Origin of the sequence: Bacteroides sp. LFL-34, assembly GCF_027257075.1 — a bacterium.
Lineage (GTDB): Bacteria > Bacteroidota > Bacteroidia > Bacteroidales > Bacteroidaceae > Bacteroides > Bacteroides ovatus.
Map to the genome: position 1 here is coordinate 1 of NZ_JAPQKZ010000011.1, position 115,343 is coordinate 115,343.

Below are 115,343 nucleotides of genomic sequence, written 5' to 3' on the forward strand. Positions count from 1 at the left end.
GTAGGGCAACGCCCTACGAAAAAACGGTAATCTGAATTTGCGCCCTGAAAGGGCATAATTGTATACAGTTCCGCCCTTTCAGGGCTTGTGGCTGGTGTGTTTTTTTCGTAGGGCGTTGCCCTACGCTATGTAATTAAGCCCTTTCAGGGCACCCCAATAAATATATAATTGTAAGGCTTTCAGCCTAACTGCAAAATTCCCATTTAACCGATAAATTCTCATTTAACTGCAAAATTCCCATTTAATTAAGAACCGTGCAGAAATGAATGAAATTTTTTCCTACTATAAAGTTGAAAAACATAAAAACATCTGCCACCTGCAACCAAACGCGTGTAATGCACTAGTTGATAAATAGTTGGAGCGTTGCAGATACCTGCGGCAGATAGGTTGCAGATAAAGTATCTGCAACACGTTATATAATCAAAGAAAAAGCCTTGATTCCTTTATGCAAAGCTATGGGATAATTGGGGTGACTCTATGGAGAAATGGTGGTGTCTCTACGGGGAAACGACAGTATCCTTGCGTAGAAACTGTAGTGTCCCGCCTTAGAAACTCTCGTTTCCTACCGTGGAAACTGTAATTTCTAATGCCGGAAACGACAGTTCCCCGCCTGGAAACGGGAAGTTAATGTATACAATAAACTTTTGCCCTCCTGGAGAATTGGCTTATGTAAGGTTTATACTGTGTTGCAGATACTTTGATCTGCAACCTATCTGCAACAGTATCTGCAACGCTCCAACTATTTATCAATTAGTGCATTACACGCGTTTGGTTGCAGGTGGCAGATGTTTTCATGTTTTTTCAACTTTATAGTAGTTCCCAAAAGTTTCAAATAAAAACAATTATGACACCCTACCATTGGTACGATGTCATAATCTTAGTAGAACCATGCCAAGAAACCGAAGTCATAATGGCATGATGAAATTACACTAACCTAATTTATTTATTTTTCTTCCAAAGTTTGCTCATATCTTCCAGTGTCTTACCTTTCGTTTCAGGCACCCAACGCCAAACGAAGATGGCAGCAGCCACACAGATTATTCCATATAAACTATATGCAAACATCGGGCTGAAGTCGTACAGTGCCGGGAAAGTAGAAGATACAATGTAATTGAATATCCATTGGAAAGCCACAGCGATTGCCACTGCTTTACCACGGATGGTGTTCGGGAATATTTCCGAGATCAACACCCAGCAAATCGGTCCCCAAGACATCATAAAGAATGCTGCATACACAATCACTGAAAGTACCGGGAGAACACCCTTTATTGCCATGCTATCACACATTGCTACCGCAAATGCACCTACAGCCATACCAATAGAACCGATTATCAATAGTGGTTTACGTCCGAAGCGGTCTACAGTGAAGATTGCAACCAATGTAAAGACAATGTTTACAATACCCATAATAACTGTCTGCATCATGCCACCTCCTTCTGCACCTGCATTTTCGAAAATACGAGGAGCATAATAAAGTACCGCATTAATACCGATAGCCTGTTGGAATACAGAAAGCAAAATACCGATTACAATTACTGCCACTCCATAAGTAAAGATTTTCTCTGTCTTTTCATGAGCAGTAGCTTTAATATCATTAAGAATTTCCTGTGCTTTTGTCTTACCATTGATCTTTTCAAGGATCGAATAAGCCTTTTCATCCTGCTGTATCAATACAAGATAACGAGGAGTCTTGGGAACAAAGAACAACAACAAGCCGAAGAATGCTGCAGGGAAAGCTTCCGAACCGAACATGTAACGCCATCCTTCATAAACGGTCCACATATCAGATTCAGCACTAACAGACAGTACACCGGCTGCATCTTTCAAAATAATAGGATTTTGATGGTCGCCCATAATCAGGAAATTCACGAAGTATACTACCAACATACCGAAGATGATAGCAAACTGGTTACACGATACAAGCGTTCCACGAATATTAGAAGGAGCAATTTCAGCAATATACATCGGACAGACTGCAGAAGCCAGTCCAACACCGATACCGCCCAAAACACGATACAAATTAAAAGCAATCAGCAAATCCATGTTCGGCTTTCCATATTCGAAAAACAAGACTTCCGGATAATAGGAACCTAATGCTGAAAGGAAAAAGAGTACGGCAGCAAGCCTTAGAGAATTACGACGTCCCAAACGGGAAGCAAATATACCGGAGATCGCACCACCCAGTACACAGCCAATTAATGCACTGGAAGATGTGATTCCATGCATTACTTTATTGTATTGAAAATCAGAGGCCGAAAGGAAAAAAGCCTCCAAGCCTTTCTCCGCACCGGAAATAACTGCTGTATCGTATCCGAAAAGCAGTCCTCCCAAAATGGCGACAGAGGTTATCGAATATAGGTAGAGTTTACTACCCTCGTTCGTTGTATTAATCATGGTTATAAGTAGATAAAGTAGTGTTGTAGTAGTTGGATTTATATCACCACAGATTTCACAGATTAACACAGATAAAATTCAAAATAAGAGAGAAGAAAATCAATCTGTGATAATCCGTGTAATCTGTGGTGGGGTTAATTAGCAATACATATTCAGAATTGCTTCATAAAGTTCTTGTTTACCGCTAGTCTGTTTCGGTTCACCGTTTGCTTTTGCATAAGCAACTACATCTTCCAAAGTCAACTTGCCATCTTCAAACTCCTTACCTTTACCGCCATCAAATGAAGCGTAACGGTCAGCCAACATTTTCTTATAGGGAGATTCGTTCAGCAGAGCAGCTGCGCTTTCCAATGCACGAGCCATAGCGTCCATACCTGCGATGTGAGCGATGAAGATATCTTCCAGGTCAGTAGAGTTACGACGAGTCTTAGCGTCGAAGTTTGTTCCACCGTTACCCAAACCGCCGTTGCGGATAATTTGCATCATAGCTTGTGTCAGTTCGTAGTTGTCAATCGGGAATTGGTCTGTATCCCAACCATTCTGATAATCACCACGGTTAGCATCGATAGAACCCAACATGCCGTTGTCTACTGCTACTGCCAATTCGTGTTCGAAAGTGTGACCAGCCAAAGTTGCGTGGTTTACTTCAATGTTCACTTTGAAATCTTTATCCAAGCCATGAGCTTTCAGGAATCCGATTACTGTTTCTGTATCTACATCATACTGATGTTTTGTCGGTTCCATCGGTTTCGGCTCAATCAGGAAAGTACCTTTGAAACCACGGGCACGAGCATAATCACGAGCGATGGTCAGCATTTTTGCCAAGTGTTCTTTTTCACGTTTCTGATCTGTATTCAGAAGAGACATATAGCCTTCACGGCCACCCCAGAATACATAGTTCTGACCACCCAGTTCGATCGTTGCATCGATTGCATTCTTAATCTGAACAGCAGCACGAGCTACTACGTCAAAATCAGGGTTAGTAGCAGCACCGTTCATATAACGTGCATGGCCAAATACGTTGGCAGTACCCCACAACAGTTTGATGCCTGTTTCAGCTTGTTTCTGTTTTGCATAAGCTACGATTGCTTTCAAGTTAGCTTCGTATTCTTCGATGCTTGCACCTTCAGAAACCAAGTCTACATCGTGGAAACAGTAGTATTCGATACCCATTTTCTGCATGAATTCGAAACCTGCGTCCATTTTATCTTTTGCAGCTTGTATAGTGTCAGCATTACTATTCCAAGGGAATTGTTTTGTTCCGCCACCGAATTGGTCGCCACCTTCAGCACACAAAGTATGCCACCATGCCATAGCAAATCTCAACCAATCTTTCATCTTCTTACCGTTGATAACCTTTTCAGCATCGTAGTAACGGAATGCCATCGGATTCTTACTATCTTTACCTTCGAACTTAATCTTTTCAATTCCCGGGAAAAATTCTTTTGTTGCCATAATTCTTTTATTTTTAAAATGGTTATTATTTAAATTGTTAATTATTTATCTGAAGACAGAACCGGAGCCGGTATGTTACCGGTCATCGACTTTTCAAGACGGTATTTCCATTTTGCATACGCGTCAGCATATTCCTGGCGTTTTGCCACATTAGGTTCAATCACATCCAGTTTGTCAAGCGTAGCAAATGCTTCATTGTTATCCTTGTAGATACCTGCACCGATGCCCGCACCTTTCGCAGCACCTACGGAACCATCCGTATCGTAAAGCTCGATAGTGGCTCCTGTGACTCCTGCCAAAGTATCGCGGAAGATAGAACTCAAGAACATATTAGCGTGTCCGGCATGGATCATCTTCACAGGAATTCCCATTTGCTCCATGATATCAATGCCATATTTAAAAGAGAATACAATACCTTCTTGAGCGGCACGGATAATATGATGTTTGCCATGTGCATTGAAGTCCAGTCCACGGATACTGCAACCGATTTCTTTATTATTCAACATACGTTCGGCACCGTTACCAAAGGGCAGAATACTGATTCCCGCACTGCCGATAGGAGCTTTGGAAGCCAATACATTCATTTCATTATAAGATATTCCTTCGGGAGCAATGTTGCGTTTCACCCATGAATTGAGAATACCTGTTCCGTTGATGCAAAGCAATACTCCCAAACGTGTCTGATCTATGGTATGATTGACATGCGCAAAGGTATTGACGCGTGACTGCGGATCATAGTTCACTTCACCGTTCACGCCATAAACCACTCCCGATGTTCCTGCCGTAGAAGCAATCTCTCCCGGATTAAACACATTCAAAGAAAGGGCATTGTTAGGCTGGTCGCCTGCACGATAAGTAATCGGTGTTCCTTCTTTCAGTCCAAGCTCTTTGGCAGCTATTGCATTTACACGTCCCTGCTCTGCAAAGGTCGGTTTAATATCTGCAATCAAAGAAGAATCAAACCCGTAATAATCCATTAAGAAATCAGCCACCCGGTTGTTCTTGAAATCCCAGAACATACCTTCCGAAAGCCCGGAAACAGTTGTACAGATTTCTCCACTCAACTTCATGGCAATATAATCACCCGGCAGCATTATCTTGTAAATCTGCTCATAGATGGCAGGTTCGTTTTCTTTAATCCACGCCAACTTGGAAGCGGTAAAATTTCCCGGTGAGTTCAACAAATGAGAAAGACATCTCTCCTCCCCGATTGTCTCAAACGCTTTCTGACCGTATGGCACCGCACGGGAGTCACACCAGATGATAGCAGGACGCAATACATGCTGATTCTTATCAACACAAACCAATCCGTGCATCTGATAAGAGATACCGATGGCTTTAATTTCAGCGGCACTAACTCCGGATTCAGTCATAATAGCCTGCGTGGACAACTTTAAGTTTTCCCACCAACTTTCAGGATCTTGTTCCGCCCATCCGGGATTCACTGCAATAATATTCGCTTCTGTTTTCGGAAAAAATGCCGAGGATACACATTTACCAGTCTCCGCATTTACCAAACTCGCTTTTACAGACGAGCTACCTATGTCATAACCTAATAGAAACATAATTTTATTTACGATTAAACGATTTACTATTTACGAATTACGCTCAATGTCCGACAATTAATGCTTTAACATCCAACGCCTAATACTTAATACTTGATACTTGAACAGGGTCTACCTTCTTACCTTATTATATACCTTCTTATCAAATTTATAATAACGGGCAGCACGGTGAGCCACTCCTTGTTGTTTTTCTTCCAAAGGAACTACATATTCCATCATTGCTATTTTTTTATGGAAGTTACGCACGTCCACGGCTTTGTCGTATACTAATTCAAAAAGAGTCCTTAATTGTGCGGCTGTAAATTTACGCGGAAGCAGTTCGAACAACATGGAAGGATTAAATTCTACGAACTGACGAATATAAGTCATTGCCTCCTTTATAATCAGATTATGGTCGAAAGCCAGTGTTTTCACGTCTTTCAAAGCGACCCAGCAAGCCTGGTGATCGTCCAGATTCTTATCCAACGTACGATCTATCTTCACCATCGACAAATATGCAATGGTAACAATACGCTCCACTTTTGACTGCATAGCTCTTTCCAACCAACGTACATCTTTCGGATTACTCGTTCTGTTTTTAGAACCAAATGCTTTAAACTGCATCAGATTCACATTTTTAAGTCCTGTCAGTTCATACAAAACTCGTTGTGCAGCTTCATCCAGGGCTTCATCCATATAGATAAGACTTCCGGGAAGTTTCATATCATGATATACTTCTCCATTATCCTCACCTGCACGTTTTACAAGCAACACTTTCAGTTGTTCTCCGTCAAAACCAATCACTACACAGTCCACTGATATATGATTGTTTGCTAAAGGTGTATTTTTCTGTAAATTTTGCATATCTATTTCTTTAAGACGATGCAAATATAGAGGCTACAAACCATCAAAACAAAATAAGAACTATGCTATAAAACATTGTTTTTCATATAAATACATATCATACATTCTACAATATGAATAGTTAGTGTTATCTTACGAATTACAATATGTATTTTAGTATTTCCACGGGTGAGTAATTGTATAAAGTACAAAAACTAGATGGACGCTTTATTATCAGTACTTTTCATATCTTTTCCAACAGATACCCGGAAAGGTACTTATTGTATTTTAAACGATATGTCATTTTGTACCTTATCGTTTTTTATCCTATCTTTGTCGGGTAAATATTAAAAAATCTAAAATGGAACGTCATCCAGTCATTTTATCCATTGCCGGCTCCGATTGTTCGGGAGGGGCAGGTATTCAGGCAGACATAAAAACAATCTCGGCTTTAGGAGGCTATGCAGCATCGGCCATCACTGCCATCACCGTACAAAACACACTGGGGGTACGCGCCGTACAGTCTATCTCTCCGGATATGGTTCGTGGGCAAATAGAAGCCGTGATGGACGACCTGCAACCGGTTGCCATCAAAATAGGAATGATAAATGACATTCAGATCGTTCGTGTAATTTCCGACTGTCTACAAAAATATTCGCCTGCATACGTCGTTTACGATCCGGTAATGGTGTCTACCAGCGGAAAGAAACTTATGACAGATGAAGCGATAGAAGAAATCAAAAAAGAACTTTTACCGCTTGTCACATTAATCACCCCTAATATTGATGAAGCAAAAGTACTTACAGGTAAAAGTATTCACAACATTCAGGATATGCAGACCGCTGCCAAAATGCTGACGGATGATTATCAGACTAATATCTTACTAAAAGGCGGACATCTGGAAGGAGACAATATGTGCGACCTTTTGCATACGTCCGAATTTATCTACCATATATATGAGGAGAAAAAAATAGAAAGCCATAATCTGCATGGAACGGGATGCACCCTCTCTTCCGCTATTGCCACCTATCTTGCCAAAGGCTACCCCATGCGAGAATCCATCCAGCATGCGAAAACATATATCACTCAAGCCATTATCGCAGGAAAAGAATTGAATATCGGCCATGGCAACGGCCCTTTATGGCATTTTCCGGACTCCGTTGCACAAATGTGTACATTTTGTGCGGTTGTATCATAAAAATACGTAACTTTGCACCCGCAATTAAAAATCAATTAAATAATAAAAATATGAAAGCATTTGTATTTCCCGGTCAAGGCGCTCAATTTGTAGGAATGGGTAAAGACCTGTATGAAAACTCAGCTTTAGCAAAAGAATTGTTTGAAAAAGCAAATGATATCCTCGGATATCGCATTACAGATATCATGTTCGACGGCACAGACGAAGATCTTCGTCAGACAAAGGTTACTCAACCTGCCGTTTTCCTTCACTCTGTTATTTCTGCTCTTTGCATGGGCGACGACTTCAAACCGGAAATGACTGCCGGCCACTCACTTGGTGAGTTCTCTGCATTGGTTGCTGCCGGTGCATTGAGTTTTGAAGATGGATTGAAACTTGTGTATGCACGTGCAATGGCTATGCAGAAAGCTTGCGAAGCTACTCCTTCCACCATGGCTGCCATTATCGCATTGCCGGATGAAAAAGTAGAAGAAATCTGTGCAGCAGTAAATGCAGAAGGTGAAGTTTGCGTCCCGGCCAACTACAACTGCCCGGGACAAATCGTTATCTCCGGCTCTGTACCGGGTATCGAAAAGGCTTGCGAACTGATGAAAGCTGCCGGAGCCAAACGTGCTCTTCCGCTGAAAGTGGGTGGTGCTTTCCATTCTCCATTGATGGATCCTGCTAAAATAGAACTGGAAGCTGCTATCAAAGCTACCGAAATACATACTCCTAAATGTCCGGTATATCAGAATGTGGATGCACTTCCTCACACTGACCCTGCAGAAATCAAAAAGAACCTGGTTGCTCAATTGACTGCTTCCGTACGTTGGACACAATCAGTAAAGAATATGGTTGCTGACGGTGCTACTGATTTTACAGAATGTGGCCCGGGTGCCGTACTTCAAGGATTGATTAAAAAGATTGACGGTACTGTCAATGCTCACGGTATTGCATAAATATCCGTAAGCAGACTTTATCTTTAAGTGATATAGAGCGTGTTGGTAATAGTTGCCAACACGCTTTTTTTATATGAAAACCATAAATGGAATACAAACGAACATGTTGTAAAACACCCTGATACTTTTCTTTTCCGGCAAACTTTCCGAATCTTTCTTTTGTTTTTATTATAGGAATCATTTACTCAAATTTATGAGCCATGAAAATACATGAATATCAAGCGAAAGAGATTTTCTCCAAGTACGGAATACCTGTCGAGAGGCACACTTTATGCCGTACTGCCGCAGGTGTCCTGGCTGCATACCGGAGGATGGGAACAGACAGAGTGGTTATAAAAGCACAAGTACTAACCGGAGGCCGGGGAAAAGCCGGAGGAGTAAAACTGGTAAACAATACGGAAGATGCTTATCAGGAAGCCAAGAACATTCTCGGAATGAGCATTAAAGGTCTTCCAGTCAATCAAGTTCTGGTCAGCGAAGCGGTTGATATTGCTGCAGAATATTACGTCAGTTATACCATCGACCGGAATACACGTTCTGTCGTTCTGATGATGAGTGCATCCGGTGGTATGGATATTGAAGAGGTAGCCCGTCAGACACCGGAGAAAATCATCCGATATTCAATCAATCCATTCATTGGCCTTCCCGACTATCTGGCAAGGCGTTTTGCTTTCACTCTCTTCCCCCAAATGGAACAGGCAGGAAAAATGGCTGCCATCCTTCAGGAACTTTATAAAATCTTTGTGGAGAATGACGCATCGTTAGTGGAAGTAAATCCGCTGGCACTTACAAAGAAAGGTACATTAATGGCTATTGACGCAAAGATTGTTTTTGATGACAATGCGCTCTATCGTCATCCGGAGATTCATGCTTTGTTTGATCCGACGGAAGAAGAAAAAGTGGAAGCAGATGCCAAAGATAAAGGATTCAGTTATGTTCACATGGACGGCAATATCGGTTGTATGGTAAATGGCGCCGGACTTGCCATGGCTACTATGGACATGATTAAACTTTACGGCGGTCAGCCTGCTAATTTTCTCGACATCGGTGGCAGCTCCAATCCTGTCAAGGTTATTGAAGCTATGAAACTCTTATTGCAGGATGAGAAAGTAAAAGTGGTCCTGATTAATATTTTCGGTGGGATCACTCGTTGCGATGATGTGGCAATGGGACTTCTTCAGGCATTCGAGCAAATAAACAGCAATGTCCCCGTCATCGTCCGGCTTACAGGCACCAATGAACATATCGGACGGGAACTGTTACGGAATTACAGCCGTTTTCAAATAGCCACAACGATGAAAGAGGCTGCTCTTATGGCTCTGAAAGCATAATACGTACCAAATCACTAAAAAATAAAGCAATTATGAGCATACTAATAGATAAATCCACCCGTTTGATTGTGCAGGGAATCACTGGCAGAGACGGGCTTTTCCATGCCAAGAAGATGAAAGAATACGGAACCAATGTGGTCGGAGGTACTTCTCCGGGCAAAGGAGGAACAGATGTGGACGGAATCCCCGTATTCAACACCATGTATGACGCTGTCGAGCAGACAAAGGCTAATACCTCCATCATTTTCGTTCCGGCACGTTTTGCGGCAGATGCTATCATGGAGGCAGCAGACGCAGGCATCCGGATCATAGTCTGCATTGCAGAAGGAATCCCCACACTGGACGTGATTAAGGCGCATCAGTTTGCCGAACAAAAAGGTGCCATGTTGATCGGGCCTAACTGTCCGGGACTTATCTCTCCGGGAAAAAGCATGGTTGGCATCTTACCGGGACAAGTCTTTTTAGAAGGAAATGTAGGTGTTATCAGCCGTAGCGGAACACTTACTTACGAGATTGTGTATCACTTAACAGCTAATGGAATGGGACAATCCACCGCTATCGGCATCGGGGGCGATCCTGTTGTAGGGCTTCACTTCCGCCAACTGCTGGAAATGTTTCAGAATGATCCGGAAACAGAAGCAATCGTCCTGATTGGAGAGATTGGAGGAAATGCGGAAGAACAAGCGGCCGAATATATTCGTAATAATGTAACTAAACCTGTGGTAGCATTTATTGCCGGACAATCAGCTCCTCCGGGAAAGCAGATGGGACATGCAGGAGCTATCATTTCGGGAAGTTCCGGTTCGGCAAAAGAGAAGATTAAATCTTTAGAAGCTGCCGGTATCCGGGTAGCACAAGAACCTTCGGATATACCGAAATTATTGAAAAGATAAACTCCCAAAGAGAAAGAAAAGACAAAAGTAGTCATATCATAACAGATGCAGATTCACTCCCTCAAATAAGTAATTACATACTTATCGTTTAGAGTAAATCTGCATTTATTTTACATACCTTTCTTTATACCTAATTTTATAAGAAGAGCATTCATAGGATATGCACAGAAGAAGCCGAAAAGCATAGCCAACTGCATCATAAACCAGAATATCCATGTGTCTTTGGGTAACGGTTCATTGATGAACAATACAAAATAGACAATCGCCATCCAGCCATACATTCCTACCTGCCAGGACAAAAGAGAAAAGAAATCCGCTTTGAAAGCACGAGCCAAGGCATTACCTACCGATATTTTTTCCATCTCCCGAATAGCATAGAATTGGAAATAAACACCAATCATCAAAGCCAGAATAAAGTCAAGTACCCAATTACCAAAGAGCTGACTTCCTGCCACAGTTACAGGAACATAGTTTGTAAACCACTCTCCTATGATATCTGCCAATGTACATCCTGCACCACAATGAAGCGCCGACAAAGCTACCGATTGCCAATAAGGACGTTGCATTCCTTGCATCGACATTTCTCCCTGCATGGCCATATCCATCTCCATATTATCTTTCATACCGGACATATCCATTCCCTTCATATCAGACATATCTTTCATGCCAGACATATCCATTTTCATCCCATCATCCTCAGCTTTCATCGGACTACTCCGTCCAAACTTATTATACGCCCATAAAGCTAAATAACTTCCCCATAATGCAGATAATATCCAGACTGCATTCATTATCTTCATTGATTGCGGACGATGTGTCAGGTCTATGGCAATATGTACTGCAATTCCGATACCTGAACATACTAAGAAAACGGCTATTAAATTGAGCATGGCTGTATGTTTTTTAAAGATTCAGATTACAAAACATCCTTTATTTGTGAATAGTTCACCCCATTACTTTTAATTTTATCCCGTCGAACTATTCCCCACACGAGTTGTTATCATTTTATAATCAAAACAATAGAATTATGAGCAGACGTAGACAATTAGAGCATGAAGTATCTGTTGCTCAAGAAAGAATAAAGAAAGCTGCAAAAGATACACCGAAGGATATCCTGAAATTATGGGAACAAGAGCTGGTAGACCTGGAATTGGAACTCAATAATATGGTGGATGATGAAGAAGATAACAATGAGGATTAACAGAAGAAAGGCGCGCTAGTTACCTAGTGCGCCTTTCTCTATTACTGTATATGTATTCAGTATTAATTCTTTGGCAATGCTTCTTTTACTACCATTGAACGACCTACATATTCTGCACCGTTCAATTGTTCGATAGCTTTAGCAGCTTCTGCATCATCCGGCATTTCGATAAACGCAAAACCTTTTGATCTTCTAGTTTCACGATCTGTGATTAACTTTACTGAAGCAACTGTTCCATACTCTTCCATTACATGTCTCAAATCTGATTCCTTAACATTATAGCTAAGATTTCCAATGTACAAATTCATAAAATACAAATATAAAAAATTAATAATTCAATAAGAAAGTTTTAGGAAGATCTTAATTAGAGATGGATATGCTCAAATAAATGAGAAGATTCATGTAAAAAAATCAAATCGTAATAAACCTCTTTATTGTTGTTGGTACAAAGGAAAGCATTATTTGGGGATATTGCACTATATTCTCTCCTTTTTCTTTCTGCAAAACATCTTTTTTATGAAAATAGGCCAATACTTAACGTTCTTATTCTTTTTATACCAAGCCATTCCATGTAAACTACCGGATTAGTCTTTCTGCAAATTCTTCGCTACAAATTCCTCAAAAAACGTTTTCTTATAGTTTCCACCTCCTATTCCTATCTCATAAGACTTAATAAAAATATCATTGGTATCAAAAGAGTCAATCCGTGAGGTATTGACAATATAGGACTTGTTTATCCGGAGAAACTGTTTAGCGGGCAGTTGCTCATGAATATTTTTCAGATTCATCTTAGTAATCACCCGCTGATCTTCCAATTGGAGAATGGAATAATCCTTTAGTCCTTCAATAAAAAGAATATCACTGAAGTTTATCTTGATATAGCGTCGTTCCGATTTGATGAAGATATATTCTTCCTGTATCTCCTCCACTCTTTCGGCTGTTTCCGACAATAACAGTTTATGATATGCTATTGCCTTATTGACTGCTTTCAGAAAACGGTTCATTTCAATGGGCTTCACCAGATAATCAATGGCACTTACTTCATAACTATCGAGTGCATATTCCGCATACGCCGTTGTAAAGACAATCAACGTATTCACGGGAATGCTTTGCGCAAATTCTATTCCGGTAATTCCCGGCATCTGAATATCAAGGAAAATCAGATCAACCGTATATTCATTTATATAAGCAGACGCTGCGATAGCATTATTAAAGCTACCCACCAATGTCAGTTGTGGAATCTGCTCCACCAATGACTTCATACCTTTGCGAGCTACCGGCTCGTCATCAACAATAATACAATTCATAAGTTTAGATGTAAGTTGACATTATAAGTTGTTTCTTTATCTTCTATCTGTAGCGTATACCGTGATTCATAAAGTAAATCCAGTCTGCGTTTCACATTGACCAACCCTATTCCCCCTTCCCGCTTAACAGGAACACGGGGCTTAGAATTTTCGCAACGAAACGTCAACTGTTTATTATGCACAGAAAAATACAAGTGAACATAAGATAAATTGTCGCTATCCAAATTATGTTTCACCGCATTCTCTACAAAAGGGATAAACAATAACGGAGGAATACAGATATTCTCCATATTTCCCTCTTGAAAGATTGTATATTCAAAATGATCCCTTCTCACCTTCTCCAATTCAAGAAAGCTGGTGAGAAACTGTATATCTGCAGTAAGAAATACTTCTCTTCTTGTACTGTCATTCAACTGGTAGCGAAGTAGATTGTCCAGTTTCTCCAATATCTGTGAAGCCTCATCCGGAGCATCCTTTACCAAAATATTGGCATTATTCAGCATATTAAAAAGAAAATGCGGATTGATCTGTTTCTTTAATTGTTGCAATTCTGTCTGTTTAGTCGCCTTCTCCAATTCAAGAATCTTTTTATCGGAGACAACCCAACGGCGGAATAGTTCAAAGCTCGTACAGCCACCTGCACTTAATAGCAGTACTAATACTCCATAAGCAATACTATCAAAAGAAACAGCGTGGTTATCCTGTATACAAAACCCACGAATACCGTATCGTTGATATAATGGAGACAGAAATATAAATCCTAATAATACACTCACTAAATTGACTCCGAGAAACGAAATCCAATAACACCATAACTTGCGCTTGGCCTTATACAGGAAACGGGGCACTAACCAATATATATTCAGATAGATAGGAAATGCAAAAACCAATATACTAACCGGATATGCATATAGGAAACCTTCTCTAGTAAAATCTCCATATACATTCTGAAAGCCCAAAAAGAGTATAATAAATAGCAATAGTAAATTACTGATAAGCCTGAAACGGTCATTTACCAGATTCTTCCCCCAATCGTATACATTCCAGGTATCTTTCATAATTCCAACATTAAACCAATGGTACACAGTGCCTCATCATTATAGCCACTTTTTAATTGATAACCTCCCGGATATAACAAGTCCAATCGTTGCCGTAACTTGTCAAAAGCAGGTGCTACTTGCAGACTTTCCTTTTTTCGCAGACAGTATGTACAAATGAATCGAAGCTGATTCTCTTCCATTTGAAAATCGATCCTTATATTTTCTCCCTTTCCATTCTCTCCACATACAGTTGTCCGAATCACATATTCTATCACAGGCATAAACAATAAAGGAGGAACTTGTATATAACGCACTTCATTCAGGATGTTGACTTCAAAATTAAACTCCGGATTACATAGTTTCTCCAACTTCATATAATCAGTCATAAAATCGATATCATCTCCCAACAATACCTGTTGCCGTTCACTTTCATAAAGTTGGTATCTAAGCAACCGACTTAATTTAAAGATAAGCAATGACGCCTTTTCTCCATCTTCTCCCAGCAAGGTTCGTACCTTATTCAATATTCTCGAAAAAAACTCCGGTTGGAGTTGATCTTTCAAATGATTTAGATCAGTCTGTATGCTAATATTCTCCAATTCATTTAATCGTTGTTGATAGGCCACCCAACGATGCAGAAAAATAGTAAAAGAAAAAGCCAGGAAATAGAGTATCAGTGCCAATGCATTTATCAACAGAAAGAAAGGGAGATCACTGTTTAGTCTTTGCATCTGTTCGGGTATAACATAATATTGCCCTAGAAAACAAATAGCACCAACCATGGCGGTCAGCATAAATCCAACAAGGCAACTCAAATATATGATATACTTTTTATATCTACGCTGAAACAGATAACCGGGAATTAACCAGTAAGTATGCAGATTTATGATTCCCCATAGAATGACAGAAAGTAAAAGACTAACTCCCGTAGAAAGATTTAGCCCTAAACTATCGCTTTCGACAAAAGTGCCTCTGAACACTAAAAAGGAGACTACAAGAAATATCCCAATTTGCTTCAGTAACGTATATAATAGTATCTTAACTGACATCAGGCGATAAAGTTACCATTTTTTTAGAACTTATACTTCATTCCCACCGAAACATACATTGCCGGTTTAAAATATGGATCAGTATCTTTAGACATATCTTCGAAGAAAGCCTTTAAAGTGCGGGTAGTGTAATAAGCTATTCTGCTACACGACACACCGGCAGTAGCAGTGATTGAAAAAGAATTCCCCATACTTACTTCCGGTTGTAAACCTACAATAATGAATTGCTGGGAAAACATAGTATCTTTTCCTTCTCTTTCCAACAATGCCAATGACCCGTTCATCTCTGCCACGATCCTTAGATTCAGATATTTATTCATTTTCATTCCTGCCGATACTTCCATGGCATTCAGCATCGAAACTTTAATTTGATAACGTCCTTCAGTGCTCCAATCAAAATAAATAGCAGGAAATACCATCGGATAACCAAATGTGTTGTTCACAGCCAAACCAGCCCCAAGAGATAAATTGGACTTGAACTGCCGGATGAAAATAACTCCTCCCTGTCCCAGAACATTCTTCAGTTTTACATCAGAAGAGGTATAGACGCCTGCACCGACAGTCGTCAACAAAAGCCATTTTTTGCTGATAGGGCGAATATTGGTTACGCTCAACTGCATATTTATAATTTGATCTATGTCTATGTAAGATTGAAGATTCTTATTATTCATTGCCGTATAGCTTCCTCCTGCCGAAATCATCCAAAGAGTTGGCTGATTTCTTTCATTCATTTTCTGTGATACGGGAATATTGACGTTCCCTTCCACAAAGCACATATCCCCTTTCCCGGGATACTGTCCATTTTCATCTTTATATCGGGAAGAAGATATATACCCGGTTTTCACAGTAACCTGTGCCTGTATATTTTCAGGAAGTAATAGAAACAAGGCGAACGCACTTAACAAAATAATCCTCATTCTTTTATCTGTTTTAGGGTTTGAATGAGACAAAAGTAGAGTTTTACCGATCTGCGTAGAGAGTTTGTAGACCAAACCCGGCATTAAGTAGACCAAACCTGTAAATTTGTAGCCTGTTTGGTCTGAATGTATTATATAAAAAAATAAAAGACTACCTTTCAACCGAAGATAGTCTTTTATCCGTATATCATTTTTTAATTATCCACAATGGAAATACTTATGTACGAGATCTAACATCTCCATCGGCTTTCCTTCCAAATCCGCACGCAATGTTTTATCTTCATAACCACGAAGTCTGCGGATGATACCGTCAATCATTGCCGGGCTGAATACATTATATTGTTCAAAGATTGCCCGTTGTTGTTGCAGGCAATCGGCAGAAGCTTCACAGCTATCCGGCAGTTGCGCCAGTGATTTCAGCTTATCTTCGTTTTCTTTCTGATGGATATTCACATTTACATAAGTTTTTTCAGCAATGTCCAGCGCATTTTCAATCTCAAAACCATGACGGCAGGCAACAGCCAAACCAGCCAACAGTTGATACAAATCTGCCGAACCATCCGGAGAGCGCATTTCTACAGTTTGCTTCTGACTGGTGTCAAAATGACTTTCAGCTTCCAACGGATTTGCCAATGTACACATATCTGTTTTTGCAGCCCACCCCAGAGGTACACGCACTAATACAGAGCGGTTACGATCTCCCCAACAAACATTGGTAGGTGCTTCCTGATGAGGAACGAGACGGAAATAAGAAGTAGGGTTGGTATTTCCAAAAGCAGTAATTGACGGAGCAAGCACCATCATTCCGGCAATTGCCTTGCGTGCTGTTTCCGACAAAACACCGTCTTTCAGCATCTGGTTCTTTCCGTCTTTCATGATACGCATGTGGACATGCAAGCCCGAACCTGCTTTACCTGCCGTAATCTTTGGAGCAAAGGTTACATTGTATCCATATCTAAATCCCAGGTTACGAATCACCCATTTGGCAATCATTAATTGATCTGCTGCCTGCGATACGGGAACCGGCAGGAATTCTATTTCATTCTGCTCATAGATATAACCATCCAGCGTAAAATTACCCACTTCGGAGTGTCCATACTTTATTTGCCCGCCTGTCTGTGCGATGTAAGACATACATTGAGTACGGAACTCATTGAATTTAGCATAAGGGCCCGATTCGTGATAACCACGTTGGTCGGTTGCCTGAAACATACCAGTATCCGGCGCTATTACATAATATTCCAATTCGCCCATTGCCTGAAATTCCATTCCGGTAACTTCTGTAAAAGTTTTGCTTGCTTTGTAAAGAGTGTGTTCTGGTGCACTTTCGAGGGGTTCGCCGTCTTTATTGAAGAAAGAGCACAGCATAGACAGCGTCGGAATCTCGGCAAACGGATCAACGAATGCTGTGCAAAAACGGGGAATTACATAAAGGTCACTACTGCCCGCTTCTATAAATGAGAAAAGACTGGAACCGTCTACCCGTTCTCCACATGTGAGAATAGCTTCCAGATAAGCTTGATTGTTGATGACAAAGTTCAGAGTTTTCAGACGCCCGTCTCCCGCCGGATACATAAAATTAACCATGCGGATATCTTTTTGCTGGATAAATGAGATAATGTCAGCTTTTGTAAACTCTGAAGTTGGTTTTTGAAGGAATGCCACCAACTGGTTAGCATTCATTGATAAATCATAATTCATAATCGGTTGTTTTTCGTTGTTGTATGATTAAAACGGTTTGTTGAATGCCAAAGATAAGGAAAAGATGGAAAATCAAGTAAGAAAAGATTTAATTATTTCTTTGTTATGTTGCATTTATATCTATTCTCCTATTTAAAACGCTTCAGGTCTTTCTTCTCAAAAATCCATTCCGGAGTGTATAGTTTCCCAGTATCCGTTTCGGTCAGCTCGTACCAGGGAGAAAGGTTCCGGCTGGTTGGATTGACCAGGATATGAATCTGTTGGGCAGGCATATAGCTTTGCGCCAGAAGGAATACTTTCTTTCCGGTATTCGGATGAATGGCAATATCCATAACAATCACAGCATGACCGGGTGAACCGCCTTTAAAAAAGACATCCCCGGGTTGCAAGGAAGTATAAAGCACAGCTGGGAGTTCACGAGATAAAGAGGCAGTTCCGGCATACATAAAAACCATATCGAGATAGTTACGGAAAGTTTTATAGGAATAATCCACTCCCTTGCCCGAAGCATACCATTGAACCTGATTATCGTTGACTTTTATTCGATTTCCCTCCGCCCATTTCTTGTATTCGGCAGTAAATCCACTTGTGAAGTTGAATTTTATATCTGTATACCGTTTATGTTTCCACAGATATTCCGCCCGCAGGCGTATCACTGCATCGGCACACTGCTGCAAATCACGATTGCCTATCTCCATATCTACGACTGCAAATGCGGCTGCCTGATTGGCTTTTTCTTTTCCATTGTAAAGTAACACTTTACTGCCTTTAGGCAATAATGACAAATTGCGCAAATAAGTTGTAAACGAATTATCGGAGCAGGTCTCTCTAACATATCCTGACGGAGGAGCGATTCTATCTGCAAGCCTCTCCTGTCCCCATGACTGAAAGACTGTGAAAAGTAAGCCTGCACACATTAACAAATACTTCATATCGGTTCTTCTTATTTCATTCCGCACAAATATAAGTAATTATTATTGAAAACGAAGATAAATCACTTGCGCTTATCCTTTTTTATTCTAACTTTGTAGAAGGACGTGCAACAAAACTAAAATTGATAAGCTTATGGATATCCAAACTTTTATTCAAAATTTCAGAGAGGCATTCGGAGAAAATGCTGAATTGCCTCTTGTTTTCTGGTACTCGGACGAGCAAAAAGGAGAAACAGAAAAGATAAACGGTTGCTTCTTCAAAGGTATGAAGACGGCAAGAGATGGTGGTATTATCAGCCTGAATGCCGAAAATATAGGTTGCGGCGGCGGTAAATTCTATACAGGTTTCACCGAAATGCCGGAACATGTGCCGACTTTCGTTTCGCTCAAAGAGAAATACAAACAGACTCCCGAAATGGTCATCGACTTTATACAGCAAATCGGAGTTCCTCGAACAGAAAAAAAGTATCTTCATTTTGCACGTATAGATAAGGTAGAAAGCCTTGAAGAAATAGAAGGTGTTGTATTTCTGGCAAATCCGGATATGCTTTCGGGCTTAACCACTTGGGCTTTTTATGATAATAATGCCGAAGATTGCGTCGTTTCTGCCTTTGGTTCCGGTTGCAGTACTGTAGTGACACAAGCCACGCTAGAAAATCGTAAAGGAGGTAAACGTACTTTCCTCGGTTTCTTCGACCCGTCGGTTCGCCCTCATTTCGAAGCTGATAAATTAAGCTATACCATACCTATGTCCAGATTTAAAGAGATGTATGAGACGATGCGCCAAAGTTGTCTATTCGATACGCATGCATGGGGAAAGATTAAGGAAAGGATGAACGGATAATCTCCCATAACGAAATTGCATATCATTATACAATTATCGGGACAATTATGTGTATACTTATTCCGAACATACAAGGCTTCCGAACTGTCCCATTCTATTTCCAGGCATGGAACTGATCGTTTCACGCTTTGAAACCATCAGTTTCACACCGAGAAACAAAGTGTTTCACACCGAGAAACTTTTTGTTTCAAGGCTTGAAACTAAAAGTTTCAAGCACCTGGACCTTTTCTTTTCCTACGGGATTAAAATAATATACCAATCGGATTAAACCTTTTATCAGGAGAAAAGTCTTATTATTAATATATTATTGATCTATTCAACATTAAAGCATCAACGAAAATGGAAACATCCGTTAAACTCTATTCGCTGAAACACAGCAATGTGAAAACCTACCTGTTCGCCTTACTGTTCGTAGCGGGTAACATTGCACTTCCACAATTATGCCATCTTGTACCTTATGGTGGTCCTACCCTGTTACCTATTTATTTTTTCACGCTGATCGCGGCTTATAAATATGGTTTTCTTGTAGGATTATTGACGGCTATTCTTTCACCGGTCATCAATCATTTATTGTTTGCCATGCCCTCGGAGGCGGTACTTCCCATCCTATTAATCAAATCGTCCTTACTCGCCGGAGCTTCAGCTCTTGCAGCACGTACTATAAAATCGGTTTCATTACTGGCCATTCTTGGTGTCGTACTCACTTATCAGGTCATAGGCGTTGCATTTGAATGGGCCATCGTCGGAAGTTTCTACGAAGCAGTACAGGACTTCCGTATCGGTATTCCGGGAATGTTACTGCAATGGTTCGGCGGATACGCCCTCCTGAAAGCAATTGCCAAACTCTAAACTAATATAGAAAGATGGACAGAAGGGATTTTTTAAAAACAGTAGCTATCACCGGAGCCGCCTTGACTATACAGCGTTCGGAGGCTATGGAGGTGTTAACTCAAACAATCAATAAAGCAAACGGAAGCAATCCTGATCTGGTGGCCGTTATGGGCGGAGAACCCGAAGAGATGTTCCGCCGTGCCATAAGCGAACTGGGGGGTATGAAGCAATTCGTGAAACCGGGACAGAAAGTGGTTGTAAAACCTAATATCGGTTGGGATAAAGTGCCGGAACTGGCAGGAAATACGAATCCGAAACTGATTGAAGAAATCGTCAGACAATGTTTTGCCGCCGGAGCTAAAGAAGTGGTCGTGTTCGACCATACTTGTGACGATTGGCAGAAATGCTACAAAAACAGTGGTATTGAAGCTGCTGCCAAAAAAGCCGGAGCCAAAGTAATGCCTGCACATCTGGAGTCGTATTACAAACCAATTGATCTGCCAAAAGGCAAAAAGATGAAGAAAGCCAAAGTGCACGAAGCGATTCTGGATTGTGATGTATGGATCAATGTTCCTATTCTGAAGAATCACGGAGGTGCCAATCTGACTATCTCCATGAAAAATCACATGGGGATTGTGTGGGATCGCGGATTCTTCCACCAGAACGATTTGCAACAATGCATCGCAGATATCTGTACATTACAGAAGAAAGCTGTACTCAACGTAGTAGACGCCTACCGGATCATGAAAACAAACGGTCCCCGGGGACGCTCTGCATCCGATGTTGTACTGGCAAAAGGATTGTTTATCTCACCGGATATTGTAGCCGTGGATACGGCTGCTGCCAAGTTCTTCAATCAAGTACGTGAGATGCCACTGGATACAGTAGGACATCTCGCCAATGGGGAAGCATTGAAAATAGGAACCATGAACATTGACAAATTGAATGTCAAGCGAATTAAGATGTAAAACAACCATGTTAAGAAGGCTACGTATTGGAATATCAGCACTTTTATTTGTGCTGATTTCTTTCTTTTTTCTCGATTTCGCAGAAATATTACCGAACAGTTTTCATCGGCTGGCACATTTGCAATTTATTCCAGCCATCCTTTCACTAAGTATAGGTATCTTATTATTTCTCATTGTGTTAACGCTTTTATTCGGGCGTGTATATTGTTCTACAATCTGCCCTATGGGTATCTTGCAGGATGTGATTGCACGAATTTCCAAAGCAACGGGAAAAAAGAAAAAAAGATATAGTTACAGTCCTGCAAAAAACAAATTGCGCTGGGGTGTGCTCGGACTGACAGTGGTCGGGTTTCTATGTGGATTTACATTTATTGTTGGTTTGCTCGATCCGTACAGTGCGTATGGACGTGTAGTAGTGCACATATTCAAACCTATCTATATGCTGGGGAATAATCTGCTGGAATCACTCTTTGCCAGATTTGACAATTATACATTTTATCAGGTAAACACCTCCATCTTGAGCATTTCTTCCCTTCTCATCGCTATTATTACTCTTGCAGTCATCTTTGTAATGGCATGGAAACATGGACGGACATGGTGCAATACGATTTGTCCCGTAGGAACAATATTGGGGTTATTGAGCCGATTTTCATTATTCAAAGTCCGTATTGATACTGCCAAATGTAATGGATGCGGGCTTTGTGCCACCAAATGCAAAGCAGCTTGCATCAATAGTAAAGAACACGCTATTGATTATAGTCGTTGTGTAGATTGTTTCAACTGTTTGGGAGTATGCAAACAAAAAGCATTAGTTTACGCCCCTTCTTTAAAAAAACAGTCTGATGTAGAAACTTCTGCACCATCATCACCGGATTTGGATTCATCCAAACGCCGTTTTTTGGTTGCCGGTCTTGTTACTGCCGGAGCAACCCCCAAACTCATCTCCCAAGCCAAGGAATCTGTAGCAAGCTTGGAAGGTAAGAAGGCATACAAAAAGGAAAATCCGATCACTCCTCCGGGGTCTATCAGTCGGGAACACTTCCAACAGCAATGCACATCCTGTCATCTTTGTGTCAGCAAATGCCCTTCTCATATCTTGAAACCGACTTTTATGGAATATGGCTTGGCAGGCATGATGCAACCTACTGTTAGCTTTGAGAAAGGATTTTGTAACTTTGACTGTACTGTCTGTGGAGATGTCTGTCCCAATGGAGCAATTCTTCCCATAAGTGTAGAGCAAAAACATCTTACACAAATGGGATATGTTGTTTTCATCGAGGAAAATTGCATTGTTTATACAGATGGAACCAGTTGCGGAGCCTGCTCCGAACACTGTCCCACACAAGCAGTAGCGATGGTGCCGTATAAGGACGGATTGACGATTCCTCATGTAAATAAAGAAATATGTGTAGGTTGTGGAGGATGTGAATATGTTTGCCCAGCCCGTCCATTCCGTGCCATCTATATCGAAGGAAATCCTGTACAAAAAGAAGCAAAACCATTCAAAGAAAGCGAAGAGCACAAAGTTGAGATAGACGATTTTGGATTCTGACCGGCATGGTGCCGGAGCAGAGTTTCCATCCGTGTTTTATGTTCTATGACGGTTTATTTCAAATGTGAACAAGACAGATGGTATGGATTTAAAAAAAACTATCCATTATATTCCTCCTACTTTCAATAAATTCACTAAATTCGTGGCGAACTAAAGAAAGCAATTCATGGAGGTATTCACAAATAACTGGAATAGCCGGAAATATCAGATTGGCTATGCACTAAGCGGAGGATTTATTAAAGGATTTGCCCATTTGGGAGTCATGCAAGCTCTTTTGGAACATGATATTAAACCGGAAATCATCTCTGGAGTAAGTGCAGGGGCACTTGCAGGTGTCTTTTACGCGGACGGCAACGAGCCGCACAAAGTACTTGATTATTTCTCCGGACATAAATTCCAGGATTTAACCAAACTGGTGATTCCCAAGAAGGGACTATTTGACCTCTGTGAATTTATTGATTTTCTCCGGACTAACTTAAAAGCAAAAAATCTGGAAGAGCTACAACTTCCCCTGATTATCACAGCAACTGACCTCGATCACGGTCGCATGGTTCACTTTCATCGGGGAAGCATAGCGGAACGGGTCGCCGCTTCCTGCTGTATGCCTGTCATGTTTTCTCCGGTCAACATAGACGGCACTAACTATGTGGATGGAGGATTGATGATGAATCTTCCGGTCTCTACCCTGCGCAGGGTTTGCAATAAAGTGGTAGCTGTCAACGTAAGTCCCATCATGGCACAGGATTACAAAATGAATATTGTAAGCATTGCTATGCGCTCATTCCATTTCATGTTCCGCGCCAATACCTTTCCCGAAAGAGAAAAATGCGATTTATTAATCGAACCATACAACCTATACGGGTACAGTAACACCGAACTGGAAAAAGCTGAAGAAATCTTCGGGCAAGGCTATAATACAGCTAACGAAGTACTTAGTCAACTGTTGGAAGAAAAGGGGAAAATATGGAAATAATCTCCTATCCATCAGAAACAAGAATGAATACGAATATTAATAATCTACTCTATATGAATGACGAAAATAAAATAATTATCTACCAAGTATTCACCCGCCTGTTTGGAAATAACAACAACCACTGTGTCTACAATGGAGACATTGCCACCAATGGTTGCGGGAAAATGGCTGATTTCACGCTCAAAGCACTTGGTGAAATCAAGAAATTAGGTGCTACACATATATGGTATACAGGCATCATCGAGCATGCCACTCAAACGGACTATCGCCGTTATAATATCAGTCCGGATCATCCTGCTATTGTGAAAGGAAAAGCTGGTTCTCCGTATGCTATCAAGGATTATTATGATGTAGATCCTGACTTGGCTAACGACGTGCAAGGACGTATGAAAGAATTTGAGAATCTGGTACATCGCACACATCGCACAGGTCTGAAAGTAATTATTGATTTTGTACCTAATCACGTAGCACGCCAATATCACTCGGATGCACAACCGGACGGTACGACCGAATTGGGAGCTAACGATGACTCCAGCCAATCTTTCAGCCCATATAATAATTTCTATTATATTCCGCAAGCGGAACTTCATGCCCAGTTTGATATGAAAGACGGTGCAGCAGAGCCTTACCGGGAATTCCCGGCGAAAGCTACCGGTAACAATCGTTTTGATGCTACTCCCAATATCACCGACTGGTATGAAACAGTGAAATTAAACTATGGAGTGGATTATCAGAATGGCGGTACCTGCCACTTCTCCCCGACTCCGGATACTTGGATAAAGATGCTGGACATTCTTCTTTTCTGGGCATCAAAAGACATTGACGGTTTCCGCTGCGACATGGCCGAAATGGTTCCTGTTGAATTCTGGGAATGGGCTATTCCTCAAGTAAAAGAGGCTTATCCTGAAATACTTTTCATCGCAGAGGTTTACAATCCAGGTGAATACCGTAACTATCTGTTCCGCGGCAAGTTTGATTACCTGTATGATAAGGTAGGGCTGTATGACACGTTACGCAATGTAGCTTGTGGATATGAATCTGCATCCGCTATCACTCATTGCTGGCAAAGTCTGAATGGAATAGAGAAAAAGATGCTCAACTTCCTGGAGAATCACGACGAGCAACGTATCGCTTCTGATTTCTTTGCCGGCAACCCGCGTAAAGGAATTCCCGCACTGATCGTTTCCGCCTGTATGAACACTAATCCTATGATGATCTACTTCGGTCAGGAGTTTGGAGAACTGGGCATGGATAGTGAAGGATTTAGCGGAAGGGACGGACGGACTACTATATTCGATTATTGGAGTGTAGACAGCATACGACGCTGGCGCAACGGAGGTAAATTTGACGGGAAGATGCTTACTGAAGAGCATAAACACCTCTACTCTATCTACCAAAAAGTACTGACGATTTGTAATGAAGAGCAGGCAATCAGCAAGGGAGTATTCTTTGATTTAATGTATGCCAATATAAACGGATGGCGTTTCAATGAGCATAAACAATATACTTTTATGCGAAAATATAAAAATGAGATTCTGTTTTTCATTATTAATTTCGACAGTCAACTGGTAGATGTTGCTATCAATGTGCCTTCACATGCTTTCGACTTTTTACAGATTCCTCAAATGGAATCTTATCAGGCCACTGATTTGATGACGGGCGCTAAAGAAGAAATCAGTCTATTACCTTATAAGCCCACGGATGTTTCGGTAGGAGGCTATAACGGAAAGATTTTAAAGATTACTTTTTAAGTAAAAAGACTAAGATCTGTATACTCTTCATCCCTCGGTCACTTATGAATGACCGGGGGATTATTTTATGCACATCACTCAAACAAATATTCTCAAAGGCTGTTTAGGTAGATAAATAATCCTCTAAACTCAAAGCTTATGAAGAAATTTATGATTTGTGCAATCGCATTGTTTCTGCTATTATCTACATCTGTCTTTGGAGATACCCCTCCCGGCAATGTACAGTCGACTTTCAAGAAAATGTATCCTAAAGCAAATGGCGTCGCCTGGTCACAAGACGACGGATATTATTGTGCCAACTTTGCAATGAACGGATTTACTAAAAATGTATGGTTCAACGTTCGGGGACAATGGGTGATGACGCAGACTGATCTTGTCAGTCTCGACCGGCTGACCCCAACAGTCTATAATGCCTTTGTATCCGGCCCATACGCAAATTGGGTGGTAGATAATGTGACAATGGTGGAGTTTCCCAAATGGCAGGCTATTATAGTAATTAAGGTAGGGCAAGATAATGTCGACATCAAATATCAGTTATTCTATACTCCACAAGGGGTATTGCTCAAAACGCGCAACGTTAGTGATATGTATGATATTCTCGGGCCAAGTACCTTTCTGGAAAACTAGGAACTGAATTATATAATAGGGTAATAAACGAGAAAGCCCCCGCAGATATTCAATAATATTTGCGGGGGCTTCTTGATTTAAAGATAAAATTATTTTTTCTTTCTAAGTACTACAGCGGTACGGGCAGGAATATAGAGTTTCAGCCACTCTTTCTTTTCCTTCTTGTACAGCGGATCGGTAATAGTGAAGTGCACGACAGAGTCGTCTGCCAAACCATTTCCTCCAAATGCTACATCGTCGGTGTTCAGTATCACTTCATAAGCTCCCGGAGTTACCAGGAATCCATAATCAGTGAATGACTGCTTTGGATTAAAGTTAAAGACAAATATAAGGTCTTTCCGTTCGTATGCCAATACCTGATCGCCATCATTATGCCATATTTCCTGAACAGGTGTTGCCTGGAAATCTTTCACACTCTTGAGAACTTTCAGCATTTCTTTATCAAAATCCCCCATATAGTGATAGGTCAGATTTTTGTTGTCCACCAAATCCCATTGGCGGCGGGCATATTTGCACGACCATCCGTTACCTTCACGCGGGAAGTCAATCCATTCGGGATGCCCGAATTCATTTCCCATAAAGTTCAGATAACCTCCGTTGATAGTCGAAGAGGTCAGCAGGCGGATCATTTTATGCAAAGCAATACCACGGTTGACAACATAATTTTCGTCTCCCTTCTGCATGTGCCAGTACATATCGGCATCAATCAGGCGGAAGATAATCGTCTTATCTCCTACTAATGCCTGGTCATGACTTTCTGCATACGAAATGGTCTTTTCATCCTGGCGACGGTTGGTTACTTCCCAGAACATGCTGGAAGGCTTCCAGTCTTCATCGATCTTTTCTTTGATTGTCTTGATCCAGTAGTCCGGAATATTCATGGCCATACGATAATCGAAGCCGTAACCGCCATCTTCTACTTTGGCAGCCAGTCCCGGCATACCGGAAACTTCTTCGGCAATGGTTATCGCTTTTGGATTTACCTGATGAATCACTTCATTAGCCAGCGTCAGGTAACAAATTGCATTATCATCCTGATGACCGTTGAAATAATCTCCGTAGTTACAGAAAGCTTCACCCAGTCCATGGCTGTAATATAACATAGAAGTCACTCCATCAAAACGGAATCCGTCAAATTTATATTCTTCCAGCCAGTACTTGCAGTTTGACAACAGGAAGTGGATCACTTCATTCTTGCCATAATCAAAGCAGAGAGAGTCCCAAGCCGGATGTTCGCGACGAGCGCCCGGATAAAAATACTGATTCGGATCACCGGCAAAGTTTCCTAGTCCTTCTACTTCATTCTTCACTGCATGTGAATGAACGATGTCCATAATCACAGCAATACCCATCTCATGAGCAGCATCAATCAATGCTTTTAGTTCATCGGGGGTACCAAAACGCGAAGAGGCAGCAAAGAAACTGGATACATGATAGCCGAAGCTTCCATAATATGGATGTTCCTGAATAGCCATAATCTGGATACAATTATATCCTTCTTCAGCAATACGAGGAAGTATTTTCTCGCGGAATTCGTTATATGTGCCCACTTTTTCCTCCTGCTGTGCCATTCCGATATGACATTCATAAATCAACAGCGGATTCGTGTCGGGCTTAAATGTTTTCTTCTTGAATTTATAGGGGTTCTCCGGAGCCCAGACTTGTGCACTGAATATTTTGGTCTGTTCATCCTGTACCACACGTGTAGCCCACGCAGGAATACGTTCGCCTTGTCCGCCTTCCCAATATACATTCAGTTTGTAGAGATCGCCATGATGAATGGCATCCGCCGGCAGGTTGATTTCCCAAATACCATTCTTTTGTTTTTTCAGCTTGTAGGCAGCTTTTTCCTCCCAATTATTAAATGTACCCACCATATAAATATGAGTAGCATTAGGAGCCCATTCACGGAAAGTCCACCCCTTATCGGTGCGATGCAATCCAAAATAAAGATACCCCGATGCAAAATCTGAAAGGGTTTGTTTTCCCTTATTCGTCAATTCAGCTTCTTTGTCTAATACATGCTGATGGCGTCCGGTGATAGCACCGGCAAAAGGCTCCAGCCAGGGATCGTTTTTTACGAGATTAAGTGTCTTTTCCATATCAGAATTGAATTAGGATTATGCTTTTACTTTTACGATTACTTTCTTCACACCATCTGGAGTGATACCGGGAGCATGACCGTCTTGCGGGAAAAAGATAGCAAACATTCCCGGTTTTACGGCAACGTATGTTTCTGCTAATCCTTCGAAGAAAGTAATATCTTTTTCCTCGTTGTAAGGTGCATCTGCCGGAACACAGTCTTTAGCAGCAGTATACCCCATTATTTCTGTTCCCGACAATGGGATTTGAATATCAATAAATTCGTTATGAGTTTCCAGTTTGGCTTCCTCTTTTGTTTTAGGTTTGGTTTGTGCAATATTCACCAACAGATCTTTTCCTTTCAGTTCTGTCTTACCAACTTCCATGGCTTGGAGGTCATGAGACTTCAAGAATTCAATAGCCTGTGCAAACAGAGGGTTTAAAGACGCATATTTCTCCAGATTTTCTAAAGTATCTACTACCATATAAGTTAAATTTTAAAGTTTATATTCTAGGCATTATTTATTCAAAATCATCAATCGTATAATTTATAAAATCGGCAAACCGTTTGAATTGCCGGAACACTTTGTCTATCTGTTCCAACATATCCGGTCGGGTAAAGAAGTCATCTGGAACATTATAAGAGCAAACATATTCTTTACATTTCAAATAATCAATGTACTTGAAATCTTTCGGAAAACCTTTCGGAGCTGTTTTCAGAAAATCCTCTCCTATCACCGGGAAGTATTTCTTAAACTCCGGATCTTCTACGATCGCAACAAACTCTTCGATATTATCATAGATAGATTGTCGCACTGCTTTCAGGATATTGGTAGGCAGACACAGGCTTCCTCCGGCAAGCATAGAACCATCCGGCTGCAAGTGTACATAATATCCACAATGATCGGACTTCTTTCCTTTGGCATTGATATAACCTCCGAAATGTATTTTATAAGGTGTTTTATCCGCAGAGAAGCGGGTATCCCGGTAAATACGATAAGTACAGTCTTTGGGCTGAATCCCCCGGATAGTTTCATCAAACAGGGAAATACGGGCGATCACTGTTGCCAAAAAGTTGTCGAACTCGGCACGGGCTGTTTCATATTCTGCCTTATGCTCATTAAACCACTCACGATTATTATTCGCGGAAAGATCTTTTAAAAACTGAAAGATAACGGGTATGTTCATCTTTATCATTTTCTATTATTACTCTACAAACGTACAAATTTTATTTCATATAAACTACAAAAGGGGGTAAAAGGACATAAAAAAAAGCATCGGCCTGGTAAAACCGATGCTCTAACACATTTATCAAAAAAACAGACTCTTCTGTCTCTGACGTACTTTAGCTTTCACAAGTGAAGTACAATCTCTTTAATTAATCTTATATCTAATACTATGAAAAACACATAAATATAACAGTACAAAAGAGACTTTTGTTCAGCAGTTCTCTGTATATTTCAGTTAATTATAGTTTATAGAATTAAATGTTTCTCATTTATAGGCAATATAATGTGTTTCCAGTCAATCATTGCATTGAATAACATGATATGGGAATAGTCTTTCAAACATATTTGCGGAATGTCTTTCTCAACAATGAGCTGCCTGTCCAGAAATTCGCTTCGTTTCGTCCCCCGGAGTAACGGATGAGCTGGTGTGAACCAGGTATCTCCGTCATAGAGAGCAACATTAGCTATAGAGGTATCTGTCAGATAGCCATTTCTCACAATTAAAATATCATCCGCCATTCCTTTTTGAGCGTACAAGGCATTCAGTTCTTCCCGATGCGCACTTTTATAAGTATAATCAATGGTATCGGACACAACCAAATGCAAAGAAGATACCTGTCGCATCTGATAGGGCGCATACGTAACTTCTTCCACTTCTTTTCCATATACAATCCGGCATTTATGAATTCCATTTAAAGTTGGCGGAGATATAAATTCCCGTAAATCCAGCGGAGTGCTGTCTTTCCAAAAAGCTGCACGGGTTTCATTAAAGCGCTCTGTGTGATAATCAAGATTATAAATCTGTCCATCCTCTATCCGGATAGTCTCAATAAATGGGTACATATACTTTTTGTTTCATTTCATTATACTCGCTTTCCACATCACTCTGGCAGGTAATCCCACCTCCACTTTTAAAATACATCTTCTCTCCTTCCTGTTCTACAAAACGTATCATAACGGCACTATCTAAATCAATGCCATCAGAATATCCCATAACTCCTGTATAAAATCCTCTGTCGTAGGTTTCAGCTTCCTGGATAATCTGCATCGTCTTTTTCTTTGGAGCACCGGTAATAGAACCGGCTGGCAGTAATCTGAAAATAATATCTCCCAAATGCTCCTGATAATTTTCAGGCAATATACCCTGAATTTCAGAACTCGTCTGAAAAATAGCTCCCCGATTAGTCTGTAACCTATCCATATACCGATACCGGGAAACTGACACTCGGTTGGCAACCATACTTAAATCATTACGAATCAGATCTACAATGGTAGCATGTTCGGCAGTCTCTTTTGGATCATTCATCAATAATTGAGCAGCAAAGGGAATTGAAGCATCAATGGTTCCCTTCATCGGATATGAGCTAATTTTTCCCTGATGAATTCTAACAAATATTTCAGGAGAGAAAACCGTAAAACGGTCTTTAATCCATAGCTTATAAATCGCTTTTGAATGAAAATAAATATCATTCAGAGTGAGATTGGTTTCTACCGGAGTGCGACACGTCAAATTAGTAAGGAAGCTATTTCCTGCCAGGATGTTCTGTCGCACAATATTAAACGAGCGTTGATAGGAAGAGAAAGATTCTGCGAAAGGCTGCCAATGTAGTGAAGGCATTGTTTTTGCAGAGTAAGTGGCTATATTATCTTCTGCTGATATGATCTGATTGGTAAATCCATTCAGATTATATAAAACTTCAGTAGAATCAACAGCAGTGACCTCCTCTATATAAGATACATCTTGTAGATAATTTATAATGAAAATGAAAGGACGATGGAGTTGTCCAAACTGATTCATTCGTTTGATAGCCTGTTCCTTATTATATAAGTGCATAAAATACTTCTACGTTTAGGGAAGGCAAATGTACGCAAAAAGTATAGATTAGAAAAAGATAGCAATAAAAAAGGGTTGCCCGATGTGTCATATCGGCAACCCTTTATCATTTATAAAATTGGTCAAATTACTTCATAACAGCTTTCACTTGAGGAAGCATCTTCTTCACATTTTCATTTTCCGGAGAGATCTTAGCAGCTTCTTCCAGATAGTCTAATGCTTCTTTAAATCTACCATCAGCTTTTTCTTTTTCTGCAGCATATTTATCTGCATCAGAATTTGCCAAAGGAGCAGCTTTCTTCAGGATATTAGCGCCATCATTATAGCACAGAACTCCTAAACTGTACAATGCATTTGTTTTATATTGCTTGTGATCCAAAGGAATTACTTTCTTAAAACAATCTTCAGCTTCTTCTGCTTTTCCTGCTTTCTGTGCTGCAAGTCCTGCTTTTAGATAATGAAGACCATAATTCTTCACCATTGTCTTATTCTTAGGATCGACTTTCAGCCCTTCTTCTAATGTAGCTACATATTCAGCAGTCTTCTTTTGTGCATCTAAAGCCAAAGCTTTACGAGCATACGCATTTCCTATATTAAATTTTTTCTGAATAGCAATATCGAAAAAGGTCACGGCTTCCGCATACTTTTTCACTTCGTCTGCTGCTATACCACAATAGTAAGCTGTTGCAGAATCCTGATTATTAGTCTGTTTCAGATATTCGCTGAACTTCGCATACGCTACTGGATAATTTTTAGCATTAAATGCATCATTTCCTTCTTTTTTCAATTGCTCTGGGGCGGTTTGTGCAAAAACATTAGTCACTACAATACAAAATGCAAATAAAAAAATCAATTTCTTCATAACTTTATGTGTTTTTTAGTTGTTTATCGTTCAAAAGTAAAAGTTATAATAGAAAAACACAACCCTATTTTATTTTTTTGAGCTTTTTGAAACCTATATAACGTTCGTTATTCTTCGTAAAAATGGCGTTTTTCTATTCATTCTTCCCAAACCATATAAATAAACAAAATGCCACCTCTATTATAAACTACTGATTCATAGTCACAAAGAAATATATGAATAAAAAAATGCCAGAAAGTTTTTGAGTTTTCATAAAAAGCACTACCTTTGCATCCGCAAATAAGGCTGGTTCCGTAGCTCAGCTGGATAGAGCAACGCCCTTCTAAGGCGTGGGTCAAGCGTTCGAATCGCTTCGGAATCACTTAAATAAAACGCTGATTATCAACAGATAATTAGCGTTTTGCTTTTCTAAAAAAGTTCATTTCTGAATTAAAAAAAACAATCTACATAGACTCCCTATTCTAATCTGTATTTCACAAAAAAGATCGTTCTTACATCAAAACAGAACTATCTTATGACATAAGTATACTGCTGATTAATGTAAAATAGCCACTCAAAAAAAGAAGGGAGAGATTCTTTTTCACATAAAATTCATTTTAACTTGGTGCATTAAATTATAAAGTATATATGAAATATTCCTTTGATAATTTGGAGAAGGTTCTGAAAATGAAAAAGGAATAATTCCTGAAAATACAGTTCTAAGCTCAATTTGTTGGCGTAAAATTTGCTAATACGTGGTTTTGTGTGTTCCTTTGTACTATATATTTGCCTCGTCAATAAAGGAAACATATACTTCCGCTAAAGTAAAGATTGGTAAATATTTTATGGTAGCAATATATAGCGACTCTAAAACAGGATATCATTGGCTATATTCAAATAAATATGCTTGTCAATATGTTGACATACCATATCGATATAATCCATGGGACTATTCTGTAGTTTTCCCATGTGATTTGCATAATTATGGAAAGATAGAATGGGTTTCATGGAATCAAACTCCTTATCCATATGAGTTTGAATTTTCAAAATAGGTCCATCTGCCGAAAACATTTAAAATCAGCAATACTCATTTCAAATCGGACTCTCTATAAAATAGAGCAATTTCTCAAGCTCTGAAAATAAAATATAGATACCTCTAACACTTTACTGTATCTGTTTCAAATTGCTAATAATAAAGCGATGAATTCAAATTCATCGCTTTATTATTAGCCCTAGATGGAAATATTTCCTTTACTCTTTTGTATTCTCATCCCCCACTATACCTGATGAAGAATTATCAGGAGCCTGATCTATCAAATCCATAAACTGATCCAGTTTAGGAGTTATAATAATCTCGGTCCGGCGGTTACGAGCTTTTCCTTCTGCCGTATCATTACCGGCTACCGGATTAAATTCACCTCGACCGGCAGCAGTCAGGCGTTTGGGATTTATACCATAAATATTCTGTAATGCCTGAACAACAGATGAAGCACGCAACGCACTCAAATCCCAATTATTACGTATATTCGTACGAGATATCGGATCGGTATCTGTATTTCCTTCTACCAGAACATCATAATCTTTGTAGTCCTGAATGATTTTGGCTATTTTACTAAGCACAGCCTCTGCTTTATTGCTAATTTCATAACTTCCTGATTTATAAAGCATGTTATCTGCTAAGGAAATATATACAACACCTTTCAATACCTTAATATCCAAGTCACGCATCTCTTCACGGGTAAGCGAACGGGTAAGTTTATTGACCATTACGAGATTCAAAGAGTCTGATCTATTCTTTTCTTTAACCAAATGCTGGATGAAACGGTTTGAAGCATTGATCTCATCTATTAACTTACCCATATTCATATTCCCTTGAGAGCTCTGTGTAAGACTCTTATTCAAGATGCTTTGCATATCGGACAAGCTCTTGCGTAACTCACTATTATTCCGCTGCGCTTCGGCAAGTCTCTCCTCAAGACTTGTTGAACGTGCCTGATTTTCTCTTAGCTGCAATTGACTTTCCTGATATTCTTTTTGCAACTTTGTATAATCAGTTTTTAAACCTTTAAATTGCTTCTGACTTACACAACTCGCCAATACTATACATCCTGTCAGTACTAACAACGGTCGAAAAAGATTCTTCATAACTCTATTATTTTAATTACTAACTTTTTAAGTGACCAACTGCAGCCGTTTCCACAACAATTGCGTAAATCGGTTGGTTATGAACACATTTATCGAGATAAAGCTCGAACGACCTTATAACATTTCAAAAGAACGAAAAGTTTAGTATGTAAATAAAATCTGTTTTTATCAGAGTTTGATCCATCCTGCCAAGTTATCCAACTTAATTTTATAAATTTGCACCATACTAAAACATTACTGCGTGAAAAACAAACGTTGGATTTATTTAGCAATTACTTCCGCAATTATAGTGTTAGGATTGGCTTCCCGAAAACATGGTGATATATTGCCCGAATTTATCGCAGAGTATTCAGGCGATACGCTTTGGGCAGCCATGGTGTATTGTGGAATACGCTTTCTTTTCCCGTCATTATCTATACTCAAGACCATTGTTATTTCCTTATTATTTTCTTATTGTATAGAAATTAGCCAACTATACCAAGCAGACTGGGCAAATACTGTACGAAACACCACACTTGGAGCATTAATCTTTGGACATGGTTTTCTATGGTCAGATATGATCTGTTATACTGTTGGAGTATCATTATCCGCTGTTATAGATTCAGGAAGGATTATTATCTCCCAAAAGAGAAACCCCTAGAAAAAAAGCACTGCAAACCTACTTTGTTTACAGTGCTCTTTCCGATTATCATTTAAACTACCTATCACAATCTACAATGAAAACTATCGCTCAAAGGTAACTTCTTATTAGTGGAAACAACCTTTATTTCATTTTCACCAGGTTCTAGTTCCACATTTTTCCATTCCAGAATAGCATACGAATCCGGTATTGCTTTACCATAACTCTTACCGTTTACAAACAATTCGGCTCCTGACAGATTCGTGAAAGCAGTAATTGTTTGCAAACGTTGTGTACGTACTGTGTTACGTTTGCCTGTTAAATAAAGCATTGGTTCTTCCCTATTCCAGTTGGCCTTATAGAAGTAGAAAGCATCTTTACGAACTTTCCGGTCGAAGGTAACCAAACCTTTATCATTAATTCCGGGACGGTCTCCTTCAGTGCGATGTGCAGCGCCAAAATCAAACATATTCCAGACAAAGCTCCCCCATACATAAGGACGGGAAGAGATTGTTTTCCAGTTTTCAATGTGATAATACGTCTGCCAGTTTTCAGGATGCCACCAACTGGTTGGTACAGTTTTAACCAACGAATCTTGTTGATGGTAAATACTTGCGCCGGCACCATATTCACTGATAGCAATACATATTTCCGGATGATCCTTATGCATTCGATCCAACCATTTCCCCAAATCAGCGGGAGTGCCACCATACCATCCATCATAACGGTTCCAAGCAATAGCATCCGTTATGAAATTCAAATCTCCCATTTGATTACTTGCGGAGGTCGTAGGCCGGGTAGTATCTTCCTGATGTGCCAGCACATTTAATTCTTTGATGTACTCAACCGGATTATCTCCCAACTCCGTCAACTCATTAAACAGCCCCCATACACAAATAGAAGGATGATTATAATGTTGACGAATCAGTTCTTTGAGCTGCTCTTTTCCGTTGGCACGGAAAGCAGGTAAATCCACAAAACCTTTATCATTATATCCACCAGGACCCACAAAAGGTATTTCAGCCCATACAATAATACCATTCTTATCCATCAGATCATAAAAATAAGTAGCCTGCGGATAATGCGCCAAACGAACAGCATTCACTCCCATCTCCAACATCAATGCCACATCTTCCTCATGGTGTTGCGGGCGCAGCGCATTGCCCACCTCACTCCTATCCTGATGACGGCAAACGCCTTGAAGAGGCAAATGTTTTCCATTCAGGAAAAAACCTTTATCAGGGTCGATCCGGTAAAAACGAAGTCCTAACGGTTGTGTAACACGATCTACCATCTGACCATTCCGGAAAAGAGTCACTTCCGCCTGATAAAGGAAAGGATCCTGACGACCATTCCACAAATGAGGCTGATCGATTTCAAATGTAAGTTCCTGCTGCATTACTTCGTTTCCAGAAAGATTCACATTCTTTGTTCCTTCTTTCACCACCCTTTGACCATCTAACAGGCGTACGTTAAGCTCCACTTCCTGATTACCACTACTCCCGTTTGATAAATCAACAATAGCCCGCACCTTAGCATACCGATGGCTCACACTATCCTGTATCAGACGTACTCCGGGGGAAGCATAATCCAAAGGAGAAATACACGTCTCATCAGTAATCAACAAATGTACATCACGATAAATACCTCCGTAAAAATTAAAGTCACCGACCAGAGGCATAATATCCAACTGTTCACCATTATTCACCCGTACTAATATAGAGTTTTCTTTTCCATATTCCACCTTTCCTGTGATCTCAAAGATAAAAGCTCCATATCCCCCACGATGCTCACCTATATGACGACGATTTATAAACACATCTGCAATGTTATTCACTCCTTCGAAACGAATAAAAAGACGTTTTCCTTTCCATTCGGGACGAATAAATAAATTCTTCTCATAATTACCAATTCCCCGTTTATAGTCTATCTTACCGGACAAAGCATCCTGCGCATTCCAAGTATGAGGCAAATCAACTCTTACCCCTGTTCCCTTCTGTACCTGATGCGAAAACCGGAAATTCCAATCATTATTTAGCAAGATATCCTGTCGCTGGGCAAACATCGACATTCCGTAAAGCATGAATAAAACAACCGATACCAAACGGCTGGACTGTAATAAAACTGTTTTCATATTATTTCTTTAATGATGACTTCTTTATTCTGATAAAAGAAGATAATGATTCAACCTTATTCTTATATTTTTTTTCATCGACCCGATTCTTGTTTTCCTTCCCGTCAATCCGATGGTCAAACAACATACTGGCTTTCTTCACGTCGCCTTTCATCCATTCCGCATAACTATAACGCCGGTCAACGGCATTATCTCCTCCTTCCCACTGAATATAGACTTCACCTTTCGTCTTAGCTTTCAGATTCTTGAAAACCCCGGCAAAGCTTTGCCCGCTTAGCTGTTCAGCGGGAACAGGCAGTTTACAAAGTTCACATAAAGTCGGGTACAAATCAACAAATTCCACCATCGATTTTGTTTTTCCTTTTTTCATTCCCGGCACACGGACAATCAACGGTACATGAGTAGAAGTATTCATCAGATTATGTTTACCTATAAAATCATGTTCTCCCAGATTCCAGCCATGATCTCCCAACAAAACCACAATTGTATTATCCGATAATCCCAGTTCATCCAATGCATCCAATACCTTGCCAATCTGTGCATCCACATAACTCAAACAAGCATAATATCCATGTTTTACCTCCCGCTGGAAGTCAATATCACTCGTATCCGCAACCCGTGCATACGCATATATCTCGCTCGAATTACGAACCTGCTCCGGCAATCCTTCAGGTCGGAAACGATTGGTAGCCAAAGGTATTTCCTCCCGTTTATATAAATCCCAATATTTCTTTGGGGCATTGAACGGCAAATGAGGTTTCCAGAAACCACAAGCCAAGAAGAAAGGTTTGCCAGCCTCCTTCATCCTTTTCAAGTCACGAATAGCTCGGTTTGCAAGTTTCCCATCATCATAGGCAGTATCAGGAACATCAGCAGATTCACAAAAAGGTCCCCTCATCGTTTTCGGATTAATCGTTTTTCCCGATTCCGAATTCATCCAAAGTTCCCATTTATTATATTCCGCCCAATATACATCATATCCATTCGGATGATTCCGGTAAGGAGGCTCACTCCACGAATCCGCATGATCGCTGATATGATGAAACACCTTGCCGTCCGAAATAGTATGATAACCATTCCGGGTGAACCATCCCGAAATAGGTATTGCTTCGGGACAATCTTTGCTGGCATAGGCGGAAAAACTAATAAAGCGATCGGGGTAATGAGGATATACACCCGTCAATAAACTAGCCCGGGATGCCCCACTCACAGGAATATTACAATACGCATTCTGAAACAAGACGCCACTTGCCGCCAAACGGTCCATATTAGGAGTTTTCACTACATCTACCCCGTAACACCCCAGTTCGGGGCGCATATCATCAGCCATTATAAAAAGCACATTCATTTGGGATGCATCCTGTTGTGCACGTAGTATAGATGAGATGCAGCAAGCTGTTCCACAAAAAAACGCATATTTTATTGATATTCTATTTTTCATTTTCTACCTTAAATTTTCAAGACCTGCAATATACTAAAATATTACAGGTCTTGTGCATCATTTCAATTTAAAATTACTTTGTCCATACCGGATTTTGTTCCAAATTCGTATTTAACGCCAATTGCTTCAAAGGCAACGGATACAGATAATAATGTTCCTGCCATCCAAGCGGGGTATCAAAGAAATAAACATATCCTTCATCAGCACCTGCACCACCCGTTACTTTCAAATTCTTGGCCGAAGCCCCTGTCACATAGGCACCCAGCGGTTGTTTGTTAACATAGTCTCCTTTCTTCCACCTGCGCAAATCATCCAAACGGAAACCTTCGCCCATCAATTCAACTCGTCTCTCTCTACGCACTTCCCACAAAAGAGCAGGAACGGAAGGATCACGCTTCGGATCAAAAGCATCATTAATATCATTCACCACCATTTTCGCCACATTAGCTCTTGCCCGAAGTTTGTTAATAGACTTATCCGCAGCAGCCTGGTCGAACTTGTTCAATTCGCACATCGCTTCGGCATAGTTTACCATCACCTCACCTATACGGAACAGCGGGGCATCTGTTGTATTCACCCCATTCGCGTTGGTAGCTACAGTATGTGTATTATAATATTTCCATACCCAGAAGCCCATTTGGGAAGCGTTCCAGCCCTGTCCCCAGTTCATATTCTTAAAGTGAGGTTGTCCTTGCACGGTGAATCCTTTAAAGTTGGAAGACGGCAAACGATGATAAGTTTCACCGGAAATCGTAGCCATTAAATCTATAAATTCCCTGTCCTGTGCATTATCCGTATATTTCCAATCAGCCGTACTGGGTCCGTTTTCTTTCTTCACCATATATGGAGGACAGATCGTCAAATACAACCGGTAATCACGATCACGGAATTGTCCATACATATTCTTATCACCCCCATAACGGCTAGTCGTCGTGCTAACCGGTCGTCCATCCGTACAAAGATAACTGTCTACCGCGTCTTTCGTTGCCTCAATATAAGATTCACCTGTACGCACCATACGGGTCAAACCATGCATTAACTGTCCGGTTTCATAAGCCTTATACAAAAGAATACCTGTCACCCCATCCAGTGTTTCCGAATTAAACAACTCATCATATTTAGGATGCACATTCGGATATTGCTTAATCACCTCTTCAGAAGCACGGGCACATTCTTCCAGATAAGTATCCGCTCCCGACAAACCATGATATTTTCTCCAAGTTCCTTCAAATAAAGCAAAACGGGAAATAAGAGCTTTCACCACATACATATTAATTGTATTTTTCCCATCCGCTTCGATATTACTGCCAATATGTGTTTCCGCATATTTCAAATTAGACAGAATATTGGAAGCCACCAAGTCACGACTATCACGTTTTCCATAAAGCTCGGGACTTTCCTCAGTCAAAGCATGCTCTACCCAAGGAATATCACCAAATTTAGAAAGCATCTGAAAGTATTTATAAGAACGGAAGAAATATCCCACACTTCTCCAATGCTCCCTCTCGGTTTCACTCATTTCCGAATGATCAATATTATCGAGCATCAGGTTAACACGACGGATATAATCATAATCCCAATCTTTAGACTCATCCGTAGCCTTTGCTTTGCGATATGCCCACTGACCTTCATATCCATCCAATCCTTTTATCATGTTATCCGATTCAAAATCACCACGGAAAATTTCATCCGTTTGCCCTGTATCATACGTATATCCGAAGAACACGTTATACAATCCCCATGTATACGTTTTAAAGTTGTCATAGGTAGTAAAGACCGATGCTTCTGTTTGCTGTCCTTTGGGATAAACCTCCAGAAATTCGTCATTTAGACAAGACGACATCAACAAACAAAGACTAACGCTTACACATAGTATATATTTATTCATAATAATTACTCTTTAAGTTGTGAAACAATCAGAATGAAAGGTTTATACCGAACGAATACTGTCTCATATACGGATAGGTAAAACCACGTTGTCCTAAATCATCCGTGACAGAACGTTCCGGATCAAGTCCCTTCGGCAAGTGGTCGAACGTATAAAGATTCTCACCACTGAAGAACACAGCCAGATTATTAACTCCAATCTTACTCATCCACTTAGACGGGAAATTATAAGAAAGCGTTATATTACGAATACTTAAATACGATCCATCCTGTAGATAACGAGTTTGTACACGTGTATTGGCATCTGTATTTCCGGCCGCTTTCTCATAAATACGGGGGAAATAACTATTCGTATTTTCCGGAGTCCAATAATTCAACTGTGAATCATAAACGGTAGTCCAAGCATCATAATGCGGATAAAACAGATCGTTCATCACCCACAAATCTCGTTTACCAACTCCTTGTAGCAAGAATGACAGAGAAAAACCGTTCCAACTTGCACTACCATGAATACCATACTGATAACGCCGGGTATTATTACCAATGATTTTACGGTCTCCCGGATCTTTCGTTGTACTGGTACCACTGTTGATAATATCATTACCATCCAAGTCCTTATATAATATATCTCCCGGATTCGGATTATAACCTTCCACTTTAGCAATACCCGGTTTCAGTTTGCCATCTGCATCGAAATCATCTACTGTGTACAAACGATCGGTCACATACCCCCAAATTTCACCCAGTTCCATTCCTACGCGATATGTTTCATTATCGTTCTTGTCCTTGCCAAACAGTCCTGTTTCGTTGTTGTATTTAGTAATCTTTGTTTTCGCATCGTAAAGATTAAAGCCTATGCTATATTTCACTTTTCCGATCTGATCGTTCCAGTCAACCGAGATTTCCCAACCTTTAGAACGAAGGTCAGCCGTGTTCTGTAAAGGGGCACTTGCACCTAATACACCCGGAAGTTCAGAGCCCGGAGCAAGCATACCCTTAGTATCTCTACGATACCAGTCGAACACCATATTCAATCTGTTATCCAATAGCCCAAGATCGAATCCGACATCAATTGTCGTTACTTTTTCCCAAGTAAAGCTATTGCTAACCAAAGCAGCTGGTTTCAAAGTAGTAACTTTAATACCGGAAACAGTCCAATAAGCCTGTTCCGCATCCATACCGGGAATATATGCGTAAGGAGTGATGCTCTGATTTCCAATATTACCCCAAGAACCACGCAATTTCAAGTTCGAAAGAACAGAGTTCAAAGGTTTCATAAACGCTTCCTCGCTGATACGCCATCCGGCGGAAACCGAAGGGAAGAAACCGAAACGGCTATTCTTCGGGAATTTGGAAGAACCGTCATAACGTCCGTTCGTTTCAAGCAAATACTTGCCGGCAAACGAATAGTTGATGCGATAGAACAACCCTCTTACCGTATAACGTTCAAATTTGTCCTTAGCAAAATAATCACCTGTCGACTGCGAAATAGACGGCAGATCTTCATTAATCATATTCATACGCGACATCTCTGCATAACGATAGTCACTACTCTCCTGATTGAAACCTCCCATCACCGTTACATCATGTTTGCCCCATGAGTTGTTATAGTTAGCATAGAAGTTCAATGCATTATAATCCGTAATACCATTGGAATATTCATACTTGGAATTGGCAGTGGAAACCTCTTTCACAAAGTTACCTCCATGTGCATAATAGAACTTCTTCTCAAATTTCGTTTTCTCGTTACTTAGATGATTGAATGTATACTCACCAATCAACTTCACATTCTTCAAAGGACTGATCGTAACCTTTCCGAAAATACGAAGATTATTCTTTTGAATAGTTGTCGGATATGCCAGATCAATCAAGTTACGAGGAGTATTGATCTGTAATTCTTCGCCGTCAATATTCATTGTTCCAGTAGGGAAATAAGAAGGGAATGCGACTGCTGCTCCCCATATACCATATCCTCCGGAAGTTTCCGGCAATGAAGAGTTCGAGTTCGTATATTTAATATCCAATTCCGGAGTAATCCATGAAAACACATCCGAGCGGAGATAAGAAGACACGTTGTAACGCTTGTACGTATCTTTATCCGAAGCCAGTACCCCATTTTCATTCACCATACCGAAGGAGAAACGATAAGAAATATCTTTCGTACCGCCACCTACCGAGATATTATGAGTTTGTTGGAAACCAGTCTCCATCATATCATCGAAAAGATCAGTCTCTGCCAAGCTGTAGCGTAGCCCGTCCACCATTGCATAACCATCCGGATATGCAGACGGATTAGCATTATATTCCTTCAAAAGTCCCAACCAGGTATCTACGTTCTGACCACTTTGATAATTGATTGTCCCCATGTCCTTATAAGCTTGTACCGTTTGGAGCGGAGTAGCCTTATGAGGCATATTGGCAGGTCTGCTAAAAGAGAAGTTATTTGAATAATTAATAGAGAGTTTAGTTGCATCCGAGCCTTTCTTTGTAGTAATCAAAATCACACCGAAAGCTGCCCGTGCTCCATAAATAGCAGAAGATGCGGCATCCTTCAAAACAGTCACCGATTCAATATCGTTCGGATCGAGCATATTAATATCCATCTCCACGTTATCCACCAGCACCAGCGGTTTCCCATTCTTATCCAGACTGTTGACACCACGAATGTTGAAACTCATTTCTTCACCGGGTCTTCCTGAATTACCTGTAATCTGCAAGCCGGGCATTGCCCCTTTTAAAGCGTCACTCACAGACACCACCGGACGATCACCTAAAACATCATCCATCTTCACACTGCTCACCGCACCTGTCAGGTTCGCTTTCTTTTGTACGCCGTAACCAACAACTACTACTTCGTCTATTAACCGAGTATCTTCTTTCAAAGTTACATTGAGAGGACGTTGATCTTTCACCACCACTTCCTGTGTGGCATAGCCGATATACGATATGGATAAACGGGCATTCGGAGTAACCATCAAAGAAAAATTGCCATCCATATCCGTAATGGTACCTTCCGTAGAATCGACCACTTTCACATTTGCCCCAATCACCCCTTCACCTGTAGGATCAGTGATTCTACCTTTTAAGACAAACGCTTTTTCCTGTTCTTTCTGCGGTGTCACTGCATGGAACATAATCACCCGGGGTCCGTTCACTTCATAACTGACGTCCGTACCGGCCAGCAATTGTCCCATCACATCATTAATAGTACCGTTATTTATATTCACAGAGACTTTCCTATTCAAATCAATGTCATTATTACGAATCAGGAAAGAGTAATTGCCTTGCTTCTTTATTACTTCAATGGCTTCTTTCAAAGTAATATTATCTACTTTCACACTGAATCGCTTACTTTGTTCCTGTGCCGATAGCTGGAAACCACCAGTCAAAACGTTTCCTACAGACAAAAGCAGAAGCATTAATAATATTCTTTTTACTATTAATCTCATATTTTTCACTATTAAAGGTTAACATAATATCTTTCTATACAACGCTGAACCGCCGATATATCTATCGACTAAGTTCCCAATCATACTTTACTTTTTCTTATTTTACCTCCTTTTTCTTGTCAGTTATAAAGATAGTGTCTCCACTAACTTTCCATGTATATTGCTTCTCAACGTTGATTTCTCCCAATATATCATTGATACTTTGATTACTATTGAAACATCCGGAAAAGCGTTCCGCTTTCAGACGTTCACTCTCTAAACTGATCTTCACCTGGAATTTGCGCTCCAGACGGTGTGCGATGTCGGCAAACGGAGCATCTTCAAATGTCAGGCCACCATCCAACCAGTCACAGGCAGAACTAGCATTTGATTTCATTTTCTCCATGCGGCCCGTATTCTTATCGTAAAAAGCCTGTTCGCTAGGGAATAGTTTCATTACCGAACCGGACAAAGTGGCTAAATTGACACGACCTTCCAACAAAGATACCATTACATAATTATCGTCATCATAAGCGCGTACATTAAAAACAGTCCCTACCACCTTTACCTGTACACCATTCGTATTTACAAAGAAAGGAATCTTCTCATTTTTCGCCACCTTGAAATATCCTTCGCCATCAAGCGTAACATCACGTTCACGAATACCGAACCCACGGCAATAACGTAACACAGAACCCGCATTCAATGAAACCTCTGTTCCATCCGGAAGCACAATATTCGTCCGCGAACCAGCTGGCACTTTAATTTCATAAGGAAAATCCGCATTCGTATATACTTCCGTAAGATTTTCAGTATAAGTGTACCAGAAGTAATTACAGCCCAACAACAAAATAATTGCAGCAGCTACCTTCAGCCACACAGGAACTATCTTCCGCGAACGGACAGGTTTCATCTCAGCAGCGGCTATTTTTTCTTTTATCTGTGATAAATTAGCATCCTCTACTTTGGCAAATGCAGGCACAGAAGAAACAGCCCATACTGCGGACATCTCCCGGAAAATTTTAGCTGCATCTTCATTGGAAGCCAGATAAGCGAACAGAGCTTCTTTCTCTTCTTCGGTGCAGTTACCGGACAGATAGTTGCTTATCCGGATTTCCAATTCTTCTATATGATAAGAGTCATTCATAAACGTACTTTTTCTATGGGTGTATATAACTAGATACGCAATAAAAAAAGAAACGTTTAAAAGAAAAGCGATTTTTTTTAGAGAAACATCAAAATAGCTATCATATAAGGTGTACCCAGTGATTCGCGTAGCTTAGTCAATGCTATTTTCATCTGTACTCTTACAGTGGTCACATTAATATTCTGCTCCTTGGCAATTTCACTGTATGTCTTACCCTCATACAAACTTGCTTTAAATATGGCACGGCATTTGGCTGGCAATTCCTCCACCTTCTTCATGATGATGGTATTCATTTCGCTATGCTCCAATGCCTGCAAAGGATTATCGGAAGAAAGAATATGATTTTCGAGAAAAGCCCAGATTTCTTCCATCTGTTCCGTCATCTGTTTTTCGTTGAAGTAGGAAGAACGCAGATAACTAATACTTGCGTTTTGAATAGCACGCCGCAAGTACGGAAGAGCCGGGTGAGTGATATGGTGGCGATTCTGCCAAAAAGCGACAAAGACATCATTCACAATCTCCCCTGCCACCCTCTTGTCATGCACATAATAAACAGCTATCGCACACAAATAAAGGTAGTAGGTATGATAGATTTTATCAAATGCTTTTGTATTACCGTGATTTAACTGTTCAATTAGATTTTCAGAGATTTCTGGTAGATTCATTCGTTGTCTTTCTTTAAGGAACGGTGCAAATATAGCGATTAATTCAGAAAAACAAAATTCCAATCAGATAAACCGGAGCCCGGCAATCATTCCTTAACCCTACAATCCCATCGGTATTTTCAACAAATACCAAACGATAAACAGCAATGTCCAGACAACCAGGATGCCTAATGAATATCTCCAAGTATATTTCAGCAATGAACCATACGTAATCTGCTTATCATATTGCCGCATATAGGTAAGCACCAGAGGCATATAGAATAAGAAAGGAGTAATGGCATTCGTCGAACTATCTCCGATACGGAAAGCACATTGTGCTATATCCGGAGCAATTCCCATCTGTGCAAACATCGGGATAAAGATAAAAGACATAAAAGCCCATTTGGAGGTAGCAGATACCATAATCAGATTTATCAATGCCGTAAACAGAATAAACAGAACAAGAGCAGACAAAGGAGCCGGTTCAAACGAAGAAAGCAAGTCAGCCCCCATAATCGCCAGACATTTATCCAGATGGGAATATTCAAAACAGGCAAACATCTGCGCAGCGAAGAAAGCGATAACGAAATACACTCCAAGAAGCTTCATTGGCTGCGTAAGTCCTTCAATCACATCATTGTCAGTGCGATACCGTCCGGAACTGAATCCATAAGCCATTCCCGTAATACCTGCTCCCAAAGAAAGCAAAAACAAAATACCGGCAATAAAAGGCGAATGCATCAAACCACCATTCACACCCCGCAAAATTCCATAAGAAGAAAAAGTAAGCCACAAGATAAGAGCCACATAGATAGCTGCCACAACAATGGAAATCATAATGGCACGCCGCTCTTTACGAGACAGAGGATGGTAAGCCACCACCTTCATACTGCCTTCATACTTACCTAACGTAGGAAGAAGCCATTTTTGAGTAATCCAATACACAATAGCCGTAATGGCCACCGTTGAAGCACTCATAAAAAAGTAATTGCAAAGAGGTTCTGTATTCCCCTGATAACCCGTTTGTGCCAGTGCAGCCTCTTGCGTGGTATGCGCCAACAACGGGTCCATCGTACTCAATACAATATTAGCACTATACCCGCACGCAACGGAAACATAAGCCGTAACAATCCCTGCAATCGGATGAAGCCCCACCCATTGAAACAGCATAGCAGCAATAGGCAATAAAATGATATATCCACCATCACCAATGGCATTCGACAACAAGCCAAGTACAATCACCCACAAGACGATCTTCCTCTTTTCCTGTCGGTTTCCCACCCCCATGCGGATACATGCATCAATAAAACCGGAATGTTGTGCCACTCCCAATCCAAACATAGCAATTATCACCATGCCTAACGGAGCAAAGCCCGTGAAATTCTTAATAGCGTTCCGCAACCACCAACGGATTCCTTCGGGACTCAACAGGCTTTGTACACGGATGTCCTCACCTGTTTGTGGCAATGTCACTTTCAACCCATAGATATCGCATATCCATGAAAGAAAGACCACTGCCATTGTTAGCAGAAGGAACATCGTAGCGGGATGGGGCATACGCCATTTATTCTTCATCATTTTCCGGGATTATTTTTCGTTTGCTTTAGTAACTACTCCTCGTCAGGCTCCAGATTATCCAGATCAATAATACGCAATTCCAATGCACGTACTGCCAACCGGGTAGCATTCACTCCCACCCGTTCACCATTCGGAAAAAGACGTCCGATAAGATCATTCTGCCGTTTCTCCAATGATTTCACACCAAAAGGCATTCCTTTCAGATTGGCAATCATCTCTTTCGTATAACCCAAAGCCAGATGGCGGAGAAAACGTTCATCGTATTCATCAATATCATAACTGATGACAGCCTCCTGACGCTTGGCATCGTTGGCTACAGATTTCTTGAAACGATCTACAATCTTTTCCAGAATCGGATAGTTAAATACCAATTTCTTTCCATCCATCACAGCCTGTACATCTGTTTTCGTCAGTAGCTCACCCGTTTTGAGGATGATTCCATCGGCACCGGCATTCAATACGTCCACCCACAACTTTTCGTTCAGAATCTCACCCGTGAAGATCAATACCCGAACTCCTTTGTAACGTTTGAATATATTCTTGCAAATATCAACACCAATGGTCGTAGAACCTCCTAGTCCTAAGTCCAACAATACCAGATCGGGAAGCTGGGCCTCCATCAACGGCCAAAACTCACTTTCCGTCATTGCCGTGCCGATTACTTCTGCATTCGGTATTTCATGACGGAATATTTCTTCTGTCCCTTTCAACTCCAGTTTTACATCCTCTACAATAATAACTTTAAACTTCTGTTCTTCCATGTTCCTTATCTAATAACTTTTATGTGTTTTCCTTTTATCGGCGCGGAATAGTGAAATAAACCGTAAACCCGCCGCCTTCAGCCGGCTCGGCATTGATACGGCATCCCCTACGTCCCGCAAATTCGTCGTGATCGCGGATAATCTGCTTGCATACCAGATATTCCGTTCCCCTCAACTCCCCTTTTTCACCGGAAGTCATACGTGCCAGATTCGGATAAAATAGTTGATTCAACTCTTCCACACTCTTCTCACGTCTCGTATCCGTAAAGAGGAAACGAATATATTCATTATCCTTGCGCGCTTGCAGACGTATCACTCCATCTTCACGCACAGTCAATGCTTCATCAATCAAATTTTCCAATAGAAAACGCAACTGATTCACGTCTCCTATCACCTTCGCCTCCATCGACTCTATTTCCAATTCTATCCTCTCCGGCCGATTCTTCATCAACTTCTTGAAATATTTTCCGGCAGCATCCAAAAGTTCCTGCACCGGAATCACAGTACGTCGGAAAGTGACTTCCTCCAATTGACGAGAAGCGCACGAACTCAAAATCGTAAAAATTCCCTTATAATATTCGATCAATTCCGTCATAGTCTCCACTGCTTCACGCTCCTCCGTTTCCGAAAGCTTCTGCGTATTCAACCGCCCTACAATCTGTTTGATTTTATTCGGATAATAGATCGTCTCATGTTTAATCGTCGACAGACAGTTGTCAAGTACCATATTCTGAACATGCAACATGCTATCTTCCCAGGAAGCCCGACGTGTTTCTTCATGTGCCGACTCAATATCCCGGTATTTTGTAGCCAGCTTCACCACTGCGTTAAACACGACAATAGCCACATAACGAGCTACCAGTTCAAAAAGCAGTCGATCCGTCTCCTGTTCCGTTCCTTCTCTGCGCTCCAGATAAAGCACACCGACACATTGATGCTCACCCCCTGCTTCCACCATCAGCGGAATTGCCTGAAGATGCTGCTCAGAAAGATATTCTCCGGCACTAAAACACTGCTCTACCATCTCCGGCATTTCCTGTCCGGGACGAGAAGCATATTCCAGCCGATGTGTCGTTTCATTATAAACGGCAATTCCCATCCGGTCAATCGTCAGTAATTCATTTACCGAACCGAATGCTTCATCCACAATCCGCTGCGGAATTTCTTTAAGCGTACTCTCTTCTCGTTGAAGTGCCTCTGCATTTTCCTGTTCCTGCGGTCTCACCAAAGATGCAGCAAACACCTTCTGGTTAATCTCAAGTACCTGTTCGAGATTCAAACGATTCTGCAAACGTTTTCTCATGTACAGAAAATAATATCCAACCAACGAAACAATCAATAAAACAAAGCATAAAATAATTCCTACCGTCTTATTGGTATTCGAACGCTCCAACTGCCGGCAATATGCTTCGAGGGTTTGATCCTCTCCCTGTAACTTATACAAATCTGTAAATGCCGAATTATTATAACTATAAGCATCCAACTGTTTCAAAGCCAGAAAAGCAACTGCCGCCTCATTCCTGATATCCAGAATTACATGATAATCCGAATCAAACAGTTCGTTCCACCAACTGATTTCAGCAGGCGTTCCCTCACCTACCAGCTTCATATACCGATGTGGGCGATCCGGACGCGCATATTTTTCATAATGCTCATTCAGAAAAAGCATCGCAGAATCTATATATTGCAAAGCCAACTCATAATTTTCATCCACATTAGCAAAATAGGCAGCATTCGCATAATCCGACGCTACATCCAGCAAATCCTCATACGCAGAATCCATAACTACTACAATCGAATCGCCATCCTGCAACATGGGAGGAATCGGATCATGCAGACAAGAAACCATCCCCAACGGAAGCAACAAGCAAAGCAACAATACCCCCATTGCTTTACGCACTCCCGAAGGCAAACGAAAATAAAAACGGCTTCCCTTCCCCAGTTCACTCTCCACATCAAAAACGCATCCCCGGAATAAATCATTCGTTTTCTTATACTTCTCAATGATTCCCTTACAATTCATCAATCCGAAACCACTACCTTTGTTTTCTTTCAACACTTCCGGATCGGCTGCATTCTTCATTCCAATCACACGGGAATCATACACCTTCTCACCAATGATATGCGCCACATCCTCTTCGGAAATACCTCTTCCGTTATCCTCCACAGAGATCTCGACATACGCATCCTCCGTAGTACGGGCATACACTTTAATTGTTCCTCCTTCCGGAGTATATTTACGGGCATTTTCCGCCAGCGTATTAATCATAAACAAAGTTAGTGCCCGGTCGGCCTTCACCATAACCGTAGTCGGTTCAATTTCCAACTTCTGATTTTTCATTTCAAAAGCACGTCTTCCCTTGCCTAGCAGCTCAAACAGTTCATTGAGACTGAAAGTTTCAATATTCAGGCTAAGCGTTCCTTGCTTCATCTTAATCCAAAGAGCCAGAATATCGTTGTACTCATTAATCGTAGTTACCAGCTCATCAATGTATTGATACTTCTCTTTCTTAATCTTCGCATTATCAATATACCCCCGCTCCGTCAACTTATGCACTTCGTTCAAGATACGGTCAATATAAGGATTAATACCATTGACAATGGCCAGACAAGCCTTCTTTATAAGATTCTGACGTTTATTTCCCGCAATATGTTGTTCGTAAACATACCGTTGCTTTTCCAACTGCATCCGCTCGTCACTCAACGCTTCCACCATCTGCTCATTGTCCGCAGCCCAAACAATATACGGTTCAAGCACATGCACCAATGCTTTTTCATCACGGTTCAACCGATGCAGAGGAACCAGTGCCGCTTTTCCTTCCTCCGGAATTTCCAGTTGAAGACGTCCTTTCCCAAATAATTGATCGATACCTTGTTGAATTAATGGAACATTCATCGGAATGGACGAAGTTATATCCCGGCAAAGAGTCAGAATCCGTTGCAGACGCTCCACGTCTACCTGATTCCTTATTTTAGACCGTTTATTGAAAAACCACCAAAGAATAACCACCAATACAAGTCCGACAATAACCAAAGAAAGTACAAGCGTCATTTGTCGTGAATCGGCTTCCAATGAAAGATAGCGGCTCTCCAACTCCTTATCCTGACGGGTATAATTTAAAATATCCAAATATATATTCCGGTTGTAATCAGAAGCATACTTCATCCCGAGCCCCGCATACGACACACTCAATTGCTCCCGAATCCTTGAGATCCATTCAGGTACCGTTCTCACATCTTCCTGCATGATCCATGGAACCCCGGTATAAGTCGTATCTCCTTCTACAAAAACATGTAGTTTATCCAATGTATCCGCCGCATGGTGATAATAGAGCATGTGATGTTGATTCACACAATCCAACGCTTTTGCAAGCGTATCCAATGCCTCCGTATAACGTCCGTGCTCATTCATATATTTACCGATAGACACATACGCACCGGCAATCTGATACAAATCATTGTACTCACGAAATTTTTCAAGCGCACGCTGTGCCATTCGCAAAGGCAAAAGCGAATCTACGGGAAACCCAAACTGATCCAGCGCATATCCCCTTCTCGTCCGAAAAAGTTCGAAATTATTAGGTGAAACCATCAGATTAGCCAATCCTTGCAGACCATTTCCTTCGAAATAAGGATGATTAGTCTGAACAGCTGTCCGCCAGGTAATATAAAGTTGGTCGAACTCACGCATTTTCCGGTCTTCCGGCTTGGTTGCTTCCACCAACGAGGCCGAACCTTTAATATAATGATAATAAAGCAACTGATTAGTATCTGTCAAAGCTTCATCTTCCGGAATCCGGTTAAGAGATGTGATGGCCTCCTGCCGTTGCTGCAGATAGTAATAATAAATAGAAGAAACGATGAAAAATTCGGTGAATGCATAATCCAGCCGTAGTGCCTCGTGACGGTCGGCAAACAAATCACTCTCTTCACGAATACGTTTCATGCGCTTGAGCGCACTATTACGATAATCATAAAATTCTTTGTTCATAGCCGTCCGCTGACAGATTTTCATCAGTCCGATGTCGGCAATCAACAGTTCGAGTTCATTTTTAGTCAGTTTATATACTTCCTTATGCAACGCTTCCGCCCGGTCAAAGTCCATAGCCATAAAAGCACAGAACCCCAGGTTGTTGGATGCTTCCGCTTTCCCCGACTTGTAGAAATTCACCTGTCTATAGGCTTCATTGGCATATTTATAAGAAGAATCCAGGCTTCGATAACGATAAGTATACGCTTTCCCGTTTAATGAATCAATCAGGCGCACCTCTTTGGTCGGCACCATATCAGTGCACGAAAAAAAAGAGGCAAACAACACTATACCTATTATATATAAAGGAAAGCGTGAACTCATTTTTGACTATTAACTGTTTTCAGAAAGCAAATCTACAAATATTTCCGATAAGTTGGAGAGAAAAATATTTTTTATACAATAAGTCCTTCTAAATAATAAGAGAAATTCCTACCTTTGCAGGCAAATTAACAAATAGGTAACATCTATTACAAAATGAGCGAAAAAGCACCCTTTATGGTATTCTCGGGAACGAACTCGAGATATCTGGCAGAAAAAATCTGCGCAAGCCTGGATTGTCCTCTGGGAAATATGAACATTACCCATTTTGCCGATGGCGAATTTGCAGTTTCATATGAGGAGTCAATTCGTGGCGCACACGTATTCCTGGTTCAATCCACTTTCCCTAACTCAGACAACCTGATGGAACTTCTCTTGATGATCGATGCTGCAAAACGTGCGTCTGCAAAGAGTATTGTAGCTGTAGTCCCCTATTTCGGATGGGCACGTCAGGATAGAAAAGACAAACCCCGTGTATCTATCGGCGCTAAGTTGGTAGCCGACCTGCTGTCTGTTGCAGGTATCGACCGTCTGATTACGATGGACTTGCATGCAGACCAGATTCAGGGATTCTTCAATATCCCGGTAGATCACCTGTACGCATCAGCAGTATTCCTTCCTTATATCCAGTCATTGCAACTGGAAAATCTGGTTATTGCTACACCGGATGTAGGAGGTTCAAAACGTGCCAGTACTTTCTCCAAATACCTCGGTGTACCATTGGTACTCTGCAACAAATCACGCGAAAAAGCCAATGAAGTAGCATCTATGCAAATCATCGGTGACGTAGAAGGTAAAAACGTCGTACTGATCGACGATATAGTTGACACAGCAGGAACAATCACCAAAGCAGCCAACATTATGCTGGATGCCGGTGCCAAATCAGTACGTGCCATCGCCAGCCACTGCGTAATGTCTGATCCGGCTTCTTTCCGTGTACAAGAGTCCGGTCTGACAGAAATGGTATTTACCGACAGCATCCCTTACGCAAAGAAATGCCCGAAAGTAAAACAGTTGAGTATTGCCGATATGTTTGCTGAAACAATCAAACGAGTGATGAATAACGAATCTATCAGTTCACAATACATCATTTAACAGATGACAAGTGATAAATGATAGTTGAAGTTACTTTCAACAGGAAATTATAAAATGGATAATGACCGCTTTGGGTTATTATCCATTTTTCTTTGTCCATACCAATTATCATTATTCCATCACCTGGTACATATATGCAAAAAAATAGGCCACGCAATGCGCAGCCCACTACCATTTATCATCTATTGAAGTCTTCCGAATTTATAGGTTCCTTTTTTAATCACCTTCCCATCTTTATCTGTTTCCACAAAAGGACCATTTTTCTTTCCTTGTTTGAAAAATCCGTCAAAGCGATTACCATCTTTATCAATTTGTACGCCCTGTCCATCTTCCAATCCGTCAACAAAGCCACCTTTATATTGCATCCCAGCAACGGTTTTCAGAGTACCCTGTCCATTGGGACGGTTGTCTTTCCAATCACCGTCATAAACATCGCCATTGCTCCATTTATAGACTCCTCTGCCATCACGTTTATTGTTTTTCCAGCTTCCTTCGTACACAGCACCATTCGCCCAGGTAAAAGTACCCTTTCCGTCTTGCATGCCATTTTTGAAATTACCTACATACTTGTCGCCGTTAGCATGATAATAAACTCCTTCACCGGTGCGTTCACCTAAGAGATAAGAACCTTCATAACGATCGCCCGTGTGAAAGTAGTAAGTACCTCTTCCGTGTTGAATATCATCCGCCCAGTCACCATCGTATTTATCTCCATTGGTATATTCAAATACCCCTTTTCCGTGACGGACATCATCTTTCCAATCTCCTTCATACTTACAGCCATCGTCCCAGTTCATGATACCTTTGCCGTTCTTCTTATCATTTTTCCAATGACCGGTATATTTGGCTCCATTCGCCCAAGTGTATGTACCTTCGCCTTCACGTTTATCATTCACCCATTTACCTACATACAAATCACCGTTATGATAATACATTGTTCCTTCACCATGCTGATAATCCTGATACCACATACCGTCGTAACGGTTGTTATTCATAAAATAATAGATACCTTTTCCATGCTGCTGATCCTGGAACCACTGTCCTTCGTACTTTTCTCCGTCAGGAAACATATAAATTCCATATCCTTCACGTTTCCCCTTCACATATTCACCTTCAAAGACATCACCGTTTTTAAAGACTGTTTTTCCTTTTCCATTCGGTTTTCGTCCTTTCATTTCTCCTGTATAGACACTGCCATCCTTAAAAGTATAGTTGCCAATCTTTATTTCAGTGGAGAATGTATCTTTAATTTTTCCGAAAAATCCGCCTTTTTTTCCTTCATTTTCTTGTGCCATCACTCCCTCTTGTGCAAGAAGAGCCAATAAAAGTGTAGTATATAGATATTTCCTCATTGGTTTTAGTCGTTACTCATTTTAGAATTACAATTTGGACAAAGATACAATTTCTATCCCAAACAGCCCACTTTCGGAAAGCAATTTATGACAACTTTTTACCTGCAATGACCTCTTTTAATGTCTCTTTGCACAAATAGCGCTGTGCCAAATCTTGTATTTCCATCGGAGTAACCTCATTCACAGCCAGCAGAGAACGTGAAAAGTAGTCATCATCCAGACCGGAAGTAGCTATGAAGATCCACGCATCCGAAAGTGAGAAAGGCGACTCATAACTACGGCACATTTCTCCCAACATATAGTTGCGCACGATAGTCAGTTCTTCCGCCGACACAGGTTCCTGATGCAGGCGGTCTATTTCATGATACACTTCCTGTATCAACGGTTCCACATATTCATTATCCGTTTCTGTCGAGATAGCCAATAGTCCGCTATCCGGATAAAACATGATTCCTGCCGAAATACCATAAGTATATCCCTTCTCTTCACGAATATTAGACATCAGCCGACTGCCGAAATAACCTCCGAATAAAGTCATCAATACCCGAAGTTTCAAATAATCAGGATGATTACGAGTAATGGTCGTATATCCCATCTTCACAGCACTCTGCATGGCGTCTTCACGCTCTGTAAAAATTCTCTTTCCGGGAACAGCAGTAAAAGGAAAACTTAATCTCGACACCTGCTGCTGATGCTGGCCGAAAGAAGTGCCGAATGTATCTGTCACCCGGCTGATAATATCCTCCGTCACCTTACCGGACAAAAAGATAGAGCAATTACCCGAATGATAATACCGTTCATAAAATTCACGGAGCACTTCCGGAGTGATGGCATGATAATCTTCCTCCACCACTATTTTACCACATGGATGCTGTTCACCGTAAAGCGACTGCAACAGACTGCGGTGTGCCAGGAAATCAACTTTGGAAGTATTGACCAGATATTGTTGGATATTGGTATCAAGGATAGTATGCAATTCCTTCTCCGGGAAAAGCGGTTCTTTAATCATAGATTCCACCACCTCCAATGTTTTCGCCAAATACTTATTCAGTGAATAAACAGTGATATATGCATATTCCGACGAACTGGACAATTCGAGCCATGAGCCGTAGTAATCCAGTTTTTCGGCAATGGTGGCAGCCGTATATTTTTTTGTACCTTCACGCAGCATCCGGTTCGTAAACAGAGCTTGCAGTTTCTGCGACTGTTGCCAGCGTCCCCCGGCAAAAAGCACATCTATGCGTACCACTTCCTGTTCACCCGCATTAATAACAGTCAACGGAATACCGTTTGGCAACGTCATTCGAACGGGAGGAAGTATACGAAAATTTTTCAGGGTTTGTATTTCAGGTTGTATCGTACGATCCATAAGATTAGATTCTATTCTTCAAAAATTCTTCTGCCCGTTCCAAGTCTTGCGGGGTATCAATTCCAATAGTTTCCACTTCACTGATACCTACCTTTATTTTGTATCCGTTCTCCAGCCAGCGAAGCTGCTCCAAAGATTCGACCAGTTCCAAAGAAGACTGTGGAAGCATGGTAATCTCTTTCAGCACCTCTGTACGATAAGCATACAATCCGATGTGCTTGTAGTAGGTATGTCCCTTCAACCAGTCCTGTTTCTCGGCATTCCGCTGATAAGGAATGATAGAACGGCTAAAATAAAGTGCATTCCAGTTCTTGTTGACTACCACTTTCGGTGAATTCACGTTTTCCAGTACGGCAAACGGTTCATCAGCAGTAAAAGGCTTCACCAACGTAGCAATCTGCGTGGTTGCATCATCGAAACAAGCCTTTACCGCATCCAGTTGTGAAGGCTGAATAAAAGGTTCATCTCCTTGTATATTCACTACGACGTCAAAATCACCTCCAATCTTGGTACAGGCTTCATAACAACGATCCGTACCACTTTTGTGGTGAACGGAAGTCATCACAACCTTTCCCCCGAACGCCTTAACAGCAGCTTCAATGCGTTCATCATCCGTAGCTACATAAGCGTCATCCAAAACGCCTGCCACTTGTTCGTATACGCGTTGTATGACTGTTTTTCCGCCCAACATAGCCAACGGTTTCGCAGGAAAACGAGTGGATGCATAACGGGCAGGTATAATTCCAAGAAATTTCATCTACTTAATAAATAATGAAGAATGGAAAGCAGATAATGACTGTTGTATATATCCCCTTTGCCAATCCTCCGGTTTTAATATTTTGTTATCATATAAAAGCATGTCAATATCCAGACAAACCTTCTCCTCTTTCTTATCCTCCGGACGACGTCCGGACCTCCGTTCTATATCTTTCAGCGTTTTCCTCACCACCTCTTCATCCTTATCGGAAAAGAACAGAACCACTTGGTTGGAAAACAAGGCCGGATTCTTAAAAAACAAAGGTTTAGTTTCCAGTTCGGGAGCAAAACATATAGAAGAGAACGATTCTGTCAGCTTCTGCCTGGCAAAAGTCAAGTTCTCTTTCCTGTTGTAATTACTCCCTATGCAAACAATATACTTGTGCACTTCTTTAATTGAAAAGATCGTCCAGTCCTCTTTCTTCCACTTCGCCATCAGGAGTTTCCGAACCGGCACACGGGTCAAACCCTTCAGGGAGTTTGAATCTCTCCTGCTGGTCATATCCCAAGGTCGGATCGTCATACACTTTCTTCATATACATTGCCCAGATAGGCAAAGCTGCAGCAGCCCCCTGTCCATAGGTCATTCTACCGAAGTGAATATCACGTTCGTCCCCTCCTACCCAACAACCGGATACCAGTGAAGGAGTGAATCCCATAAACCAGGCATCGGAGTTATCATTGGTCGTTCCTGTTTTTCCACCCATATCAGCGGTAATTCCATATCGACGAACACGTCCACCCGTTCCCTCGTTGATAACGGCACGCAGCATAACCAGCATTTTGTAAGTGCTCGACGCGCTTATCACTTCTTCCATTTGCGGTGCAAAAGTAGAAATGACATTGCCATCACTATCCTCAATGCGGGTAACGAACAATGGAGCCACCCGGATTCCTTTATTGGCAAAAGCTGTGTATGCGCTGACCATTTCACCGACAGAAATTTCACAAGGTCCCAGACAAAGTGAAACCACCGGATCAATTGCTTTATTACGTACACCGAAACTATGGATCAGGCGTACCAAATCATACGGATTCAACTTACCCATCAGATATGCAGAAATCCAGTTATCGGAGTTTGCCAATCCCCATTTCAGAGTTACCATTTCTCCATAACGCTTATCATTTGCATTACGTGGTGTCCAGGGAGTTCCATTCTCATCAATCAAAGTTTGCTCTACGTGGCGTGCCTGATCGCAAGGAGAAAATCCGTTCTCCATTGCCAATGTATATAAATACGGCTTAATAGTAGAACCTACCTGACGACGTCCTACCATCGCCATATCATACTGGAAATATACATAATTCGGTCCGCCCACATAAGCCTTCACGTGTCCGTTTGCCGGATCCATTGACATAAATCCCGTCCGCAAGAAAGATTTGTAGTAGCGGATAGAATCCATCGGTGTCATAATCGTATCTTTATCACCCTTCCAGGAAAAGACAGTCATTTCTTCCGGTGTATCGAACGCCTTACGAATCTGTTGTTCCGAAGCTCCCGCCTCTTTCATGAGGCGATAACGTTCCGTTTGTTTCATTGCTTTCGTCAACAACTCTTCCACTCGTTTTTCCGGTAGTGATCGTGCATACGGAGCATTCTTACTTCCCTCTTTTTCTTTGAAGAATATAGGTTGCAGATAATCACCCAAATGCTCTTTTACAGCATCTTCGGCATACTGCTGCATACGTGAATTGATAGTTGTATAAATCTTCAATCCATCTGTATAGATGTTATAATTTGTACCGTCTTTCTTCTTGTTTTTCGCACACCAGCCATATAACGGGTTAGTTTCCCAAGCGATAGAATCCTCATAGAATTTCTGCATTTGCCAACCACGATAATCACTTCTTACCGGTTTCGGTGCTGTCATGACGCCGCGGAGATATTCACGGAAATAAGTAGCCAGCCCCTCTTTATGGTCAACACGATTGTAAGTCAGTTTCAACGGAAGAGCCTGCAAAGAATCACATTCTGCATCTGTGATATATCCGGCTTTACGCATCTGCTCGAGCACCACATTACGACGGCCACGGGAACGTTCGTTGAAACGAACCGGATTGTAAAGTGACGGATTCTTACACATACCCACCAATGTAGCTGCTTCTTCAATCTTCAAGTCCTTCGGTTCACAGCCAAAATAGGTATATGCAGCAGTTTTGATACCAACAGCATTATTCAGAAAATCAAATTTATTGAGATACATACTCAATATTTCCTCTTTGGTGTAGTAACGTTCAAGTTTCACCGCAATCACCCATTCAATCGGTTTTTGGAAAAGACGTTGAAGTGTATTTCTAGCCACATTTTCCGTAAACAACTGTTTAGCTAGCTGTTGTGACAAGGTACTACCCCCACCTGCATTTTTCTGAAACATCAAACCACGTTTCACAAACGCACGGAACAACGCTTTGGCATCAATACCCGAATGCTCGACAAAACGAACATCTTCCGTTGCAATAAGAGCATTGATAATACTGGGTGACAAATCCTTGTAAGCCGTGTACACCCGGTTTTCCTTGCTGTAAGACCATGTACCAAGCACTTTCTCATCTTCAGAAAAAATCTCTGTTGCAAATTTATAGCTCGGGTTCTCGAGTTCCTCTACAGGAGGCATATAGCCAATCCAACCCTTTGAAATGGAGACAAAGACTATAACAATAGCCAATACTATGACTGCCAAGAATATCCAAAGAGCTTTTATTATTTTTCGAATCATGTTTTTTCTCGCTTAAAATGACGCATTTAATTAAGATGCAAAGGTAGATAAAATCCGCTATTCAGCCAACGAGTTTGATTATAATTTCTATTTTGTTAAAATATAGAGCGATACTCCTAACAAATAGCATGAAACAAAACAAAAAAGAGCATTTTTCAAGAAAGCAACCCTCTTATTATATCTAAACACAAACAGGCGGGAAAAATCCCGCCTGTTATTCATTCATAAATATACCTATTTATAAGATAATCAATTACAAGGTTGCTGCCTGCACACCTACCACTCCGGCAATCGCACCGGCAACAGCAATAATCACTTTCAAAATAATACTCCACGTTTTTTTCATAGACATTTCTCTTTTTTAATTAAACACTAAATGAACACTCTAACCGTCAGCTATTAATCAACAAGACATTAAGCTGCGGGATCCGGTGCCTCTCCGCTACCGCCACCTTCATCTCCGCCACCTTCGCCTTCATCCGGTTTCTCGGGATCTTCCGGAGATACAGTAACGCTAATTTTCTTCAGATATTCATCCAGACTGATCAGATCTAACTTCTCATCTGCACGGGTAGCAGTTTTGGTGACACGCAACTCTTTATTAGCTTGGAAAAAGATACGAACACTATCCACACTCTTAGCATTAATATCCTTCGCCAACTCCGCACCTTTCGAACGGGCAGTCAACATAAACACACCCAAACCTTCGATATTCACAGACTTACCTTCCAACAACTGCTCCTTCATTTTTTCCACAAAATTCTGGATTACACTCTTGATGTCACCGATAGACAGCGAAGAACGATCCTGCATTTTCTGTGCAATATATTTCAGGTTGACGGACTGACCTAAAGTGATCAGATGCGGATAATATCTCTTAGGAGAATTGGGAACACGCGGATCTGTTGGCCGCGTAATGACTTTGTAAATTACACTCATACTACGTTTTTTTAAAGATTTAAATTCAAGTTTATTTATTCACCTTTTGTTGATCAACAATGCAAAGGTGAAACTTTTATTCCGGATAGAAAAGAAAAAAGCCCCTTACAGAGCTATTTTCATTTACCTAAGTATATAATAAACTATAAATCAACAACATAATCAGCATCCTATAATCTTCCAGTCCCCAATCGTACACCGTTCGCTATCAAAACTGACAGCCACCTTTACAACAGGCAATCCACATAAAGCAAAGCGTTCCGGATAATTCTTCAAATCAATTTGCTCCATCGCTTCACCCGCACTTTTATCCAATTTCAGTTCCATCACATACAATGTAGTCTTCGTACGAAGTACTATATCTACCCGTCCACGAGGAGTACGAACTTCCACATCCACATAATACCCCAACAAACTGAATATGATATAAAAGACCTGCTGATAGTGTCCTTCGAACCTTGTATTGTCGCAGTAGGGAATCGTAGACAGAAATTCCTGCAAACGGTGTAAAGCAGCATCCATATCACCATTCTGAATATCATAAAAAAGATAAGCCACCATGGTAGTTGCTTCAGGTGTCTTGTTATTTACATAATAAGGAAGAAGGCTCTCCATAAGTCCCAGCCTTACTTCTTTATTGGGAATATCCAGCGTATAAAGGTCTAGCATCTTATTATAATCCTTAATAGTGATATACCCACTTTGGTACAATAAAGGCACTGCATCAGTCATCGTTTCAGTAGGAGCATCGAAAGCTGAGGACTTTAGTTGTTTACATCCAATTTCGGAAGGTTTCACTCCGAATTTATTCAACATCTTAATCAGATATGTAGGAGTACCGCTACCAAACCAATAAGATCCAAATTTTCCATCAGCAAAAGCATTTAGCAAACTGAAAGGATTATATATATCGGGCGAAGGAGATGTGAAATGATAACCATCATAATTTTCTTTCAGTTTCATCAAAGCCTCTTCAGGTGTTATCTCCAATTTCTTTGCCAATTCTCCCAAATCATCCTTCATTTGCAAACGTATCTCATCTTCACTAATTCCACAGATAGCAGCGTATGGCTCATCCATACTAATATTCTTTATATTATTCAACTCACTAAAAATACTTAGTTGGGAGAATTTGGTAATACCAGTCAAAAATACATATCGCAAATAAGGATCACAAGCTTTTAACGGACTGTAGAAGTTACGCATGATATTACGCAATACATCCAGGTTTTCCCATTCGTGCACCACATCCAGCAGAGGAGCATCATATTCATCAATAAGCACGACCACTTTCTTGCCGGTTTGCTCATAAGCACGTTTTATCAGTCCCATCAAACGCTGATTGGGATTAACCTCCTCCTCCAGCCGTCCATAAATCTGCTCATAACCATATAGTTTCAGATTCAATTCTTGGAGCAACTGTTCACTATCCGCATGTTTGGCAGTACTCATATCGAAGTGAAGTACCGGATATTCCGTCCACTCCTTCTCCAGTTTCTCCATAGCCAATCCATGAAACAGCTCCTTACGTCCGGAAAAATAGCTATGCAGCGTGGAAGTAAGTAATGACTTACCAAAACGTCGTGGACGGCTCAAAAACATATAGCTGGAAGCCGAATGAGTCATCCGGTAAACATATTCCGTTTTATCAATATAGAGGTAATTCCCCTCCCGTATCTTCGAGAATGTCTGTATCCCGATAGGATATAGTCTTTGCAAATCTTCCATATCAACCATATTTTTCACATACTTAAGCATTTATAATCTCCCAGCCCCCAATCGTACACCGTTCGCTATCAAAACTGACAGCCACCTTTACGACAGGCAATCCACATAAAGCAAAGCGTTCCGGATAATTCTTCAAATCAATTTGCTCCATCGCTTCACCCGCACTTTTATCCAGTTTCAGTTCCATCACATACAATGTAGTCTTCGTACGAAGCACTATATCTACCCGTCCACGAGGAGTACGAACTTCCACATCCACATAATACCCCAACAAACTGAATATGATATAAAAGACCTGCTGATAGTGTCCTTCATATTTCGTATTATCGCATTGCGGTATAGTGGACAGGAACGTTTGCAAACGGCGTAATGCAGTATCCATATCCCCATTACGGATATCACGGGAAAGATACGCCACCATTGTCGTGGTTTCCGGAGCTTTACTACCGACATAATGTGGAAGAAGACTTTTCATCAGGCCTATTCTCACTTCCTTATTAGGAATATTCAATGTATACAAGTCTAATTCCTCATCATAATTCTTAATAGTGATATAGCCACTTTGATATAGCAGCGGGATAATACTTGTCATCCTTTCTGTTGGTGCATCAAAATCCTCGACCGAAACCCTATTATTTCCAATTTCGGAAGGTTCCACGCCAAACTTCTTCAACATATTTATCAGATACGTAGGCGTACCGCTACCAAACCAATAAGATCCAAATTTTCCATCTGCAAAAGCATTTAGCAAACTGAAAGGATTATATATATCGGGCGAAGGAGAAGTGAAATGATAACCATCATAATTTTCTTTCAATTTCATCAAAGCCTCTTCAGGTGTTATCCCCAATTTCTTTGCCAATCCTTCCAAATCATCCTTCATTTGCAAACGTATCTCATCTTCACTAATTCCACAGATAACAGCGTATGGCTCATCCATACTAATATTCTTTATATTATTCAACTCACTAAAAATACTTAGTTGTGAGAATTTAGTAATACCAGTCAGAAATACATAACGCAAATAAGGATCACAAGCTTTTAACGGACTGTAGAAGTTACGCATGATGTTACGCAATACATCCAGATTTTCCCGTTCATGTACTACATCAAGCAAAGGAGCATCATATTCATCAATAAGCACAACCACCTTCTTACCTGTTTGCTCATAAGCACGCTTAATAAGATTGACTAAGCGTAGATTGGCATCCCCCTCTACTGTGTTAATAGCAAACGTACGTTCATATTCAGCAAGCATAAAATCAAGAAGACGTTCCAATCCTCCTTTATCCACATGTTTCGCCATACTCATATCGAAGTGAAGTACCGGATATTCCGTCCACTCCTTCTCCAGTTTCTCCATAGCCAATCCGTGAAACAGGTCCTTGCGTCCGGAAAAATAGCTATGCAGCGTAGAAGTAAGTAATGATTTCCCAAAACGTCGTGGACGGCTCAAGAACATATAACTGGAAGCCGAATGAGTCATCCGATAAACATATGCTGTTTTATCAATATAGAGGTAATTCCCCTCCCGTATCTTCGAGAATGTCTGAATCCCGATAGGATATAATCTTTGCAAATCTTCCATATCAATCATATTTTTCACAAAGCTACTAAAAATTATCCATCAGTCATTGCATTACAAAAAAAATATCAACTATCTTCACAGACAGTTGATATTATAGAAATCACATCGGATTTACACCGACATGAGGGCGTTGATCAGGAATACACCGCTGTGTATTTCCTGACCACAAAATGTAGGGATCTTCATGTGTGTAGCATGAAGTTAGGGACCTACACATTCTTCATCTCACTTTTTCTAAAAGTACTTTGAAGCACTCTATTTCTCTTTATTATCGCTAGTTTCTCCATATCCGTAACCATAGCCATATCGTTTACCATAACCATAGTACTTACCATATTTACCATAACCGTAATAATAACCATATTTTCTTTTCTTCAAATCCAAACCATTGATTACAGTACATAGGTTAGGTAACTTATTTCCATCAATAAGTTCATTAATCAAAGTATACTCATTCTTACGAGTATAATCCGCGCGACATACATAAACAGATAAATCAGCCACACGTCCTATCAATAAAGTATCGGTAACCATACCAACAGGAGCTGTATCCAGAATTACATATTCAAAATTCTTCTTAAGAGTCTCAATCGCTTTATCCAATCCATCACGGGCCAACAATTCAGTCGGATTAGGAGGAACTGTTCCACCAGGAAGAATATAGAGATTCTTACTGACATCGGAAAGCTGTACCAAATCCATCAAGTTCTTTTCCGGATTGGCCAAATATTGAGTTATACCTTGTTCTCTTTTTGATATATTGAATACCTTATTCAAACCTGGCTTGCGGATATCAAGACCAACGATTACTACTTTCTTGCCCAATAAAGAAAGACTGATAGCAAGATTACCAGAGATAAAGGATTTACCTTCACCACTGACTGTGGAAGTAACCAAAATCACCTTCTTGTCATTTCCAAGCATAAACTGAAGATTCGTTCGGACATTGCGGAAGGTTTCACTCATCAGGTTGTTTTGATTCTCAAATACAGCAATAGCTCCTTGTTTTTCATCAGTCAATGGGATATCACCGACAATAGGTGCACTGGTAAGTTTCTCTACATCTGCACGACCTTCAATCTTAAATTTAGCTAATTCGAGTAAATAAATAACCCCTACCGGAATTCCAAGACCTAATATCAAAGCGATCAAATAAGTAATCTTACTTCTAGGAGACACAGGAGCATCATCCGCTATAGCGTCATCTATTATCTTTGCATTATTGGCAGTAGCAGCCAAAGTTATAGCATTCTCTTCACGCTTCTGAAGTAACATCAGATAAAGCCCGGCTTTTATCTCCTGTTGACGAGCAATACTCACAAACTCACGTTCCTGTCCAGGCGCCTCACTGATGCGACGGGAATAACGATTCGCTTCACGATCCAGATCCGCTTTTGTGATATACAATCCACGCAACACCCTATCTAAAGAGACTTGTACATTCTCTTTCATTGCACTAATGCTTGTATCCAGATTTATAATAGTAGGATTATTCTCCGTTGATGTACGCAGCAAACGTTTTCTCTCAACAAGCACATCATTATATCGATTGATGGCAGCAGCAAGATTCAAATCCTGCAACCCGATATTACTAGGTAAAACCTCATAACCTTCATTTTGCATATATTTCTGCAAATCCTGCAGCAAATTAATCTGGGTTTGATTCTCCACACGTTTCTTTTCATATTCAGCACTACCCGTCAAAGCTATCTGTGCATCACTGGTTAAATCTGTAATACCCGCTCCACGCTTAAAACTTTCCAGATCCTTTTCCGTACTACCGAGTTCTTTCGAAATAATACTAATACGTTCATTGATAAATTCTGCTGTTTTCTGCGCCACCTCGTTCTTATCATTATTCGTATTGATATTATACATCTCCAACAGCTTATTGATAAAATCCTTGCCGCGCTGTACATTTGAATTTTTCAATGATATGACAGCTACAGAAGTGGTTTTGGAAGTAGGTTCGATAGTCATATTCTTACAACACCATTTCGCTACAGCCAAAGGCCTATTAATTGTTGCTGTAATATTACGTGTAGTCTTTTCCGGATCTGTAATTTCTTCCAATGTCCTTTTAGAAGATAATACCGAGTCCGGCGTCAGGAAAAAAGCCAATGTCCCTTTGCCGGTAGGAAAAACAGCCGGCAATTTTTCGAAATGTTTCTGATATTTATTACCGGCAATCTTCACATTCACATCCATACTTCCCTGTGGTTGCAATGCCATCTCCACAATCATCGGTTCCTCCAACAAATCAGCTTCCTGCGGAGTCAGACTCACTTGTACCGGTGAAGTCTTATACGTGTTTCTGGAAGGGAATTCATCTTCATCCGTATAGGAAATATAAAGCCCCAAATCTTCAACCACCTCTTTAACGATAGTCTTGGAACGGAGAACTTCAATCTCGTTATCAATATTCTGCGAAGAAGAGACCATACCATCCAATCCCAGACTCTCCAACCCGGAAAGCATTCCGGCACTACCACCTTTCTTATCATCCTTTATTAAAACCGTAGCGGAAATATTATATACGGGAGTGGATATATAAAGATAGACCCATGCCGCAATCAAACACGCCACAACCGCACCCACAAACCAAGGCCAGTGGATCAAATACTTAAACAGTAGTTCCTTAACGTCTATATTTTCTTCCTTAGATTCTTGTGCTTCGTTGAAATCTGTTTCTTTCATTGCAAATCATTATTTTAAAATATTTACTAATAGGCTGACGATAGATACCAAAATAGAAGTAGCAGAGAACCAAAGACTGGTACTGTTGCCCACATCCGAATTTCGAGCCTTTGCTTTATTAGGGGTTACATAAACAATATCATTCTGCTGTAACCAATAGTAAGGTGAAAGAATGGTTTCGGCCTTATTCAAATCCAAGGTTACAATTTGCTGTTTGCCGTTTGCGTCCTCACGAATCAACTTCACATTATCACGAAGACCGTATACTGTCATATCACCTGCCATGGCTAATGCTTCCAACAGATTTACTTTCTCATTAGAGATAGTAAAAGTACCCGGTCTGGTAACTTCGCCGATAACAGATATTTTATAATTTACCATACGCACCGTTACAATGGGAGTCTCCTTCATGTAAGGCTTCAATTTATCTATAATCAGCTGTTCAGCTTCCCTTTTCGTTAAGCCGCCTAACTTCAATTCTCCTAATACAGGAAAATTTATATTTCCTTCATTATCTACCAAATAAGGTTGTAATACAGGTTGAGTAGTCACATAAGACGAAGTACTCACAGCTATTCCAGCATTACTGGCCACTGTCAGGTTAAAAGGTATCGCAAGTTCAGGACTAGTGCACGATACCACAATAGTCAACAAATCCTTTGGCATTATCTTGGCATCATACAATTTTTCCTGTTGTTCTACCTCGTTCACAACTTCCACATTTTGAAAATATGGAACCTTTTTATAAGACTGACAAGCAGTCAATAGGAATGGCAACAATAGTAGCCATAAATTTCTGTTGTTAAGTCTTCTCATCATAATTCGTAAATTCATAATTAAACGCCCTTTAATTTCTAAGTTTTTATTATCGTCTTTTTATTGTCAATTATTTAATATGCTTCTTTTTCTCCGCGTATGGCATTATACACTGTCTTATACATAATATATAAATCCAATAAAAAAGTCCAATGCTCTATGTACCAGATATCACGTTGCACGCGACCCTCCATCTGCCAGAGTTCTTTCGTCTCACCACGATAACCAGTCACCTGCGCCCAACCAGTTATTCCAGGTTTAACAAAGTGACGAACCATAAACTTATTTATCAGATTAGAATATTCCTCCGTATGCTTCAACATGTGTGGACGGGGACCTACAATAGACATATCACCCTTCAACACATTGATGAATTGTGGTAATTCATCCACACTAGTCTTCCTCATAATCTCTCCGATACGTGTTTTACGAGGATCATTTTCCGTGGCCTGAAGAGTATCACATTGCGTATTAACCTTCATCGAACGAAACTTGTAACACCAGAATTCACGACCATCCTCACCACTGCGTTTCTGCTTGAAAAAGACAGGGCCGGGAGAACTTAGCTTGATCGCAATTCCGAAGAATATATAAACGAACGGGAAGACTGTAATAAGAAATAGCCCTGAACAAATGACATCAAAAGTACGCTTGATAATACGGTTCTCCAATGACTCCAATGGCTCACAACGAATGGAAAGCACAGGAACATTACCCAATAACTCAAAATGCATCCTACGTTTCAAATAGTTACGGACATTAGGAACACTAAAAAAACGGACCAAATGATTTTCACAGTAATTAATAATAGGAACAATCTCCGCACTACGCACAGAAGGAAGACTACAATAAAGCTGATTAATCTCTCCCGCATGTTTTTCTAAAAAAACACTTACTTCATTGGGTTGTCCCAAATATGGAACCTCCTGTGGATACCGACCCGAAGGAAAATCCTCGAAATAACCCAGTACACGATAACCAGACGTAGGATCATCCGTCATCGCATGATAAAGTTCCTGCATATTCTCATGGCTCCCAACCAATACGACCTTACGAACATTTCCTCCCTTTTTTCGATAAAGCTCCAGAAAGTGACGGGAAATTAAACGATAGCTGATAATAACAATTATTAAAGCAACATAAAACAGTCCGAAATATCGGGAATGTGAAAAATGAAAATGAAAAACAAGCAACGTACAAACCGATAAAAAGACAAAAGGAACCATGTTACGTAAAACACGGATCATAATCTGTTCAGGACGTACCACAGGACGATGAAGAATAACACCTGAATGCATATTACAAAGTAAATAGCACAGAGTGATAAGAGTCATACCCTGAAAGATAGAACCGCAATGAATACACCAGAAACGGGTACCCAGAAACAAATTAAATCCCCATAAAAGCAGGTTCAGCAAAATAAGATCCCCAAAAAGGACCAAAGATTTTAGGACTTTGTTAAAACGTTGGACTTCCTGCATACACTTTATTTTTATAATTCTTATCTGGAATAATTACCTATTTTTTCAGTAATGCGAGTACAAATTGCGGTACTTTCCAAGCCATCTTTTCCAATTTGGTCAAAGTAGGCCATAATCCGTGCGAGACATACACCCTAATATCCTCTTCCCACATCTTCTTACGTTTAGCACTATCAGTAGAAAGCCCACCCATACGCATCCGCACGATATATTCATTGAGATATGTCACCGTGAGTCCACCGGTCAACAGATAGCGTACCAATAGGTCACTATCAGCTGCAATTTTATAACTCTCGTTATAAAGCCCCAGTCTCATCATTACATCGCGTCGTATATAGCAAGTGGGATGAAGCGGAAGCCATCCATGACGCACTTTCCAAAGACGATACCCTCCCCCAATCCAGTTGCGCACCACTTTGTTCGTATTATCAGGATTCACAAAGAGACCATCACCATATAAGAAATCAGCATGTGTCCGTTTTATTCGTTTTACAATGCGCCCAATTACCCCATTATCATAAAAAAAATCATCCGAATGCAGCAATCCAATTATCTCTCCCGTAGCCACACGAATACCCTTATTGATAGCCTCATACATACCATGGTCAGGTTCCGATATAATGATCGAAATTCGATCTACATATTCTCGGATAATATCCAACGAACCATCCGTACTGGAGCCATCCACCACAATAAACTCTATGTCATTATAATCCTGTGCTAAGACACTCTCGATAGCACTCCTAATCGTTGCTGCACGATTGTAGCACGAAGTTATAATTGAAACTTTCATAAAAAATAGCTTTATCCATTAATAAAACATATACTGCCTCTTTTACTCATATTTATGAATCCAATCTAAAGTGACCTTAGTACCCTCTACCCTAGATACCGGCAAATGAGGAGCTATTGATTTTATAGGCTCCAAATTATGAACATTGTTCGTTGTCATATTATGCAGTCGGAAGCTAGTCATAGGGAAAGCGATTCCTATTTTTTTTAAACAATCCCCCACATATCCCATCCATCGGAAGCAAAAATAAGGGACATGAGGAATTTTAATACCTTCGATATTTGCTATTTCATTAGCCCAATCTGTGATAGAATAGGCTTCGTAGTCTCCTAGATAATACACATTTCTGTTCACTTTTTCAGACTCCGCCTTCAAGATAGATTCTATTTGATAAATAGCATTGTCAACATATCCATACGTCTTTTTACAAGCTTTCTTGCCCATATGAAAATACATACGATTCATCACAATATGGAAAAATTTATCGTAAGGTTCTCCAAACCATGGTCCCCAGATTGATGTGGGCCTTATAATGCTCCATGTATAAGACGGATTTGCCTTCTTTATTCTTCTTTCTGTTTCAACTTTACTTTCTCCATAAAGTGTATGAGGCGCATAGTCTTCAAAATCTTTAGGCATGTATCCGGGTTCACACACATACATTGATGAAGCAAACACTGCTTTTTGGACTGTACCAGCTTCATCAATTGCTTTCAACAGGTTACTTACTCCAGTCATATTGGCATCGTAATCTTTCAAAGTCAAGCCTCTTAAATCTGTTCGAGCTGCCAGATGAATCACTATATCCGGTTTGTATTCCACAATTTTCTCCCTCAACTCTTCATACTCTCTAATATCCACGCGTTTCCAAAATCTATTGTGAGAATCGATTTTAGGCTCATTAATATCGAAAGTAAGAAGTTCGGCATCTGTTTTTTTTAACAGATGTTCTATCAGATTAGTACCAATAAATCCGCTTCCACCTGTAATTAGTATCTTTTTCATTAATGAGGTATATGATTAATTTTCTTAGACTTTTTACTCATTATAAAAGGTTTATATATTCTTCTTGATAGCGCCTAGACATTACTTCAGAGGTAAACTCTTTAGTGTAAACGTATTGAATGTTTTCTGAAGCCTTTAAACTATCAAATTCCAGTATTCTTGTTATCCCTTCAAGCAACTCTTTCTGATTGTGTTGATTGTAGAGAATACCTGTATCATCTCCCAACATATTCATTACTGCTCTATGCGATGGAATATCAGACAAAAGCATAGGAAGTCCAACACTCATACTTTCCAACAAGGTATTCGCCAATCCTTCTGTATTGGAAGCCGATATATAAAAATCAGATGCAATTATATAATCATAAACCCTGTTTGAAAAACCAGGCATTATGATATTTGTACTTTCTTGTTTTTTAAGCTCATCCCACATGGGGCCCTTACCAAGCATCACAAGTCCAATGTCTGATCTGTCGAGTAAACGAAACGCATGGATGATAATATCAGGATTCTTTTCTTGTGAGAATCGACTAATAAAAATGAAATATTTCATCCCCTCTTTCAATCCAAATTCTTTTCGATATTTTGATTTTTCATCGTCATTATACTTCCAAACAGGCATAGAGGAACCATTAGGAATACATTTAAAATCCCAACCTTTATTAGTTAAATAATCTTCTCTAATATTGGGAGCACAACAAATCCCATTTTTTATCCAACGAGTGAAAATATGATCAAGTAAAATAACAATTTCACCTTTAATTTTGCCATATAATACAATCTGAAACTCATTTGGATAATTGTGAATAGTGAATATCTTAATAAATTTCTTTGGAAGAAATGCCATAAGATATAAAGATCGCGGACAATGAGCATGTAACACATTCGGTTCAATCTCATTAACAGTGTCTTTTAGCCTTAAATATAATGAAATTGGATTCAGAAATTTATTCTTCGAAAGTTGATATATACTTATAGGTAATTTTGAGAAATCATGCATTCTTGTCGTTTCTTTCTCTGGAACAAATGTAATAATAGAGACTTCAAATTTTAAGAAATCAATATTCTTAATGATGTTATACATTACATTGACAGGTCCTTCGTTGCATAGCGAGGACACTAAGTAGCAAATTCGTTTCTTTTCCATAGCCTATACCTCTATTGAAGAGCATTTTTAAGATAATCCCATGAAACTTTCTTTAAAATTTCAAGCTTTGAATTCACTTTATTGTAATCTATTTTTTTATTTTGCAGTTCACGGTATATAATTGGATCATTTTCATCAAAATATCTATCTTCAAGACCCACAGATTTAAGTAAATCCTTTAATCTACTATTTTTCCCATTACTAGGAGATATCACAACAAACTGTTTATTGTAAATCAAGCTGAAGGCTAATCCATGAAAAGAGTCCGTTATTACAAATTTAGCTCCGGCAATATACCTAATCCAATTCTCAATCGATGGTGGATAAACATACCTAAAACCAAATGTAGGTCTAATGGTTGAAATCATTTTTGGTGTTTTACCCAAAGATCTCGATAGCCTGATTGTTTTCTCCAATTGTAGTTTACCTCTATTGAGTAAATAACAAATCACCTCATCATTATTCACTATACTTCCTGTTATTTCATTATAGTCAGCATGTAATAGCGTAGGGTCTAAAACTACTTGTGAGTTGAGTTTAAATAAGCTATTCAAAAGATATTTTCCAGTCTCTTCTCTAACACTTATGCTACAAAATCTATGAAGAGAGCTATTTATGCTCGGTAGTAAACTCTGATATTGTTCAGGCCATTTTGAAATTCCAAAACTAGAAGCATAGGAGATTCTTCGAATGTCAGATTCTCCAAAATCCAAGAAGTATGCCAAGCATTTACTCTGACTGATCCCCGGATTCCAAACTTGATCACTGCCTACCATTAAACAATCATAATTTGAAGCTATTGCATTTAAGTCGTCCATAGATTGAATCACCTTTGTTTCACTAGGATAAAATGTTTCCATAAATCTATCAAACGCTTTTATCTTAAAATAAAAGATTATCGAACTATTCGATCTTTTTTCATCTTGCCGGAAATTTATAAATTCAACTTCATGACCTAGTTCTTTTAGGGCTCGACACGTTGCATAACTTTGCATTACTGCACCATAGTTTGCAGAATGATGATATGTTAGTAATCCGATTCTCATCACTTATTGATTAAATTTTACATACTGTTTATATGAATAGCGATGCGAAACTGCAACTTTAAAGTCATCCTTATACGTTCCAACACCTATCAAAAGAACTGGAATCTCATTTCCGGGAATATTCATTTCTTGCTTTATCTTTTTTATGACTCTCCATTTATGTCCCATAGTCAATGGTATGGTAGCTAATCCATTATAATGAAGGGAGTAAAGAAGATTCATCGCATAAAGTCCTCCATCAACAAAAGGTAGATTTTGTTCATAAAAGCCATAATTCCTCAAATCACCACATATAAGAATAGCACATTGCATTTGTTCATAAAACCCCTTGCTCCCTCCTTGTAACTTGAACATTTTTTCAACTAACTTATTTTCTGTATACACATGAATTACCCAACTCTGTCTATTACAAGCTGATGGAGTGCGTTCACAAAGTTTTAATGCAGCATAAACTTTATCTATATCTAATGGTGAATCACCAAAATCACGAATAGAAAAACGTGATTGAGAAAATGAATCAAAAGGACATTGGGTTTTACTTGAAACATCTTTTAAGCTAAGATTATATATTCCGCCAACATCATTGCTTTTTATATTGTAACAAGAGCACAATTTATTGAGTGCTATCTCTATATCAGCCATAGCAGCACCCATATTCTCATTAAATTCGATATACTTCTGTAAGACGGAGACAGATTCAACAACAAACTGTTTCGAGCCACCTTTTTTTAGCAAATCCGCAAGATCCTCAATAAGAGAAAATGCCTTTTCTTTTCCAAATCCCACCCTTACTCTACCAATAGACATTCCCTTTTCCAAGGCATGTATTCTGATTTGCAATTCAGCTTGTTTCTTATATATATCCTTTGTTTGATTTGTGCTTCCATTATACAAAGTCAATGAAAAGGATTCTCCTATTTTTTCATATATAATCCGTAGCCATACAATAAAGCTATTTCCTTTAATAGCTGATTTAAACCTTTCTTTCATTTGAAACAATCTAAAGATTTATTTACTCAATACATCATCAAACATTTTCACATACAGAGACGCAATTCTTCCAAACGAATAGTATTGTTCTGTATGCTCTGCCATTAAAGCTTTCAACTTACTATAATCACATGCATACTTATCTATGGCATTAGCCATTACACGAACTAAATCGTTTACATTCCCTGGTTCAAAAAGATATCCATTCACACCTTCAAGAATTTCATCAGAAAAGCCTAATAAATTTGATGCTATAATTGGAATATTATAATTAAATGCAATTTTTGTAGGGCCACTTTGAGACACTACTCTATAAGGTTGAACAAAATAGTCAGTGGAAGCAAATAGATTAGCTATTTCAGAATTATCTATTGACCGAATATCTATATCAAAAAGCTCTGGATATTTAATTTTTGTCTGATAAAAACTCCAATCTTTACACATACCATTAATCGATACCCTAAAGTTTCGATATCCTTTATCATAAAGTACACATGCAGCATCTATTAACAAATCAATATTTTTAGCATAATTAATTGTACCAAATGAAAGGAATCGAATAATACCATCTTTAGGTTTCACAATGGTAGGAACACCAAAGTCTTTTAAGGCTAATGGAATCTTAAATACCCTTGAACTAGGAAAATGTTTTTGAAAAAGCTCCGCTTGTGACTTAGAAAACATATTAACATATTTCACTCGTGAATAAACCAATCTACGCAGTATATTTAATAGTCTTTTATGTCCCATACCTATATGAACTTCTCCTTGATGTGCTGTTTGAATATAATGTCTCTTTGGTAATAAATAAAACATTGGCAATTTCCATGGTGAATAGATACTATCATTCATATAAATTATATCAGGAGTTTGCCTTTTTATAGCTTTGCCAAGGCGTATATTTATTAGAATATTCTTAGGATTGCGCATTTTATAATTGAACCTAAAAAATTCAATTGTCAAATTCATATTTTCTTTCCTTATTTGTTCGAAGTCTGACTCTTTGAACCTATTATTCCTACTAAAAAGTACGATCCAATGAATATCATAATGCTTTAAAATTTCATGCATATTGAAATAATTCAAATCGCAGTCAATGAAGCAATCTGGAGTAATCCAACATATTTTTTTCTTATTCATACAAAATAGGGTATAAGGTAAACACTAACGATATAAAGTTATTCACAATATTCATCGACAGAAGTATATATAATCCGTTTCATCGGATGCTAATCTCCATGAAGATTTACTATTGTAAGAGTAACCACCTCCTCGAACTTATACACTGATACTTTAAGTCATGATTTCGTTCGCCTATTATTTTTGCAGGAATGCCACCCACGATAGCATAATCTGGAACGTCTTTAGTCACTACAGCTCCTGCTGCCACTACCGCCCCCTTACCTATTGTTACCCCTTTTAATATTGTCGCTCCCACTCCAATCCAGACATAATCACCAATAACAATAGGTTGATGATCTCCTTCAAATGTGGGAGAGTTAACATCATGTCCACCGCTAATAATGTTGCATCGGTGACTAATCGAGACACTATTTCCAATAGTTATACCACCAAATGCTTGTAAAATACACCCTCTATTAATATGGGTATAGTTTCCTATATTTAGTTTTGTTACTCTGCCTATATATCCACACATATCAATTCGTGTATGATGGCCTATCTTGCCACCAAACATTATAAGACAATATTTACGTATTATGTGAGATGGAATATATGTAACTATATTGTTATAGAAATAACCAATTAGAGACATCAAAATAATTTTCAAATGGTTCATGGTCTTTTATTTTAATAGTTATCAATAAGTTCTATCCATCGTTGACCAACTCGTCTGACATCAAATTCTCGGCTTTTTTCCATGGCTTTAACGCTGATTATTTCTTTATTCTTTTTTGATAACAATATAAATTCTTTTATCTTCTGTACATATTCACCTTCATCGAATGGCGTAATGACATATCCATTGACCTTATCATCTATTATATCTGGTAGAGATGCAAATGAATTAAAAACAAATGGCACACATCCATACTGCATTGCTTCAATTAAGACCATACTAAATCCCTCGTAGTTACTTGTCATGCAACTGCATACGGCTTTTTTATAATATTCCGTCGGATTTTGAAAATCATGAAATGTGATACGTTTAAGACGCATTTCATGAGCCAGATTCTCATACAATTCTTTTTCGGGTCCTCCTCCTACTATTTCAAGTCTATAATCGAGTAATTCATTTTGCAGTCTTTTCCAAATATTAAGAAGAGATTGAAAACGCTTTTGTCTAGTATTTATTCTTCCGACATATAGAATCATTTTCTCTTTCTTCTGATAATCCAATTGATATTCTTCATCAATACAGAATGGATTGGGCAAAGCACATATACATTTAGGGTTGAAATCATAAAAACTTTTTAGGTCATCCCTAAAGAAATCAGAAAGAAGGACTATCTTCATTTTATTTAATTCAATTCTTCTGAATGATGCTAAATATCTCAAATCAAAACGTATACGTTTTAAGCATCTGTCAACAAAAGATTCTTTCAATATATTTGGCAACTTTGCCGAACTGGGATACATCAATTTGGATGGAACATTGTGTACATGAAAGAAAACCTTTTTATCAATTAACCGAGAACAGTAATTGAACAATTGATAACTTGGAAATGGACAAATTACAATATCTACAGCCATTTCCATCATTACCTTGTCTAACTTATCAAAATATCCAACATTATCAATAGAATACTCCATAAATATCGCTTTGGTATAGACGGAATTTTTATCATAATCAGTTTTTCTTTGATACGTAGCAAACACATTATATCCATGCTCCCTAAAATAAGGCACAAGATTATGATATACCCTTTCGACTCCTCCAGTTGTGGGATCTATTGCATTCGTAAACGTTATAAGTATATTTTTCATATACTATATTTCAGAATTGATGTATTCAACAAATTGTTTGTATTGAAGTTGATTATCAAATGATTGAGCTCTCAATACTGAATGTTGAGCCATATTTTCTAATTTAGCTTTATCCATACCATATATATTTTCCATTGCTGCAGCCAATGAATTAACCAGATTCGCATCATTCTCCACAACAATGCCGCACTCTTCATTAACGATTTCCGGCATTCCTCCACTTCTCGTTATAATGACAGGCAAGGAGCTTGCAATTGCCTCAAGGCAGGTAAGTGCAAAAGGCTCCTCCCATATGGAAGGGAATACACCCACATTTGCAATTTGATAATATCGATGAATGACTTCATACTTTACAAAGCCTGTAAATATGACCCGTTCTCCCAACTGATGAATGATAGACGCAAGTTCTTTTTCGAATAGGGACACGTAAGTAGAAGAAAATGCAAAACTTCCGACAATAAGCAAATAGGCATCAGGCATTTTATCTTTAGATTCCAAGAAAGCAAGTAGCAATTCTTTTATACCTTTGTAATTTCTCAATCTACCCGAGAAAACAAAAAGAAAAGAATTTGCAGGAATATTTAATGACTTTCTCAATGTATGTCTTTTTTCATTTGTAGTCCTTACATTGAACTGATTAAAATTAATTGAATTATATAATAGCTTGATGGCAGCACCATATTTTCCTTCAACATTTTTCTGCAACACAGTGCATATATAGTTGCTAATCCCCAAATAAAGGTCTGTTGATTTTGCATTCAAATCATCCCAATGACGCAAGCTATGGGGCGGTACATTATGTATGCGTTGTATAACGGGCAATGCGGTTTTCCTCTTTATATAATCAGCATTAATTGAAGAACCTTCCAAAAGAACAGCATCAATATTGTTACAATTCTTGATGAAACGAACCAACGCGCTTGCATAACAATATCCAATAAATGGCAGACCTGTCCGTAAGGCTATAAAATTATAACAACGCTTTAGAAAGTCTGTCATTCGATTCAAAATACTCGAAGTACTAACAAAGTGAAAATGGGTATATCTATACTCTTTTGCCTTTTCTCTTGCATTAACGTTATCAATAGAAAGAATTTCAAGCTGCATTTGCTTTTCTTTTTCATTGGTATCAACCAGAAGCTGAACCAATGTTTCTACTGCACCTCCCAAAACTGACGGTATGGGTAATGTCCCATTATTCATTATAGCGATTCTTTTCATACAAGGATATTTTATAAATGAGATATAAACATATTGCTTGTATCAGAAAACATCCTTGACGGACAAATTCAGCAGACGTAAATGCACAAGTCAGAATGTATCCGAACCATACAGAAAGATATAAATATTTCTTGGGAAGTTTTGCAAATGCCGCTTTTAGTGACCACCATAACATTCCAATCAGGCTAAGTACTCCGGTCATCCAACTAATTCCCAACAATCCCCAATCGTAATAATGCAAGCCGTATGATTCATTTCTCACAATTTCTAAAGAATAAGATGTTCTCAATGCCCGGTTACATAATCCAGAACCCAAAAACATCTCTACCGCACTCTTATAATGATTACCATAATAATGGAACAAAGTTGCATATCTAATATAATCTTTATTACCAAAAGTCTGGTCGGATTCTTGCCTCTCCATCATTCTTTCAAAAACCGTTTGGAAGATGGGAGTAAGATAAAGCAGATAAGCACCTAATCCCCCTAATGCACACCAGAAGACAAGTTTCTTTGAAAAGCCGTTAAATCTTATAATCATTATTATAGAAAATACAGCAGAAAAGAACAGTAAAGTTCTAAATCCAAATAACAACATACACACCAATGAAAGCAACATGGGAAGTGTATAGTTCATTTTCTTCTCCAAGATTTTATTCAAACTATAAAAATATCCCAATGAATTAATGGACATTCCCACCATTCGAATTCGTCGGTTCAACACATCTATAGTTTCATTGTACTGATTGTTTTTATCTAGAAATACAAGTTTGGGATAGACTGAAACTTGATATAAGTAACAAAAGCAGAATATGATAAAAGCCCAGAACAATACCTTTTCAAGAACTTCAATACTTACATTGTATTTGCACAAGACAAAATAAAATACAATCATAAGATATATATTATATTCGCCCATAATACTGACAGGACTTTCATTCCTAAAATACATACACGACAAGATGCTTAGAAAGCAGCTAACTACAAAGATGGAAATGGGCTTACTGTAAGATGTTCCTTTTTTATAATAAAAGAAGAAAACACCCACCAACACGATAAATAAGTATCTAGGTATTGGAAGAAGACCGTAACCTTGTTCCAATATCAGACAAACTATTAATAATATCGGAAAGGAGTTTGCCAATGGATATCTTTTGACTATTGCATTATTCATCGTTGTATGGCCTGCTTTATAAATGTTTCCGAAGTCCGGACTATAATATCTAAATTAGGGGTGTTAAGAGACATTTCCTGAATATCCCCGCTATCTACATTAACTGTCGAATTTTCTATGCCGAAAGTATTCATTACATCCAGAGCCCGTCCATCGCCGGGCGCATTGAACAATACGGTTTTAAAAGGCTTGTTGAATATTATAGAAAATGCGGTTCCATGAAATGATGTTGTAACGACACATGAGGCATTGGCAAACAATCCCACAAATTCAAAAGGAGATGCTGTCAATATTCGATTCTTCATTTTTTTATATTCAGCCTCTGCTGTTACTTCAACAACACTCATGTGGTGTAATGCAGCATATTTATTTGCCATATCCAGTACCCTATCGTCTCTCTTTACCTGATATACAAGAAGGTATGGTTTGTCGGTAAAAGTTGGTTTGATAGCTACCTTTTGCCATTCATTGGCAGATAATAAAAACACAGGGTCTATAACTTTCGTTATTTCTTTATTTATGAGTGGTTGCAAAATATTTTTAAGCTCTGACTCTCTAACTGAAATATTCTCAAAATTGGAGAGTACTTCTTTATATTTTTTATAGTCATCGGAGATGATTCGTTTGGCTTCAGTACTAGCTGCATAGGATATAAATTTGCCTTTATGACTGACACTTCCACAAAAGAATTTATCAAAGCCATTGGTAATGCTAGGATTCCAAACTTGGTCACTGCCACAAATTATTATATCATAGCCTGTGACTTCACTGTCTGTTTCCGTATATTTCCGAGTTGAAAGAGGTAAGCTATCTATAAATGATTGAAATTTGTCAGAACGTTCTTTTCTTACCGTTAAGAACGGTAATATTCTAAGAACAAAGATAACTTTTCGTATTATATTAAGTCGGGAAATTCTACGCCAAGGCATAATACCATGGGACATAGTTAACGATTTGGGTCTATAATCTATTATCTCCGCATCATAGTTATTCTTCCGCAAATACGTTACTAAAGCATAGGTCTGCAACACGGCCCCATAATTGTGAGCACAATGAAATGTCAATATTCCTATCTTCATATTAAATGGATAATTTCCGCTTAATTTTGTCCATAAACATTCTTAGTTGGTAACGATAACCTACATTTCCATATTTCCTGGCAACATACAAAAATCCTCTTTTTTGATAATCCTTTGCAAATTGATGCCAACGAGGATCTACAGACGAAGGATGTTGCAGATTGGGTTGCAATGAATTCATCAAGTCTACATGCTTTGTATGCAGCATATAAGAACATTCCCTAAAAAAACTACACCCCTTATCCGTGTTACAAATAACGAGCGAGATTCCTTTATTGTCTGTATTCATTTTCGGTACGACTTTTTCATATCCCCAAAAGTCTCCGATAGTCAAATCAGAAGGTCTGGAAAGATTGCAATATTTACAATGCTCACAAGAGGGCCGGGAAATTAATCCTGAATAAAAAAGATACCTTAACAGAAAGTCTTTATGAATAGAGTTATCTGTAAAAGTAAAACTTTCCATGTGTGGTTGGTTCCACCCAATGGATTTTTCTCGAAATTCTAATTTGATAACGTTTGATTTGAATTTTGATTCTGTATAGCCAAGATAATCTTTCCATATAGAAGGACTGGGCACTGCATGACAAATAATGTCTATAAGAATGAGATTTTTTCTTTGAGCTTTTCCTATATAACTATTCAAACCTGCTGTTTGACATGGAGTACCAGAGAATAAAACAACCAAACCTGCCTTCAAATCTTGCTTCACTTGGCGGAACACCGTATTCATATCGCTCTGTACATACTTACTTCCCTTGAATTCGCTACATTCTTCTTTTGTAGTTGCTCGTTTATGGACGACTCTAAAATGGTCAGCATATCCTGCACCATACACAACGCCACCATATTCCAGAATATAATCAGACATAGCAACAAATACGGCTCCAGAACGGCTATATCTTAATTCTTCCTCATTTTTATGCCTTGCCGCATAAGCTAAAGGGTTATCTATATTTAAGCTTTTATCGTAATCGTCATTAAAAGCACACACCTTCTCACACAGACCGCAATCAACACACTTGCTTCGATCCACTTCCGGATAGAGAAATCCAAGCGCATCTGGTTTCATCGTGATAGCATCATGAGCGCAAATACTGGCACATGCAGTACATCCGCAACAATCTGCCTGATTATTGATATTTATCATTGTATCAACCGGATTTTTCTTATTACTATTATAAAGACCATCGTCGATAAGAACACTACAAATGGCGCAGTAAATGAGTATATATTTACTATAGAATTTGATGCTATCTTACCAACTATCATACCGATGATTGATATAAAGAGAGGATGAAAGATGTATATGTAAAGCGAATCTTTATTTCCAATAGTCGAATATATAGTTGGTTCTTTCTTCTTGAATGATAATACTAACAAGAATAGACATAGCGCAAGCAACGTGCTACTAAAATAATGTTCACGTCCGGGATTCTTGTCTAAATATAGCAATACCCATTTTTCCATTAGAGACGTCAATGAGAATAAAATGCCCCCAATAAGCCAATAATAGTATTTAATTTTACTAATCTTGTCACTATACTTCTTCAGACATGCCCCCAATGCAAAATATGGTAGACCGACAAACAAAAAGTTCCGTACATAGATAACTGGAAACTCTCTATCGAGAAAAAGTAAACTATACTTACCCAATATTAAGTCTGTCAGCAATAATATAGGAATGGCATAGAACATATATTTCCAAATCTTATACTTGCTTATAATCATTGCTATCAATAGTACATATAAATATGCCCCCAAATACCAAAGATGACCGCCAAAAGGATTTTCATTAAGAACTATAAAATTAAATAATTCACGAAGTGATGGTATGTAAACACTCCCTTGATGTATTGCCACAGCTTCTTTATAACAAGCAAACAACAACGTAGACCATACGATGATGTGCAAAATATTCCTAGTACTGCGTTTTAATCTCGATATTTCTATATCGCCATCGTTGAATAACAAATAACCACTAATCATAAAAAAGCAAGGCACTGCGCAACGTGTGAGTGGCAAGATGTAATCATGATATACACAATCAGTGTGAAGGAATACCACAAGGATTGCACATATAAACTTAAGAATATCTATTGAATAATTACGTTCTATCATCTTCTGATTTTTGCACATAAAGCACTGACCTTTGCCCAGACAAAAACTCTTTCTTCTTTACTACATCCTATATAAAATATCGAAATTGATGTGGTAAGTATTGACACTACAGATATAACTAAAAAGGATAAAAAGGTTTCATTTATGTTCTTTAATAATAATATTGGTAGAATCGCTGATGTTGACATTACCATCAAGACTTTTAAATACACATGTTTCAAATACTTGACAGAAGACAATCCAATCATTCCTCTGAGCATATAAAGACGTGCAACTAAACAGCATTGAGATATAAATATTGCAACAAACAATACAGACTCCGGTACACACCCCAAACGAAGAAAGATATATGATATAGGGAGATTCAGCATCTGCAGACCACCTACCATAATCTGATAGTTCCGAATTCTACCCGTGGCAAGCATGGCCGTAATCAATGGATTTGAAATAGATTCACTCATGGCAAAAAGCAACGTTAGCCGCACAAACAGAACTGCATGTTCCGGCACCAATTTCAGCCATAGCCCAAGAATATAGTGAGTATTGATAATCACCGGCAATGAGAGCAACAACAACATATAAAATGAGAACTTCGCTCCTTGAAAGATAAGTGCCATCATATAGTCTTGATTGCCAGAAGCATAAGATTTTGTAATTTGCGGATTTAATGCTGTCATAAAATTACTAACAAATCCTGAAATTGCTGAATTTACTTGCATAGCAATACCTTTAGCTGCATTTACAGACGGACCGAAAAACAAATTAATGACAACATTTCCACCTTGATCTCTTAACACGGATGAAGCAGCTCCAATGAAATTCCATCCTGCAAACCCAAACATATTCTTTAGAAGTTTTTTATCCCAACAAAAATGATAAGTACACTCTTTGAAATGCCTTTTACAATAATAGCCATAAGTAAAACGAATAATTATTGCTACAGAACACATCAAAATTGAATAAAACACCAATTTATCCATAGGAGCTATAACGATCAAATATGCAATAATAAGTTTGCCTATAGCTTCCAATATACTGATATAAGCAAAGGCCGACATTTTTTCATGTGCTATTATAGATGCGTTATATGGAACACTTATAAGATTTATGACAAAAGTGACAACAGAAAATTGGAGTACCCAATTAGCTGCCAGTATTCTATCTGCTGGAATAATCATCTTAGAATTAAGAAACCATACACCAACAATCTCTATTAATATGACTACGATTAAAGACAACAATATTTGGATAGTAACCGATGCTGAAAATATCTTATTCAGCTTACTTTGATCACCTTTCCCCAATTCAAAGGTAATAAATCTACTGATAGAAGCAGATAATGACCCCGATATTACCGAAAACATAGCTACAACGCCACCTACGACATTATATATACCAAAATCTTCAACTCCTAGAGCATCTAGTATGACACGTGAAGTATATAAACTCACGATCATCATAAAAAGCATACGAATATAGAGAAGTAAGGTATTCTTCGCTATTCGTTTATTGTTGTCTGTCGCTTGAGACATGTAAATATTTACTATATGCCTATAATACCTTTAAAGGTTATTCGGCACCTCCTATGTCATACTTTTGATTAATAATTTGATTATTGCCTCTCACCTATCGGCTCTACATACCCGACCGGCATATCCGCACAAGCACACCCCAGCATATTCAACCGGACAGCAATCTTACTTCTACCATCTACTGTAACAAGCTCTCCTACAAGCCCCGTCAAAGGACCTTTAATAACACGTACTTTCTCACCACGTGCCAAAGGAGCACTATTCATACAGATTGCCTCTTCGGAATAGTCGAGCATAAAACGGAAACGGGCCATTTGTTCATCAGGAATGATAGTCGGACTGCTCTCACCGCGCATTACCATATACCGACTAACTGTAGAAAAAGAAAGAACCTCTTTACGTTCTTTAGGATCAGCATGTACAAAGACCATCATGGGAAGCAGCACGGATTCAACCACTTTACGGCGGTCGCTCCATTGATGTACTTCTTGCTGGACCGGTACAAAATTTTCAATCCCCATTTTGTCTAAACGTTCGGCTACTTTCTTCTCATGATGCATACGAACCAGAGCAACATACCAGCGTTTAGAGTGTGCTACGCCTTCCCCTGTCCCAATTTTAGGCCCAGCACTTAAAGTTTCTTTCGTTAGAATCATACTTTTTTACCCCTTATGTGTCCGTTACTTCTTAGGTAACGGATAAGGTATTTATTCACAGGAAAACAGATGAAAACAGAAAAACATGGACAAGAACCGCCTACAGCAATGTTTTTCTAACCTACGCGAAGGGAAAAGCATCTTTGAAAACAGAATATAGGAATATCGGGCATGATCAAACAGAATCATCATGTCCTGATATATTTTTGTTGCATATTTCAACAAATCAGAAAAAAAAGAAGATTTTACTTGTTTACTATTTGTATTTTTGCATATCTTTGCACCGAATAATTATCCGTTACCTAAGAAGTAACAGAAACATTTCGCCCTTGATTTCTAACACTTTACCGTTAATTACCTACCTAAACGATAGTTCCTAATGTAAGATAAATTCCCTTTATTTACCTCTGTACGTTCTCTTAGCTCAAAACCCTTTAAATAGATTTGTGTGGTTTTTATTGATTTGTGTCCCAATGATTCACTGATCATTTCAATTGGCACTCCACGATACTTGGCTGTCGTTGCCCAGGAATGACGGAGTGTGTAAGAAGAAACGGGAGAATTCAAACGTAGAGCTCTCGCCAAATCCTTCAAACAATTATTGAATCTCCGAAGAGCAGACTGATATTCACGGTATGCCCTTTCATCCTTCCGTTTTTTATTACCGCAAAGTATGTCGAACAGATAGTCCGGACAATCAGGAATGGGTTCCTGATTACTTCGGAGTTGATTAATCATTCCTCTGGCAGTATCAAGCACTTCCACGCTCATGGGAGTTTTCGTCTTGATTCGATTATAGCGTAATACACTCTGATCTAAAGCCGATTTTTCCAGATGAGCTAAATCAGCGAATGACATTCCACAAAACTGGAACATCAGAGCAGCAATAGTTTGTGTACGACGTAAACGCTCCGATTTGGGATCCTCATACAAAAGTCTGTGCAACTCACCGGCAGGCAAAGCTTTCTTTTGTCGGACATCCACACCTGTATAGACATCATGAAATAATCGGGAAACATAAGGGGCACTCCCTGCTTCCACTCCCCGATTGTAAATGCTACGAAGCATACGCATATACGTAGAAATCGTATTAGGCTTCAAACCACACTCATAAAGATACTGACCATAACGTCGTAAACGTTCTTTGGTGACCTGCCTGAACGACATATTCAACGTACCACAAAACTTACTGAAAGAATAAAGGGCATTCTTATAGACATGCGCTGTAGAATAGCGCCCCTCCTTTCGTAAACGATTGATGTAGTTCTCCCCACATCGACTGAATCCATTTTTATTCATCATTTGCATCACTAGTTATTTTATATATATACTATTTGGCAAGCGACAAAAGAACAAATCTTTTTGCAGGTTCAATTTCACTTTCCAGATATTATTTTTAGAATTAACACATGTTTAACCAACGTTAAAATTAGTAGATTATGAAAAGTAAAAATGCCAAAAAAGGTAGTAAAAACGACAAGGTAAAAAGAAATGTCCAAACAATGAAAAAAGCTCCAGGGAAGCATTCAAAGGAAGAAATCATCAGTGAAGAAGAGCTGGATAACAGAATAGCAATCGACGGAGAGATCCGCCTTTATTTCACCATGTATTTAAAAATCTTTATTGATGGACATTTCCGCCATCCTAAGAAGAAAAAGCTGATAAATCTAGCCCAATATATCTATGACCAAAAAGTATTATACATCCACAAACATGGCGGCTATAAGTTAATGGAACTTAGCAGTATACATGCTGAATTGGGTGCATTGAAAAAACCTGTTGAGGAAGAGTACATGAAAGAAAAAAAGGAAAAAAGAGAACAGGCTGAAAAGGTCAAAAGCAAGTACTAAGAAAAAATAATGGGACAGTTGGAATATAAAGCTTACCTTCGCCGCCGTTTTCAACCGGTCGAAAACTAACAGATTTTCTCTTAAAAAAATAGTGACGGTATGCTATCGTTATAGCGTCACTATAATGAAAGGATAGTGACGCTATGACAACAACATACCGTCACTATCTATAAGGGAAGATTTACGCTCAAACAGAAATTTATTTTTCAAAATTAAAAACAGAAGAAAATGAGACAAAAAATCAGGAAAGGCAAGTTAGAAGCTTGCAAATTAGTATGGAAAAAACGTATTACTGCTGAAAAGGGGATTTCGGATAAATGTGCGGAGAGAATTGTACAAGAGTGCATTAAACTAATAGATCGCATGTTGTATGGGAATGTAGTGATAGCTTTTTACAAGCAGGATGGCACGTTTTGTCTGGAAAGAGGAACACTGGTAGGATATGAAAAATTCTTCCATAGAGAATTCAATATCACAGCAAAACAAGAGTCTATTCTCTATTGGAGTGAAGAACAAAAAGGATGGAGAAGATTTATGATCGGGAACCTGATGGAGTGGAGAGCTATTGTATAAGTTAGATTAAAATATATTGAACAATGAATATGATTAATAAAGGGATACCTTATTTTCCGACACCGGCAAACTTCTTTGACGAAGAAGTGATGGAACTATTAGAAGCTAAGTTTGGAGTATTAGCTTCTTACATTGTCATGCGATTGCTTTGTAAAATATATAAAGAGGGATATTATATCTCTTGGGGAAAGGAACAAAACCTAATTTTCGTCCGTAAAGTGGGCGGCGGGATCAAAGAGGACATGATGGAAAAGATTGTCGACCTATTATTGGAAAAAGGATTTTTCCATAAGGAAACCTACGAAAAATACGGCATACTCACTTCGGAACAGATTCAAAGGGTGTGGTTTGAAGCTACTACACGAAGGAAAATAGATTTCTCCCAACTACCTTATTTATTAGAGACCAAGAAGAAAAAAGGGATGCAAAAAGAAGAGTTGAACACGGAAAATGCAGACATTTTTGAAACTCAAGAGGAGGTGAGTCAAGAAAATGCAGACATTTCTCGACAAACTAAACTAAAGGAAACTAAACTAAATCATGAAGAAGAAGAAACCAACGTTGTTTCGATTGAAATTCCGGGGTATGCCTACAATCTGGCTACACACAACATCGCAGGATTGATGGAGAGTCTGGACAACCATAAAGTGACTGACCTAAAAGAGAAACAGACGATTCTCCGGCTATCGGACTATGGCAGGAAAGGCACCCAGGTGTGGAAACTGCTCTCCAATACAGCCTGGAGCAAAATCGGAGCACCGGGGAAATATATCATTGCAGCGTTAGCCAGTGGACGGAAATAAACCGACTGATTAAAAGCTGATAAAAAAGGTACGAAAAATCTGTGCTTTTCACAAATTCTTCGTACCTTTACGCTCCGGTAAAACAAGTTCTATCCACATAAAAGATAACAAAATGGAAAACAGAAGTTTAGTAACCATTGCCGAACATTCTAAAGAAAAAATCCTCTACATGCTCGAAATGGCGAAGCAGTTTGAAATGAACCCCAATCGCCGGTTATTACAAGGAAAGGTTGTAGCAACCCTGTTCTTTGAACCTTCCACTCGTACCCGCTTGAGTTTTGAAACAGCTGCCAACCGTCTCGGCGCACGAGTAATCGGATTCTCTGACCCCAAAGCTACCAGTTCTTCCAAAGGAGAAACACTTAAAGACACGATCATGATGGTGAGCAACTATGCAGATATTATCGTCATGCGACACCATCTCGAAGGAGCTGCACGGTATGCCAGCGAAGTAGCCCCGGTACCCATTGTCAACGCAGGTGACGGAGCCAACCAGCACCCGTCGCAGACGATGCTCGATCTTTACTCTATCTACAAGACGCAAGGAACGCTGGAAAATCTGAATATTTTCCTGGTGGGTGACTTGAAATACGGCCGCACCGTACATTCATTGCTGATGGCGATGCGACACTTTAATCCGACTTTCCATTTTATCGCTCCCGAAGAGCTGAAAATGCCGGAAGAATACAAACTTTACTGCAAAACGCACCAAATAAAATACGTTGAACATACAGACTTTTCCGAAGAGATTATCGCCGACGCCGATATTCTGTATATGACCCGTGTACAACGCGAACGTTTCACCGACCTGATGGAATATGAACGGGTGAAGAATGTATATATTCTCCGTAACAAAATGTTGGAGAACACACGTCCGAACCTGCGTATCCTGCACCCGCTTCCCCGTGTCAACGAAATTGCTTACGATGTGGATGACAACCCGAAAGCATACTATTTCCAACAGGCACAAAACGGTCTGTATGCCCGCGAAGCAATCCTTTGCGATGTATTAGGTATCACATTAGATGACGTTAAAAACGATATTTTATTATGAGCGAAAATAAACAAGCATTGCAAGTAGCTGCCCTGAAAAACGGGACAGTGATTGACCATATACCATCCGAAAAGCTCTTTACCGTAGTGCAACTGCTCGGTGTGGAACAGATGACTAGCAATATCACTATCGGATTCAACCTCGACAGTAAGAAATTAGGTAAAAAAGGGATCATCAAGATTGCAGATAAATTCTTCTGCGACGAAGAGATTAACCGTATTTCAGTAGTTGCCCCGCACGTCAAACTGAATATCATCCGCGATTACGAAGTAGTGGAAAAGAAAGAGGTGAAAATGCCGGATGAACTTCGGGGCATCGTGAAATGTGCCAATCCGAAATGTATCACCAACAACGAACCGATGGCCACTATCTTTCATGTGATAGACAAGGATAATTGTATCGTAAAGTGCCATTATTGCGAGAAAGAGCAGAAACGTGAAGAGATTACAATCCTCTGAATAAACGTATAGGCCTATGAAACAGGACTGGAAACCAGGAACGATGATCTATCCGCTGCCGGCTGTACTGGTCAGCTGCGGAAAGGAAGAAAGCGAATATAATATGTTCACAGTAGCATGGACGGGTACGATTTGTACAAACCCGCCCATGTGTTATATATCCGTACGTCCGGAACGCCATTCTTATGACATTATAAAAAAAAACATGGAGTTTGTCATCAACCTGACAACGAAAGATATGGCTTTTGCCACCGACTGGTGCGGAGTTCGTTCGGGACGTGATTATCATAAATTTGATGAGATGAAGCTGACACCCGGACAGTGTACGGTGGTTAGTGCTCCGTTGATTGAAGAATCTCCTCTTTGCATTGAATGCCGTGTGAAAGAAATCATCTCTCTCGGCTCACACGATATGTTTATCGCTGACGTAGTAAATGTGCGTGCGGACGACCGGAACCTGAATCCTGAAACCGGAAAGCTGGAACTGGCAGAAGCCAATCCGCTGGTATATGTGCACGGAGGATATTATAATCTGGGAGAGAAAATCGGTAAATTCGGTTGGAGTGTAGAAAAGAAGAAATCATAAAAAGTGCGATATTGCCATGAATATGCTGCGTAAATTCATCCTTCCCGGTTTGTTAGCTATAGCCTGCACGGCTGTCGGCCAGAACTATAACGCAGAAAAAGTAGACCGCCCCAATACAAAAAAAATAAATATCGGTATCAAGGCGGGATTCAACTCTTCCATGTTCATGGTGTCTGAACTGAAAATTAAGGATGTAACTATCGATGAGGTGCAGAATAACTACAAGATAGGTTATTTCGGCGCCCTCTTTATGCGCATCAACATGAAGAAGCATTTCATTCAGCCGGAAGTGTCCTATAATGTAAGCAAATGTGAGATCACTTTCGATAAGCTCGGTTCGCAGCATCCTGCCATCGAGCCTGATTATGCTTCCGTGCAATCGGTGTTGCACAGTGTGGATTTCCCTATTTTATACGGCTATAATGTGGTGAAAAAAGGGCCTTACGGAATGTCTATCTTCGCAGGCCCAAAACTTCGCTACTTATGGGGAAAACACAATGAAATCACTTTTAAGAATTTTGACCAAAAAGGGATTCACGAAAGGCTGTATCCGTTCAATGTCAGTGCAGTGATCGGTGTAGGCGTCAACATCTCCCGTATCTTTTTCGATTTCCGCTACGAACAAGGCATCGGAAATATCTCCAAGTCCATCATTTACGACAATATCAATTCTGATGGCAGCACAGGAGTGAGCAACATTATTTTCCGTCGCCGCGACAGTGCATTAAGTTTTTCGCTGGGATTCATCCTTTAAGAATAAAATATCATTAAATCCGGCTTTTTACTAACATTTTTCTTGTACTTCCTTCATTCTTTATTTATTTTCATTAACTTTGTGCGCTTAAAATAGGTATCTCGAATTAGAAATTTAATCTTACTTATAAAAGAATGAAAAGAGACGACATCATTTTCGACATTATCGAAAAAGAGCATCAACGTCAGTTGAAAGGAATCGAGCTTATTGCATCAGAAAATTTTGTGAGTGACCAGGTAATGCAGGCAATGGGTTCTTGCCTGACTAACAAGTACGCAGAAGGTTATCCCGGCAAACGTTATTACGGAGGTTGCGAAGTAGTAGACCAAAGCGAACAAATCGCTATCGACCGTCTGAAAGAAATTTTTGGCGCGGAATGGGCAAACGTACAACCACACTCGGGAGCACAAGCTAATGCTGCTGTTTTCCTCGCAGTTCTGAATCCGGGCGACAAATTCATGGGATTAAATCTTGCACACGGCGGACACCTTTCTCATGGCTCACTGGTAAACACTTCCGGTATCATCTATACTCCTTGCGAATATAACCTGAATCAGGAAACCGGACGCGTTGACTACGACCAGATGGAAGAAGTCGCTCTGCGTGAGAAACCGAAAATGATTATCGGTGGTGGTTCTGCATACTCTCGTGAATGGGATTACAAACGTATGCGTGAAATCGCTGACAAAGTAGGCGCTATCCTGATGATCGACATGGCTCACCCTGCCGGCCTGATCGCTGCCGGAGTGCTCGAGAATCCGGTTAAATATGCACATATCGTCACTTCTACTACACATAAAACACTTCGCGGACCTCGTGGTGGTGTCATCATGATGGGTAAGGATTTCCCCAATCCATGGGGTAAGACCACTCCGAAAGGTGAGATCAAGATGATGTCTCAATTACTGGATTCTGCCGTATTCCCAGGGGTTCAAGGCGGACCGTTGGAACATGTAATTGCTGCTAAAGCAGTTGCTTTCGGTGAAATCCTGCAACCTGAATTTAAGGAATATGCTAAACAAGTACAAAAGAACGCTGCTGTACTTGCACAGGCTTTGATTGACCGTGGCTTTACTATCGTTTCCGGTGGTACAGACAACCACTCTATGTTGGTCGACCTGCGTAGCAAATATCCTGAACTGACAGGTAAAGTGGCAGAAAAAGCATTGGTTTCTGCCGATATTACTGTTAACAAGAACATGGTTCCGTTCGACAGCCGTTCAGCTTTCCAGACTTCCGGTATCCGTTTGGGTACTCCTGCTATCACAACTCGTGGTGCAAAAGAAGATTTGATGCTCGAAATTGCTGAAATGATCGAGACTGTATTGTCTAACGTAGAAAATGAGGAAGTTATTGCACAAGTACGTGCACGTGTCAATGAGACAATGAAGAAATATCCTCTTTTTGCTTATTAAAAAACGATTTCAAAGCTAATAGCTTCACTGTTATCAGCTTTATTTCTTATTTATAAGGTCTGCTCTTTGTGAAAGGAGCAGGCTTTTTTTATTTATTAACGGTCCCGCCCGAACCATCTGTCCATATTTTCGTTTTTCTTACTATAAAAGAAATATATGATGTCATATATCACTCATAGCAAGGACGAATTCAACCGTACAGTGTGCAAGAAGAGAAAACAGAAGCGCACTGGACTCTATATACAGTCATCCCCGTCTTTCCACATTTTATTTCATAGGGAAAGACGGGGATTTATTTTACCGGCATCATACCGGAATATTTTTTTGAGGTATATATTTTAGCTCAATCCTTCTATTTCTCCATCCACAATATCGATGTGCAATGCCTGCGGCTCCTTGGGTAATCCCGGCATACGAAGAATTTCTCCGGCAATGGCTACAATCATTTCAGCTCCGTTATTGATAACAATATCTTTAATATGGAACTCGAAGTTGTTTACCGCACCATAAATCTTTGGATCGGCAGAAAATGAATATTGTGTTTTCGCAATACAAACCGGATAATGAGTAATTCCCATTTTCTCGATCAGTTTGATACGGTTGCGGGCAATACTGCTATAAGTAATAACGCTGGCTCCGTAAATATTAGTGGCTACCTTTTCAATCTTCTGCTGTATGCTATCTTCTTCTTTATAAGTGTAGCGTAAAGATTCGGACGGATTGTTCTCTATGGTATCTACTACCAGACGGGCCATATCTACTGCTCCCTCTCCTCCTTCACTGAACGCATTGTTAATGGCGAAACCCACTCCCAACTGTTCGCAATGTTCGCGCAGTAATTCCATTTCTTCATCCGTATCGGATGCAAACTTATTGAAAGCTACGATGATGGTCTGACCGAATGAGCGAAGGTTACGAACGTGTTTGTCGAGATTACGCAATCCTTCTTTCAAGCCTTCCATATTCGGCTCTTTGATACGGTCGAGACTGACACCTCCGTGCATCTTTAATCCTTGTGCCGTAGCGACAATCACCGTGAGACGTGGTTGGAGTCCGCTCTTGCGGCATTTGATATTATAGAATTTTTCTGCACCGAGATCGGCACCGAATCCGGCTTCTGTTATTACATAATCACCGAAAGACATTGCCAATTTAGTGGCCAGAATAGAGTTACAACCATGTGCGATATTAGCAAACGGACCACCATGTACAAAAGCAGCGGTTCCTTCGGTAGTCTGCACTAAATTAGGATGGATAGCATCTTTCAACAACACAGTGATGGCTCCTGCCACTCCCAAATCTTTCACAGTAAAAGGTTGGTCGTCATACGTGAAGCCCAACAGGATATTTTCAATACGGCGACGCAGATCACTCACATCTTTGGAAAGGCAAAGAATTGCCATAATCTCCGAAGCAGGAGTAATATCGAAACCGGACTCTTGGGTAATCCCGTTCGATTTAGGTCCGAGGCCGACAACGATGCTGCGCAACGAACGGTCGTTCACGTCAAGCACTCTCCGCCAAAGAATTTCTTTCAATCCGAAACCTTTTGCCTGGTTCTGATAGAGATAATTATCGAGCAGGGCGGAAATCATGTTATGGGCAGAAGTGATGGCATGAAAATCTCCGGTAAAATGGAGGTTAATTTTGTCCATCGGAAGCACTTGTGCATATCCCCCACCGGCTGCTCCTCCCTTCATTCCGAAACATGGACCGAGAGACGGCTCGCGAAGAGCGACAATCGCATTCTTTCCAATTTTATTCAATCCCAAAGCGAGACCGATAGATACTGTAGTTTTGCCAATGCCCGCTTTGGTTGCTGTGATAGCAGTTACCAGAATGAGATTGCTTTTCTTCACTTTCTCTTCATCAATCAGTTGTTCGGGGATCTTTGCTATGTAGCGGCCATAATTCTCCACTTCCTCACGAGGGATTCCGATACCTTCGGCAACTTGCTTAATCTTCTTCAGCTCAATACTGCGAGCTATTTCTATGTCTGATTTCATACAGAATATGATTAGTTTTATTTTTGAAGGAACAAAAGTATAACAAAAAAGCGAAATAGAGAAATTTAAAGTTCGACGGATATTATATCTCTATTTTTCATAACACAACAAACTCTTTTTACGCTATAACTGTTGTAAATGACATAACCTAAAACAACAACTTAATTATGGAATGGATTATTAATCAACTAAGGGTACATCCTGAACTTGCTATTTTCCTGACGCTCTTTGCCGGGTTCTGGCTTGGCAGACTCAAAATAGGGAAATTCTCCTTGGGGACAGTCACCAGCGTTCTTCTGGTCGGAGTATTGGTCGGACAACTGAATATCACTGTAGATGGTCCGATGAAAGCTGTGTTCTTTCTGCTTTTCTTATTTGCCGTTGGCTATAAGGTAGGTCCGCAGTTTTTCCGCGGATTGAAGAAAGACGGCCTGCCACAAGTGGGATTTGCCGTACTGATGTGTATTGTCAGTCTGGTAGCCCCGTGGATACTGGCCAAAATCATGGGATATCATGTAGGAGAAGCTGCCGGACTGTTGGCAGGCTCACAAACAATATCCGCCGTTATCGGCGTGGCAAGCGATACGATCAACCAGCTGGGAATCAGCGATGCACAGAAAGCCACGTTCATCAATGCAATTCCGGTAGCGTATGCCGTAACTTATATTTTCGGAACGGCCGGTTCGGCGTGGATTCTGGCTTCTCTCGGCCCTAAAATGCTGGGTGGACTGGATAAGGTGAAGGCCGACTGCAAGGAATTGGAGGCTCAAATGGGAACATCGGAAGCTGACGAACCCGGATTTTCCCCGGCTCTTCGTCCGGTTGTGTTCCGTGCTTATAAAATCACCAATGAATGGTTTGACAAAGGAAAGAAAGTCAGTGAACTCGAAGCTTATCTATGTAAAAATGATAAACGGCTGTTTGTAGAACGGATTCGTCAAAAAAGAGTGGTGAAGGAAGTAGATCCGAACCTGATTCTTCATAAGAATGACGAAGTGGTACTTAGCGGACGCCGTGAATTTGTGATTGGAGAAGAAGACTGGATCGGTCCGGAAGTGATTGATGCACAATTACTCGACTTCCCTGCAGAAACTCTTCCTGTAATGGTGACCCACCGGACTTTTGCCGGAGAAACGGTTTCCAAAATCAGGGCGCAGAAGTTTATGCACGGGGTTAGTATCCGGAATATCAAACGTGCCGGAATCAATGTTCCGGTATTGCCTAAAACGATTGTAGATTCGGGAGATATTCTCGAACTTACCGGTCTTAAACATGAAGTGGAAAGTGCTGCCAAACAAATGGGCTATATTGACCGGCCTACCAACCAGACGGATATGATCTTCGTTGGATTGGGTATTTTGCTCGGTGGTCTTTTCGGTGCACTGGCTATTCATCTGGGAGGTGTTCCTATCAGTCTTTCTACCAGTGGCGGCGCATTGATAGCCGGACTTCTGTTCGGTTGGCTACGCAGCAAGCATCCTACTTTCGGAGGTATCCCCGAACCTTCTTTATGGGTATTGAATAATGTAGGACTGAATATGTTTATCGCAGTGGTCGGTATCGCCGCAGGTCCCAGTTTCATTGCCGGATTCAAGGAAGTAGGCGTCAGTCTGTTTATCGTCGGCGCATTGGCAACGGCCATTCCTCTCCTCGCCGGATTGCTGATGGCGAGATACTTGTTCAAATTCCACCCTGCCCTGTCATTGGGATGTACGGCAGGAGCACGTACTACAACAGCTGCATTGGGAGCTATTCAGGATGCAGTGGAAAGCGACACACCGGCATTAGGATATACGGTGACGTATGCAGTCGGCAATACGCTCCTGATTATCTGGGGAGTTGTCATCGTACTACTTATGTAAAACTATATAAATAAATATCATTATGGAAAAGAAAACAAATAACCCTGCCATTACCAAAAGTTATGCCAAGAAAATGGAAACGATCAGCCCGTTCGAGCTGAAAAACAAACTGATCAATATGGCAGATGAAAGTATCAAGAAGATAGCACATACCATGTTGAATGCCGGAAGAGGTAACCCGAACTGGATTGCTACCGAACCACGCGAAGCCTTTTTTCTGCTGGGACAATTCGGCCTTTGCGAATGTCGTCATGCGTTTTCACTGGAAGAAGGAATAGCAGGTATTCCGCAAAAGGCGGGAATTGCTGCCCGTTTCGAGGCTTTCCTGAAAGAAAACGAGAAAGCTCCCGGTGCTAACCTGTTGAAAGAGGGCTATAATTATATGCTGATGGAACATGCTGCCGATCCGGATACGCTTATTCACGAATGGGCGGAATCGGTGATTGGCGACCAGTATCCTGTGCCCGACCGTATTTTACATTTTACGGAGTTAATCGTACAGGATTACCTGGCGCAAGAGATGTGTGACCGCCGTCCGCCGAAAGGAACTTTTGACCTTTTCGCGACTGAAGGAGGTACAGCAGCCATGTGTTATCTGTTCGATTCTTTGCAAGAGAATTTCCTGTTGAACCAGGGGGATGCTATTGCTTTGATGGTTCCTGTGTTCACTCCTTATATAGAAATCCCGGAACTGCGACGCTATCAGTTCGACGTTACCGAAATTTCTGCCGACCAGATGACTCCTGACGGTTTACATACCTGGCAGTATAAGGATGAAGATATAGACAAGCTGAAAGATCCGCGGATCAAAGCGTTGTTTATCACCAATCCGAGCAACCCGCCCAGCTATGCACTTAGCAAAGAGACTACCGAACGTATCATCAACATTGTGAAGAATGATAATCCGAACCTGATGATTATCACGGATGATGTGTACGGAACGTTTATTCCTCATTTCCGTTCATTGATGGCAGAGTTGCCGCACAATACGCTTTGCGTTTATTCGTTCTCCAAATATTTCGGAGCTACAGGATGGAGAACCGCTGTGATCGCTCTACACGAAGACAACATCTACGACAAAATGATTGCCCGCCTGTCGGAGGAGCAGAAATCAATATTAAACAAACGTTATTCCAGCCTTAGCCTGCAACCGGAAAAGATGAAATTTATTGACCGCATGGTGGCTGACAGCCGACAAATTGCGCTGAATCATACTGCAGGGCTTTCCCTGCCCCAACAGATACAGATGAGTTTGTTTGCCCTCTTCTCGCTTTTGGATAAAGAGGACAGTTATAAAGCCAAGATGCAGGAAATTATTCATCGCCGCCTGCATGCATTGTGGGATAATACAGGTTTCACACTGGTAGAAGATCCGCTGCGTGCCGGATATTATTCGGAGATTGATATGCTGGTATGGGCGAAGAAATTCTATGGGGATGACTTCGTTACTTATCTGCAAAAGACCTACAATCCATTGGATGTGGTTTTCCGCCTGGCAAACGAAACTTCACTCGTTCTGTTGAATGGTGGTGGCTTTGCCGGACCGAAATGGAGTGTGCGTGTGTCACTAGCCAATTTGAATGAGGCCGATTATGTGAAAATCGGACAAAGCATCAAGTGTGTGTTGGAAGAATATGCCCAAACATGGAAAGCATCAAAAGAATGAACTAAGTAGTTCATTTTATAAATGAGAATTTAATTCAGACAGAAGAACATAAGAACAAAAAATAAAATAGCAGTTAAATAAACAACAGAAATAATTTTCAAAGCGCAGCATTTATGTTCTTTTGTTCTTATGTCTGAAATTTTTCTCGCTCTTATGTCTAAAAATTAATTAGCGTTTATTTAAAACGGGAGGTATCTACTTCTTCCCTTTTCTTCTCTTTGTATCCCCCAAACTTATAGTTAAACGAAACGCCGAATGTACGGGTGGTCCGCATATAATGGTTCTTTACATTCTGCAATCCGTAGCGAACTTGTGTCGAAACGGTAGAAGTGTTGAATATATCATCACACTTCAAGGTTAGTTGTGCTTTTCCTTTTGCAAAGGTGTAACGAAGTGCCGCATCCAGGTTTCCCGAACGGGGAAGATCGAAAATACCCTGGATGGCTCTATTTTGATAGAATCCGGTCAAAGTGAATTTTAAGTCGGGTTTTGTGGAAAGGGTAAAGGTGTTGTTCATCGTCAACACAAATGTATATAGTTTACGGTCAAACGGGATATCCCAAAAATCACTGTCTTTTTGGCGATAGCGAAAGCCGATGGCTGTAATACGGGAGTCCAGCCATTTTTTTACCTTGAAGGGAACTGTCATCATTAATCCGGCCTGCGATGAAAAATCAAAGTTGAAGAGCTTGTAAATCTCCACCAAACGTTCAGGTGACTGGTAAAGGGTTTGCATTTCGTTGTTTTTTGTATAGCTATAAAAGGCAGAAAAGACGTACTTGCTTTTCAATATATAAGTGAAACTCGTTTCATAGTTCGTTGCAGGTTTAAGATAGGGATTACCTTGAATTTCAGAATAGGCTCCCATGTAAGAAATAGAGTTCTGCACGCTCCAGTATTCAGGATATTCCTTATCACTACTCAATGAGAGTTGCAGGACATGTCCGGCGGCAGGCATATAAGTCAGATTAGCTACCGGATAGAGGCTCCATCCATTCCAGATATCTGTATGATATTGCTCTGCTGCCAGGGAAACATCGGCCGAGAGTTTATCGCCAAAGCTCTTATTCAGTCCTGCATAAACATTCAGGGTTTGTTCGCGACGGCGGGAGGCCATATTATTATCCGGCAGTAAGTGGTCTGTTTCAGGATCGTAATATTTCTGGTAACTATGGTCTAAGGCGGTCGTGTAAGCCATACCATAATTCAATCCCCACCCTTTGCCTAAGGTATGTTCTTGCCCGGCATAAAAACGCCATTGATTGATTTGTTGTTTATCGCGGCTTAAGAAATTCATTGTCTCTGTTCCCATCGTGCTATATAATAATTGGCTGCCGGGAGAATGATAGGATGTAAATGCCACTCCAGCTTTCAGCCCGAAAGGGGTTTGATAATCTAACTTTGCGTTATGGAGCTGGCTGTCTCCCTGTGAATCGGTAACAGAGTTTTGCGCACCGGTAGCTATGGAATAATGTTTGGAATCGGTAAAAGCTGTTGTGTAGACCAGGCTTAACAGATGATCTTCTGCTAGAGAGTAATCCATTCCGAGACGTATCTGATGACTGTTGGTACGGGAAGTCATTATTTCATCCATATCCATCTGATGCGCTGAACCATCGGCTAATGTGTGAAGTGCTTCTTTCTCCGTAATCCTTCGGTCACGATCATAAGAGTAAGAGTAAAGAAGATCTGCAGAGAATTTACGTCCGGAGTACAGAAGACTTCCACGTTCTGCCAAAGATTCGTAGTGATGTTGGTTAAAAGCTGTATAGAGTTCTCCTTGAAGGGAAGATGCTTGTCCTGTGCCGGGTGCTAATATCAGGTTAATCATCGGTCCGCGTACCTGATAGCGTGCCGGAGCGGAATACATCACTTCCGCCTTTTCAATCCGGCTGACAGGAATCGATTTTAATAAAGCATCCAATTGTTCGGCAGACAGAGTGGTCACTTTTCCGTTGATGACAACAGTTACCTCCTGTCCTCCCAACATCAGACTATTATTCATATTTACTATACCCGGAAGATTTTTCACAACATCATAGGCATTATCCACAGGCAGGTTGCCCACCAGTCTCGGCACGTCATACACGAGTTTGCCTTGTTCGGCTTTCACGATAGGGCGTTCACCTATAATCATCACTTCGGGCAGTTCCTGAAACAAACTATCCATATAACCTATATTCTTGATACTGTCGACAGGTTCCTGTGACTGTTGTCCGACTTGTGCTGTAGCGGATATCCACACACATAGAAGAGACATAAATAGTAAATTAATCCGTTTCATTTCGTCTTTATTTTTGGAATACGACAAAATACGGTAGAAAAAATGGAAATTTGCGTTATCACTGGCTTATCTAGTGTTATTTAGTCTTATCAAAGAGAAGAATAAGAATAGTTTCCTATTATCTTTGTCAGTATGAAATTACCACTAAAACATATTGTCATACTGGTTATCTGCTCATTAATCGGAATCTTTGTTTATCAAGCTTATTGGTTGACAGGGCTTTACCGGTCTATGAAGATGGAAATGGAGAGCAATATCAGAGATGCGATGCGGACGAGTGACTTTAACGAGGTCGTGCTCCGGGTAAATGATTTGCAAAAAGATAATGTGGAACACGGTTCGCTGACGGTATCAGCCGGATATGATGCGGACGGCAATTCATTAGTGACTAAACAAACGATTTCTTATACGGATAGTAGCCGTCAGGATACGATACACTCCCGGACAGAAACTACTACGGATACGGTAAAGACCGTTGGTAACGCTCCGGAAGATTCTACACCTGTTGCAAGTAGCGAGAACGGGCTGGATGTGTTATTGAAAAAGCAAGATTCGCTAAAGGAGCTGTTAATGAGTATTCAGCAGGGTATTCATTCGGGTGTGGACACTTATATAGATGTCAACCTGCAGCGATATGACAGTTTGCTCACCCATGTGATGAAAGAGCATAATCTCTCTATTCCTCATCACACTCTTTTGATTTATACCGGAATCAGTGCCGATTCTTCCATTGTATATACCGATACATTAGGTATTGCGGGAGATAGCAGTTATATTCCCAGTCCCAAGGCAATCCGCTATGACTATGAATTTAATATGCATCACAGCCAACGCTACCAACTGGTGTTCGAGCCGATCAATTCATTGGTGTTAAAGCAGATGACAGGTATTCTGGTCACTTCATTTGTAATTCTTCTGATTCTCGGATTCTCTTTCTGGTTCCTTATCCGGACGCTTCTGAAACAGAAAACGCTGGATGAAATGAAAAGTGATTTTACCAATAATATCACGCACGAATTAAAGACTCCCATTGCCGTAGCCTATGCGGCTAATGACGCATTACTGAACTTTAACCAGGCGGAAGAGAAAAGCAAGCGCGACCAGTATCTACGCATCAGTCAGGAGCAGTTGCAAAGGCTTAGCGGGCTGGTGGAACAGATTTTATCCATGGGAATGGAGCGTCGCAAAACGTTTCGTTTGCATCCGGAGGAAATCAACCTGAAGGAGTTGATTACTCCGCTCATGGAGCAGCACCAGCTAAAAGCGGACAAGCCTGTACATATCGAATTGGATATTCAACCGGAAACGCTTGTCATTGTAGCCGACCGTACGCATTTCAGCAACATCATCAGTAACCTGATAGATAATGCAGTGAAATACTCGAAAGAGGAAGCCGAATTGTCTATTTCCTGCCGACAGACTGGGGGGACAGTAACCGTCAGCGTTACCGACCGGGGAATCGGGATTCCACTTGATAAACAAAAGCACATATTTGATAAATTCTACCGGGTCCCGACGGGTAATCTTCATAATATAAAAGGTTACGGACTAGGACTGTTCTATGTCAAGAGTATGGTCGAAAAACATGGAGGAACTATCACCGTAAAAAGTGAACCGGACAAAGGAAGCACTTTTACCATTACTTTATAAACCCATAAAATCATGAGTAAAAACAAAATTACCGTATTACTGGTAGAAGACGAACAGACGCTCGCCATGATTATCAAGGATACACTTGAAGAAAATGATTTTATCATTCATACGGCGAATGACGGTGAGGAAGGACTAAGCCTTTTCTTCGAACTTCATCCGGATGTACTTGTAGCCGATGTGATGATGCCGAAAATGGATGGCTTTGAAATGGTACGTCGCATCCGCCAGACGGATAAACAGACTCCTGTCTTATTCCTGACTGCCCGTTCGGCCATCAATGATGTGGTGGAGGGGTTTGAACTCGGAGCGAATGATTACCTGAAAAAACCTTTCGGTATACAAGAGCTGATTATCCGAATCAAAGCACTGATGGGAAAGGCTTTTCTCTTCACAGAGAATAAGGTTGCCAATCATTTTGAGATAGGAAGCTATCTGTTTGATCCTGTTGCACAAACTTTATTACACGCAGGAACGAGACAGGAACTCTCTCATCGTGAATCGGAAATCTTGAAACGGCTTTGCGAAAACCGGAATCAGGTGGTCAACACGCAGGATGTCTTGCTCGAACTTTGGGGAGACGACAGTTTTTTCAATTCCCGAAGCTTGCATGTGTTCATTACCAAATTGCGGCATAAACTCTCGCAAGATGAACAGATACGTATTGTCAATGTACGGGGAATCGGTTATAAACTGATTGTCAACTAAACTCTTTAACACCGCAAAGTGCCATGAATAAAAGACAGTTCACAGGATTTATGTTTTTACTTTGTACCTGTACCGCATTTGCGCAACAGGTGGAAGTAAAAAAGGATAGCATCGGCCGTGCGGTTCTTCTGCCACCGGAGCAAAAGCAGCCATTAAATATGGATAAGGAGGGCTTCATCTTACCCGATATGAATATAACGCCGAACGACAGGAAGCCAACCATTCAAACGGATAGCATGACGCTTCATATATCTCCTCCCGAATTTATGGATACTCCCTGGCCTACTCCCAGACTGGGTACTTCTTTCGATCCCTTCAGCCGTGACTATAATCGGTCGGATATTTTCGGGATCAATGCTAACAGCTATTTAAGTACGTATAGTTTGCATAATACGTATCCTACCATGGGGACGCATATTCAGGTAGGTGCCATTTATACGTATGCCCCTAATGAACGATGGGAGCTTTCAGGTGGGCTGTTCAGTGCCAAGTACACAATGCCTTCTTTCCAACATGGTGCCAGAAATGATTTTGGTTTTAGCGGTTCGGCCGCTTACCGGATTAATAAATTTCTGCGTATACGGGCTTTCGGCGAATATTCTGTGAATGGCGAACGAAATGCTTCGCAGGGATATCTCACTCCTATCTATCCGCAAAGCGGTTATGGCATGATGCTTGAAATCAAGTTCAACGATTATATCGAACTCCATGGAGGTATGGAACGCTCATACAACCCGATGAAAAGGAAATGGGAGACGGCTCCTGTCGTTTATCCGGTGATTAAATTGAAAAGATAAGTTTTTTTCTAAGAAAACATAACGGAAGCGGATAGTCAGGTGGAAATTATCTATCTTTGTGGTAAATCAACCTTTACGAAGATGAAAAAACTGATTCTATTTCTTTCGCTGATATTATCGGTCGGTTTTGCATCCGCACAGTCGGAAATTCCTTCCGATAGTATTCGTCGTGCTCCATCTACCAATATCAAAGAGTTTGGTGGTTTTCTGCTGGATATGGGGTTAATGAACGTAGCAACTCCCGAACTTCCCAAGTTTAATTTAGATATGCCTAATATGACGAAAGATTATAATCAGCTCTTTCGTTTAAACACGGATATTACCTATTCTCAAGGATTCACCGACTCTTTTTCTTCGTCTTCTTACTCCGGGTTTGCCGGTTTTGGATACGGATATGGTTGGGGATTGTCTTCTTCTCCACAGTTTATGCAGATGGGATCTTTCAAACTGAAAAACGGAATGAGAATCAATACTTACGGAGATTACAACAAGGATGGCTGGCGGGTGCCTAACCGTAGCGCTATGCCTTGGGAAAGGAATAATTTCCGGGGAGCGTTCGAACTGAAATCTGCCAATGGTAATTTCGGAATACGAATTGAGGTGCAGCAAGGAAGAAATGTTCCTTATTAAATAATAATTAGGCACGGATTACACGTATGTCACGGTCTTTAGGGTTATCATTGCTGAAAAATAACCGCGTTAATCCGTGTAATCCGTGCCTAAAAAATAGCAATTAATTAGTGGCAGGTACTTATTAAAATCAGGAAAATCAGAAGGCTTTGTCTGCCGCACTGATTGCATTGGCTATACGGTCACACCACGAATCAAATTCCGGATCGGGTGTTTGAGTTTCCGGATGAGAAAGCATATAATGTACAGCTTGCCGCAATCCGTCCGCCATAGAGATATGGCATATAAAATCTGGGACGAGCCGCTTTATCTTCGAATTATCGAAAACAACCGTAGCCGCTTTATCTCCTAAGAGTTCCCCCCTGAAATCATAATGATCGCTATGTTTGGCAAGGAAATCGGATGCTACGTGCAATGCGTTCAGAGGTTTGCCTAACGCATCGGCGATTGTCTGGTAAATCTGATTCCAAGTCATACTTTCATCGGTAGTGATATGAAAAGCGTTCCCAATGGCATGTGGATTCGCCATCAGTCCGACATAGCCTTTGGCAAAATCTTTGGAGTGAGTCAGTGTCCACAAAGAGGAGCCATCACCGGGAATAATGACAGGTTTTCCGTCAAGAATCCGTTTGAGAATCTGCCAGTTTCCCTTATCTCCATGTACGGCTACGGGAGGTTTGGTTCCGTTATAGGTATGGCTGGGACGAACGATGGTCACCGGAAAGCCACTTGTCCGGTAGGCTGACATCAATACTTCTTCCGCTTCTATCTTGTTTCTGGAATACTGCCAGTAGGGATTGACCAGAGGGGTGCTTTCGGTAATGCGATAATCGGTTAATGGCTTTTGATAGGCAGAGGCACTGCTGATAAAGATGTATTGCCGCGTTTTATTCTGAAACAGGCGGATATCACGCTTTACGTCTTCTGCCGTATAACCGATGAATTGCGCAACCACATCGTAATGTTCAAGTGCGATGGCTTTTGCCACAGCTTCTTCATCATTAATATCCGCAATGATACTGTGAATTCCTTCCGGCATTTTTTTTGAGCCGCGGTTAAGGAGAGTAATCTCCCACCCTCTCTGTTGCGCCAATGCAACTACATCTGTACTGATAGTACCCGTTCCTCCAATGAATAATGCTTTCATAAAACCTGTTTTTTTATATTCTCCGGAGCAAATATATCAATTCCATGACTTACTTCCAGCAATCATTGCCATTTATTTTTCCGCCCGCAAGTTTATGTAGTATACAGATTACTGATTCTTGTACCCTTATTACTGATTTGAGGTATGAAATAAAAAAGATACCTCCAAATGTTTTATCTTTGTATCAGATTAATAACAAAGCATATGGATGAAATAACAAAAATTGAAACCGTCGATCAGTATGACCAGTTGTTTGGACTGGAGACATTGCACCCTTTAGTTAATGTAATCGACTTCTCAAAAGCTACCAAGTCGGTTGAGTATATCCGTATGAACATCGGATTCTATTGTCTGTTCCTGAAAGATGCCAAATGCGGGGATCTCACATACGGACGTAAGAATTACGATTATCAGGAAGGAACGGTTGTCTGTATGGCACCGGGACAAGTGAGCGGAATAGACAACCGTAACCGAACGGCTCCCCGTACCAAGTCGATTGGGGTTTTATTCCACCCCGATTTAATCCGTGGAACTTCATTAGGACAGAATATCAAAAACTATACTTTTTTCTCTTACGAGGTAAATGAGGCATTGCATCTTTCAGATCAGGAAAGAGAAATCGTAACCGATTGCATACATAAAATCCGGCTCGAACTGGAGCATACTATCGACAAGCATAGCAAGCAACTTATCGTACGGAATATCGAACTGCTATTGGATTACTGTATGCGTTTCTACGAACGGCAGTTCATTACACGCAATCAGGCGAATAAAGATATAGTCGTTAAATTCGAGCAATTACTGGACGAATATTTCCAAAATCAGGTGGCAATGACCGAAGGACTGCCATCCGTGAAATACTTTGCAGACAAGGCATGCCTCTCTCCTAATTATTTCGGGGACCTGATAAAGAAGGAAACCGGAAAAACTGCACAGGAATATATCCAGTGCCGGATTATCGAACTGGCCAAAGAAAGAATACTGGAAGGTGTTCAAACTGTCAGCCAGGTAGCTTATGAACTGGGATTTCAATATCCACAGCACTTCAGTCGGTTATTTAAAAAGCATGTCGGCTGCACCCCGAACGAATATAAACAAAAAAACTAGACGTATTTTAGATACAGGAGTCTCAACATCATGGGAGATAAAGTACTCAAAATAGGAACCGTGCATCAATGCAATTGTTGCCTGGGGAGTAAGACACTACACCCGCTGGTAAGTGTCATCGATCTCTCAAAGGCTGACTTGTCAGCTCATACGGGCATCAAGTTCGACTTTTATACGATTCTATTGAGTGAGTGTAAATGTGAAGCGTATATGTATGGTCACCAGTATTATGATTTTTCGGATGGTACTTTGCTCTTCCTTAGTCCCGGAGAGTCTATCAATATGAAGGAAAACAGTAAGAATTTTCCTTCCAAAGGATGGATATTGGCTTTTCATCCCGATCTGATTTGTGGCACTCCGCTCGGACTTAATATACATAACTATACTTTCTTCTCTTATCTGCCTGAAGAAGCATTACATATATCTTTGCGCGAGAAGCAAATCATTCTGGGGTTTATGGATAAAATAAACCAGGAACTCGAACGTTGCATTGACCGACATAGCAAGAAGATAGTTTCCAAGTATATAGAATTATTGCTGGATTACTGTATCCGTTTCTACGAACGCCAATTCATTACACGTAATGAAGCGAATAAAACGATTATCAAACAATTCGATAAAATCATAAATAACCATTTCGAGACGAAACAGGTACCGACTGTCGATATACTTTCACATAAGTATTGCGCGAACCTGCTTCATTTGTCTCCTGAATATTTCAACGACTTACTGAAGTATGAAACGGGGAAATCATTTAAAGAGTATATCGAGTTCAAACGCTTCGAGATTGCCAAAGATTGGTTGGTGAATACTGATAAAACAATCAATCAGATAACGCAAGAGCTGGGTTTTCAGAATCCACAGTATTTCAGCCGGTTATTTAAGAAAATCACAGGTTGTTCTCCGAATGATTTCAGGATACCTAATTGAAAGTATATGTCAAAGGGATTAGAGGAAGATAAAGCAATCAAAAAGTCTTAATAAAATTTGAATTGGAATATCAAATTCTTAATCTATGTTATAAAACATACTTTTTTTCTTGGAATATTTGCTAATTTCGCAATAGTCCGTATCTTTGCAATGTGTTTTTCATAGTATTAGATTTAAGGTTAACAAAGGTTGGAGCAAGGCGTTGCTCCTTTTTTTTATGTCTATACGTAAGCTCTCTCCTTTTTCTTATTCATGATAATATAGGAATTACGCTATTTTTCAATAACTTTGCAAAAAGAGAGATGTCAATTATGTCTCGATAAGACAGATCAAAAGGTTCTCTTTTTACGTTACATATAAAAAGATTATTTAATCCTTGTAGAATAATGGAAACAATGCAACCATATTATCGTCTGATGAAATCAATCCTCTTTGTATTATTTCTTTCTTTTGGCATGATTTCATGTGAGAAAGAGGATCCTGTTTCTACCTCTCCAACTACAAGGCAAACGGATGACTCAACTACTGATCCGACAGATCCCGATCCGACTGATCCTGTTGTTCGTTCGAATAATGAACAGACGGTGTTCATGTATCTACCCTGGTCGAACAATCTCACTTCTTTTTTCTATCAGAACATTGCCGATTTGAAAAGTATCATCGGAAACAATATATTGAAGAATGAACGGGTGATCGTATTTATATGTACATCGGCCACCAAAGCCACTCTCTCCGAACTTGTCTATGAGAATGGCAAAAGTGTACAGAAGACTTTAAAAAACTACGATTATCCGGATCCTACCTATACAACCGCAGAGGGCATCACTTCTATTTTGAACGATGTACAAACCTATGCTCCCGCCAAACGATATGCAATGATTATCGGATGTCACGGAATGGGATGGATACCTGTATCGAGAGCAGTTTCACGCAGCAGCTTGCAGATTAGTAAAAAGCACTGGGAGTATGAACATGCACCGATGACACGTTTTTTTGGAGGAACACAAACGAAATATCAAACTGATATTACTACGCTTGCCGGAGGTATTTCGAACGCGGGCCTAAAGATGGAATATATACTTTTCGATGACTGCTATATGTCTACGGTAGAGGTTGCCTATGACCTTAAAAACGTAACAAGCCACTTGATAGCTTCTACAAGTGAAATAATGGCCTATGGGATGCCATACGACAAGATAGGCCAGTACTTAATCGGAAATATAGATTACGAAAAGGTCTGTGACGGTTTCTATTCTTTTTATTCAAATTATGTGACTCCCTGCGGAACAATCGGTGTTACTGATTGCTCGGAATTAGACAACCTGGCGGCTATTATGAAAGAAATAAATCAGCGTTATACGTTTAACGAAGAATTAACGGGCGAATTACAAAGATTAGACGGATATACGCCTACCATATTCTTTGATTACGGCGATTACGTTTCCAAACTATGTTCCGATCCGGATCTATTAGAACAATTCAACGAACAGCTGAAACGCACTGTACCCTTTAAAAGGAATACCAAACAGTATTTTACAGCAATCTCTTCCTCCTACTATGGAGAAAGAATTGATATCAATACTTTCTCCGGAATCACGATTTCCGACCCAAGCACTAATCCGGGTGCTTCAAAAAAGAACGAAACAGCGTGGTATATTGCCACTCATTAAATCTACTCTAAGAAGCATACGGTGGTAGAGAGTTGATTCTTCACATGTGGTCTGTCAAATCTCTTAATAAAAATTGAATTGAGAAAACCAATTCTTAATCAATGTTATAAAACATACTTTTTTTCTTGGATTATTTGCTAATTTCGCAATAGTCTGTATCTTTGCATTGTGTTTTTCATAGTATTAGATTTAAGGTTAACAAAGGTTGGAGCAAGGCGTTGCTCCTTTTTTTATGTCCATACGCTAGATACTCCTTTAAACATGGCATGACATTATCCCTTAATCACCGCCATTGGAGCCAGCTCCACCAACGGCTTCACCAAGTCCCGCTCATTCGCTATCACTTGCGCAATATCTTTATAAGCTCCCGGTGCTTCATCCAGTTCGTTCTGCGAACGAAGTCCGTGAATGATACCTTGCTGATCCATTCTCTCCTTCTCTTCATCCAGTGACAAACGGCGACAGGCATCCTTTCTTCCCATTAATCGACCTGCACCATGCGAACAGCTTTTGAAACTCTCCGGATTACCCAGTCCCTCAACAATATAAGACTTGGTACCCATAGATCCGGGGATAATACCGATCTCGCCCTCATAGGCACGCGTAGCACCTTTTCGGTGTACAATCACATCCTGATCGAAGTGATTCTCCCAAGCTGCATAGTTATGGGCAATATTAATCATAGGATCAAAGTCCGTTTCAGGTTTCACTGCCTGGATGGCTTCACAAATACGAGTCATCATCAACTGACGGTTGGCAAAGGCAAAGGCCACACAGTAATTCATTTCACGGAAATAATCCTTTGCCATCTGTGTCTCCATTGGCAGGTAAGCTAGTCCCGATACCATTTCAGAATACCATTTCTCATTCCAATATTGCGCAATCTTATTATAGTGATTGGCAACCTTCAAACCAATGTTACGGCTTCCGGAGTGAATCATCACCCAAACATCAGACGTCGCGGTATCTTTTTGAATCTCAATAAAGTGATTTCCACCTCCCAGAGTTCCTATCTGCTTCAAACAAGCCTCGTACTGATTCTTCAAAACAGGCATCTCTTCAAAGTCGAATCCTTGCGGAAGCAATTCCTGATCCTGCTTTTTATTCTGATGATCGAATCCCAAAGGAACAACTGCACGAATCTTCGACATAATGGAAGTCAAATCCGTATAACTAAAACCTTCCGCTTTTAGATTCGTCTTAATCGCACACATACCACAACCGATATCCACTCCCACAGCATTGGGAACAATCACGCTATTGGTAGCCAACACACCGCCAATAGGCATTCCTTTTCCCGCATGCGCATCAGGCATGATGACAATATGTTTAAATGCAAAAGGCAGTGAAGTCAAATCCATGATCTGCGACATACAAGAGTCCTCTACTTCATCCAACCAAAGTTTAGCGGGTAAACGTGTTCCCATAATTACTTTTTCCATACATCTTTTCTTTTATCAATTCATATAAATCTCGTTATCGGGAGCAAAGTAAGAAGGGAAGTACGAAATCTATTTGCGTAGTTGATATTATTTTTTATTTTTGTAGAAATAATCTATAACATCTATATATAGAACCTAATGAAGAAGATATTAATTATCGGCGCCAACGGATTCACCGGACGCCAGATTGTAAATGATTTATCTGCTTGTAAACAATACAAGCTGACGGGCTGCTCCCTGCATCCGGATATTCTTCCCAATAACGCGGAGGATTATCGTTTCATCGAAACAGATATACGGAATGAAGCGGACGTTAGTCATCTCTTCAAAGAGGTTCAACCCGATGTAGTCATTAATTGCTCCGCTCTGTCCGTGCCGGACTATTGCGAAACGCATCATGAAGAAGCCTATCTTACCAATGTTACCGCAGTAGGCCAACTGGCCGATTTATGCGAAGAATACAAAAGCCGGTTCATTCATTTATCTACGGACTTTGTTTTTGATGGAAAGATAAACGAAACTGCCGGGCTGTTATATACAGAAAAAGACCTCCCTGCCCCGGTCAACTACTACGGATATACCAAATGGAAAGGAGAAGAGAGAGTGGCAGAAACTTGCAGCAGTTATGCCATTGTCCGTGTAGAAATCGTTTATGGCAAGGCACTGCCGGGACAACACGGTAATATTGTACAGCTAGTAATGAACCGTCTGAAAGCCGGACAAGAAATACGTGTCGTATCCGATCAATGGCGGACACCAACCTATGTTGGAGACGTTTCGGATGGAGTGCTACGTTTAATAGAACATACGGCGAATGGCATCTTCCACATCTGTGGCGATGAATGTATGACCATTGCAGAGATTGCCTACCAGGTAGCAGATTATATGAAACTCGACCGTTCTCTTATCCATCCTACCACCACAGAAGAAATGAATGAAAGCACTCCCCGTCCCCGCTTCAGTGGTATGAGTATTGATAAAGCCCGGACAATGCTCGGATACAGGCCCCAAAAGTTAAAAGAAATTCTTGCGAACTGGGATAAATTATAAGGGAAAGAGCACATAACCAACTTTTTACAACCATCTATCTCGTTCCGGATATTCCTTTCTCTTTATTTATTGCATATTTATTTTGAAAATATGCAATAAATAACTATCTTTGCACCAAATTCAAAAAAGACCAATGATGAATCAAACATTACAATTACATAACGCTACTCTTTTTCTTGCAGGAATACCTATTTTCTGTAAGTCTTGTTGCGTGCATGTGCATTGGTTCAGTGGATTCATCTAAATTTCCCAACTATTTCTTTACAGGAACTACCTGCTGACTTGTTTTGTTAGCCATAGCAGTATTCCTTTCTGATTTTCAAGCAGATGTAACATCTTCTTTGAAAATTCTTTTGTGTGTTGTCAATCATCAGTTTAACCTAACCCCAAATATATACAATTATGTTCTCTATTATATCTACCATGTTTTTAGGAATCGGCATCGGCTATGTATTGCGTAACTGGAGTATTCTACAGAAGACAGAAAAGACAATTTCTCTTACAATATTCCTGTTGCTCTTTATTCTCGGTGTATCTATCGGTTCTAATAGCCTGATTGTGAACAATCTTGGTAAGTTCGGATGGCAAGCCATTGTTCTTGCTGTGTCCGGTGTATTGGGAAGCCTGATTGCTGCCCGTTTGGTACTACAATTATTTTTCAGGAAAGGAGGCGAACAATGAAAGGAAGTCTGATCGTTATAGTATTCTTTTGTGTAGGCTGTATCATGGGAGCTTTCAATAAGTTCGAGTTCGATACGCACACAGTTTCCATGTACATACTTTATGCATTAATGTTACAAGTAGGAATCAGCATCGGTTCCAATAAGAACCTGAAAGCCATTGTTTCACATTTGCACCCTAAAATGTTGCTGATTCCATTGGGAACAATTATCGGTACGCTGTTATTCTCCGCCCTGGCAAGTTTGCTATTGCGTCAATGGAGCGTGTTCGACTGTATGGCAGTGGGAAGTGGATTTGCCTACTATTCACTCTCTTCCATCCTTATCACCCAATTCAAAGAACCCTCCATAGGACTGCAACTGGCTACGGAACTGGGAACCATTGCCCTACTGACTAATATTTTCCGTGAGATGATGGCACTTCTTGGTACTCCAATCATCAAGAAGTACTTCGGGAAACTCGCTCCTATTTCAGCAGCAGGAGTCAACTCGATGGATGTACTGCTGCCTTCCATCACCAGATATTCAGGAAAAGAAATGATTCCCATCGCCATCCTGCACGGCATTCTGATTGACATCAGCGTTCCCGTTTTCGTTTCTTTCTTCTGTAATCTTTAACCCTGTCCGGGAATAATAACCTTATTTATTAATGCCCGGAAACAGCCAATACAAACTTGATATCAGCATAGGAGACATCGTCTCCTAATGCTACCTTTATAGCGAATATTCCCATGTATTCATGTTCATCCAAATACTTGCGAATCTTCGCTATATTTTCAGCTTTCACCACCTGCTCCACTTTGATCTTTCCCGAACGGACATAATGCTCCAGATGTCCGGCAATGGTTCCGGATACCAAATCACGAGCCTTGGCTATTTCATCTATATTCATTCCCTGACGGAACATTTCATAGCTAACCAACTTCGTATCTTTCTTCGCCTCCTTCTTTTTCTCCTTCTCCGCCTCTTTCTCCTGTTTCTCTGCCTCTTTCTGCAGCTTCGTCTTTCGTTGCCTTGCAGTATCATCACTATTACCGGAGGAGATTAACAGATCCGTCATCTCCGGTCTTTCCAATTGATTCTCCGCCACATACTTGCGGATAATACCCAGAATCTCAAGCCCGTATTTCTCTACTCCTTTCGCTCCAAAATAAGGTATTGCCTCCAAAGCTCTTGGACTATCCGGTAGCAGATTCACAATCCCCATCAATGCCTTTTGTTGCATAATCACATAAGCAGGAACATTCATCTCCCTTGTTTTAGCTGTTCTCCATTCAGACAGGGCACGATAAAGCTCCGGATGCAGAATATCCGTAGGAACTTCCACCTTTACCTTTTCAGCACTGCGTGTACGCTCTTTCCGTTCCTTGCGTTCTTTCTTCTCTTTCAAAGCCTTCGAAGAACCGGAGGACGTAGAATCATCTTCAAGGCTCAACATTACTTTAGCCTTCAACTTCAAATAATCCGTGATAGCAAACTTCCCTCTTGTAGACACAGCTTCCAACAAAGACTCTTTAATCCACAACGCATCATCCAGCGCCTGCATACGCTCTGCCAACAGCTTTCTCAACTCTTTATTATCAAGAGGCATATTAGTCTTATCATACAAAGCCCGAACCGGTTCCAACTCCTTATGAAAATATCCGGCACCGGAACGAATCCGCTCCTGCAACTCCTCATTCGCCGCATAATCCTCACTCTCATGTATCAACCGGGTATACTGATTGCGGAAACGTTGAGACACCTCCACAATCTTCTCTTTAACATGGGGAGCCAACGCCTTATATTCAGCCAACTGCTTCGGAAAGAGCTTGTACAAATCCTCATCCATAAGACGAAGCAACCGTTTATAAGCCTGATCGATCGAATAGAAATTAAACAAATCACTCAACAAATCAAAGAAATACGCCCTTTGCATATCATTCAACTGCTGGCTACCCGGCTTATTCTGCTCCACCGCTTTGGTGAAATTATCCACCGTAGCATCACTTATTATGGCTTCCCTGCGCAAAGGAGACTCCAACACCATACCCTCCAGCGTCTTGCAACGACTCAAAGCCACGTAAGTTTGTCCATGTGCAAAGGAATTCCGCGCATCAATAATAGCACGCTCAAATGTCAAACCCTGACTCTTATGTATCGTAATAGCCCACGCCAAACGAATAGGATACTGGCGGAACGTCCCCTCTATCACTTCAGTGATCTCCTTCGTCTCCTCATTCAACACATACTTATAATTCCCCCACTCTTCCGACAACAACTGAAATTCGGATCTATCCCCTTTACCACGCACCACAATACCCGTTTCATTAACCGCTACCACCTCACCAATCATACCGTTATAATACCGTTTCTCGGACGATGGATCATTCTTCAGGAACATTATCTGTGCTCCCTCCTTAATTGTCAGAAGTTTATCCGCAGGATACGAATATTCAGGAAAATCCCCCTCTATCTCGGCACTAAAATGATACGCCTTGCCGGGCAACGATGCCAGTTCGCAATCATTAACCCTCTGTGCCTGATTATTATGTGTCGTCAGACGAATATATCCCTCTTCTTTCTGCGGCTGAAAGCCGGGCTGATAACGACGGTTCAGTTCATTCAACACTTCATCATCCGCCTTATTCTCCCGAATTTTATTTAATAAAGAAAGGAAGAACGTATCACTCTGACGATATACTTTCTTGAGTTCAATCGTCATATATGCCGTTTCTTTCAATGCATGACTTGCAAAGAAATAAGGAGTCTCATAATACTTTCTCAAAAACTCCCACTCATTGTCTTTCACGACAGGCGCCAGCTGTTGCAAATCTCCAATCATCAACAGTTGCACCCCACCAAAAGGTTTCTCCCTATCGCGATACCTCCGCAGAGTTGCATCCACCGCATCCAACAAATCAGCACGCACCATACTGATCTCATCAATAACCAGCAAATCCATACTACGGATGATATTCCGCTTTTCTTTACTATAACGATAATGTGTCTGGGAAGAATTAAAGGTTGTTTCGGGCACAAAAGGAGCAAAAGACAACTGAAAGAAAGAATGAATCGTTACGCCTCCCGCATTGATAGCTGCAATCCCTGTCGGAGCCAATATGACCATGCGTTTGGGCGTATGTTCTTTCAATCGTCTAAGAAATGTCGTTTTCCCGGTTCCAGCTTTTCCGGTAAGAAATAAATGGGTGCCTGTATTTTCAATGAACTGCCAAGCAAGCTGCAGTTCCGGATTATTTTCCATGCTTTTCCAATTTTCGGTAAAGTTACTGAATATTCTTTTTCTTTCGTCTTGATACGAAAGAAAAAGAACCAAAAAGAAAGAATCAAGGCTGCGTTTTTCCGGCTACTCCGGTGCTTCCTCCGGCTAAAGGGCAGAAACTCGCTACGCTCAAACAGTCTGCCCTTTTTAACGCCGGAGAAACCACCTGCGCTTGACGCCGGAAAAACGAGGCCGGAAGACCTGCGGGTGGAAGCCTTACAATGTGGGAAGCTTTATTATTAAAAAACTCACCATATAAAAAGAGGACATAGAATAAAAGGCTAATAGAATGATAACCGAT

Annotated in this window: 95 protein-coding genes and 1 tRNA gene; 35 read left to right on the top strand and 61 right to left on the bottom strand. The window is 40.2% G+C overall.

Going from position 1 to position 115,343, the window contains the following annotated elements; genetic code table 11:
- Nucleotides 1–939: 939 nt before the first annotated feature.
- From xylE to N5O98_RS08500, 4 genes are all read right to left on the bottom strand, one after another.
- Nucleotides 940–2,394 (bottom strand): D-xylose transporter XylE, encoded by a 1,455-nt coding sequence (gene xylE / locus N5O98_RS08485; RefSeq protein ID WP_004316410.1) that lies wholly within the window; start codon nucleotides 2,392–2,394, stop codon nucleotides 940–942.
- A gap of 138 nt (nucleotides 2,395–2,532) precedes the next feature.
- Nucleotides 2,533–3,849, bottom strand: a complete 1,317-nt coding sequence (xylA, locus tag N5O98_RS08490; protein WP_195664318.1) for a xylose isomerase — start codon at nucleotides 3,847–3,849, stop codon at nucleotides 2,533–2,535.
- A gap of 41 nt (nucleotides 3,850–3,890) precedes the next feature.
- Complete coding sequence (locus N5O98_RS08495; protein WP_118161245.1) at nucleotides 3,891–5,414, bottom strand: xylulokinase; 1,524 nt, start codon at nucleotides 5,412–5,414, stop codon at nucleotides 3,891–3,893.
- A 111-nt stretch (nucleotides 5,415–5,525) separates the two neighbouring features.
- The gene (locus N5O98_RS08500; protein ID WP_055235544.1) at nucleotides 5,526–6,257 is read right to left on the bottom strand and encodes an NUDIX hydrolase; all 732 of its coding nucleotides are present in this window, start codon (nucleotides 6,255–6,257) and stop codon (nucleotides 5,526–5,528) included.
- Nucleotides 6,258–6,597: 340 nt separating this feature from the next.
- Here N5O98_RS08500 and thiD point away from each other — a divergent pair, with 340 nt between their 5' ends.
- The 4 genes from thiD (at nucleotide 6,598) to sucD (ending at nucleotide 10,596) form a co-directional block, all read left to right on the top strand.
- Complete coding sequence (thiD, locus tag N5O98_RS08505) at nucleotides 6,598–7,434, top strand: bifunctional hydroxymethylpyrimidine kinase/phosphomethylpyrimidine kinase (protein WP_118161246.1); 837 nt, start codon at nucleotides 6,598–6,600, stop codon at nucleotides 7,432–7,434.
- A 50-nt stretch (nucleotides 7,435–7,484) separates the two neighbouring features.
- Complete coding sequence (gene fabD, locus N5O98_RS08510; RefSeq protein WP_004316407.1) at nucleotides 7,485–8,372, top strand: ACP S-malonyltransferase; 888 nt, start codon at nucleotides 7,485–7,487, stop codon at nucleotides 8,370–8,372.
- 200 nt (nucleotides 8,373–8,572) lie between these two features.
- Nucleotides 8,573–9,703: an ADP-forming succinate--CoA ligase subunit beta gene (gene sucC, locus N5O98_RS08515; protein WP_022200160.1), complete on the top strand. Its 1,131-nt coding sequence runs from the start codon at nucleotides 8,573–8,575 to the stop codon at nucleotides 9,701–9,703.
- 32 nt (nucleotides 9,704–9,735) lie between these two features.
- On the top strand, nucleotides 9,736–10,596 hold the full coding sequence (gene sucD, locus N5O98_RS08520) for a succinate--CoA ligase subunit alpha (protein ID WP_004309340.1): 861 nt from the start codon (nucleotides 9,736–9,738) through the stop codon (nucleotides 10,594–10,596).
- 110 nt (nucleotides 10,597–10,706) lie between these two features.
- Here sucD and N5O98_RS08525 read toward each other — a convergent pair whose 3' ends face one another.
- Complete coding sequence (locus N5O98_RS08525) at nucleotides 10,707–11,486, bottom strand: DUF4396 domain-containing protein (RefSeq protein WP_004303313.1); 780 nt, start codon at nucleotides 11,484–11,486, stop codon at nucleotides 10,707–10,709.
- 137 nt (nucleotides 11,487–11,623) lie between these two features.
- On the opposite strand from N5O98_RS08525, the gene N5O98_RS08530 reads away from it, so the two are divergent.
- A complete protein-coding gene (locus N5O98_RS08530; RefSeq protein WP_004303314.1) occupies nucleotides 11,624–11,797 on the top strand; it encodes a hypothetical protein in 174 nt (57 codons plus the stop codon).
- A gap of 62 nt (nucleotides 11,798–11,859) precedes the next feature.
- Here N5O98_RS08530 and N5O98_RS08535 read toward each other — a convergent pair whose 3' ends face one another.
- The 7 genes from N5O98_RS08535 to N5O98_RS08565 form a co-directional block, all read right to left on the bottom strand.
- Entirely contained in the window at nucleotides 11,860–12,105 is a 246-nt protein-coding gene (locus N5O98_RS08535) for an RNA recognition motif domain-containing protein (protein ID WP_004295865.1), read from the bottom strand.
- A 276-nt stretch (nucleotides 12,106–12,381) separates the two neighbouring features.
- Nucleotides 12,382–13,104, bottom strand: a complete 723-nt coding sequence (locus N5O98_RS08540) for a LytR/AlgR family response regulator transcription factor (RefSeq protein WP_008777003.1) — start codon at nucleotides 13,102–13,104, stop codon at nucleotides 12,382–12,384.
- Complete coding sequence (locus tag N5O98_RS08545; RefSeq protein ID WP_182423457.1) at nucleotides 13,101–14,162, bottom strand: sensor histidine kinase; 1,062 nt, start codon at nucleotides 14,160–14,162, stop codon at nucleotides 13,101–13,103. The genes N5O98_RS08540 and N5O98_RS08545 overlap by 4 nt, the downstream gene beginning before the upstream one ends.
- Nucleotides 14,159–14,875, bottom strand: a complete 717-nt coding sequence (locus N5O98_RS08550) for a histidine kinase (RefSeq protein WP_229036696.1) — start codon at nucleotides 14,873–14,875, stop codon at nucleotides 14,159–14,161. Before N5O98_RS08550 ends, N5O98_RS08545 begins: the two co-directional genes overlap by 4 nt.
- A gap of 341 nt (nucleotides 14,876–15,216) precedes the next feature.
- Complete coding sequence (locus tag N5O98_RS08555; RefSeq protein ID WP_004303320.1) at nucleotides 15,217–16,110, bottom strand: DUF6268 family outer membrane beta-barrel protein; 894 nt, start codon at nucleotides 16,108–16,110, stop codon at nucleotides 15,217–15,219.
- 198 nt (nucleotides 16,111–16,308) lie between these two features.
- Nucleotides 16,309–17,811, bottom strand: a complete 1,503-nt coding sequence (locus N5O98_RS08560; protein ID WP_022200158.1) for a glutamine synthetase family protein — start codon at nucleotides 17,809–17,811, stop codon at nucleotides 16,309–16,311.
- Nucleotides 17,812–17,939: 128 nt separating this feature from the next.
- A complete protein-coding gene (locus N5O98_RS08565; protein ID WP_022200157.1) occupies nucleotides 17,940–18,743 on the bottom strand; it encodes a DUF4846 domain-containing protein in 804 nt (267 codons plus the stop codon).
- Between the two features lie 133 nt (nucleotides 18,744–18,876).
- On the opposite strand from N5O98_RS08565, the gene N5O98_RS08570 reads away from it, so the two are divergent.
- From N5O98_RS08570 to N5O98_RS08600, 7 genes are all read left to right on the top strand, one after another.
- Entirely contained in the window at nucleotides 18,877–19,587 is a 711-nt protein-coding gene (locus tag N5O98_RS08570; protein ID WP_022200156.1) for a DUF169 domain-containing protein, read from the top strand.
- A 339-nt stretch (nucleotides 19,588–19,926) separates the two neighbouring features.
- Complete coding sequence (locus N5O98_RS08575) at nucleotides 19,927–20,436, top strand: hypothetical protein (RefSeq protein WP_004295851.1); 510 nt, start codon at nucleotides 19,927–19,929, stop codon at nucleotides 20,434–20,436.
- 14 nt (nucleotides 20,437–20,450) lie between these two features.
- Nucleotides 20,451–21,386: a DUF362 domain-containing protein gene (locus N5O98_RS08580; protein ID WP_004295850.1), complete on the top strand. Its 936-nt coding sequence runs from the start codon at nucleotides 20,451–20,453 to the stop codon at nucleotides 21,384–21,386.
- A 7-nt stretch (nucleotides 21,387–21,393) separates the two neighbouring features.
- On the top strand, nucleotides 21,394–22,938 hold the full coding sequence (locus tag N5O98_RS08585) for a 4Fe-4S binding protein (RefSeq protein ID WP_022200155.1): 1,545 nt from the start codon (nucleotides 21,394–21,396) through the stop codon (nucleotides 22,936–22,938).
- Nucleotides 22,939–23,104: 166 nt separating this feature from the next.
- A complete protein-coding gene (locus N5O98_RS08590) occupies nucleotides 23,105–23,911 on the top strand; it encodes a patatin-like phospholipase family protein (RefSeq protein ID WP_004295848.1) in 807 nt (268 codons plus the stop codon).
- A 53-nt stretch (nucleotides 23,912–23,964) separates the two neighbouring features.
- The gene (locus tag N5O98_RS08595; RefSeq protein ID WP_004318215.1) at nucleotides 23,965–25,662 is read left to right on the top strand and encodes an alpha-amylase family protein; all 1,698 of its coding nucleotides are present in this window, start codon (nucleotides 23,965–23,967) and stop codon (nucleotides 25,660–25,662) included.
- A gap of 138 nt (nucleotides 25,663–25,800) precedes the next feature.
- Nucleotides 25,801–26,289: a PepSY-like domain-containing protein gene (locus N5O98_RS08600; protein WP_004303340.1), complete on the top strand. Its 489-nt coding sequence runs from the start codon at nucleotides 25,801–25,803 to the stop codon at nucleotides 26,287–26,289.
- Between the two features lie 89 nt (nucleotides 26,290–26,378).
- On the opposite strand, the gene N5O98_RS08605 is transcribed toward N5O98_RS08600, so the two are convergent.
- From N5O98_RS08605 to N5O98_RS08630, 6 genes are all read right to left on the bottom strand, one after another.
- Entirely contained in the window at nucleotides 26,379–28,391 is a 2,013-nt protein-coding gene (locus tag N5O98_RS08605) for an alpha amylase C-terminal domain-containing protein (protein ID WP_004303341.1), read from the bottom strand.
- Between the two features lie 18 nt (nucleotides 28,392–28,409).
- Nucleotides 28,410–28,856 (bottom strand): YhcH/YjgK/YiaL family protein, encoded by a 447-nt coding sequence (locus N5O98_RS08610; RefSeq protein WP_004303343.1) that lies wholly within the window; start codon nucleotides 28,854–28,856, stop codon nucleotides 28,410–28,412.
- Between the two features lie 37 nt (nucleotides 28,857–28,893).
- Nucleotides 28,894–29,568: a DUF2461 domain-containing protein gene (locus N5O98_RS08615; protein WP_004303345.1), complete on the bottom strand. Its 675-nt coding sequence runs from the start codon at nucleotides 29,566–29,568 to the stop codon at nucleotides 28,894–28,896.
- Nucleotides 29,569–29,846: 278 nt separating this feature from the next.
- On the bottom strand, nucleotides 29,847–30,443 hold the full coding sequence (locus N5O98_RS08620) for an aminotransferase class IV family protein (RefSeq protein ID WP_004318214.1): 597 nt from the start codon (nucleotides 30,441–30,443) through the stop codon (nucleotides 29,847–29,849).
- Complete coding sequence (locus tag N5O98_RS08625; RefSeq protein ID WP_004318213.1) at nucleotides 30,427–31,434, bottom strand: aminodeoxychorismate synthase component I; 1,008 nt, start codon at nucleotides 31,432–31,434, stop codon at nucleotides 30,427–30,429. Before N5O98_RS08625 ends, N5O98_RS08620 begins: the two co-directional genes overlap by 17 nt.
- A 127-nt stretch (nucleotides 31,435–31,561) precedes the next feature.
- Complete coding sequence (locus tag N5O98_RS08630; protein ID WP_004295839.1) at nucleotides 31,562–32,296, bottom strand: hypothetical protein; 735 nt, start codon at nucleotides 32,294–32,296, stop codon at nucleotides 31,562–31,564.
- Between the two features lie 287 nt (nucleotides 32,297–32,583).
- On the opposite strand from N5O98_RS08630, the gene N5O98_RS08635 reads away from it, so the two are divergent.
- A tRNA-Arg gene (locus N5O98_RS08635) sits at nucleotides 32,584–32,657 on the top strand.
- An 869-nt stretch (nucleotides 32,658–33,526) separates the two neighbouring features.
- On the opposite strand, the gene N5O98_RS08640 is transcribed toward N5O98_RS08635, so the two are convergent.
- Complete coding sequence (locus N5O98_RS08640; RefSeq protein WP_032849718.1) at nucleotides 33,527–34,420, bottom strand: OmpA/MotB family protein; 894 nt, start codon at nucleotides 34,418–34,420, stop codon at nucleotides 33,527–33,529.
- Between the two features lie 241 nt (nucleotides 34,421–34,661).
- Here N5O98_RS08640 and N5O98_RS08645 point away from each other — a divergent pair, with 241 nt between their 5' ends.
- Nucleotides 34,662–35,060, top strand: coding sequence for a ribosomal maturation YjgA family protein (locus N5O98_RS08645; RefSeq protein ID WP_004295836.1), 399 nt, complete (start codon nucleotides 34,662–34,664; stop codon nucleotides 35,058–35,060).
- 64 nt (nucleotides 35,061–35,124) lie between these two features.
- Here N5O98_RS08645 and lacZ4 read toward each other — a convergent pair whose 3' ends face one another.
- The 9 genes from lacZ4 to N5O98_RS08690 form a co-directional block, all read right to left on the bottom strand.
- A complete protein-coding gene (gene lacZ4 / locus N5O98_RS08650; protein WP_374938875.1) occupies nucleotides 35,125–37,122 on the bottom strand; it encodes a beta-glucuronidase LacZ4 in 1,998 nt (665 codons plus the stop codon).
- A gap of 52 nt (nucleotides 37,123–37,174) precedes the next feature.
- Nucleotides 37,175–38,614 (bottom strand): sulfatase, encoded by a 1,440-nt coding sequence (locus tag N5O98_RS08655; protein ID WP_009039568.1) that lies wholly within the window; start codon nucleotides 38,612–38,614, stop codon nucleotides 37,175–37,177.
- A 73-nt stretch (nucleotides 38,615–38,687) separates the two neighbouring features.
- Nucleotides 38,688–40,502 (bottom strand): RagB/SusD family nutrient uptake outer membrane protein, encoded by a 1,815-nt coding sequence (locus N5O98_RS08660; protein WP_004308905.1) that lies wholly within the window; start codon nucleotides 40,500–40,502, stop codon nucleotides 38,688–38,690.
- Nucleotides 40,503–40,530: 28 nt separating this feature from the next.
- Nucleotides 40,531–43,920 (bottom strand): TonB-dependent receptor, encoded by a 3,390-nt coding sequence (locus N5O98_RS08665; protein ID WP_182423460.1) that lies wholly within the window; start codon nucleotides 43,918–43,920, stop codon nucleotides 40,531–40,533.
- Nucleotides 43,921–44,047: 127 nt separating this feature from the next.
- A complete protein-coding gene (locus tag N5O98_RS08670; protein WP_118161249.1) occupies nucleotides 44,048–45,076 on the bottom strand; it encodes a FecR domain-containing protein in 1,029 nt (342 codons plus the stop codon).
- Between the two features lie 77 nt (nucleotides 45,077–45,153).
- Nucleotides 45,154–45,741 carry an RNA polymerase sigma-70 factor gene (locus N5O98_RS08675; protein WP_059365507.1) on the bottom strand — a complete coding sequence of 196 codons (588 nt, stop codon included), beginning with the start codon at nucleotides 45,739–45,741 and terminating at the stop codon, nucleotides 45,154–45,156.
- A 99-nt stretch (nucleotides 45,742–45,840) separates the two neighbouring features.
- Entirely contained in the window at nucleotides 45,841–47,295 is a 1,455-nt protein-coding gene (locus tag N5O98_RS08680; protein ID WP_004325842.1) for an AbgT family transporter, read from the bottom strand.
- 35 nt (nucleotides 47,296–47,330) lie between these two features.
- Nucleotides 47,331–48,059: a DUF5932 domain-containing protein gene (locus tag N5O98_RS08685; RefSeq protein ID WP_004295828.1), complete on the bottom strand. Its 729-nt coding sequence runs from the start codon at nucleotides 48,057–48,059 to the stop codon at nucleotides 47,331–47,333.
- A 34-nt stretch (nucleotides 48,060–48,093) separates the two neighbouring features.
- Nucleotides 48,094–52,413 (bottom strand): DUF5113 domain-containing protein, encoded by a 4,320-nt coding sequence (locus N5O98_RS08690; RefSeq protein WP_182423458.1) that lies wholly within the window; start codon nucleotides 52,411–52,413, stop codon nucleotides 48,094–48,096.
- A gap of 153 nt (nucleotides 52,414–52,566) precedes the next feature.
- Between N5O98_RS08690 and N5O98_RS08695 the strand changes: the two genes are divergently transcribed.
- Entirely contained in the window at nucleotides 52,567–53,505 is a 939-nt protein-coding gene (locus tag N5O98_RS08695; RefSeq protein ID WP_032847337.1) for a ribose-phosphate pyrophosphokinase, read from the top strand.
- Nucleotides 53,506–53,687: 182 nt separating this feature from the next.
- On the opposite strand, the gene N5O98_RS08700 is transcribed toward N5O98_RS08695, so the two are convergent.
- From N5O98_RS08700 to N5O98_RS08835, 28 genes are all read right to left on the bottom strand, one after another.
- Nucleotides 53,688–54,857 carry a phosphatidylinositol-4-phosphate 5-kinase gene (locus N5O98_RS08700; RefSeq protein ID WP_004308900.1) on the bottom strand — a complete coding sequence of 390 codons (1,170 nt, stop codon included), beginning with the start codon at nucleotides 54,855–54,857 and terminating at the stop codon, nucleotides 53,688–53,690.
- An 85-nt stretch (nucleotides 54,858–54,942) separates the two neighbouring features.
- Nucleotides 54,943–56,226 (bottom strand): M16 family metallopeptidase, encoded by a 1,284-nt coding sequence (locus N5O98_RS08705; protein ID WP_004308899.1) that lies wholly within the window; start codon nucleotides 56,224–56,226, stop codon nucleotides 54,943–54,945.
- Nucleotides 56,227–56,230: 4 nt separating this feature from the next.
- Nucleotides 56,231–56,983: a 3-deoxy-manno-octulosonate cytidylyltransferase gene (gene kdsB, locus N5O98_RS08710; RefSeq protein WP_118161250.1), complete on the bottom strand. Its 753-nt coding sequence runs from the start codon at nucleotides 56,981–56,983 to the stop codon at nucleotides 56,231–56,233.
- The gene (locus N5O98_RS08715) at nucleotides 56,984–57,370 is read right to left on the bottom strand and encodes a 2-amino-4-hydroxy-6-hydroxymethyldihydropteridine diphosphokinase (protein WP_004295821.1); all 387 of its coding nucleotides are present in this window, start codon (nucleotides 57,368–57,370) and stop codon (nucleotides 56,984–56,986) included.
- 4 nt (nucleotides 57,371–57,374) lie between these two features.
- Complete coding sequence (locus N5O98_RS08720) at nucleotides 57,375–59,699, bottom strand: transglycosylase domain-containing protein (protein ID WP_004308897.1); 2,325 nt, start codon at nucleotides 59,697–59,699, stop codon at nucleotides 57,375–57,377.
- 253 nt (nucleotides 59,700–59,952) lie between these two features.
- Nucleotides 59,953–60,045 carry a smalltalk protein gene (locus N5O98_RS08725; protein ID WP_004295819.1) on the bottom strand — a complete coding sequence of 31 codons (93 nt, stop codon included), beginning with the start codon at nucleotides 60,043–60,045 and terminating at the stop codon, nucleotides 59,953–59,955.
- 68 nt (nucleotides 60,046–60,113) lie between these two features.
- Nucleotides 60,114–60,638 (bottom strand): HU family DNA-binding protein, encoded by a 525-nt coding sequence (locus N5O98_RS08730; protein ID WP_004295818.1) that lies wholly within the window; start codon nucleotides 60,636–60,638, stop codon nucleotides 60,114–60,116.
- A gap of 162 nt (nucleotides 60,639–60,800) precedes the next feature.
- Nucleotides 60,801–62,375, bottom strand: coding sequence for an ATP-binding protein (locus N5O98_RS08735; protein ID WP_008647997.1), 1,575 nt, complete (start codon nucleotides 62,373–62,375; stop codon nucleotides 60,801–60,803).
- Between the two features lie 13 nt (nucleotides 62,376–62,388).
- Complete coding sequence (locus tag N5O98_RS08740) at nucleotides 62,389–63,954, bottom strand: ATP-binding protein (protein WP_004303423.1); 1,566 nt, start codon at nucleotides 63,952–63,954, stop codon at nucleotides 62,389–62,391.
- 255 nt (nucleotides 63,955–64,209) lie between these two features.
- Nucleotides 64,210–66,651, bottom strand: coding sequence for a GumC family protein (locus N5O98_RS08745; RefSeq protein ID WP_004295816.1), 2,442 nt, complete (start codon nucleotides 66,649–66,651; stop codon nucleotides 64,210–64,212).
- A gap of 9 nt (nucleotides 66,652–66,660) precedes the next feature.
- Nucleotides 66,661–67,485 carry a polysaccharide biosynthesis/export family protein gene (locus N5O98_RS08750; RefSeq protein ID WP_004308893.1) on the bottom strand — a complete coding sequence of 275 codons (825 nt, stop codon included), beginning with the start codon at nucleotides 67,483–67,485 and terminating at the stop codon, nucleotides 66,661–66,663.
- A gap of 56 nt (nucleotides 67,486–67,541) precedes the next feature.
- On the bottom strand, nucleotides 67,542–68,948 hold the full coding sequence (locus N5O98_RS08755; RefSeq protein ID WP_004295814.1) for an undecaprenyl-phosphate glucose phosphotransferase: 1,407 nt from the start codon (nucleotides 68,946–68,948) through the stop codon (nucleotides 67,542–67,544).
- Between the two features lie 37 nt (nucleotides 68,949–68,985).
- Nucleotides 68,986–69,741, bottom strand: coding sequence for a glycosyltransferase family 2 protein (locus N5O98_RS08760; protein ID WP_004295813.1), 756 nt, complete (start codon nucleotides 69,739–69,741; stop codon nucleotides 68,986–68,988).
- A 42-nt stretch (nucleotides 69,742–69,783) separates the two neighbouring features.
- Complete coding sequence (locus N5O98_RS08765; protein WP_004295812.1) at nucleotides 69,784–70,746, bottom strand: NAD-dependent epimerase/dehydratase family protein; 963 nt, start codon at nucleotides 70,744–70,746, stop codon at nucleotides 69,784–69,786.
- Nucleotides 70,747–70,786: 40 nt separating this feature from the next.
- The gene (locus N5O98_RS08770; protein WP_004308889.1) at nucleotides 70,787–71,893 is read right to left on the bottom strand and encodes a glycosyltransferase family 4 protein; all 1,107 of its coding nucleotides are present in this window, start codon (nucleotides 71,891–71,893) and stop codon (nucleotides 70,787–70,789) included.
- Nucleotides 71,894–71,904: 11 nt separating this feature from the next.
- Nucleotides 71,905–72,939: a polysaccharide pyruvyl transferase family protein gene (locus tag N5O98_RS08775; protein ID WP_032852501.1), complete on the bottom strand. Its 1,035-nt coding sequence runs from the start codon at nucleotides 72,937–72,939 to the stop codon at nucleotides 71,905–71,907.
- Nucleotides 72,940–72,942: 3 nt separating this feature from the next.
- A complete protein-coding gene (locus N5O98_RS08780; RefSeq protein ID WP_004295809.1) occupies nucleotides 72,943–73,929 on the bottom strand; it encodes a nitroreductase family protein in 987 nt (328 codons plus the stop codon).
- Nucleotides 73,930–73,947: 18 nt separating this feature from the next.
- Nucleotides 73,948–75,069: a glycosyltransferase family 4 protein gene (locus tag N5O98_RS08785; protein ID WP_004295808.1), complete on the bottom strand. Its 1,122-nt coding sequence runs from the start codon at nucleotides 75,067–75,069 to the stop codon at nucleotides 73,948–73,950.
- Nucleotides 75,070–75,178: 109 nt separating this feature from the next.
- Nucleotides 75,179–75,727 carry an acyltransferase gene (locus N5O98_RS08790; RefSeq protein ID WP_004295807.1) on the bottom strand — a complete coding sequence of 183 codons (549 nt, stop codon included), beginning with the start codon at nucleotides 75,725–75,727 and terminating at the stop codon, nucleotides 75,179–75,181.
- A gap of 11 nt (nucleotides 75,728–75,738) precedes the next feature.
- On the bottom strand, nucleotides 75,739–76,875 hold the full coding sequence (locus N5O98_RS08795) for a glycosyltransferase (protein ID WP_004295806.1): 1,137 nt from the start codon (nucleotides 76,873–76,875) through the stop codon (nucleotides 75,739–75,741).
- A 3-nt stretch (nucleotides 76,876–76,878) separates the two neighbouring features.
- Nucleotides 76,879–78,096 (bottom strand): glycosyltransferase family 4 protein, encoded by a 1,218-nt coding sequence (locus tag N5O98_RS08800; RefSeq protein WP_269495611.1) that lies wholly within the window; start codon nucleotides 78,094–78,096, stop codon nucleotides 76,879–76,881.
- Nucleotides 78,071–78,637, bottom strand: a complete 567-nt coding sequence (locus N5O98_RS08805; RefSeq protein ID WP_229095204.1) for a hypothetical protein — start codon at nucleotides 78,635–78,637, stop codon at nucleotides 78,071–78,073. Before N5O98_RS08805 ends, N5O98_RS08800 begins: the two co-directional genes overlap by 26 nt.
- Nucleotides 78,638–79,266: 629 nt before the next feature.
- Entirely contained in the window at nucleotides 79,267–80,349 is a 1,083-nt protein-coding gene (locus N5O98_RS08810) for a polysaccharide pyruvyl transferase family protein (RefSeq protein ID WP_008647999.1), read from the bottom strand.
- Between the two features lies 1 nt (nucleotide 80,350).
- Entirely contained in the window at nucleotides 80,351–81,499 is a 1,149-nt protein-coding gene (locus tag N5O98_RS08815) for a Coenzyme F420 hydrogenase/dehydrogenase, beta subunit C-terminal domain (RefSeq protein WP_118161251.1), read from the bottom strand.
- The gene (locus tag N5O98_RS08820) at nucleotides 81,496–82,488 is read right to left on the bottom strand and encodes an acyltransferase family protein (protein ID WP_004295801.1); all 993 of its coding nucleotides are present in this window, start codon (nucleotides 82,486–82,488) and stop codon (nucleotides 81,496–81,498) included. Before N5O98_RS08820 ends, N5O98_RS08815 begins: the two co-directional genes overlap by 4 nt.
- Complete coding sequence (locus tag N5O98_RS08825) at nucleotides 82,467–84,002, bottom strand: oligosaccharide flippase family protein (protein WP_004295800.1); 1,536 nt, start codon at nucleotides 84,000–84,002, stop codon at nucleotides 82,467–82,469. Before N5O98_RS08825 ends, N5O98_RS08820 begins: the two co-directional genes overlap by 22 nt.
- 80 nt (nucleotides 84,003–84,082) lie before the next feature.
- A complete protein-coding gene (locus tag N5O98_RS08830) occupies nucleotides 84,083–84,658 on the bottom strand; it encodes a UpxY family transcription antiterminator (protein WP_004295799.1) in 576 nt (191 codons plus the stop codon).
- A gap of 354 nt (nucleotides 84,659–85,012) precedes the next feature.
- A complete protein-coding gene (locus N5O98_RS08835; RefSeq protein WP_004308883.1) occupies nucleotides 85,013–85,966 on the bottom strand; it encodes a tyrosine-type DNA invertase cluster 3b in 954 nt (317 codons plus the stop codon).
- Nucleotides 85,967–86,097: 131 nt separating this feature from the next.
- On the opposite strand from N5O98_RS08835, the gene N5O98_RS08840 reads away from it, so the two are divergent.
- The 8 genes from N5O98_RS08840 to glyA all read left to right on the top strand — a co-directional run bounded on the left by N5O98_RS08840 (nucleotide 86,098) and on the right by glyA (nucleotide 92,151).
- Nucleotides 86,098–86,508, top strand: a complete 411-nt coding sequence (locus N5O98_RS08840; RefSeq protein ID WP_022200143.1) for a DUF4119 family protein — start codon at nucleotides 86,098–86,100, stop codon at nucleotides 86,506–86,508.
- Nucleotides 86,509–86,736: 228 nt separating this feature from the next.
- The gene (locus tag N5O98_RS08845; protein ID WP_008648001.1) at nucleotides 86,737–87,081 is read left to right on the top strand and encodes an SH3 beta-barrel fold-containing protein; all 345 of its coding nucleotides are present in this window, start codon (nucleotides 86,737–86,739) and stop codon (nucleotides 87,079–87,081) included.
- Nucleotides 87,082–87,104: 23 nt separating this feature from the next.
- The gene (locus tag N5O98_RS08850; RefSeq protein ID WP_004308881.1) at nucleotides 87,105–87,884 is read left to right on the top strand and encodes a DUF4373 domain-containing protein; all 780 of its coding nucleotides are present in this window, start codon (nucleotides 87,105–87,107) and stop codon (nucleotides 87,882–87,884) included.
- 112 nt (nucleotides 87,885–87,996) lie between these two features.
- The gene (gene pyrB / locus N5O98_RS08855; protein WP_004308880.1) at nucleotides 87,997–88,938 is read left to right on the top strand and encodes an aspartate carbamoyltransferase; all 942 of its coding nucleotides are present in this window, start codon (nucleotides 87,997–87,999) and stop codon (nucleotides 88,936–88,938) included.
- The gene (pyrI, locus tag N5O98_RS08860) at nucleotides 88,935–89,396 is read left to right on the top strand and encodes an aspartate carbamoyltransferase regulatory subunit (RefSeq protein WP_004295791.1); all 462 of its coding nucleotides are present in this window, start codon (nucleotides 88,935–88,937) and stop codon (nucleotides 89,394–89,396) included. Before pyrB ends, pyrI begins: the two co-directional genes overlap by 4 nt.
- Before the next feature lie 16 nt (nucleotides 89,397–89,412).
- A complete protein-coding gene (locus N5O98_RS08865; protein ID WP_004325806.1) occupies nucleotides 89,413–89,982 on the top strand; it encodes a flavin reductase family protein in 570 nt (189 codons plus the stop codon).
- A 16-nt stretch (nucleotides 89,983–89,998) separates the two neighbouring features.
- Entirely contained in the window at nucleotides 89,999–90,736 is a 738-nt protein-coding gene (locus tag N5O98_RS08870; protein WP_004295789.1) for a porin family protein, read from the top strand.
- Between the two features lie 134 nt (nucleotides 90,737–90,870).
- Entirely contained in the window at nucleotides 90,871–92,151 is a 1,281-nt protein-coding gene (glyA, locus tag N5O98_RS08875) for a serine hydroxymethyltransferase (protein ID WP_004295787.1), read from the top strand.
- Nucleotides 92,152–92,489: 338 nt separating this feature from the next.
- Here the strand turns inward: glyA and N5O98_RS08880 are convergent, their stop codons facing one another.
- Nucleotides 92,490–94,157 (bottom strand): formate--tetrahydrofolate ligase, encoded by a 1,668-nt coding sequence (locus N5O98_RS08880; RefSeq protein ID WP_004295785.1) that lies wholly within the window; start codon nucleotides 94,155–94,157, stop codon nucleotides 92,490–92,492.
- Between the two features lie 167 nt (nucleotides 94,158–94,324).
- On the opposite strand from N5O98_RS08880, the gene aspT reads away from it, so the two are divergent.
- Nucleotides 94,325–96,019 carry an aspartate-alanine antiporter gene (gene aspT, locus N5O98_RS08885; RefSeq protein WP_004295784.1) on the top strand — a complete coding sequence of 565 codons (1,695 nt, stop codon included), beginning with the start codon at nucleotides 94,325–94,327 and terminating at the stop codon, nucleotides 96,017–96,019.
- Between the two features lie 22 nt (nucleotides 96,020–96,041).
- Entirely contained in the window at nucleotides 96,042–97,685 is a 1,644-nt protein-coding gene (gene aspD / locus N5O98_RS08890; protein WP_004295783.1) for an aspartate 4-decarboxylase, read from the top strand.
- Nucleotides 97,686–97,860: 175 nt separating this feature from the next.
- On the opposite strand, the gene N5O98_RS08895 is transcribed toward aspD, so the two are convergent.
- Nucleotides 97,861–99,969 carry an outer membrane beta-barrel family protein gene (locus N5O98_RS08895; protein WP_004295782.1) on the bottom strand — a complete coding sequence of 703 codons (2,109 nt, stop codon included), beginning with the start codon at nucleotides 99,967–99,969 and terminating at the stop codon, nucleotides 97,861–97,863.
- Between the two features lie 132 nt (nucleotides 99,970–100,101).
- Here N5O98_RS08895 and N5O98_RS08900 point away from each other — a divergent pair, with 132 nt between their 5' ends.
- From N5O98_RS08900 to N5O98_RS08915, 4 genes are all read left to right on the top strand, one after another.
- A complete protein-coding gene (locus N5O98_RS08900; protein ID WP_182423459.1) occupies nucleotides 100,102–101,619 on the top strand; it encodes a sensor histidine kinase in 1,518 nt (505 codons plus the stop codon).
- Between the two features lie 12 nt (nucleotides 101,620–101,631).
- Nucleotides 101,632–102,327, top strand: a complete 696-nt coding sequence (locus N5O98_RS08905; protein ID WP_004295780.1) for a response regulator transcription factor — start codon at nucleotides 101,632–101,634, stop codon at nucleotides 102,325–102,327.
- 23 nt (nucleotides 102,328–102,350) lie between these two features.
- Nucleotides 102,351–103,124 carry a hypothetical protein gene (locus N5O98_RS08910; RefSeq protein WP_004295779.1) on the top strand — a complete coding sequence of 258 codons (774 nt, stop codon included), beginning with the start codon at nucleotides 102,351–102,353 and terminating at the stop codon, nucleotides 103,122–103,124.
- Between the two features lie 81 nt (nucleotides 103,125–103,205).
- Complete coding sequence (locus N5O98_RS08915) at nucleotides 103,206–103,754, top strand: hypothetical protein (protein ID WP_004295778.1); 549 nt, start codon at nucleotides 103,206–103,208, stop codon at nucleotides 103,752–103,754.
- A 139-nt stretch (nucleotides 103,755–103,893) separates the two neighbouring features.
- On the opposite strand, the gene N5O98_RS08920 is transcribed toward N5O98_RS08915, so the two are convergent.
- Complete coding sequence (locus tag N5O98_RS08920) at nucleotides 103,894–104,901, bottom strand: SDR family oxidoreductase (RefSeq protein WP_004295777.1); 1,008 nt, start codon at nucleotides 104,899–104,901, stop codon at nucleotides 103,894–103,896.
- Between the two features lie 204 nt (nucleotides 104,902–105,105).
- Between N5O98_RS08920 and N5O98_RS08925 the strand changes: the two genes are divergently transcribed.
- From N5O98_RS08925 to N5O98_RS08935, 3 genes are all read left to right on the top strand, one after another.
- Nucleotides 105,106–106,008, top strand: coding sequence for a helix-turn-helix domain-containing protein (locus N5O98_RS08925; RefSeq protein WP_004295775.1), 903 nt, complete (start codon nucleotides 105,106–105,108; stop codon nucleotides 106,006–106,008).
- A 30-nt stretch (nucleotides 106,009–106,038) separates the two neighbouring features.
- Nucleotides 106,039–106,938, top strand: coding sequence for a helix-turn-helix domain-containing protein (locus N5O98_RS08930; protein ID WP_115484234.1), 900 nt, complete (start codon nucleotides 106,039–106,041; stop codon nucleotides 106,936–106,938).
- Nucleotides 106,939–107,324: 386 nt separating this feature from the next.
- Complete coding sequence (locus N5O98_RS08935) at nucleotides 107,325–108,608, top strand: clostripain-related cysteine peptidase (RefSeq protein WP_115484235.1); 1,284 nt, start codon at nucleotides 107,325–107,327, stop codon at nucleotides 108,606–108,608.
- 272 nt (nucleotides 108,609–108,880) lie between these two features.
- Here the strand turns inward: N5O98_RS08935 and N5O98_RS08940 are convergent, their stop codons facing one another.
- Nucleotides 108,881–110,050 (bottom strand): RtcB family protein, encoded by a 1,170-nt coding sequence (locus tag N5O98_RS08940; RefSeq protein WP_004308868.1) that lies wholly within the window; start codon nucleotides 110,048–110,050, stop codon nucleotides 108,881–108,883.
- 138 nt (nucleotides 110,051–110,188) lie between these two features.
- Here N5O98_RS08940 and N5O98_RS08945 point away from each other — a divergent pair, with 138 nt between their 5' ends.
- From N5O98_RS08945 to N5O98_RS08955, 3 genes are all read left to right on the top strand, one after another.
- Nucleotides 110,189–111,100, top strand: coding sequence for an SDR family oxidoreductase (locus N5O98_RS08945; protein ID WP_004308867.1), 912 nt, complete (start codon nucleotides 110,189–110,191; stop codon nucleotides 111,098–111,100).
- A 402-nt stretch (nucleotides 111,101–111,502) separates the two neighbouring features.
- Nucleotides 111,503–111,781, top strand: coding sequence for a LysO family transporter (locus tag N5O98_RS08950; protein WP_004303461.1), 279 nt, complete (start codon nucleotides 111,503–111,505; stop codon nucleotides 111,779–111,781).
- Entirely contained in the window at nucleotides 111,778–112,398 is a 621-nt protein-coding gene (locus N5O98_RS08955; RefSeq protein WP_004295766.1) for a lysine exporter LysO family protein, read from the top strand. The genes N5O98_RS08950 and N5O98_RS08955 overlap by 4 nt, the downstream gene beginning before the upstream one ends.
- Nucleotides 112,399–112,426: 28 nt before the next feature.
- Here N5O98_RS08955 and N5O98_RS08960 read toward each other — a convergent pair whose 3' ends face one another.
- Complete coding sequence (locus tag N5O98_RS08960; RefSeq protein ID WP_022199401.1) at nucleotides 112,427–115,024, bottom strand: helix-turn-helix domain-containing protein; 2,598 nt, start codon at nucleotides 115,022–115,024, stop codon at nucleotides 112,427–112,429.
- Nucleotides 115,025–115,343 lie beyond the last annotated feature (319 nt).

Bases quoted from the DNA above. Each gene is read 5' to 3' on its own strand.
- xylE (WP_004316410.1), bottom strand. From the start codon at position 2,394: ATGATTAATACAACGAACGAGGGTAGTAAACTCTACCTATATTCGATA.
- N5O98_RS08905 (WP_004295780.1), top strand. From the start codon at position 101,632: ATGAGTAAAAACAAAATTACCGTATTACTGGTAGAAGACGAACAGACG.
- N5O98_RS08915 (WP_004295778.1), top strand. From the start codon at position 103,206: ATGAAAAAACTGATTCTATTTCTTTCGCTGATATTATCGGTCGGTTTT.
- N5O98_RS08940 (WP_004308868.1), bottom strand. From the start codon at position 110,050: ATGGAAAAAGTAATTATGGGAACACGTTTACCCGCTAAACTTTGGTTG.
- N5O98_RS08700 (WP_004308900.1), bottom strand. From the start codon at position 54,857: ATGAGGAAATATCTATATACTACACTTTTATTGGCTCTTCTTGCACAA.
- N5O98_RS08525 (WP_004303313.1), bottom strand. From the start codon at position 11,486: ATGCTCAATTTAATAGCCGTTTTCTTAGTATGTTCAGGTATCGGAATT.
- N5O98_RS08805 (WP_229095204.1), bottom strand. From the start codon at position 78,637: ATGATTATAAGATTTAACGGCTTTTCAAAGAAACTTGTCTTCTGGTGT.
- N5O98_RS08630 (WP_004295839.1), bottom strand. From the start codon at position 32,296: ATGAAGAAATTGATTTTTTTATTTGCATTTTGTATTGTAGTGACTAAT.
- N5O98_RS08640 (WP_032849718.1), bottom strand. From the start codon at position 34,420: ATGAAGAATCTTTTTCGACCGTTGTTAGTACTGACAGGATGTATAGTA.
- pyrI (WP_004295791.1), top strand. From the start codon at position 88,935: ATGAGCGAAAATAAACAAGCATTGCAAGTAGCTGCCCTGAAAAACGGG.
- N5O98_RS08575 (WP_004295851.1), top strand. From the start codon at position 19,927: ATGGAAACATCCGTTAAACTCTATTCGCTGAAACACAGCAATGTGAAA.
- N5O98_RS08800 (WP_269495611.1), bottom strand. From the start codon at position 78,096: ATGAAAAGAATCGCTATAATGAATAATGGGACATTACCCATACCGTCA.
- N5O98_RS08950 (WP_004303461.1), top strand. From the start codon at position 111,503: ATGTTCTCTATTATATCTACCATGTTTTTAGGAATCGGCATCGGCTAT.
- sucC (WP_022200160.1), top strand. From the start codon at position 8,573: ATGAAAATACATGAATATCAAGCGAAAGAGATTTTCTCCAAGTACGGA.
- N5O98_RS08895 (WP_004295782.1), bottom strand. From the start codon at position 99,969: ATGAAACGGATTAATTTACTATTTATGTCTCTTCTATGTGTGTGGATA.
- N5O98_RS08670 (WP_118161249.1), bottom strand. From the start codon at position 45,076: ATGAATGACTCTTATCATATAGAAGAATTGGAAATCCGGATAAGCAAC.
- N5O98_RS08920 (WP_004295777.1), bottom strand. From the start codon at position 104,901: ATGAAAGCATTATTCATTGGAGGAACGGGTACTATCAGTACAGATGTA.
- N5O98_RS08530 (WP_004303314.1), top strand. From the start codon at position 11,624: ATGAGCAGACGTAGACAATTAGAGCATGAAGTATCTGTTGCTCAAGAA.
- N5O98_RS08720 (WP_004308897.1), bottom strand. From the start codon at position 59,699: ATGATTCGAAAAATAATAAAAGCTCTTTGGATATTCTTGGCAGTCATA.
- N5O98_RS08750 (WP_004308893.1), bottom strand. From the start codon at position 67,485: ATGAATTTACGAATTATGATGAGAAGACTTAACAACAGAAATTTATGG.
- N5O98_RS08595 (WP_004318215.1), top strand. From the start codon at position 23,965: ATGAATGACGAAAATAAAATAATTATCTACCAAGTATTCACCCGCCTG.
- N5O98_RS08755 (WP_004295814.1), bottom strand. From the start codon at position 68,948: ATGCAGGAAGTCCAACGTTTTAACAAAGTCCTAAAATCTTTGGTCCTT.
- N5O98_RS08810 (WP_008647999.1), bottom strand. From the start codon at position 80,349: ATGAAGATAGGAATATTGACATTTCATTGTGCTCACAATTATGGGGCC.
- N5O98_RS08585 (WP_022200155.1), top strand. From the start codon at position 21,394: ATGTTAAGAAGGCTACGTATTGGAATATCAGCACTTTTATTTGTGCTG.
- N5O98_RS08945 (WP_004308867.1), top strand. From the start codon at position 110,189: ATGAAGAAGATATTAATTATCGGCGCCAACGGATTCACCGGACGCCAG.
- N5O98_RS08545 (WP_182423457.1), bottom strand. From the start codon at position 14,162: ATGAAAGATACCTGGAATGTATACGATTGGGGGAAGAATCTGGTAAAT.
- N5O98_RS08580 (WP_004295850.1), top strand. From the start codon at position 20,451: ATGGACAGAAGGGATTTTTTAAAAACAGTAGCTATCACCGGAGCCGCC.
- glyA (WP_004295787.1), top strand. From the start codon at position 90,871: ATGAAAAGAGACGACATCATTTTCGACATTATCGAAAAAGAGCATCAA.
- N5O98_RS08680 (WP_004325842.1), bottom strand. From the start codon at position 47,295: ATGAAGAATAAATGGCGTATGCCCCATCCCGCTACGATGTTCCTTCTG.
- aspD (WP_004295783.1), top strand. From the start codon at position 96,042: ATGGAAAAGAAAACAAATAACCCTGCCATTACCAAAAGTTATGCCAAG.
- N5O98_RS08540 (WP_008777003.1), bottom strand. From the start codon at position 13,104: ATGAATTGTATTATTGTTGATGACGAGCCGGTAGCTCGCAAAGGTATG.
- N5O98_RS08565 (WP_022200157.1), bottom strand. From the start codon at position 18,743: ATGAAGTATTTGTTAATGTGTGCAGGCTTACTTTTCACAGTCTTTCAG.
- N5O98_RS08495 (WP_118161245.1), bottom strand. From the start codon at position 5,414: ATGTTTCTATTAGGTTATGACATAGGTAGCTCGTCTGTAAAAGCGAGT.
- N5O98_RS08655 (WP_009039568.1), bottom strand. From the start codon at position 38,614: ATGAAAAATAGAATATCAATAAAATATGCGTTTTTTTGTGGAACAGCT.
- N5O98_RS08615 (WP_004303345.1), bottom strand. From the start codon at position 29,568: ATGATAAAGATGAACATACCCGTTATCTTTCAGTTTTTAAAAGATCTT.
- fabD (WP_004316407.1), top strand. From the start codon at position 7,485: ATGAAAGCATTTGTATTTCCCGGTCAAGGCGCTCAATTTGTAGGAATG.
- N5O98_RS08745 (WP_004295816.1), bottom strand. From the start codon at position 66,651: ATGAAAGAAACAGATTTCAACGAAGCACAAGAATCTAAGGAAGAAAAT.
- N5O98_RS08955 (WP_004295766.1), top strand. From the start codon at position 111,778: ATGAAAGGAAGTCTGATCGTTATAGTATTCTTTTGTGTAGGCTGTATC.
- N5O98_RS08870 (WP_004295789.1), top strand. From the start codon at position 89,999: ATGAATATGCTGCGTAAATTCATCCTTCCCGGTTTGTTAGCTATAGCC.
- N5O98_RS08605 (WP_004303341.1), bottom strand. From the start codon at position 28,391: ATGGAAAAGACACTTAATCTCGTAAAAAACGATCCCTGGCTGGAGCCT.
- N5O98_RS08780 (WP_004295809.1), bottom strand. From the start codon at position 73,929: ATGAAAGAAAGGTTTAAATCAGCTATTAAAGGAAATAGCTTTATTGTA.
- N5O98_RS08850 (WP_004308881.1), top strand. From the start codon at position 87,105: ATGAATATGATTAATAAAGGGATACCTTATTTTCCGACACCGGCAAAC.
- N5O98_RS08725 (WP_004295819.1), bottom strand. From the start codon at position 60,045: ATGAAAAAAACGTGGAGTATTATTTTGAAAGTGATTATTGCTGTTGCC.
- N5O98_RS08695 (WP_032847337.1), top strand. From the start codon at position 52,567: ATGAGCGAAAAAGCACCCTTTATGGTATTCTCGGGAACGAACTCGAGA.
- N5O98_RS08830 (WP_004295799.1), bottom strand. From the start codon at position 84,658: ATGATTCTAACGAAAGAAACTTTAAGTGCTGGGCCTAAAATTGGGACA.
- N5O98_RS08930 (WP_115484234.1), top strand. From the start codon at position 106,039: ATGGGAGATAAAGTACTCAAAATAGGAACCGTGCATCAATGCAATTGT.
- sucD (WP_004309340.1), top strand. From the start codon at position 9,736: ATGAGCATACTAATAGATAAATCCACCCGTTTGATTGTGCAGGGAATC.
- N5O98_RS08845 (WP_008648001.1), top strand. From the start codon at position 86,737: ATGAGACAAAAAATCAGGAAAGGCAAGTTAGAAGCTTGCAAATTAGTA.
- N5O98_RS08570 (WP_022200156.1), top strand. From the start codon at position 18,877: ATGGATATCCAAACTTTTATTCAAAATTTCAGAGAGGCATTCGGAGAA.
- N5O98_RS08825 (WP_004295800.1), bottom strand. From the start codon at position 84,002: ATGTCTCAAGCGACAGACAACAATAAACGAATAGCGAAGAATACCTTA.
- N5O98_RS08705 (WP_004308899.1), bottom strand. From the start codon at position 56,226: ATGGATCGTACGATACAACCTGAAATACAAACCCTGAAAAATTTTCGT.
- N5O98_RS08610 (WP_004303343.1), bottom strand. From the start codon at position 28,856: ATGGTAGTAGATACTTTAGAAAATCTGGAGAAATATGCGTCTTTAAAC.
- kdsB (WP_118161250.1), bottom strand. From the start codon at position 56,983: ATGAAATTTCTTGGAATTATACCTGCCCGTTATGCATCCACTCGTTTT.
- N5O98_RS08790 (WP_004295807.1), bottom strand. From the start codon at position 75,727: ATGAACCATTTGAAAATTATTTTGATGTCTCTAATTGGTTATTTCTAT.
- N5O98_RS08910 (WP_004295779.1), top strand. From the start codon at position 102,351: ATGAATAAAAGACAGTTCACAGGATTTATGTTTTTACTTTGTACCTGT.
- N5O98_RS08550 (WP_229036696.1), bottom strand. From the start codon at position 14,875: ATGCAAAGACTAAACAGTGATCTCCCTTTCTTTCTGTTGATAAATGCA.
- xylA (WP_195664318.1), bottom strand. From the start codon at position 3,849: ATGGCAACAAAAGAATTTTTCCCGGGAATTGAAAAGATTAAGTTCGAA.
- N5O98_RS08500 (WP_055235544.1), bottom strand. From the start codon at position 6,257: ATGCAAAATTTACAGAAAAATACACCTTTAGCAAACAATCATATATCA.
- N5O98_RS08960 (WP_022199401.1), bottom strand. From the start codon at position 115,024: ATGGAAAATAATCCGGAACTGCAGCTTGCTTGGCAGTTCATTGAAAAT.
- N5O98_RS08925 (WP_004295775.1), top strand. From the start codon at position 105,106: ATGGATGAAATAACAAAAATTGAAACCGTCGATCAGTATGACCAGTTG.
- N5O98_RS08665 (WP_182423460.1), bottom strand. From the start codon at position 43,920: ATGCTTCTGCTTTTGTCTGTAGGAAACGTTTTGACTGGTGGTTTCCAG.
- N5O98_RS08685 (WP_004295828.1), bottom strand. From the start codon at position 48,059: ATGGAAGAACAGAAGTTTAAAGTTATTATTGTAGAGGATGTAAAACTG.
- N5O98_RS08835 (WP_004308883.1), bottom strand. From the start codon at position 85,966: ATGCAAATGATGAATAAAAATGGATTCAGTCGATGTGGGGAGAACTAC.
- N5O98_RS08765 (WP_004295812.1), bottom strand. From the start codon at position 70,746: ATGAAAAAGATACTAATTACAGGTGGAAGCGGATTTATTGGTACTAAT.
- thiD (WP_118161246.1), top strand. From the start codon at position 6,598: ATGGAACGTCATCCAGTCATTTTATCCATTGCCGGCTCCGATTGTTCG.
- N5O98_RS08900 (WP_182423459.1), top strand. From the start codon at position 100,102: ATGAAATTACCACTAAAACATATTGTCATACTGGTTATCTGCTCATTA.
- N5O98_RS08865 (WP_004325806.1), top strand. From the start codon at position 89,413: ATGAAACAGGACTGGAAACCAGGAACGATGATCTATCCGCTGCCGGCT.
- N5O98_RS08620 (WP_004318214.1), bottom strand. From the start codon at position 30,443: ATGTACCCATTTATTGAGACTATCCGGATAGAGGATGGACAGATTTAT.
- N5O98_RS08760 (WP_004295813.1), bottom strand. From the start codon at position 69,741: ATGAAAGTTTCAATTATAACTTCGTGCTACAATCGTGCAGCAACGATT.
- N5O98_RS08740 (WP_004303423.1), bottom strand. From the start codon at position 63,954: ATGGAAGATTTGCAAAGATTATATCCTATCGGGATTCAGACATTCTCG.
- pyrB (WP_004308880.1), top strand. From the start codon at position 87,997: ATGGAAAACAGAAGTTTAGTAACCATTGCCGAACATTCTAAAGAAAAA.
- N5O98_RS08660 (WP_004308905.1), bottom strand. From the start codon at position 40,502: ATGAATAAATATATACTATGTGTAAGCGTTAGTCTTTGTTTGTTGATG.
- N5O98_RS08820 (WP_004295801.1), bottom strand. From the start codon at position 82,488: ATGTGCAAAAATCAGAAGATGATAGAACGTAATTATTCAATAGATATT.
- lacZ4 (WP_374938875.1), bottom strand. From the start codon at position 37,122: ATGCTTTACGGAATGTCGATGTTTGCCCAGCGACAGGATATCTTGCTA.
- N5O98_RS08690 (WP_182423458.1), bottom strand. From the start codon at position 52,413: ATGAGTTCACGCTTTCCTTTATATATAATAGGTATAGTGTTGTTTGCC.
- N5O98_RS08600 (WP_004303340.1), top strand. From the start codon at position 25,801: ATGAAGAAATTTATGATTTGTGCAATCGCATTGTTTCTGCTATTATCT.
- N5O98_RS08785 (WP_004295808.1), bottom strand. From the start codon at position 75,069: ATGAATAAGAAAAAAATATGTTGGATTACTCCAGATTGCTTCATTGAC.
- N5O98_RS08555 (WP_004303320.1), bottom strand. From the start codon at position 16,110: ATGAGGATTATTTTGTTAAGTGCGTTCGCCTTGTTTCTATTACTTCCT.
- N5O98_RS08795 (WP_004295806.1), bottom strand. From the start codon at position 76,875: ATGAAAAATATACTTATAACGTTTACGAATGCAATAGATCCCACAACT.
- aspT (WP_004295784.1), top strand. From the start codon at position 94,325: ATGGAATGGATTATTAATCAACTAAGGGTACATCCTGAACTTGCTATT.
- N5O98_RS08935 (WP_115484235.1), top strand. From the start codon at position 107,325: ATGGAAACAATGCAACCATATTATCGTCTGATGAAATCAATCCTCTTT.
- N5O98_RS08535 (WP_004295865.1), bottom strand. From the start codon at position 12,105: ATGAATTTGTACATTGGAAATCTTAGCTATAATGTTAAGGAATCAGAT.
- N5O98_RS08880 (WP_004295785.1), bottom strand. From the start codon at position 94,157: ATGAAATCAGACATAGAAATAGCTCGCAGTATTGAGCTGAAGAAGATT.
- N5O98_RS08840 (WP_022200143.1), top strand. From the start codon at position 86,098: ATGAAAAGTAAAAATGCCAAAAAAGGTAGTAAAAACGACAAGGTAAAA.
- N5O98_RS08815 (WP_118161251.1), bottom strand. From the start codon at position 81,499: ATGATAAATATCAATAATCAGGCAGATTGTTGCGGATGTACTGCATGT.
- N5O98_RS08770 (WP_004308889.1), bottom strand. From the start codon at position 71,893: ATGGAAAAGAAACGAATTTGCTACTTAGTGTCCTCGCTATGCAACGAA.
- N5O98_RS08675 (WP_059365507.1), bottom strand. From the start codon at position 45,741: ATGAATCTACCAGAAATCTCTGAAAATCTAATTGAACAGTTAAATCAC.
- N5O98_RS08775 (WP_032852501.1), bottom strand. From the start codon at position 72,939: ATGAGAATCGGATTACTAACATATCATCATTCTGCAAACTATGGTGCA.
- N5O98_RS08735 (WP_008647997.1), bottom strand. From the start codon at position 62,375: ATGGTTGATATGGAAGATTTGCAAAGACTATATCCTATCGGGATACAG.
- N5O98_RS08730 (WP_004295818.1), bottom strand. From the start codon at position 60,638: ATGAGTGTAATTTACAAAGTCATTACGCGGCCAACAGATCCGCGTGTT.
- N5O98_RS08590 (WP_004295848.1), top strand. From the start codon at position 23,105: ATGGAGGTATTCACAAATAACTGGAATAGCCGGAAATATCAGATTGGC.
- N5O98_RS08625 (WP_004318213.1), bottom strand. From the start codon at position 31,434: ATGCACTTATATAATAAGGAACAGGCTATCAAACGAATGAATCAGTTT.
- N5O98_RS08560 (WP_022200158.1), bottom strand. From the start codon at position 17,811: ATGAATTATGATTTATCAATGAATGCTAACCAGTTGGTGGCATTCCTT.